The sequence below is a fragment of the Staphylococcus sp. 11511212 genome (assembly GCF_011394755.1).
GTDB lineage: Bacteria > Bacillota > Bacilli > Staphylococcales > Staphylococcaceae > Staphylococcus > Staphylococcus chromogenes.
In genome coordinates this window covers 1-89,114 of record NZ_JAANBQ010000016.1, presented here as the reverse complement: position 1 = coordinate 89,114, position 89,114 = coordinate 1, and the positions used below count along the sequence as shown (strand labels likewise).

91 protein-coding genes, 8 tRNA genes and 2 riboswitches are annotated in these 89,114 nt (G+C 36.8%); of the genes, 14 read left to right on the top strand and 85 right to left on the bottom strand.

The features are described 5' to 3' along the window. Positions 1-82: 82 nt before the first annotated feature. From G8Y84_RS10025 to G8Y84_RS09940, 18 genes are all read right to left on the bottom strand, one after another. Positions 83-156: transfer RNA gene (locus tag G8Y84_RS10025), tRNA-Gly, on the bottom strand. A gap of 22 nt (positions 157-178) precedes the next feature. After that, a tRNA-Leu gene (locus G8Y84_RS10020) sits at positions 179-261 on the bottom strand. A 449-nt stretch (positions 262-710) separates the two neighbouring features. Further along, a complete protein-coding gene (locus G8Y84_RS10015; RefSeq protein ID WP_037577163.1) occupies positions 711-1,166 on the bottom strand; it encodes a SprT family protein in 456 nt (151 codons plus the stop codon). Then, entirely contained in the window at positions 1,159-3,309 is a 2,151-nt protein-coding gene (locus tag G8Y84_RS10010) for a Tex family protein (RefSeq protein ID WP_105997016.1), read from the bottom strand. Before G8Y84_RS10010 ends, G8Y84_RS10015 begins: the two co-directional genes overlap by 8 nt. Positions 3,310-3,463: 154 nt before the next feature. Next, positions 3,464-4,234 carry an RNA polymerase sigma factor SigB gene (sigB, locus tag G8Y84_RS10005; protein ID WP_037577167.1) on the bottom strand — a complete coding sequence of 257 codons (771 nt, stop codon included), beginning with the start codon at positions 4,232-4,234 and terminating at the stop codon, positions 3,464-3,466. Then, complete coding sequence (gene rsbW, locus G8Y84_RS10000; protein ID WP_037577169.1) at positions 4,209-4,688, bottom strand: anti-sigma B factor RsbW; 480 nt, start codon at positions 4,686-4,688, stop codon at positions 4,209-4,211. Before rsbW ends, sigB begins: the two co-directional genes overlap by 26 nt. 2 nt (positions 4,689-4,690) lie before the next feature. Then, on the bottom strand, positions 4,691-5,017 hold the full coding sequence (locus G8Y84_RS09995) for an anti-sigma factor antagonist (RefSeq protein ID WP_037577172.1): 327 nt from the start codon (positions 5,015-5,017) through the stop codon (positions 4,691-4,693). 80 nt (positions 5,018-5,097) lie between these two features. Then, positions 5,098-6,102 carry a SpoIIE family protein phosphatase gene (locus G8Y84_RS09990; protein WP_165806332.1) on the bottom strand — a complete coding sequence of 335 codons (1,005 nt, stop codon included), beginning with the start codon at positions 6,100-6,102 and terminating at the stop codon, positions 5,098-5,100. A 63-nt stretch (positions 6,103-6,165) separates the two neighbouring features. Further along, positions 6,166-6,519, bottom strand: coding sequence for a type II toxin-antitoxin system PemK/MazF family toxin (locus tag G8Y84_RS09985; protein ID WP_103159488.1), 354 nt, complete (start codon positions 6,517-6,519; stop codon positions 6,166-6,168). Beyond that, a complete protein-coding gene (gene mazE / locus G8Y84_RS09980; protein ID WP_037577177.1) occupies positions 6,520-6,690 on the bottom strand; it encodes a type II toxin-antitoxin system antitoxin MazE in 171 nt (56 codons plus the stop codon). 84 nt (positions 6,691-6,774) lie between these two features. Further along, positions 6,775-7,923, bottom strand: coding sequence for an alanine racemase (gene alr, locus G8Y84_RS09975; protein ID WP_037577179.1), 1,149 nt, complete (start codon positions 7,921-7,923; stop codon positions 6,775-6,777). A 115-nt stretch (positions 7,924-8,038) separates the two neighbouring features. Beyond that, entirely contained in the window at positions 8,039-8,389 is a 351-nt protein-coding gene (acpS, locus tag G8Y84_RS09970; protein WP_037577181.1) for a holo-ACP synthase, read from the bottom strand. Then, the gene (locus tag G8Y84_RS09965) at positions 8,386-8,901 is read right to left on the bottom strand and encodes a PH domain-containing protein (protein WP_051605021.1); all 516 of its coding nucleotides are present in this window, start codon (positions 8,899-8,901) and stop codon (positions 8,386-8,388) included. The genes acpS and G8Y84_RS09965 overlap by 4 nt, the downstream gene beginning before the upstream one ends. Then, positions 8,898-10,376 carry a PH domain-containing protein gene (locus tag G8Y84_RS09960; protein ID WP_037577183.1) on the bottom strand — a complete coding sequence of 493 codons (1,479 nt, stop codon included), beginning with the start codon at positions 10,374-10,376 and terminating at the stop codon, positions 8,898-8,900. Before G8Y84_RS09960 ends, G8Y84_RS09965 begins: the two co-directional genes overlap by 4 nt. After that, positions 10,369-10,842: a PH domain-containing protein gene (locus tag G8Y84_RS09955; protein ID WP_051605022.1), complete on the bottom strand. Its 474-nt coding sequence runs from the start codon at positions 10,840-10,842 to the stop codon at positions 10,369-10,371. The genes G8Y84_RS09960 and G8Y84_RS09955 overlap by 8 nt, the downstream gene beginning before the upstream one ends. Positions 10,843-11,102: 260 nt before the next feature. Continuing rightward, positions 11,103-12,587 carry a degradosome RNA helicase CshA gene (cshA, locus tag G8Y84_RS09950; protein WP_103159486.1) on the bottom strand — a complete coding sequence of 495 codons (1,485 nt, stop codon included), beginning with the start codon at positions 12,585-12,587 and terminating at the stop codon, positions 11,103-11,105. Positions 12,588-13,031: 444 nt separating this feature from the next. Next, positions 13,032-14,396, bottom strand: coding sequence for a UDP-N-acetylmuramoyl-tripeptide--D-alanyl-D-alanine ligase (locus G8Y84_RS09945; RefSeq protein WP_105965813.1), 1,365 nt, complete (start codon positions 14,394-14,396; stop codon positions 13,032-13,034). A gap of 8 nt (positions 14,397-14,404) precedes the next feature. Next, on the bottom strand, positions 14,405-15,478 hold the full coding sequence (locus tag G8Y84_RS09940; protein ID WP_105963524.1) for a D-alanine--D-alanine ligase: 1,074 nt from the start codon (positions 15,476-15,478) through the stop codon (positions 14,405-14,407). Between the two features lie 161 nt (positions 15,479-15,639). Here G8Y84_RS09940 and G8Y84_RS09935 point away from each other — a divergent pair, with 161 nt between their 5' ends. After that, complete coding sequence (locus G8Y84_RS09935) at positions 15,640-16,851, top strand: FtsW/RodA/SpoVE family cell cycle protein (RefSeq protein ID WP_037577191.1); 1,212 nt, start codon at positions 15,640-15,642, stop codon at positions 16,849-16,851. Between the two features lie 173 nt (positions 16,852-17,024). Here the strand turns inward: G8Y84_RS09935 and G8Y84_RS09930 are convergent, their stop codons facing one another. The 5 genes from G8Y84_RS09930 to csoR all read right to left on the bottom strand — a co-directional run bounded on the left by G8Y84_RS09930 (position 17,025) and on the right by csoR (position 20,301). Continuing rightward, positions 17,025-17,165, bottom strand: a complete 141-nt coding sequence (locus G8Y84_RS09930; RefSeq protein ID WP_086375151.1) for an Lmo0850 family protein — start codon at positions 17,163-17,165, stop codon at positions 17,025-17,027. An 86-nt stretch (positions 17,166-17,251) separates the two neighbouring features. Further along, positions 17,252-19,432 (bottom strand): heavy metal translocating P-type ATPase, encoded by a 2,181-nt coding sequence (locus G8Y84_RS09925; protein WP_246864365.1) that lies wholly within the window; start codon positions 19,430-19,432, stop codon positions 17,252-17,254. A gap of 139 nt (positions 19,433-19,571) precedes the next feature. Further along, entirely contained in the window at positions 19,572-19,775 is a 204-nt protein-coding gene (locus G8Y84_RS09920) for a heavy-metal-associated domain-containing protein (protein WP_103159259.1), read from the bottom strand. A gap of 1 nt (position 19,776) precedes the next feature. Then, the gene (gene csoZ / locus G8Y84_RS09915; protein ID WP_103159258.1) at positions 19,777-20,001 is read right to left on the bottom strand and encodes a putative copper chaperone CsoZ; all 225 of its coding nucleotides are present in this window, start codon (positions 19,999-20,001) and stop codon (positions 19,777-19,779) included. A 12-nt stretch (positions 20,002-20,013) separates the two neighbouring features. Beyond that, positions 20,014-20,301 carry a copper-sensing transcriptional repressor CsoR gene (gene csoR, locus G8Y84_RS09910; RefSeq protein WP_037577199.1) on the bottom strand — a complete coding sequence of 96 codons (288 nt, stop codon included), beginning with the start codon at positions 20,299-20,301 and terminating at the stop codon, positions 20,014-20,016. Positions 20,302-20,436: 135 nt separating this feature from the next. On the opposite strand from csoR, the gene cls reads away from it, so the two are divergent. Beyond that, positions 20,437-21,927 carry a cardiolipin synthase gene (gene cls, locus G8Y84_RS09905; protein WP_037577201.1) on the top strand — a complete coding sequence of 497 codons (1,491 nt, stop codon included), beginning with the start codon at positions 20,437-20,439 and terminating at the stop codon, positions 21,925-21,927. Positions 21,928-21,974: 47 nt separating this feature from the next. Beyond that, the gene (locus G8Y84_RS09900; RefSeq protein ID WP_103159262.1) at positions 21,975-22,565 is read left to right on the top strand and encodes an HD domain-containing protein; all 591 of its coding nucleotides are present in this window, start codon (positions 21,975-21,977) and stop codon (positions 22,563-22,565) included. Positions 22,566-22,616: 51 nt separating this feature from the next. Here G8Y84_RS09900 and yidC read toward each other — a convergent pair whose 3' ends face one another. The 7 genes from yidC to G8Y84_RS09865 all read right to left on the bottom strand — a co-directional run bounded on the left by yidC (position 22,617) and on the right by G8Y84_RS09865 (position 28,376). Next, complete coding sequence (yidC, locus tag G8Y84_RS09895; RefSeq protein WP_037577205.1) at positions 22,617-23,483, bottom strand: membrane protein insertase YidC; 867 nt, start codon at positions 23,481-23,483, stop codon at positions 22,617-22,619. 88 nt (positions 23,484-23,571) lie between these two features. Next, on the bottom strand, positions 23,572-24,210 hold the full coding sequence (gene thiE / locus G8Y84_RS09890) for a thiamine phosphate synthase (protein WP_105997014.1): 639 nt from the start codon (positions 24,208-24,210) through the stop codon (positions 23,572-23,574). A gap of 4 nt (positions 24,211-24,214) precedes the next feature. Beyond that, a complete protein-coding gene (thiM, locus tag G8Y84_RS09885; RefSeq protein ID WP_037577207.1) occupies positions 24,215-25,003 on the bottom strand; it encodes a hydroxyethylthiazole kinase in 789 nt (262 codons plus the stop codon). Position 25,004: 1 nt separating this feature from the next. Beyond that, positions 25,005-25,811 (bottom strand): bifunctional hydroxymethylpyrimidine kinase/phosphomethylpyrimidine kinase, encoded by an 807-nt coding sequence (gene thiD, locus G8Y84_RS09880; protein WP_037577208.1) that lies wholly within the window; start codon positions 25,809-25,811, stop codon positions 25,005-25,007. A gap of 1 nt (position 25,812) precedes the next feature. Next, a complete protein-coding gene (tenA, locus tag G8Y84_RS09875) occupies positions 25,813-26,493 on the bottom strand; it encodes a thiaminase II (RefSeq protein WP_105997013.1) in 681 nt (226 codons plus the stop codon). A 63-nt stretch (positions 26,494-26,556) separates the two neighbouring features. Next, a riboswitch (TPP riboswitch) is annotated at positions 26,557-26,656 on the bottom strand. A 126-nt stretch (positions 26,657-26,782) separates the two neighbouring features. After that, positions 26,783-27,589 carry a LysM peptidoglycan-binding domain-containing protein gene (locus G8Y84_RS11510; protein ID WP_037577212.1) on the bottom strand — a complete coding sequence of 269 codons (807 nt, stop codon included), beginning with the start codon at positions 27,587-27,589 and terminating at the stop codon, positions 26,783-26,785. A gap of 469 nt (positions 27,590-28,058) precedes the next feature. After that, entirely contained in the window at positions 28,059-28,376 is a 318-nt protein-coding gene (locus G8Y84_RS09865) for a single-stranded DNA-binding protein (protein WP_105963519.1), read from the bottom strand. 189 nt (positions 28,377-28,565) lie between these two features. Between G8Y84_RS09865 and G8Y84_RS09860 the strand changes: the two genes are divergently transcribed. After that, complete coding sequence (locus tag G8Y84_RS09860) at positions 28,566-29,006, top strand: YwpF-like family protein (RefSeq protein WP_037577213.1); 441 nt, start codon at positions 28,566-28,568, stop codon at positions 29,004-29,006. A gap of 31 nt (positions 29,007-29,037) precedes the next feature. Here G8Y84_RS09860 and fabZ read toward each other — a convergent pair whose 3' ends face one another. From fabZ to fdaB, 27 genes are all read right to left on the bottom strand, one after another. Continuing rightward, positions 29,038-29,478, bottom strand: a complete 441-nt coding sequence (gene fabZ / locus G8Y84_RS09855; protein WP_037576630.1) for a 3-hydroxyacyl-ACP dehydratase FabZ — start codon at positions 29,476-29,478, stop codon at positions 29,038-29,040. Between the two features lie 189 nt (positions 29,479-29,667). Further along, positions 29,668-30,939 (bottom strand): UDP-N-acetylglucosamine 1-carboxyvinyltransferase, encoded by a 1,272-nt coding sequence (gene murA / locus G8Y84_RS09845; RefSeq protein WP_037576624.1) that lies wholly within the window; start codon positions 30,937-30,939, stop codon positions 29,668-29,670. Positions 30,940-31,021: 82 nt separating this feature from the next. Further along, a complete protein-coding gene (locus G8Y84_RS09840) occupies positions 31,022-31,255 on the bottom strand; it encodes a DUF1146 family protein (protein ID WP_037576621.1) in 234 nt (77 codons plus the stop codon). A gap of 250 nt (positions 31,256-31,505) precedes the next feature. Further along, positions 31,506-31,910, bottom strand: coding sequence for a F0F1 ATP synthase subunit epsilon (locus G8Y84_RS09835; RefSeq protein ID WP_037576619.1), 405 nt, complete (start codon positions 31,908-31,910; stop codon positions 31,506-31,508). Between the two features lie 21 nt (positions 31,911-31,931). After that, complete coding sequence (gene atpD, locus G8Y84_RS09830; RefSeq protein WP_037576616.1) at positions 31,932-33,344, bottom strand: F0F1 ATP synthase subunit beta; 1,413 nt, start codon at positions 33,342-33,344, stop codon at positions 31,932-31,934. Between the two features lie 24 nt (positions 33,345-33,368). Further along, on the bottom strand, positions 33,369-34,235 hold the full coding sequence (gene atpG, locus G8Y84_RS09825) for an ATP synthase F1 subunit gamma (RefSeq protein WP_037576613.1): 867 nt from the start codon (positions 34,233-34,235) through the stop codon (positions 33,369-33,371). Between the two features lie 31 nt (positions 34,236-34,266). Further along, on the bottom strand, positions 34,267-35,775 hold the full coding sequence (gene atpA, locus G8Y84_RS09820; protein ID WP_037576611.1) for a F0F1 ATP synthase subunit alpha: 1,509 nt from the start codon (positions 35,773-35,775) through the stop codon (positions 34,267-34,269). A gap of 27 nt (positions 35,776-35,802) precedes the next feature. After that, the gene (locus G8Y84_RS09815; RefSeq protein WP_037576608.1) at positions 35,803-36,342 is read right to left on the bottom strand and encodes a F0F1 ATP synthase subunit delta; all 540 of its coding nucleotides are present in this window, start codon (positions 36,340-36,342) and stop codon (positions 35,803-35,805) included. Beyond that, positions 36,342-36,848 (bottom strand): F0F1 ATP synthase subunit B, encoded by a 507-nt coding sequence (locus G8Y84_RS09810; protein WP_037576642.1) that lies wholly within the window; start codon positions 36,846-36,848, stop codon positions 36,342-36,344. The genes G8Y84_RS09815 and G8Y84_RS09810 overlap by 1 nt, the downstream gene beginning before the upstream one ends. Before the next feature lie 274 nt (positions 36,849-37,122). After that, positions 37,123-37,335 carry a F0F1 ATP synthase subunit C gene (gene atpE / locus G8Y84_RS09805; protein ID WP_037576605.1) on the bottom strand — a complete coding sequence of 71 codons (213 nt, stop codon included), beginning with the start codon at positions 37,333-37,335 and terminating at the stop codon, positions 37,123-37,125. A gap of 42 nt (positions 37,336-37,377) precedes the next feature. After that, on the bottom strand, positions 37,378-38,097 hold the full coding sequence (atpB, locus tag G8Y84_RS09800; RefSeq protein ID WP_037576603.1) for a F0F1 ATP synthase subunit A: 720 nt from the start codon (positions 38,095-38,097) through the stop codon (positions 37,378-37,380). 19 nt (positions 38,098-38,116) lie between these two features. Further along, positions 38,117-38,413: a hypothetical protein gene (locus G8Y84_RS09795; protein WP_229717321.1), complete on the bottom strand. Its 297-nt coding sequence runs from the start codon at positions 38,411-38,413 to the stop codon at positions 38,117-38,119. Between the two features lie 226 nt (positions 38,414-38,639). Further along, on the bottom strand, positions 38,640-39,779 hold the full coding sequence (gene wecB / locus G8Y84_RS09790; RefSeq protein ID WP_105963468.1) for a non-hydrolyzing UDP-N-acetylglucosamine 2-epimerase: 1,140 nt from the start codon (positions 39,777-39,779) through the stop codon (positions 38,640-38,642). A gap of 27 nt (positions 39,780-39,806) precedes the next feature. Next, entirely contained in the window at positions 39,807-40,436 is a 630-nt protein-coding gene (upp, locus tag G8Y84_RS09785; RefSeq protein ID WP_037576594.1) for a uracil phosphoribosyltransferase, read from the bottom strand. A gap of 22 nt (positions 40,437-40,458) precedes the next feature. Then, positions 40,459-41,697 (bottom strand): serine hydroxymethyltransferase, encoded by a 1,239-nt coding sequence (glyA, locus tag G8Y84_RS09780; RefSeq protein ID WP_165806330.1) that lies wholly within the window; start codon positions 41,695-41,697, stop codon positions 40,459-40,461. 22 nt (positions 41,698-41,719) lie between these two features. Then, on the bottom strand, positions 41,720-42,247 hold the full coding sequence (locus tag G8Y84_RS09775) for a TIGR01440 family protein (protein WP_037576588.1): 528 nt from the start codon (positions 42,245-42,247) through the stop codon (positions 41,720-41,722). 124 nt (positions 42,248-42,371) lie between these two features. After that, entirely contained in the window at positions 42,372-42,791 is a 420-nt protein-coding gene (locus G8Y84_RS09770; protein ID WP_037576586.1) for a low molecular weight protein arginine phosphatase, read from the bottom strand. Further along, entirely contained in the window at positions 42,788-43,837 is a 1,050-nt protein-coding gene (locus G8Y84_RS09765) for an L-threonylcarbamoyladenylate synthase (RefSeq protein ID WP_037576639.1), read from the bottom strand. The genes G8Y84_RS09770 and G8Y84_RS09765 overlap by 4 nt, the downstream gene beginning before the upstream one ends. An 87-nt stretch (positions 43,838-43,924) precedes the next feature. Beyond that, positions 43,925-44,770, bottom strand: a complete 846-nt coding sequence (gene prmC / locus G8Y84_RS09760; RefSeq protein WP_107366376.1) for a peptide chain release factor N(5)-glutamine methyltransferase — start codon at positions 44,768-44,770, stop codon at positions 43,925-43,927. Then, positions 44,757-45,833, bottom strand: a complete 1,077-nt coding sequence (gene prfA / locus G8Y84_RS09755) for a peptide chain release factor 1 (protein WP_037576582.1) — start codon at positions 45,831-45,833, stop codon at positions 44,757-44,759. Before prfA ends, prmC begins: the two co-directional genes overlap by 14 nt. A gap of 3 nt (positions 45,834-45,836) precedes the next feature. Further along, the gene (locus G8Y84_RS09750) at positions 45,837-46,433 is read right to left on the bottom strand and encodes a thymidine kinase (RefSeq protein ID WP_037576579.1); all 597 of its coding nucleotides are present in this window, start codon (positions 46,431-46,433) and stop codon (positions 45,837-45,839) included. Between the two features lie 230 nt (positions 46,434-46,663). After that, positions 46,664-46,918 (bottom strand): type B 50S ribosomal protein L31, encoded by a 255-nt coding sequence (locus G8Y84_RS09745; protein WP_037576577.1) that lies wholly within the window; start codon positions 46,916-46,918, stop codon positions 46,664-46,666. Positions 46,919-47,039: 121 nt separating this feature from the next. Next, positions 47,040-48,356, bottom strand: a complete 1,317-nt coding sequence (gene rho, locus G8Y84_RS09740; protein ID WP_037576574.1) for a transcription termination factor Rho — start codon at positions 48,354-48,356, stop codon at positions 47,040-47,042. Between the two features lie 183 nt (positions 48,357-48,539). Then, positions 48,540-49,970 carry an aldehyde dehydrogenase family protein gene (locus tag G8Y84_RS09735; protein WP_105963465.1) on the bottom strand — a complete coding sequence of 477 codons (1,431 nt, stop codon included), beginning with the start codon at positions 49,968-49,970 and terminating at the stop codon, positions 48,540-48,542. Between the two features lie 213 nt (positions 49,971-50,183). Further along, positions 50,184-50,510, bottom strand: coding sequence for a winged helix-turn-helix transcriptional regulator (locus G8Y84_RS09730; protein WP_103159239.1), 327 nt, complete (start codon positions 50,508-50,510; stop codon positions 50,184-50,186). Positions 50,511-50,558: 48 nt separating this feature from the next. Continuing rightward, entirely contained in the window at positions 50,559-51,824 is a 1,266-nt protein-coding gene (locus tag G8Y84_RS09725) for a UDP-N-acetylglucosamine 1-carboxyvinyltransferase (protein WP_103159238.1), read from the bottom strand. Positions 51,825-52,067: 243 nt separating this feature from the next. Beyond that, complete coding sequence (gene fdaB, locus G8Y84_RS09720) at positions 52,068-52,940, bottom strand: class IIb fructose-bisphosphate aldolase FdaB (RefSeq protein WP_037576564.1); 873 nt, start codon at positions 52,938-52,940, stop codon at positions 52,068-52,070. A gap of 216 nt (positions 52,941-53,156) precedes the next feature. On the opposite strand from fdaB, the gene G8Y84_RS09715 reads away from it, so the two are divergent. Further along, positions 53,157-53,678: a DUF2529 family protein gene (locus G8Y84_RS09715; RefSeq protein ID WP_037576561.1), complete on the top strand. Its 522-nt coding sequence runs from the start codon at positions 53,157-53,159 to the stop codon at positions 53,676-53,678. A 63-nt stretch (positions 53,679-53,741) separates the two neighbouring features. Here G8Y84_RS09715 and G8Y84_RS09710 read toward each other — a convergent pair whose 3' ends face one another. The 3 genes from G8Y84_RS09710 to G8Y84_RS09700 all read right to left on the bottom strand — a co-directional run bounded on the left by G8Y84_RS09710 (position 53,742) and on the right by G8Y84_RS09700 (position 57,307). Continuing rightward, on the bottom strand, positions 53,742-55,349 hold the full coding sequence (locus tag G8Y84_RS09710) for a CTP synthase (protein WP_037576559.1): 1,608 nt from the start codon (positions 55,347-55,349) through the stop codon (positions 53,742-53,744). A 395-nt stretch (positions 55,350-55,744) separates the two neighbouring features. Beyond that, complete coding sequence (rpoE, locus tag G8Y84_RS09705) at positions 55,745-56,278, bottom strand: DNA-directed RNA polymerase subunit delta (RefSeq protein ID WP_037576556.1); 534 nt, start codon at positions 56,276-56,278, stop codon at positions 55,745-55,747. A 168-nt stretch (positions 56,279-56,446) separates the two neighbouring features. After that, positions 56,447-57,307 carry a GNAT family N-acetyltransferase gene (locus G8Y84_RS09700; protein ID WP_103159237.1) on the bottom strand — a complete coding sequence of 287 codons (861 nt, stop codon included), beginning with the start codon at positions 57,305-57,307 and terminating at the stop codon, positions 56,447-56,449. An 87-nt stretch (positions 57,308-57,394) separates the two neighbouring features. Here G8Y84_RS09700 and G8Y84_RS09695 point away from each other — a divergent pair, with 87 nt between their 5' ends. Further along, positions 57,395-58,996, top strand: a complete 1,602-nt coding sequence (locus tag G8Y84_RS09695) for a BCCT family transporter (protein ID WP_165806329.1) — start codon at positions 57,395-57,397, stop codon at positions 58,994-58,996. 42 nt (positions 58,997-59,038) lie between these two features. Here G8Y84_RS09695 and G8Y84_RS09690 read toward each other — a convergent pair whose 3' ends face one another. Continuing rightward, entirely contained in the window at positions 59,039-59,407 is a 369-nt protein-coding gene (locus G8Y84_RS09690; protein WP_103159236.1) for a VOC family protein, read from the bottom strand. A gap of 106 nt (positions 59,408-59,513) precedes the next feature. Here G8Y84_RS09690 and coaW point away from each other — a divergent pair, with 106 nt between their 5' ends. Next, positions 59,514-60,311, top strand: a complete 798-nt coding sequence (gene coaW / locus G8Y84_RS09685) for a type II pantothenate kinase (protein WP_037576548.1) — start codon at positions 59,514-59,516, stop codon at positions 60,309-60,311. A gap of 172 nt (positions 60,312-60,483) precedes the next feature. Here coaW and G8Y84_RS09680 read toward each other — a convergent pair whose 3' ends face one another. The 3 genes from G8Y84_RS09680 to G8Y84_RS09670 all read right to left on the bottom strand — a co-directional run bounded on the left by G8Y84_RS09680 (position 60,484) and on the right by G8Y84_RS09670 (position 63,612). Beyond that, positions 60,484-61,155 carry a DUF2750 domain-containing protein gene (locus tag G8Y84_RS09680; protein WP_037576545.1) on the bottom strand — a complete coding sequence of 224 codons (672 nt, stop codon included), beginning with the start codon at positions 61,153-61,155 and terminating at the stop codon, positions 60,484-60,486. A gap of 90 nt (positions 61,156-61,245) precedes the next feature. Beyond that, positions 61,246-62,427 carry an L-aspartate--L-methionine ligase LdmS gene (gene ldmS, locus G8Y84_RS09675; protein WP_136732232.1) on the bottom strand — a complete coding sequence of 394 codons (1,182 nt, stop codon included), beginning with the start codon at positions 62,425-62,427 and terminating at the stop codon, positions 61,246-61,248. Beyond that, the gene (locus G8Y84_RS09670) at positions 62,428-63,612 is read right to left on the bottom strand and encodes a M20 family metallopeptidase (protein ID WP_037576542.1); all 1,185 of its coding nucleotides are present in this window, start codon (positions 63,610-63,612) and stop codon (positions 62,428-62,430) included. 94 nt (positions 63,613-63,706) lie between these two features. Continuing rightward, a riboswitch (SAM riboswitch) is annotated at positions 63,707-63,816 on the bottom strand. A gap of 226 nt (positions 63,817-64,042) precedes the next feature. Between G8Y84_RS09670 and G8Y84_RS09665 the strand changes: the two genes are divergently transcribed. Beyond that, entirely contained in the window at positions 64,043-64,510 is a 468-nt protein-coding gene (locus tag G8Y84_RS09665) for an S-ribosylhomocysteine lyase (RefSeq protein WP_105965772.1), read from the top strand. Between the two features lie 98 nt (positions 64,511-64,608). Here G8Y84_RS09665 and G8Y84_RS09660 read toward each other — a convergent pair whose 3' ends face one another. Together G8Y84_RS09660 and G8Y84_RS09655 are read right to left on the bottom strand one after the other, a co-directional pair. Next, positions 64,609-64,962: a DoxX family protein gene (locus G8Y84_RS09660; RefSeq protein WP_037576538.1), complete on the bottom strand. Its 354-nt coding sequence runs from the start codon at positions 64,960-64,962 to the stop codon at positions 64,609-64,611. Between the two features lie 6 nt (positions 64,963-64,968). Next, positions 64,969-66,270 carry a pyrimidine-nucleoside phosphorylase gene (locus G8Y84_RS09655; protein WP_105965773.1) on the bottom strand — a complete coding sequence of 434 codons (1,302 nt, stop codon included), beginning with the start codon at positions 66,268-66,270 and terminating at the stop codon, positions 64,969-64,971. Positions 66,271-66,479: 209 nt separating this feature from the next. Between G8Y84_RS09655 and deoD the strand changes: the two genes are divergently transcribed. After that, positions 66,480-67,190 (top strand): purine-nucleoside phosphorylase, encoded by a 711-nt coding sequence (gene deoD / locus G8Y84_RS09650; RefSeq protein WP_037576533.1) that lies wholly within the window; start codon positions 66,480-66,482, stop codon positions 67,188-67,190. A gap of 164 nt (positions 67,191-67,354) precedes the next feature. Here deoD and G8Y84_RS09645 read toward each other — a convergent pair whose 3' ends face one another. From G8Y84_RS09645 to G8Y84_RS09620, 6 genes are all read right to left on the bottom strand, one after another. Further along, positions 67,355-67,780, bottom strand: a complete 426-nt coding sequence (locus tag G8Y84_RS09645) for a thiol-disulfide oxidoreductase DCC family protein (RefSeq protein ID WP_165806328.1) — start codon at positions 67,778-67,780, stop codon at positions 67,355-67,357. Positions 67,781-67,889: 109 nt separating this feature from the next. Beyond that, positions 67,890-69,317: a Na+/H+ antiporter NhaC gene (gene nhaC, locus G8Y84_RS09640; RefSeq protein WP_037576527.1), complete on the bottom strand. Its 1,428-nt coding sequence runs from the start codon at positions 69,315-69,317 to the stop codon at positions 67,890-67,892. Between the two features lie 364 nt (positions 69,318-69,681). Next, the gene (locus G8Y84_RS09635) at positions 69,682-71,046 is read right to left on the bottom strand and encodes an EVE domain-containing protein (RefSeq protein ID WP_105963460.1); all 1,365 of its coding nucleotides are present in this window, start codon (positions 71,044-71,046) and stop codon (positions 69,682-69,684) included. Positions 71,047-71,114: 68 nt separating this feature from the next. Then, the gene (locus G8Y84_RS09630) at positions 71,115-71,351 is read right to left on the bottom strand and encodes a hypothetical protein (RefSeq protein ID WP_037576636.1); all 237 of its coding nucleotides are present in this window, start codon (positions 71,349-71,351) and stop codon (positions 71,115-71,117) included. 16 nt (positions 71,352-71,367) lie between these two features. Beyond that, positions 71,368-72,306, bottom strand: a complete 939-nt coding sequence (manA, locus tag G8Y84_RS09625; protein ID WP_165806327.1) for a mannose-6-phosphate isomerase, class I — start codon at positions 72,304-72,306, stop codon at positions 71,368-71,370. 166 nt (positions 72,307-72,472) lie between these two features. Further along, positions 72,473-73,174: a FadR/GntR family transcriptional regulator gene (locus tag G8Y84_RS09620; protein WP_037576519.1), complete on the bottom strand. Its 702-nt coding sequence runs from the start codon at positions 73,172-73,174 to the stop codon at positions 72,473-72,475. A gap of 240 nt (positions 73,175-73,414) precedes the next feature. Between G8Y84_RS09620 and G8Y84_RS09615 the strand changes: the two genes are divergently transcribed. Continuing rightward, the gene (locus tag G8Y84_RS09615; RefSeq protein WP_037576517.1) at positions 73,415-74,326 is read left to right on the top strand and encodes a hypothetical protein; all 912 of its coding nucleotides are present in this window, start codon (positions 73,415-73,417) and stop codon (positions 74,324-74,326) included. A gap of 75 nt (positions 74,327-74,401) precedes the next feature. Here G8Y84_RS09615 and G8Y84_RS09610 read toward each other — a convergent pair whose 3' ends face one another. From G8Y84_RS09610 to glmS, 3 genes are all read right to left on the bottom strand, one after another. After that, positions 74,402-75,256, bottom strand: coding sequence for a Cof-type HAD-IIB family hydrolase (locus G8Y84_RS09610; RefSeq protein WP_037576516.1), 855 nt, complete (start codon positions 75,254-75,256; stop codon positions 74,402-74,404). A 68-nt stretch (positions 75,257-75,324) separates the two neighbouring features. Beyond that, on the bottom strand, positions 75,325-76,104 hold the full coding sequence (locus G8Y84_RS09605; RefSeq protein WP_165806326.1) for an ABC transporter ATP-binding protein: 780 nt from the start codon (positions 76,102-76,104) through the stop codon (positions 75,325-75,327). A gap of 102 nt (positions 76,105-76,206) precedes the next feature. Continuing rightward, the gene (gene glmS / locus G8Y84_RS09600) at positions 76,207-78,009 is read right to left on the bottom strand and encodes a glutamine--fructose-6-phosphate transaminase (isomerizing) (RefSeq protein WP_107366635.1); all 1,803 of its coding nucleotides are present in this window, start codon (positions 78,007-78,009) and stop codon (positions 76,207-76,209) included. 740 nt (positions 78,010-78,749) lie between these two features. Between glmS and G8Y84_RS09595 the strand changes: the two genes are divergently transcribed. From G8Y84_RS09595 to G8Y84_RS09580, 4 genes are read left to right on the top strand one after another with little or no spacing between them, the layout of a single operon-like run. Continuing rightward, positions 78,750-80,291: a PTS mannitol transporter subunit IIBC gene (locus G8Y84_RS09595; RefSeq protein WP_107366634.1), complete on the top strand. Its 1,542-nt coding sequence runs from the start codon at positions 78,750-78,752 to the stop codon at positions 80,289-80,291. A 46-nt stretch (positions 80,292-80,337) separates the two neighbouring features. After that, positions 80,338-82,359 carry a BglG family transcription antiterminator gene (locus tag G8Y84_RS09590; protein WP_105965781.1) on the top strand — a complete coding sequence of 674 codons (2,022 nt, stop codon included), beginning with the start codon at positions 80,338-80,340 and terminating at the stop codon, positions 82,357-82,359. Between the two features lie 12 nt (positions 82,360-82,371). Then, entirely contained in the window at positions 82,372-82,806 is a 435-nt protein-coding gene (locus G8Y84_RS09585) for a PTS mannitol transporter subunit IIA (protein ID WP_105965782.1), read from the top strand. After that, positions 82,806-83,909, top strand: a complete 1,104-nt coding sequence (locus G8Y84_RS09580; RefSeq protein WP_165806325.1) for a mannitol-1-phosphate 5-dehydrogenase — start codon at positions 82,806-82,808, stop codon at positions 83,907-83,909. Before G8Y84_RS09585 ends, G8Y84_RS09580 begins: the two co-directional genes overlap by 1 nt. Before the next feature lie 55 nt (positions 83,910-83,964). Here the strand turns inward: G8Y84_RS09580 and glmM are convergent, their stop codons facing one another. The 10 genes from glmM to G8Y84_RS09530 form a co-directional block, all read right to left on the bottom strand. Next, positions 83,965-85,314 (bottom strand): phosphoglucosamine mutase, encoded by a 1,350-nt coding sequence (glmM, locus tag G8Y84_RS09575; RefSeq protein ID WP_037576510.1) that lies wholly within the window; start codon positions 85,312-85,314, stop codon positions 83,965-83,967. A 27-nt stretch (positions 85,315-85,341) separates the two neighbouring features. Continuing rightward, complete coding sequence (locus tag G8Y84_RS09570) at positions 85,342-86,274, bottom strand: CdaR family protein (RefSeq protein ID WP_037576508.1); 933 nt, start codon at positions 86,272-86,274, stop codon at positions 85,342-85,344. Then, positions 86,275-87,081 (bottom strand): diadenylate cyclase CdaA, encoded by an 807-nt coding sequence (gene cdaA, locus G8Y84_RS09565; protein WP_037576505.1) that lies wholly within the window; start codon positions 87,079-87,081, stop codon positions 86,275-86,277. It abuts the gene before it with no gap. A 152-nt stretch (positions 87,082-87,233) separates the two neighbouring features. Then, complete coding sequence (gene rocF / locus G8Y84_RS09560) at positions 87,234-88,139, bottom strand: arginase (RefSeq protein ID WP_037576502.1); 906 nt, start codon at positions 88,137-88,139, stop codon at positions 87,234-87,236. 479 nt (positions 88,140-88,618) lie between these two features. Continuing rightward, positions 88,619-88,691: transfer RNA gene (locus G8Y84_RS09555), tRNA-Lys, on the bottom strand. A gap of 3 nt (positions 88,692-88,694) precedes the next feature. Continuing rightward, positions 88,695-88,769 (bottom strand) — tRNA-Gln (locus G8Y84_RS09550). 6 nt (positions 88,770-88,775) lie between these two features. Further along, positions 88,776-88,859: transfer RNA gene (locus G8Y84_RS09545), tRNA-Tyr, on the bottom strand. 17 nt (positions 88,860-88,876) lie between these two features. Continuing rightward, positions 88,877-88,952, bottom strand: a tRNA-Val gene (locus G8Y84_RS09540). Between the two features lie 6 nt (positions 88,953-88,958). Then, positions 88,959-89,030, bottom strand: a tRNA-Glu gene (locus tag G8Y84_RS09535). 1 nt (position 89,031) lies between these two features. After that, a tRNA-Asn gene (locus tag G8Y84_RS09530) sits at positions 89,032-89,106 on the bottom strand. Positions 89,107-89,114 lie beyond the last annotated feature (8 nt).

The window sequence follows — 89,114 nt, the reverse complement described above, 5'->3', positions numbered from 1 at the left end:
GAAAGTACGTTACGTACTCAAAATTATTGGAATTAACGTTGACATATTGTCATTCAGTTTTCAATGTTCATGTAAAAATAAATGGAGCGGGTGATGGGAATCGAACCCACAACATCAGCTTGGAAGGCTGAGGTTTTGCCATTAAACTACACCCGCAAATAATTAATTTTGAGGTTGATGCGGCCGAGAGGATTTGAACCTCCACGGGAATACTCCCACTAGGCCCTCAACCTAGCGCGTCTGCCGTTCCGCCACGACCGCTCGGTAAAAATCGAATGATTTTTTCGACAAGATTTATTGTACTATGTGTTATTCGCATTGTCAACACTCTTTTAACATTAAATTAATGTTTGTAACGTGTTGTTAATCTTATTTTCACAACGTATTTAATCATACATCAAATTGTATTCAATGTCAATCACTTATTTCATAAAAACCATTTATTTATTCCTATGACTTGTGACGACCTAAATTATTATACGAATTCAATGTTAAGATGTCAATAAAGAATTTAAAAATATTAGGCCCCTATCATAAATCTTATTTTTTAAGTCTTTACTAGAAGACTTCAATGAATATATTCATAAAAAACTCCCCACTGAGAAATCATTTCGTGGGGAGTCTCTATATGATATTTTTAATCCTCATCTACTATCGCTATACTTCTAGTTGGCACTACTTGAGTTACTTGAAACCTTTTGTTTGATAAGCTACTTTAATACCTTAACTAATTTTAAACTTCCTCCACATTGTCCGCATCTCATTTTATTCGTATTAACACGACGTATTCTTAAAAACGTTTTATGACATTTTTTACACATATATTCGTAATTCGCGCGCGTTTCATAACTCTCAATAGAATTACAAAAACGTGGCGCGCCTACTTTTAGTGCCAACTGTCGGAAATCTCTGTCTCGGTGTTGATACCCTTTTCCTTCTAAATGAAGAAAATAATGGCACAGTTCATGTTTAATGATATTGTCTAGTTCTTTTAAACCAAAGTGTTCATATTGCTTTGGATTTATTTCAATATCATGTGTTTTTAAAAGATATCGCCCTCCTGTACTACGTAATCTATGATTAAAATAAATCCGATGACGAAAAGGCTTTCCAAATAAGGTTAATGCTAGATTTTCAGCATGTTGTTGCAATTCTTGATTAAGCATGCGGATCTATCATTGTTAATGCGACTTTTCCTTTTTCGCTATCGATGGAATCAATCCAAACATCAACAATATCCCCTACACTCACAACATCCATCGGGTGTTTTACAAAGCGTTTTGCTAACTTAGAAATATGCACTAAGCCATCTTGTTTCACACCAATATCTACAAACGCTCCAAAATCAACAACATTTCGTACTGTTCCACTCAATTTCATTCCTTTGTTTAAATCTTCAATAGATAATACATCAGATTTTAATTGTGGTGTTTCATATTCATCCCTTGGGTCACGATGGGGAGCCATTAATGATTTCACAATATCTTCAAGCGTCGGAACGCCGACCTTAAGTTGTTCAGCATATGTTTTTATATCTATATTTTTTAAGGTTGCTTTACAACGCTCTGTTCCGAGTTCTGATACTTCTATTTTCAAAATTTTAAGTAAGTCATATGTTGCGGGATAACTTTCAGGGTGAATAGCAGTATTATCAAGAGGTTCGTCCCCATCCACAATTCTTAAGAAGCCAATACTCTGTTCAAACGTTTTTGCACCTAGGCGTTTTACATTATTAATTTCTTTGTGATGCTTAATTACACCATTTTCTTCCCTATACTGAATGATGTTATTTGCGATGGGTTTAGATAAACCTGCGACATATTGCAATAATGTACTTGATGCTGTATTAACATTAACACCTACTTGGTTTACTGCTGTTTCAACGACAAAGTTCAATGCTTCTCCTAATTGTTTTTGATTAACGTCATGTTGGTATTGACCGACACCTATAGATTTAGGATCTATTTTTACAAGCTCACTTAAAGGGTCTTGCACGCGACGGCCTATAGAAACCGCACTTCGTTCTTCGACTTGAAAATCAGGAAATTCCTGTCGTGCAATGTCTGAAGCAGAATAGACGGAAGCGCCTGCCTCATTCACAATAATGTATTGAATATTCAATTCATGCTTTTGAATCATATTCGCCACAAACTGTTCTGTTTCACGACTCGCTGTTCCGTTCCCAATTGCCACCAATTCAATTTGGTACGTATTAACCATCTCTAAGAAAATACGTTCAGCTTCTTTCGTTTTAGAGATAGGCGGATGTGGATACATGACCGATTTCGCTACGAAAGAGCCAAGTGGATTAATGACTGCCAACTTACAACCGGTGCGAAACGCTGGATCCACACCTAAAATCTGTTTTTCTTTCAATGGTGGCTGTAACAGTAAATGCTTTAAATTTTCACTGAAAACATCAATTGCTTTTTCTTCGGCACGTGCTGTTAAATCTCCACGAATTTCACGTTCAATTGAAGGAAAAATTAACCGCTTCATTGCATCTTCAATGGCTAAGATAACAATTTGAGATAATTCATTTGTATCTTTAATTTCTATTTTCTTAATTTCTTCCGACAGTTTCGTTTTATCAACATCAATTTTAACATTCAAAATTTTTTCTTTTTCGCCGCGGTTCATTGCTAAAATACGATGATTGGCAATACGCTTTAATGGCTCAGCGTAATCATAATACATCGCATAAGTTGCTTTTTCATCTTCGGCATTTTTCTTTTTAGATGTTACAATCTCTCCGTGTTTCAAGGTTTCTTTTAATATTCGTTGACGATATTTAGGGTTATCCGCAATACGCTCCGCAATAATATCTTGTGCGCCTAATAGGGCTTCATCGATTGTTTTTACTTCATCATTAATAAACTTTTGTGCTTCTTGATTTAAAGACTTTGTTGAATTTTGCGTATCAATCCATTTGGCTAGTGGTTCTAAGCCTTTACGTTTGGCTTCCGTCGCACGTGTCTTTTTCTTTTGCTTAAAAGGTCTATAGAGGTCTTCAACTCGTTGTAATTTAGTTTGCTTTAAAATATCGGCTTTTAATTCATCTGTTAACAATCCTTGTTGCTCTATATTATGTATCACTTCTTCTTTACGTTTTTGCAGTTGCAACATGTACGCATATTCGTCTTCAATTTTTTTAATTTCAACTTCATCTAATCCCCCGGTCGCTTCTTTACGATAGCGTGCAATAAAGGGAACTGTATTTTTTTCTTCGAGTAATTGTAATACCGCTTCTATTTGCTTTATTGAAAATTGGTATTCGTTATGTATTGCTTGAATTAATGTATTTGCCAAAAGGTTCACCACTTTCTTAAATCTTACTTTGTTTATTTTATCATTATTCATGGATAAAAATCATGCCGTTATTCAAGCACAATAAAAGAGGCATAGACTTTATCGTCTAGCCTCTCACCATTTATGATTAACCAATCACATTTTGATTGATAAATTATTTCTTTGCCGCTTCTTGAAGTTTTTTAATGGCTGTTCGTTGTAAACGCGAAACGTGCATCTGACTTAACCCTATACGTTCACCCGTTTCTTTTTGGCTTAAACCGTCGATAAAGGTACATTGTATAATTTCACGTTCTCTATCAGATAGAATTGGAATAATACGCTCTAAAATCATGCGCTTTTCCGTCAAATCATAGTTATCATCTTGACTTCCCATAATATCAAGCAATGTGACTGTAGAACCATCTTTATCAGCTTCAATGGAGTGATCCACACTTAAAGCGTTATAGCTCTGACCCATTTCCATTGCTTCAAGCACTTCTTCATCTGTTACTTCTAATCGCGCAGCAATTTCAGCAATTGAAGGGGACCGTTCGAGTTCATTTGTAAGTTCATCACTGACTTTTTTAATTCTTGGACCAATTTCCTTAATGCGTCTAGGAACGTGTACACTCCAAGTTTTATCACGTAAATATCTTTTAATCTCCCCGATGACAGTTGGAACTAAGAAAGCTTCAAACTTACGATCAAATGACAAATCAAAACGGTTTATCGCACCTATAAGTCCGACCATGCCGACTTGCACTAGGTCTTCGTGATGAGATTGGCCTTTTGAATATTTATAGGCCAATGATTCGATTAGCTTTTCATAATGTTTTACGAGTTTTTCTTGCGCTTCTTTATCTTGATGTTCTTGGTGTCGTTTAATCCAGTCGTTGATTTGTTCAGGTGAAACAGAATTAACTGATTTCGACTCTTTCGTCATTATTTCGCACCTGCTCTTTTTTGATATACTTGATCATGCTAATCGTTACCCCTGTCTCTTTGTCAACAGTGACTTCATCCATTAACGACTCAATTAAGAATAAACCTAGTCCACCTTCACGTAAAAAGTCGATGTTTTCATTATCTTGATAAGGTCCGAGTTGTTGTTTTGTTTCTTGATAATTAAAACTCTCACCTTGATCTGAAACGATAATCTTAATGTACGTATCGCTTTTTTCAAAACCGACATTGATATAACCGGTTTCTTTTTTATCTTTATACGCATGTTTAACCGCATTTGTCACAGCTTCACTTACTGCAATTTTAGCGTCTTCAATATCATCATAAGAAGCACCTACTTGAGTGAATACTCCGGATAAAGTAAGACGAATCAAACTTACATATTCTGCAGACGCTGGAAGCCTCATTTCGATAAAATCATTTCTGTTTGGCATGATTATTCGACCTCCGTCCCTTCGTTCACGTGCATCAAGTCACTTAAACCTGTAATTTCAAATAATCGTTTAATTCTATTATTAACACCAAGAATATACAATTCTTTATTATTTTGATTTAAAGATTTCAATGTACCCACAAAGAGACCGAGCCCTGTTGAATCCATATATGATAGATTTTCTAAATTTACATGTATATCATGTGTTCCAGCTTGTCTAATAGGAACTAACACTTTTTCTAATTCGGGAACAGTTGCGACATCGAGTTCGCCGCTTACGGTAACGTCATAATGTTTGTCATGTTCTTGTGATTCGATATTAAGGTTCATTATTGTTTACACTCCTACAAATATACTCTACTACGGACTTTTACCCATTTCTATGTTGCATTAATCTAAATTTATAGAAATTAATTGACTCTCTTAATAATTAATATTGTTAAATCGTCTCGTTTCCCTTCTTTATGTATACGAATCAGTTGTTCATATAGCAATTGGACAATATCTTGAGGATGTAATTGTTTATAGCCTTTAATAAATTCTAAAAGCTTTTCTTGATTAATAAACTCCCCATTTTCTCGACGTATTTCTGTCACACCATCTGTAAATATGATAATTAAATCATTGATATTAATTTTAATCTCTTTTTGGTCATATCGAATGTGCGAGCTCACGCCTAAAATACGCCCACGAACATCAATTTCCTCGAATTCATCTTTATCTGCTCGAAAAATATATCCTGGCTCATGCCCTGCTGAACTACAATATAAGATATGGTTCATTTCTTCGTATAAGCCATAAAACATCGTTACAAACATATTTTGATTGACGTTTTTTTCAACCACACGATTAAGACGCTTTAAACCGTCATTCGGAAGTTGTGAATGCCCGTAGGAATCCATACCAAACTTAATCATACTCATTGCGAGTGCTGCAGGAATTCCTTTCCCGATAACATCGGCGACAGCAAAACTCATCGTGCCATCTTTATGGTCAATCAAGTTAAAGTAATCTCCACTCACGCGTTGAGCTGCCACTGAAATCACGCCAATTTGAATACTGTCAAATTGCGGAATTTCAGTTTTTAACATGGTTTGTTGGAGTCTGGAAGCCACATCCAATTCTTTATCATGAACTTCCATTCGATCGATTAAATCTTTATAATCAGAATAATTAAAACCAAAACTAGAAATCACTTTTTCTAAAACATCCAGACTTTCCATCAACTCTGACTGAGAAAGTTGATGCGTCTCTGCATATTTTTTATGCATGCGGACAATATCTTCAGGCGTTACCCCTTTACCTGTAATATGATCTGCATAGTTTGAAGCAGATTGAAGTGTTTGGGCTTTGTCTTCGTTCTTGATAAATGTTTCTACTAACTCAAAGTAGCGTACTTCATTTTGCTGCGTCAAATGGACGTTCCCCCCTTTTTTATCACAAGGTAAAAGGCTTTAGGAAATTTAAAATCCTAAAGCCTATTTGTGTTGATTCATGTGCAATCCTAAGCTAATTCCAAGTGCCGCATTGACCTCTTTCATCTTTTTATCAGAAAGAAAGGTGAGCTTTTCTTTAAGCCTCTTTTTATCGACTGTTCTAATTTGTTCTAACAAAATAACAGAATCTTTGTCGAGTTTATATTTTTTCTTATCAATTTCGACATGCGTTGGAATTTTCGCTTTATTGATGCGACCTGTAATCGCTGCAACAATCACGGTCGGACTGTATTTATTACCAGTATCATTTTGAATAATAACGACAGGTCTGACTCCCCCTTGCTCTGACCCTTGTACTGGTGATAAATCCGCTAAATAAACATCGCCACGCTTCATTTAGTCATCCTTGTGGTTAGAAAGTAAGTGTGATTCGTTGCAATCACATGCTTCACATTCGACAAAGTATGCTTCTGTTGCTAGGGAGAGATTTAAATCTGCCATCTGAACATACCCCTCTTTCAAAGATTGCTCTAAACTTTTCACTCTTGTTTGATTGAATGCTGACATAAGTAGGACCTCCATATCAATACAACAGATAAAATTTTCATCGATTCTATTACATGATAACAAAAATCCTATGTCTTAACCATACTATTTTAATAATTCGTTGGATATTTCACTCAATTGTTGATATTTGTAAACTCTAGCCACGCGTCGACTAATATTGCATAAAACTTCATAATTAATCGTATTTTGTTGTTGCGCTAAGGCTTCGACAGATTGAGGTGTGTTTGCCTTTGCTTCTATCAATGTTACTACGTCACCAATACGTGCGTGATTTGGGACACGTATCGCTACTTGGTCCATGCTCACACGCCCGACGATTTCACATTGATGTTCATTTAATTTTACATAACCCCCTTGCATATTACGTAAAAAGCCATCTGCATAGCCTACAGGTAATAATGCGATCGTCATCGGTTCATTCGCAGTAAATGTTTCTCCGTATCCTATAGATTCACCGGCTTCTAGATGTTTAACTTGTGTAATTCCCGTCGTCCATTCTACTGAAGGCGAAAGCTGTGCAGTCGCTTTTTCTTCAATAAATTCAGAAGGAAAATACCCAAATAATGAAATCCCAGGTCGAAAAGCATTACAAATCGATGGATCAAAACGTAGTGCCCCAGCTGAATTTTGAATATGAATATATTTAGGGCGGTATGTACTTTCTACGAGCGTTTTAAATCGTTCATATTGTTTTTTTGAAGTGTCATTATCTTCATCAGCTGAAGAAAAATGAGAAAAAACACCTTCAAATTCGAGGTTCGGATGCTGTTCAATCATTTCTATAACTTCATGATATGTTGCTTCGTCTTTAATACCTAAACGATTCATCCCCGTGTCTAATTTGATATGTACCCATGCTATTTTTTCTGCGTCATCATCAATGTTTGAAATGGCTGCTTCAAGCCATTCTTTTGAGGGAACACCTATCGCCACACGATGTTGAATTGCTTTATTGATTGCATGAGGGGGAACGCTCGATAAAATAAGTATTTTTTCTTTGATACCATGCATTCGAAGTTCGATGGCTTCATCAAGTGTGGCCACGCAAAAAAATTCAGCACCTAATTGCCTTAAATGTGTTGCAATCTGAATGCTTCCGAGCCCATAAGCATTCGCTTTCACGACTGGCATGATTAACTTATTCGGTTGTAAGCGTGATAATGCGTGGTAATTATTTGTAATCGCCTCTAAATCGATTGTAAGTTCGGTTGCACGATAATATTTTTCTGACATAACTGTCACCTTCCTAAAATAATCAAGATAGCTCTCCAATGACTTTTTAATCATTTTATTCTATCTTTATACGGTCTTTCTTTCAAATTACATCATACCATTTTTGAACGACGGATTAATACTCAATCACGACCTGACTTGTCGCATAATGTTCCGTATGAGAAATGGAGACGTGAATTTTATAATCTTTAAACTCAATCACAGGTTTTCCTTGTGCATCATTGTCACAATGAATATCTTTAAATGCGAGCTCTCTCCCGAGTCCAGTCCCTAAAGCCTTACTCAACGCCTCTTTACAAGCAAACCTTCCCGCTAAAAATTCAAGTTTACGTTGTTCACTTTTGAATGTATGAAATTTTTCGAGTTCTTTGACTGAGAGAATACGTTCAGGAAAACGCGCTTGTCGCTCTAATACATGCTTGATACGAGCAATCTCTACTAAATCTATTCCAATACCATAAATCATATTTTGGCCTCATTTTCATCATTAGGATTTTCATTTTCTTCAGACGCATCATACGTTTCCATCATACCATGTTGTTTGACAAAAACGTTTAATTTTTGCGCTTGAGTTTTATGAATTAATTCGATAGACACATTACCTCCTGCTGTGGAAAGTTCGATGTTTGCAAGATGAAAGCGCCGCATCAACCAGCCTTCTTCAATTTCTATATTTTGAACACGGTATAAAGGTACACGATATTGCTTAATAAAGCATATTCCATTTTGAATAAAGACGCCGTACGTATCATACTGGTATTTAAAATGAGCATATCGATATTTAGGTATAAGAAATACAAATACTAAAGGTATCAGAACAATTAAAACGACACTGATGATTCCTAAAGTCATTTGATTAGGCCATTCAAAAAAATAGGCAGCAACCATTTCACCTATAAATATGAGGATGAGGATGAGTGAATATATGATTCCCTTTATACGTAAAACTTTGAGTCCATCTTGATGCATCCTATTCATAACGTCTCCTCCTTCAAATACCATTCACGATAAGAGGATACATTTTTAATATCCTCAAAACGAAGACCTATCGCTTCATAAGTCATTCCTTTAGCCACAAAAAAATAAAAATGACTGAGTTCTCCCCGCAACATAAGGGGATGAGCCGACTCACGATAACCAATGACTTTTTCTCGGCTTAAATAGGTTGTTTGAAAACCAAAGAGGGTTAACTGCTTCACACCGATTTGCTCGCCTTTTATCGCTGCTCCCGCATGTTTTATGGCAAGAAAACTATGCATCACTAAGTATGCAATCACTAAAAGAACGGGCAGCCAAACCCATGCACTATAAAAATAATGCACACAAGCTGCAACGATAAGCAAGGCCACACTTATGATCCAAAATCGTCGATGAAAACCGCGCCAAGGTAATCCTGTCTTAATTTGGTGAAACATGATATGAGGCACAAGGTCTGTGATAATCAGCTGAGCTTCATTTTTCTTTATAAATGGTAAAATCATCACTTTCCCATTCGTATAATCCTCATTTTTAAGATTTTGATCGCTCGTAATGATGAATGAAAATGAGGTATAGCCAAATAATGTACGTAAAAAGGAACGATTTTCCACCACGGCTTGCACTCTCGTTATAGGCACTGTAATATGTCGAATATTTAATAAACCATATTGTATATGTAAATAATCCCCTTTTCGACGTAACTTATAGCCGTAATATTTAATAATTGTGAGTAGCACACCAAAGATGTAACAGAACAATAAAATCACGATAAACGACAGAAAAGTAGCCATAACTTGATTTTTGATAATCTGGTCGACGCTCCCAAACAACCATGACCAATTAATAATATTTTGAAGCGCGCTAACAATCGGCGCAAGTGTTACGAAGGCTACAAGTATTGCACCACTTGTCATCGACATTAACAATAAATTTTTAGGAGACAAATCGTATAACATTTCTTGTACTGATTCTGTATCTTTTGTTGGAGCGCCCGCTTCGTCTTCATTCTCATTATTTCCATTCGTAAGTGTCGTTTTTATTTTTTCTACAGCTTCCCGAATATATTCACTTTGTTCGCGCGTAATGGTGTTTAATTCAATGCCATCACTTGGCGTACGGATTTGTAAATTGACACCCCCAAATAAACGGTTAACCATCGACTGCGTCGTGTCCATCGATTGGATGCGACGAATATGCAATTCTTTCCTTTCTAAGTTAAAAACACCGGAAGTCATAATAAAATATTGACCTTCAATCCAGTACCGTGTTTTATAGACCCGTAGAAGATTTGCTATAAAACTGATGAGAAAGATCGCTGTAAAAATTCCTGGAGAGAGATAACTCCATGGATTAGACCAATCGAATTGGCGCATTTGGAAAAACACAAAAATAATAACTAAAATGATATTTTGTTTAATTGCTTCAATTAAGCCTGAAATATAGGAAATCGGATGTAATTTCTGAGGGTTATACATCTGCTTCACCTCTTTCTAAGCGTGCCAAACAATACCTTTCAATTTTTTCAGACTGCTGATGATTTAAGTATGGTAATACTATTTCGTGTCCGGCTGTCACAACTTTTATTTGTGATAAATGATGATATCGAGATAAAGGATTGAAATGCGATTCTAAGAACTGAATACGTTCAATTTTTACCGCTTCATATTTTCGAAACCATATTCCTCGCTGTATCACGATTGTATCGTTAACAATTTGGTAAGCGTAAAACGAATATATCAGATAAGGACGTATTAAACGTAAGATAATATCTATAACAAGTAAACCATACAATGCAAATCGCCACCCTTTGGCAACGTCAAAAAAATGCATTCCATATAACACTAAGCCTATAAAACATCCATCGATACAAAGTTGTATTATCTGATTTTGAATTAAATATGTTTTGTATTGTTTAGGCCCTTTTTCCATCCGATTAAGCATGCCTTTAGTTTCTCCTTTTGTTTTAACATTTTATAACGATTATAGCATATTGCCTCGTAGATATAACATTCCTAGTGTATCGTATCTTTCAATAATAAAATATGTAAAAAATCAATCAACTCTATGCACGTATCTCGACGATGATATGAGTTAATCTCCCATTATTAAATGTTTCTATGATAGAAAAAAAGGACAATACCTATACACTACAAATCGTTAAATTTGTAGGATAGCATTGTCCTAAAAATATGCATTATAAATTATTTTTGATGATCAGCGAAAGTGCGCCCTTTTTTCACTTTATTTTCGCGCTTGTCTTTAAAGCCATTGCCTTTTTTATTAAAGTTCGGTTTATTACCACGACGTGATTTTGAATGACGTTTACCGCCGCCTTTACGATTACCTTTAGGTTGACGATTTTTTCGTGCAAGTGGTTTTTCAAAAGTCAATTGAACTTCAACTTCATCATTAGATTCTACTAATTCTTGAAGAAGTGCTGTCACTAAGTCCGTTTGATCGTACTCTTCAAGTAACTGTTTGGCGATACTTTCAACACGTGGTTCTTTTGTCACAGCCATCCAGTTTTCAACTTTAGATTTAATTTCTTCTTCACGTGCACGTAAGACTTCTTTGCGATGTGGAGGACGTAATGCACGCATTTGGCGATGGTTGGCTTGTTCAATTTGACGAATATAATCCATTTCAATTGGATTCACAAATGTCACGGCCATTCCTTGTTTACCTGCACGACCTGTACGTCCAATACGGTGCGTATAACTTTCAGTATCTTGAGGGATGTCAAAGTTATATACATGACTTACACCAGAAATATCAAGACCACGTGCTGCAACATCTGTTGCTACTAAAATGTCAATTTGGTCATTTTTGAATTTTTTAAGTACTTCTAAACGTTTGGCTTGTGTAATGTCTCCGTGAAGGCCTTCTGCTTTATAACCTTTTGATAGTAAAGCACTTGTCAATTCATCGACACGACGTTTTGTACGACCGAACACAATCGCTAATTCTGGTTGATGAACGTCAAGGAAATTCGTGAATGTATCGAACTTTTCTAATTCTTTAACGATCGTATAATATTCATCAATTTGTGGATCTGAAAGTTCATTGTTCATCGTTTTAATAATTTCTGGTGACTTCATGAATTTTTGAACTAATTCTTGAATCGCTTTTGGCATTGTTGCTGAGAAAAGCATTGTTTGTCGATTATCAGATGGCAATTTATCCATAATGTAGCGCATATCATCGATAAAGCCCATATTCATCATTTCATCAGCTTCATCTAAAATTAATGTATCGATGTCTTGTGTTTTCAATGTACGACGGTTTAAGTGATCGATAACTCGGCCAGGTGTACCCACGACAATTTGAGGACCTTTTTTCAATGATTTGATTTGACGGTCGATCGGCATACCCCCAAATACAGTGACAACTTGAACTTTTTGACCACGGCTGAATTCTCTTAATTGTTCTGCAACTTGCATCGCAAGTTCACGTGTTGGTGCTAAGATGAGGGCACGTACACCTTCTTTACCAACTACTTTTTCAATTAATGGGATACCAAATGCACCTGTTTTTCCTGTTCCAGTTTGTGCTTGGCCCAAAATATCTAAATTTTTAAGAGCTGATGGGATGCTATCCTTTTGTATCGGTGTAGGTTCCGTAAATCCCATCGCCTCTAATGTTTCAGCTGTTCTTTCTGAAACACCTAAGCTTGTAAAATTTTGCAAAGTCATTCTCCTTTTTTTGGATCTTATTTCTCATAATTTATCTCAATAATGATTTTTCCAACTTCTCCATATTACCACCTGTATGCTAATTGCGCAATAAAGCAAATACGTATAATCACATATTCTTATTAAAATACTAAGTTTTTATAAGCAGTTTAAACCACGTGTAAAGCTATAAACTTACAACGATAACATTAAAAATTAGCTATAAAAAATAGCTATTTGAGACATAAATAATATTATTAATTCACAAGCGTAAGTTATAAAATTTTTTGACCAACTCAATTTCATCGAACTAAGTTGTATCAAAATAGCCATCAAAATTTATGCTCAGATAAATTTTGATGGCTTTCTAACTTTAGGTTTGGCATTATAAATCCATGCCCAAAGAAATATTGAGCTATCAATCACTTAATGCTCTTTGCTTTTTTGGATACAAATGAGTTATGTTTGTTCAATTAACGCATCAACAACTTCTTCTAACTTCATCCCACGCGATCCTTTCACAAGCACCTTATCACTAGCTGATAATATAGATGCAATATAACGCGTCATTTTTGTTTTATCATTAAAATGTATTGCTTCTTCCACATGACGTTTTCCTTTTTCATGGATGTCCAGGGCAGCTTCTCCATAAGTATACAACATTTGTATTTTTTTATTTTCTAGGTATTGTCCTACACTCATATGTAATATTTTAGATTGCTCTCCCAATTCTAAAACATCACCTAAAATCAATATTTTGCGCCCTTCCATTTGACTTAATGTATCAATGGCTGCTTTCATACTTGTCGGACTCGCATTGTAGGCATCGTTAATAATGGTCGCACCATTGTGTGCTTGAAATTTTTGCATGCGCATACCTGTCAATTGCAGATGATTCAATTGAGATTGTATTATCTTTTCATCAACATCTAATAATTGCGCAATCGTAATTGCAATCGCTGCATTACGCATATTATGTTCACCTATCACTGGCAAGCGGAATTGATTTTTACTATTGATTTCAAACGTAATGCCCTCATCATCATGAGACAATATGTGACAACTAACATCATTTGAAGTATTTAATCCAATACTAATACATTGTTCCTTTGCCAAAGTTTGAACATGCGGTGTAAGAAGGGGTTCATCACCGTCATATAGCAATTTCCCCTTTTCCTTTAATCCTGATACAATTTCGAATTTTGCTTTTGCAATGCCTTCTCTCGAACCTAAATCTTGCATATGTGATTCTCCAATATTTGTAATCACAGCATAATCAGGTTCAGCAATGTTGGAGAGTAGTTCGATTTCATGAAAACCTGACATCCCCATTTCTAAAATTGAGATTTCAGTATCATGATCCAATTGAAGAATCGTTAGAGGTAAGCCGATCTCATTATTATAATTACCAAGGGTCTTTTTCACACGATAATTGGTAGATAAGACATTTTCAATCATATCTTTCGTCGTTGTTTTCCCATTAGACCCCGTTACCGCAATCACAGTTGGATTCACTTCTTTAATATAGGCCTTTGCAAGTTGTTGAAGGGCAACCAAGGTGTCTTCAACAACGATGACTGGCCCATTATTAGGAACTTCAATTTGACTGTCTCGTTGAAAAAAGACCGCACCTGCGCCATCTCTCAAAGCCTGTTCTGTAAATTGATGCCCATCCACGTTTTCACCGACAAAAGGCACGAATAATTGCCCTTTTTCTATGTGGCGTGAATCAATAGAAACACCTTTAATAGGATGCCCTAAATAAGAAGTGTCAATTTCACAATCAATCCACTGCTTGATTTGGTTTAATGTAATTTCAATCATGCGGACACCTACTCATCAATTTTATATTTGTTTTTCTGCTTTTCTAGATGACGTTCTTTGGCGAGTGTAATTAATTTAGTAATCAACTCAGCATACGGAAGCCCCATATTTTCCCAAAGTTTTGGATACATACTATATGCTGTAAATCCAGGCATCGCATTCGTTTCATTAATATAAATTTGGTCATCTTCTGTCACAAAGAAGTCTGCACGCAATAATCCTGAACAGTCTGTAGCTTTAAAGGCTTCCACTGCCATATTTCTCAATGTCATTTGAACTTCTTCATCTAAGTCAGCAGGAATAGACAGTTGTACTTTTCCATCTTTATATTTCGATTTATAATCATAAAAAGCCACATCTTTAATTACTTCGCCTGGCCATGTTGTTTCAGGATAATCATTCCCTAAGACCGCGACTTCAATTTCTCTTGCATTAACGCCTTGTTCAATGACAAGTTTACGGTCATATAAAAAGGCCTCTTCTATCCCCTGAATCAATTCCTCTTCATTTTCACATTTACTGATTCCAACACTAGAACCTAAATTCGCCGGCTTTACAAAAACAGGGAATTCAAGTTTATCATGAACAAGTTTCAATATATTGTGTTGATATTTCTCATACTCACTACGTAAAAAGCTTACGTATGGGAGCTGAGGTAAACCGCGCTGTGCAAATAATTGTTTCATGACTAATTTATCCATAGAACTAGATGCCGCCAACACACCATTACCCACATAAGGAATATCTAGGACTTCAAATAAGCCTTGAATTGTGCCATCTTCACCATTTGGTCCGTGTAGCAATGGAAATACGGCGTCATAGCGACCGCCTTGGCTACTTTGTGTTAACATCGTTGAAATTTCACCTTCGTGAGATTGATCTAAATGCAACACATGAATGTCATTGATTTGATCTGAAATATTTTCTTTTTTTCTCCATACTCCATCATTAGTGATATATATAATGTCAATATGATACTGCTCTTTGTCAATGGCATTTAACACATTTTGAGCAGTTAAAATTGATACATCATGTTCGGCACTTTTACCGCCGTATATAATACATAACGCTTCTTTTGACATAAGTCCGCCTCCAAATCTTATTCTAAACTCCATATTACCATGAGAGCATTACGAAATGCATGTATTTTCAAAGGAATAGCAACTCATATTCGCAAAATAGTGCGAAGTTCTGTACAATCATAATAGATATAATATGATATTTTTTCGTAAAGGAGATTACTATGGCTTCATCTCGTCAACATACCCATAAATCTTTACGACACCGCTTAGATTGGAAACTCATCACATTGATACTTATCCTTTGTGTCATTAGTGTGATGACGATACACTCTGCGATGGGCGGCGGTCAATATAGTATGGATTTTGGGATTAGACAAATTTTTTATTACATATTAGGTGCTGTTCTTGCGTTTCTTATTATGATTGTCTCACCAAAAAAAATCCGAAAATATACCTTTGCTATCTATTTTATTTTCATTGTCCTTTTGATTGGATTAATTTTATTACCCGAAACAGCAATCACTCCAATTATTAATGGTGCCAAAAGTTGGTACCGCTTCGGGCCAATTAGTATTCAGCCTTCTGAATTCATGAAAATTGTGCTTATTTTAGCCATTTCAAAGGTAGTTGCTCAACATAATAGATTTACATTTAATAAATCTATAGAAACCGATTTTATGTTAATCCTAAAAATCATTGGCGTCACAATTCTTCCTGTCCTTCTCATTTTATTACAAAATGACTTGGGCACAACGCTCGTTATTATGGCGATTATCGCGGGGATTATTATCGTCAGCGGCGTTTCTTGGAAGATTTTAACTCCGTTATTTGGGGCGTTTATCTTTTTAGCTGCAAGCGTGATATTATCTATTTTATTTAAACCGAGTCTCATTGAAAATTTAGCAGGGATTAAAACGTATCAACTCGGACGTATTAATTCATGGCTCGACCCCTACACTTATAGTTCTGGGGATGGCTTTCACTTAACTGAATCTATGAAAGCAATAGGATCAGGTCAACTCATTGGTAAAGGGTTTAATCAAGGTGAAGTGTATATCCCTGAAAACCATACAGACTTTATTTTTTCAGTAATCGGAGAAGAATTTGGATTTATTGGGGCTGTCGTCCTTATCGTTATTTATTTACTATTGTTAATGCATCTACTTAAGCGCGCTTCTCAAACAGAGGACTTATTTAACAAATCATTTATTATAGGTTATGTGAGCTTATTGTTATTCCATATTGTTCAAAATATCGGTATGACGATTCAATTATTGCCAATTACAGGGATTCCGTTACCTTTCATTAGTTATGGCGGAAGTTCTTTATGGAGCTTAATGGCAGGTATTGGTATTCTTTTAAGTATGCGTTACCACGCTCCTAAAAAGTATGATGAGCTTAGTACCCATGAATCTTCTACGAAATATAAATAATTCAAATTTAACTTCTTATAATCAAAATAAGAGAGGATAGCATATGGAACACGCTATCCTCTCTATTTTGTTAGACTACCATTTAAAAACCACACACTTCGTTTGTACTTAGTGTGTGGTTTTCAATTTAATATATTAACTCATGTGTTTACAAATAGCGTAAAATTAAAATGCTATTTCAGTTTCTCTGTTGCAGGTTTTGCATTGGGTAGTGATCGCATAATATCCAATCGTGATTTTGTTTTTTTAACTTTAACCCCAATTGATGATAACATATGGACCACGTTTTGAATGCGTTCATTCTGTTTTGCCATATTATCACCCCGCATATGTCTAACTTCTCTCTAATCATACCCTACTTTACTACTTGTGACTACATAAAATTTAATTTTTTTCATTTTTATTTATGAATATGCTTAAGTCGTAAAGCGTTTAATACGACAGATACAGAACTGAATGCCATCGCAGCACCTGCCACCCAAGGGGCTAAAAATCCTAAAGCTGCTATTGGAATCCCTACGATGTTATAACAAAATGCAAAAAATAAGTTTTGTTTGATATTTCGTATTGTTAATTCGCTCATTTTTAACACTTCTGGGATTTGTGAAATGTGATTATGCACTAAAGCAACGTCAGCAGATTCAATTGCAATATCAGTACCAGAACCCATTGCAATTCCGATATCACTTTGTGTTAGAGACGGGGCATCATTAATCCCGTCGCCCACCATCATCACTTTCTTGCCTTGTTGTTGGATATCTTGAACAATTTTTGCTTTTTGTTCAGGTTTAACCTCAGCATATAGATGTGAGATACCTAATTCGTCCGCAATAGCTTTGACTGTCTTCTCACTATCGCCACTTAATAGTACTACGTCGCATTTCTTTCTTAGTTGTTGAATCGTTTCTTTCACGCGTTCTTTAGGTTCATCACGCAAGGCTATCATCATCACAAGTGCTTGATTCACTTCGACACCAATGACTGTGGCCCCCTGTGATTCCCACATGTTTTGTTGCGCTTTCATCGATGCTGTAACTTGAGATGTTGAGGACAAATAAGCAATCGAGCCAATTTTTATATGATTATTTTGGATATGGCCTGATATGCCATTGCCAATGTGTGTTTCATAATCATCGACAGTCACGTAGGGCGTATCTTCAAAATAATTCACAAGTGCTTTAGAAAGTGGATGTTCAGATTGTGCTTCCAAACTTTTTATAAAGGTCTCGATTGGAGACACTTTTTCAAATTCGACTACGCCAATGACTTCAGGCGTACCTGTAGTGAGTGTGCCTGTTTTGTCAAAAACAATCGTGTCAATTTGACGGGTTTGTTCGAGGCTTTCAGCTGATTTAAATAATATCCCTGCTTCAGCTGCTCTTCCTGAACCTACCATTATTGATGTAGGTGTAGCTAAGCCTAATGCACATGGACATGCAATAACAATCACCGAAATAAAAATTTCTAATGCATGTGTAAAATCAAAGGGCATCAAAATAAAGAACCACAACAGAAAAGCAAAAAGGGCAATTAAAACGACAGTCGGCACAAAAATATTTGAAATTTTGTCCGCTAATCTTTGGATGTGTGGCTTTTTCGTTTGCGCTTCTTCAACCACTTTTATAATTTGATTTAATACAAGATCTTCACCAACATGAGTGACACGTGCTTTAATGAAGTTTGTTTCATTTAATGTGCTCCCAATCAGTGCATCTCCTGTTTGTTTTTCTACAGGAATACTTTCTCCCGTAATCATAGATTCATTAACGGTTGTAAAACCTTCAATTACTTCTGCATCAAGTGGAATATAGGCGCCACTTTTCACACAAATGACATCATCTACACGAACTTGTTCAATGGGCATTTTAACTTGCTCCCCGTTGCGTTCAACAATGGCATCTTTTACTTGCAATGCTGCTAATTTTTTAATCGCATCACTCGCATGACCTTTTGCTCGTTTCTCAAAGTACTTTCCAAGCAAAATAAGCGTAATTAATACAGCACTTGTTTCAAAATAAAGTGGAATATGCCCTTCATGGCCACTATGAATCACCATTAAATAGATACTATAAAAGTAGGCAGCTGATGTTCCCATTGCCACAAGTACATCCATGTTCGCACTTTTATTTTTTAACGCTTGCCATGCACCAATATAAAATTGGGCGCCTAGTATAAATTGAATGGGTGTTGCAAGAATGAGTTGAAACCATGGATTCATCAACAGTTTCGGTACAGGTACAAAATTTAAAAATGAGAAATGGGCAAACATAGTATAAAGTAACGGTAAAGCAAGTAACGCAGAAATAAGGAATTTATATTTTTGTTTTTTTAATTCTTTTTGACTTTGTTGCTCAGTTGACGCATTGTCTTGTATTTCATGGGCTTCAAACCCAATTTGAGATACTTTTTGAAATATAGTTTCCTGATTGATTTGACTAGGGTCATATTTAACCGTTGCCTTTTCCATGACTAAATTCACAGTCGCTTCCTCTATAGCTTCTTCCCTGTTCAAAATACGTTCAATTCGTGTTGCACAAGCCGCACAATGCATGCCAGAAATTTGGTATGTCTCTTCTTTCATCAAGACGACCTCCCATACCCATAAGGGGTATAATAAAATTTAAAAATGAGAGGGCCAAGCACACTTATTTATATAAACGTGCGCCCTCCCCCGCTCTGTACTCTAATTATCATAAAACTTCACTCAGTGACAAGTTGTCCTATTTTACTTCGTAACCTGCATCATAAATACATTGTTTGACATCATGTAATGCGCCATCATCCATTAATTCTACAATGACATGATCTTCATCAGGTGTCGCCACAACAGAAAGTACCTCTTTATTTTCTTTAACCGCTGATTCCACCGCTTCTTTACAATGGTTGCATGTCATTCCTTCAACATTAATAGTATGTTTAGCCATTTTACATTTCTCCTTTTTCTGTACGAATCACCGTAATACCGGCATCGTAAATTTCTTTTTCTAACGTATTTAAATTGGAAGGTGTCTCATATTGAATTGTAATCGATTGTTGCTCTGTATCGATACTTATATCCTTAACACCTATCATTTGATGTAAACGTTGCGCCACACTCTCTTTACGTTCTGTTGAATGAATTCCCTCTACGTAAACTATACTCTTTTGCATGATGGCCTCCCACTAATCTTTCATTAATTTTTGGAAAGTCACTAACAACTCTTCCATAGCTTCAGTTTCTTTACCCGCTTCAATTTTTCGAGTAATACACCCTTTCATATGATAGTCTAACAATTTTGTTGCTACACTGTTGAGGGCTGAGCGCGTAGCTCTTATTTGTGTTAATACATCATCACAATAAACATCTTCATCAATCATACGATTAATCGCTCTCACTTGACCTTCAATTCGATTTAAACGTGAAGTCAAATTTTTTTTAATTTCTGTTGAATGATGTGCATGTTCTTCCATGGCTACACCTCCATTGAATGATTGCACTTTCATAATATACCTATACAGGGTATAAGTCAAGGCGTTAATTTTTTCTAAAATGCATAAATAAATGATATAATTGCATAAATTCGTATTTATAAGGAGGGTTCTAAAATGGTGGAATTAAGCAACGCCACAGTCATTGATGGCGACGTTTGGATTAATTACGTATTATTAGGATTATTTATATTAAATATTTCCTTCGTTTTTACCATTATCTTTATGGAACGTCGTAGTGCCGGTTCAATTTGGGCGTGGATTTTAGTTTTATCTTTATTCCCAATTATAGGGTTTATTTTATATTTATTATTCGGACGCCAAATTCAAAGAAAATCTATATTTAAAATATCTGAAAAGGATCAAAAAGGATTAAATCAATTAGTAAACCAACAGTTAGTTGCGCTTAAGAAAGATAATTTTGATCCAGATAACCCTCATATTAAACAATATAAACGTATGATTCGTGCTTTATTGTATAATAATGCGGCTTTCTATACGAATCAAAATAATATTGAGGTGTTGCTCGAGGGTAACGAAAAGTTTAATCGTTTAAAAGAAGATATCAAGAATGCTAAAAAATATATACACATTCAATATTACATTTTTCGAAAAGATACTCTCGGTAAAAGTATTATTGACTTACTTGAAGAAAAGCTCGATGAAGGTTTGGAAGTCAAAATGTTATATGATGATATCGGCTCTAAAAGTTTGTCATTACGAGATTTAAAAGATTTCAAACGTAAAGGAGGTCTTGCGGAAGCCTTTTTTCCTTCTAAATTGCCATTGATTAATTTTCGTATGAATAATCGAAATCACCGAAAAATTGTCGTCATCGATGGCAAAATTGGTTATGTTGGAGGATTTAACGTCGGCAATGAATATCTAGGATTATCTAAAAAGTTTGGCCCATGGCGAGATACCCATTTAAGAATAGAAGGCGCCGCCGTTCATGCGCTTCAACTACGCTTTATTTTAGATTGGAATTCACAATCTTCTAGACATGATATTGAAAATCAGCCTAAATACTTTCCTAAGGTTGAAATAGGGAACACAGAAAATGTCGGCGTTCAAATTGCTTCAAGTGGTCCAGATGAATTTTGGGAGCAAATTAAGTATGGCTATTTAAAAATGATTAATATGGCTAAAAAAGATATTTATATCCAGACTCCTTATTTTGTTCCTGATCAATCTTTTATTGATGCCTTACAAATTGCCGCGCTCGGTGGCGTTAATGTCCATTTGATGATTCCTTGTAAACCTGATCATCCCTTCGTTTATTGGGCAACATATAAAAATGCCGCAACATTGCTAGATGTGGGCGCAAAAGTGTATCTTTATGAAGATGGCTTTTTACATGCAAAAACTTTAACTATTGATGATGAGATTACGAGTGTCGGCACCACAAATATGGACAATCGTAGTTTTGCCCTCAATTTCGAAGTGAACGCATTCGTTTATGATAAAAATATTGCTAAACAAGTCCGTGAGAGCTTTGAAGAAGATTTAAAAGTATGTACTGAATTAACAAAAGAACGGTATGCAGAGCGCAGTTTATGGATAAAATTTAAAGAATCTATTAGCCAGTTGCTCTCGCCAATATTGTAAGAGGGTGTGAAATTTTGAAAGAACAGCTCGTTAAAGCTAAAAATTATATGGAACATTTTCATCAAGCCGATGTCACAGGTCATGACATTGCGCATATTCGTCGTGTCGTCGCGATGGCAAAATTGATCGCTCAAGACTATCCAGAAGCCAATATTTTTGTCATTGAGATGGCCGCTTTACTTCACGATACCATCGATGATAAACTTACAGAATCAAATGCAAGGACAGAACTTTTATCCTTCTTAACCAACATTCAAGTCTCATCTCAAGACCAACAACATATCTTATATATTATTGACCATATGAGCTTTCGAAAATCACAAACACTATCCACAATTGAAGGACAAATCGTCCAAGATGCCGATCGCCTTGATGCATTAGGTGCTATCGGCATAGCAAGAACATTTCAATTTGCCGGTCACTTTAATGAACCTATGTGGACCGGTAATGTGTCAGAGAGTGCGTTGAATCATATAGACATTACGACGTTACCCCCTTCTGCAATTAAACACTTTTATGAAAAATTGTTAAAATTAAAAGATTTGATGAACACACCAAAAGCAAAGGCCATAGCCCAAGAACGCCACACGTTTTTAAAACAATTTTTGTCCCAATTTTTTAAAGAGTGGGTAGAATAAACAATAAAGAACCGACTTTCAATTTTGAAGAAAGTCGGTTCTTTATTTTAATTATTTTTTCTTTTTCTTAGAAACTACTTGAGTATTTTTACCTGATTTGTTGCTGGCTTTCTTTTCTTGTTCAAACTTTTTAATCATTGGTTCAACTTCAGCTTTGGCTTTTTTACCATAAACGACGTTGGCAACGTAGGTTTGAACCACTAAGAATGCGGCAGATACTGACCAGTACAAACCTAATGCGGCTGCTGAACTAAATGAAATCCACACAATCATAATTGGTGAGATAATCATCATCATGACAGACATTTGCTTTTGCTCAGGTGGCATGTGCATACTTGAGACATAGGCTTGAATAAAATATAAAATACCCGCGATAATCGTAATCCAAATATCTGGCTTATCGAGTTGGAACCACAAAAAGTCTGAGTACTCTGTGATACCCCCACCTGTCGGATATTTTAAGACAAAGAATAAAGCCATGATAATCGGCATTTGCAAAATAAGCGGTAAACACCCTAACATACTTGCAACTGGATTCATATCATATTTTTTGTAAACTTGCATCATCTCTTGGTTCGCAGCCATTTTATCTTCTTGCGTACGCGCACGTTTTACTTTTTCTTGTGCTTCTGTAATTTCAGGTTTTGCAATCTTCATTTTTTCACGCATCATGTGCATGTTTTTGTAATTTGATAACATGAACGGTAATAATACAATACGTACTACTAACACGATGATGATAATTGCTAGGCCATAATTATTATTTAAATGGTCACCTAACCAATGAATTAAATGATCCATTGGAGAAACAAACGTGTTGTAGAAAAAGCCTGTACGGTTTTCAGGCTTACTATAATCACACCCAGCTAATAACAGGACGACCCCAAGTAGTGTCGCCAGTAGCGCTTTGTTCTTCATTTTTCCACCTCTAAAGATATATTCACATAAATGTTATTTTATCACACATCTTCTTAGTGTGGAAACATAAACCAGAATAAAAGCGAATTTAATTGAAATACTTTAAATATCGTGACACAGTTTTTTCAATATTTGAACTGTGTGTAATAGATGAAATTGTCGCAACACCATCTGCCCCATTCTTTTTCAAAGAAGCGACGTTTTCTTCTGTGATTCCACCTATGGCTACGATAGGAATCATTTCATCATATTCGCGTAGGCGACGTATCATTTCCACCCCACCTGGCTGCTTGGCGTCCGTCTTAGAAGACGTATGATACACTGGTCCTACTCCAATGTAATCGACATGTGTTAAATCGGACTGATCATACTCTTTAAAATTACTAATACTTAACCCTATAATTTTATCTTTGCTTTGATTAATAAACGTCTCAATTTTAGCATCATCTTGTCCAACATGAATCCCATCCGCTCCAATTTTTATAGCGAGTGCAACATCATCATTGACAATAAAAGGGACATGATACTGTCGACATAAGGCCATGAGCGAACGTGCTTTTCTTTCTTTAGCTTCTCCACTTAACGATGAAGGCCCTTTTTCTCGAAATTGGAACATTGTAGTCCCTGCTGCTAATGCTTTTTCTAATATCTCTTCAAGAGACCCTTTTTTCACATCTTGTGTCCCTGCAATAAAATATACTTGTAGTTGTTTACGTTGGAATTTCATGTTTTCATCTCTTCTCTATTTTTAATTCTTGATGCACCGTCGCTTCGTCAATTTGATGTAAGGCATCTATAAATGCAACGAGAAAAGTTCCCGGAAGCATTGCGCTTTCACTTAATTCTGCATGTTCTGCTGCAATGTTGTACGTGGAAACCGCTTCAATTAAAACATCTATATTAGGCACTCGTTGACGTAATAAAAACGATGCAACTACCGCTCCAAGCAAGCATCCTGCTCCTGTTATTTTAGTAAGGAGCTGTGAACCATTGTCTAGTACGACAACCTTTCCCTCTTGAACAATCACATCTTGTTCACCTGTGAGCACAATCGCGGTTTGAAAATGATCATAAGCTTGTTTCGCTATTGATACAATGTCAATGTCTGTTGAACTATCTGTTCCTTTCATTGTCGCTGTTTCATCAATTAATGCTAAAATTTCAGACCCGTTTCCTTTTATCACATCTACTTTCACTTGTGATAAAAACTGACGACAGAAATCTTTTCTGAACTGTGACGCCCCTACAGCTACAGGGTCAAATACAATTGGCACCCCTTGGTCGTTCGCTTGTTTCGCTATTTCAAGCATGTCGGCACCCGTTTGTCTCGTTAAAGTTCCAATATTAATTAATAACGCTTGGGTGGCTTTAAAAAAGTCTTTAGCTTCTTCTGGGGCTTCACTCATTGCAGGACTTGCACCTAAACTGAGTAAACCGTTCGCTGTAAAGTTTTTTACAACGTCATTGGTATAACATACAACGAGGGGTTGTGTATGACGCACTTGCGTTAATTGACCCATTTTAATCCCAACCTTTCTCTTGTTGATAGGCGAAATGATTGACCGGGCCTCGGCCTTGTCCTATTTCAGGAGTTTCTTTTATCGCTAGTGAAATAAATTTTTTTGCTTTCGCCACTGCGTCAAAAACAGATTTACCTTTCGCAAGTTCCGCTGTGATGACTGCTGAAAAAGTACATCCTGTCCCATGGGTGTGTAACGTATTAAAACGTGGACTTGAGAAGGTATGCATGTCTTCTTTAGTAAATAAATAATCGCATGCCTCGCCTTCAAGATGTCCTCCTTTAAGGATAACACCTTTCGTTCCAATTTCATTTAAGAAAAAGTGTCCCGCTTTCTTGATGTCAGCTTCTGTTTGAATCGTCATCTTTGTAATTTCTTCAGCCTCTGGAATATTGGGTGTGGCAATATCGGCTAGTGGCAATAGAACATCCTTCAATGATTGTCGTACACTCTCTTCCATTAATGAGTCTCCACTTTTAGCCACCATTACAGGATCAATCACATAGGGAATCGTTTGTTTTTTTACATATCGTGCAACAATGTCCATCATCTCTGGTGTCGGAATCATTCCCGTTTTTAGTGCCTGAGGTAGTTCATCGGAATAGACACTTTCAAGTTGTTCTTCTAACCAAGAAGGTTCTAAATGATGAATATGTTGTACGCCCAGTGAATTTTGAGCCACGATACTCGTAATCGTAGCCATACCATAGACGCCACAGGCATGAAACGATTTTAAATCAGCCATCACGCCTGCCCCTCCAGAAGGGTCTGTACCTGCAATCGTTAAAGCAATATTTAGGGATTTCATGTTATCTTCCTCCAAATTCCCAAGTTTCTTGATGATAAGACATATTAAAAAATTGTTTTTCATGAACTGTACTTTCTAAAAAATTAAGTTTTAATCGGTTTTTTTCCTCTTCAGTCGCATTGTCCGCACATTTATTGAGCCACTGGTCAATATGTTGCATCAATTCATCCATTCCTTTTGCATAAAATTCAAACCATGGTTTTAAAGGATGGTCGTTTGCAAAATCTTCTTCACGTAAAGCTTTCAACGCTACTTGTTGATACACGTACGGACAAGGCGCCATCGCAGCAATCGTATAAGCGACATTGTCATAATGATAAGCATTGAAATACATATGTTTTATATAATGATCTGCAGAAGGATACCACTCACCTTCTTTAATAATTTCATTATAAGGGACTTTTACGTAATCTGCGAGAATATGGTGTGCCTCTACTTCACCTGAAGCAGAGAACTCGATTTGTTCAGTTAAAAATTGAATTTCTTTTTTTGAAGTAACTTTAGGTATTAAAAGCGAATAGATTTTAGCAAACTCAAATAAATACCGTGCATCTGCACGTAAATAATGTTGAATCGCCGCTTTTGAAATATCCCCTCTTATCATTCCTTGAATAAAATCATCGTGATAAATCGCTTCAATTATTGGAGAGGCTTCTTGTTTTACACTTTCAGAAAATAACATAAAAAAACTCCTTTCAAAATGAAAAAAGACTACAATAAAGTAGCCCAGTCATGATAAAAGGTTTCAATGTCTACGCTACTTTCCTACGCGAGTATTAACTCAATCAGGTTCAAAGGGTCTGAATTCGATTCATCTCAGCCAAAAGGCTCCCCTAGTAGTCTTTTATGTGATTAATTTTAAATTAACAAATCTTAACTTGAATAGCAATAAAAAAAGCATTGACGTTCACTCAGAAATTGCTTTAATTTCTGAGTGAACATCAATGCCTGGAGTGATAATAAAATCTCTCTTACCACCAACCGTTAGCTTGACGGAATTGAATCGCACGTTCTACTGAACCATATCGCGTGTTAGCATAGTTAAGCATACCTTGAGTTTGAGTGGCAACGCTACCTGTACCCCATGCTTCTTTTGTTTGACCTAAACCTCTGTAGCCGTTAGGGCTTACAATATTTGGATTTCCGCCAGATTCAGGAAGTACGATTGCATTCCACATTGCAGCAGATCCGCCTGCATTAATAAATTGTTCATAGACTGATCCACTACCTGCAGTTGTTGGAGCTTGATAATTTGATGTTGCTTTTGTTGTTGGTGGTGCTTGATAGTTAGATGTAGTCTTTGTTGTTACAGTAGTATTTGTATTTGAAACACTTTGCGTTACTGGCGCTTCATAAGTTGTATAAGTATTATTTGAAGTAGATGCCGCCGGTGTTACTGTTGTATATGATTGATTGTAAGATGTAGGTTCAACTGAATATGCAAAATGATTATAAGATGTATAAGCTTGATTGTTATTAGAAGTTGGAACGATAAAATCAGAAGAAGCTGCATAACCATGAGCTGCCGCTGCTGCTTCAGTCACGTATAACTTATCTCCAGCATAAATAACATCTGATTCTAAGTTATTCCATTTTTTTAATTGGTCAACTGTTACATCGTATTTTTCAGAAATTTTATTTAAAGTGTCACCCCATTGAATGATGTGTACACCTTCTTGAAGTTGTGATTGAGTTTGAGGTGCTGCTTCTGCATTTGTTGCAAATTGACTAGCCGCTAATAAACCAACTGTAGTTGATGCTAAAAGTAATTTTTTCATTTAATAATCCTCCAGTATTCGGAATCGATATCTTTTATATTCACAAATAATATAGCACCAGTCTTTTTCAGTCCCGTAACAACAACATTAAATAAACGGGCATTTTTGTTACAAAAATATTACAAACGTCATTTAAAGGGGATTTAAAATGTAAGTTTTTTGGAAAATGGATGAAAAAACGCTCTTTTTACAATTGATTTTTTTATATCCCTCTTAAAAAACTATGTATTGAGCAGTAAGACAGGCTCGTCTTTTGACAATCTGTCTTACTACTTTGAAATATGGAGCAATTGTAAATACTGCAATTTTAATGGGAGTAAATGTAAAATAAAAGATGAAATAAATGAGAAATATTGAAGACCATAATGATATTTGTTTGGAATTGTTCGTTGAAACGATTTTGGGATAAACACAGGTGGATATTCTAATTGGGTATGGATTGGCTATTACTGGGTTTCTTAAAAAACGTCTATAATGGAAAGTTTTCTAACTGGGAGACCACGAGTTCTGTAGCATAGCGTCTCTCGCCTTGATATTCAAACCGTCGCGTTTGAATCTGTCCTGTAATCGCCACGTGGTCTTCCTCTTTACAAGTTTCATGTATATACGTGGCCGTTGCTCCAAATGCTTTACAACTAAGAAAATCATAAATCGGTTTGTCATTTTTGCTGTGATAGTTCCTTTTTACTTTAATTGAAAATGTAATAAACGGCGTCTCAGATGCGTCAAAATAATGGGGTGGCTTTGAAAACGTCCCTGTCACTTGAAATTGATTTATTAATGGCACCTCCCTTCTGGGTGACTTTATATTACATGCTAAGCTAAATAAATGACAAGTCACGAAAAAGCATAAAAGAGAGGGTTGAGTTCTTCATTTTTTTAGGTCTTTTAAGAAATTTTTTACGAATTACGGTATAATGGGAGTTAATTAAACATTTTTCGTAAACTTGAGAAAGTTTTTTAGGGGGATCGTCTAGTGAAAACATTTAAAGCGGTACGATTTCAAATCGTTTCTGAAAATGGGACTGTAACAGAGTATGAACTAAAAGATGGTGTCATAATTAATAAAGAAAATAGCGGGACGGGTTGGCTTTTGGAAATCGTCATTTCTGATATTCATTTAGAAGAAATGCAATCTTTCATGGAAAACGAAACTTTACTAGATATTCGCGTCGTTATTACAAGACCATCAAATGATCCTGCGCTTTTTGATGCAACTATTAAGCATATTACCCCACTGAAAGAAACTATTTCAATCGTTTTCGAATGTCACATTTATACTTTAAGACAAGTCTATGCCGAGAATTTATTAGAACAATTAGTTGGAGAAGGCCTTCAAGGAGAAGAGCTGATTAAAACATTTAATCGCATGATGCAATCTAAACCGCGTTTAAAAGACGAACGAAATGAAGAATAAAAAAAGTTGAGCAAACGATGCTCAACTTTTTTTATTGTGGATCTTGCAAAGCAAAAGTAAGTTCACATTGACATGCCACTTGACCATCAACTGTTGCTTTTGCAGTCCCTTTACCTATTGGACCTTTTATTTTTGTAATTTCGACCTCTAATTTTAAAGTGTCTCCTGGTACCACTTGTTTTTTAAAACGACACTTATCAATACCAGCAAATAACGCCAGTTTGCCTTTATTTTCTTCACTATTGAGCATGGCAACGGCACCAGTTTGCGCTAAAGCTTCTGTGATTAAGACACCCGGCATCACCGCATAATCTGGAAAATGCCCTTGGAAGAAAGGCTCATTGCCTGAGACTTGTTTGATTCCGACACAACGTTGTCCAGGTTCATACTCAACCACTTTATCAATAAGCAAAAATGGTTGACGGTGTGGAATAATTTGTTTGATTTCATTGTAGTTGAAAATAGTTTCCATTATGAACTGCCTCCAATTATTTCTTTAAAATGTTCCCAAAATTTAGGATTTAACGCATTTAATAGATTGTCATGATTAATTAAAAAACCTGTCATTAAACCAATAATAAAGCATAGACCCGCTACGATTATAAATAATGTTAACTGAACACTTACGGATTGTTGCAACCAATGCCATAGTTTTAAAGGCTTATTTTTTTGCATGAATACGTTTAATATCTGCGCCTAAATCTTTGAGTTTACCATGGAAGTTAACATATCCACGGTCTAAATGTTGCAACTCAGTCACTGTAGTCTCTCCCTCAGCAACTAATCCTGCTAAAATTAATGCAGCTGCTGCACGTAAATCAGTGGCCTTCACTTGTGCACCTTGAAGCTCGCTTTTCCCTTCGATTTTAGCACTACGTCCTTCTACTGAAATTTTCGCGTTCATACGTTTAAACTCACCTACATGCATAAAACGGTTTTCGAACACAGTCTCTGTGATGACTTTATGTCCTTCCGCAGTTAATAATAATGCCATCATTTGTGATTGCATATCAGTCGGAAAACCAGGATGAGGTAAAGTTTTAATATCAACAGGGTTGAGTTTTTCAGGGGCCGTCACTCGAATACCTTCTTCTTTATATTCAAGTTCTACTCCCATTTCTTCTAATTTATAGACAAGACTCGTCATATGTTCTTGGATAGCCCCTTTTACGAGGACGTCCCCTCTCGTTATCGCTGCTGCAATCATGAATGTACCTGCTTCAATTCTGTCTGGAATAATGGAATGTTGGACACCTGTTAAAGTTTCCACACCATTAATAATAATCGTGTCTGTACCTGCGCCTTTAACATCGCCGCCCATTTCGTTAATATAGTTTGCTAAATCAACAATTTCTGGTTCTCTCGCAACATTTTCAATGACAGTACGTCCTTTTGCCAATGAAGCTGCCATTACAATATTTTGTGTAGCACCTACACTTGGGAAATCTAAATGGATATCATTACCGATTAATCCTTGAGGACTTTCGGCATAAATATATCCCGCTTCTTGGTGTATTTCAGCACCAAGTGCCTCAAATCCTTTTAAATGTTGTTCGATCGGTCTAGAACCAATTGCACATCCCCCTGGTAAAGCGACTTTTGCTTTTCCAAGACGTGCTAAAAGAGGGCCCATCACTAAAATACTCGCACGCATTTTACTCACATACTCGTAGGGTGCTTCCTCTTTGAGCTCTTTTGACGCATCAACGGTCACTGCTTGTTTTTTTTCATTATATTTAACTTTAGCATTCAGTACGGTGATGACATTGTTTATCGTTTCAACATCGCTTAAAGCGGGCACATTTAAGAGCTCACTTTTACCTTTACTTGCGAGTAATGACGCTGTAAGAATAGGTAAAACCGCATTTTTTGCTCCTTCAACTTGTACTTCCCCTTTGAGGGTATTGCCGCCTTTTACAATAATTTTATCCATGTTATTTACATCCTCCACTATTTACACACTTGCATAATTAATTATAAACTTCTTGCAATACGCTTAAACTTATATAAAGCAATTATTTTAATAAGTATTGTATTTGAGTTGAAAATTGTAATAAATCAACAATAAAGTTACTCACACTCGTTCCCAGTAAAATTGCTACAAATATCATGGCAATTTGAACTTGTCGTGCATAGCCTTTTTTAAAAAATTGATCTAAGCGCACAGCATTTAAACACCAGTACGCAATACAAATACAGAGCACATGCATGATAAGATGTACAATTGCGAATTGTCCTATATATTCCATTGCATTTTATTGCTCCTTTTTAGATTATCTGACTCAATTTTACATGATTTGCGTATGAATTCCTAATCTAATCTGCCTAATAGACATTGAAATTTTATCTAAATTTAAAGATACACATAGATAATATCATACGACTTTTTGTCAGTTTTGTATATACAATTGATGCAATTTCAAATAATAAATAACTTAGAACTTTCTCACAAAAAAACAATAACCTACTGATTAACGTCAGTAGGTTATTGTTTATAGTTTATTTAAATTTTGCGACTTCGATGCGGTTTTCTGCACGTTTTAACGCGCGTTCTGCACGTTTATGATCCGTATCACTTTTATCACCATCTAGATAAAACGTCGCACGTTGTTTGGCAGATTTTGCACGCTCTAAGTCAATATCATCCGCAGATTCTGCAGACTGGACTAAAATATTAACTTTTTCTTGGCGTATTTCCGCAAATCCTTCAGTTACAGCTATATAATCAGATTGACCATTGCGGTTAACTTTAATATGTCCTATACGTAATGGGGCAACCGTCGGAATGTGACCATGCATCACACCCATTTCGCCTGCTGTTGTTTGTAAGACAACTATTTCTACATTGTCTTGTTTATAAACAGAACCATTAGGAGTGACGATATCTAAGGTTAATGTATTCATTATCCATACCTCCTAATTGTATTAAACTTCAACACCCATGTCTTTAGCTTTGGCAATAACGTCGTCAATACCACCTACAAGACGGAAAGCATCTTCAGGAATATGGTCATATTTACCATCTAAAATTGCTTTAAAGTCTTGAACCGTATTTTTAACTGGTACGTAAGAACCTTTTTGTCCTGTAAACTGTTCAGCAACATGGAAGTTTTGAGATAAGAAGAATTGAATACGACGCGCACGTTCAACTGTTTTCTTATCTTCGTCTGAAAGCTCATCCATACCTAAAATTGCAATAATATCTTGTAATTCACGGTATTTTTGTAATGTAGATTGAACTTGACGTGCCACTTCGTAATGTTCTTGTCCAACGACAGTTGGCTCTAAGGCACGTGATGTTGACGCTAAAGGATCCACTGCAGGATAAATACCCATTTCACTTAATTTACGTTCCAAGTTTGTCGTCGCATCTAAGTGCGCGAAAGCTGTTGCTGGTGCTGGGTCAGTATAGTCATCGGCAGGTACGAATACTGCTTGAATTGACGTAACAGAACCTTTATTTGTTGAAGTAATACGCTCTTGTAGTTGTCCCATTTCAGTAGCTAATGTTGGTTGGTAACCTACTGCTGAAGGCATACGACCTAACAATGCAGATACTTCTGAACCTGCTTGAGTGAAGCGGAAAATGTTATCAATGAATAATAACACGTCTTGTCCTTGTTCATCACGGAAGTATTCTGCCATTGTTAAACCAGAAAGTGCTACACGCATACGCGCACCTGGTGGCTCATTCATCTGACCGAATACCATCGCTGTTTTCGCAATAACACCACTGTCTTTCATTTCGTAGTACAAGTCGTTTCCTTCACGTGTACGTTCACCAACACCGGCGAATACAGAAATACCACCGTGTTCTTGAGCGATGTTATTAATGAGCTCTTGAATTAAAACGGTTTTACCTACACCCGCACCACCGAATAATCCAATTTTACCACCTTTAATGTAAGGGGCTAATAAGTCTACAACTTTGATACCCGTTTCTAAAATTTCAACCTCAGTTGATAATTCATCAAATTGAGGGGCTTGACGGTGAATTGGATCACGACGGACAGAAGCGTCGATTTCTGGCTCAAGGTCAATTTTATCTCCTAATACATTAAACACACGGCCTAATGTTGCATCTCCAACTGGTACACTGATAGGTGCTCCAGTATCTTTCACTTCAGCACCACGTTGTACACCATCTGTTGAGTCCATTGCGATAGAACGAACAACATCATCACCTAAATGTAAGGCTACTTCTAAAGTGAGTTGTTCCGTTTTACCATCTCTAGGTACATCAATTACAAGTGCGTTGTTAATGTTTGGAATTTCATTATGGTCAAAACGCACGTCAATGACTGGCCCCATGACCTGTGTTACACGGCCTAATCCCATGTTAGTTCCTCCTTATAAAAAATGTTATTCAAGTGCTGCTGCACCGCCAACAATTTCAGTAATTTGTTGTGTGATTGCTGCTTGTCGTGCACGGTTATATTGTAAAGATAAATCATCAATTAAATCAGTTGCATTATCAGAAGCATTCTTCATGGCATTCATACGTGAAGCGTGCTCACTTGCTTTGGCATCTAAAATTGTGCCATAAATCAAACTTTCAATATATTGTGGCAATAATACTTTTAAGATTGATTCTTTGTCAGGCTCAAATTCATAAGATGACATTGCACCATGTCCTAAAGATTGATCTTCAGGTGATAATGGCAGTAACTTTTTACTTTTTGGTGTGTTTTCAATCACACTGACATAATGGCTATAGTAGACATTTAATTCGTCAATTTTTTCTTCGTTAAATAAATCAACGGCACGTGTCGCAATAGATTGTATCGCTTTGAATGAAGGTTGGTCTGGAATATCAGTCAAAGCGTTTTCTATTTTATAGCCACGATTTTCTAAAAATGAAATCCCTATTTTACCTAAAACAATAAGACGATATTCATCCTGACTTTGATGACGCTTTTCAATATCACGAATCATTTTTTTGAGAACATTTGCGCTATAGGCACCTGCTAATCCGCTATCACTCGTAATGACCATGTATCCCACACGCTTGACTTCACGCTCGTTTAACATCGGATGATTACTAGACGAACTTGATCCTGCGATAGCTGTAATAGCATCTTCCATCTTTTCCATATAAGGACGGAATTTCTTCGTATTTTTTTCAGCCTTACGAAGTTTAGAATTGGATACCATGTTCATCGCACTCGTAATTTGTTTCATCTTTTTCGTTGATTTAATACGTGAATCAATTTCTTTTAAAGAAGCCACTATCTCACCACCTTATCTCATGTATTTTGCTTTATTCTGATTTTTTGAAGCTTTGTTTGAATGCATTAATTGCTTTTTCAAATTTTTCGTCAGCAGGTAAGCCACCTGTTTCACGGATTTCAGTGAAAATGTCATTTGCATTTCCTTTCGTCCATTCAATGATTTCAGCTTCAAAACGTGTAATGTCTTCTACTGGAATATCATCAAGATATCCACGTGTTAATGCATAAATGATGAGCACTTGATGTTCAACAGGTAATGGTTTGTTTTGATCTTGTTTTAAGACCTCAACTGTACGTTTACCACGTTCAAGTTTTTTGGCAGTCGCTTCATCTAGGTCTGAACCAAATTGTGCGAACGATTCTAATTCACGGTATGAAGCAAGGTCTAAACGTAATGTCCCTGCAACTTTCTTCATCGCTTTAATTTGCGCAGAGCCCCCTACACGTGATACTGAAAGACCGGCATTAATGGCAGGTCGAACACCTGAGAAGAACAAATCAGATTGCAAGAAGATTTGACCGTCAGTAATAGAAATAACGTTTGTAGGAACATATGCTGAGATATCTCCAGCTTGTGTTTCAACGAATGGTAAAGCTGTAATTGAGCCTCCACCTAAATCATCATTCAACTTAGCCGCACGTTCTAATAAACGACTATGTAAGTAGAATACATCACCTGGATAAGCTTCACGGCCTGGTGGACGACGTAATAATAATGATAACTCACGGTAAGCTGCTGCTTGTTTCGTTAAATCATCATACACAACAAGCACATGTTTTCCGTTAAACATGAATTCTTCAGCCATTGAAACACCTGCATATGGTGCAATGTATAACATTGGTGAAGGTTGTGCGGCTGATGCTGATACAACTATTGTATAATCTAATGCGCCCGCTTGACGTAATTTTTCAACAGAAGCACGTACCGTTGATTCTTTTTGACCAATCGCTACATAAACACAAATCATATCTTGGTCTTTTTGGTTTAAAATTGTATCAATAGCAACCGTTGTTTTACCTGTTTGGCGGTCACCAATAATTAACTCACGTTGTCCACGTCCAATAGGAACTAATGCGTCAATGGCTTTGATACCTGTTTGTAATGGTTCGTCAACTGATTTACGAGCCATAACACCCGTTGCTTTTTTCTCAATTGGGCGTGTTTTTGTTGTATTTAATGGACCTTGACCATCGATAGGTTGACCTAATGGGTTAACCACACGACCGATAAGTTCTTCACCAACAGGAACTTCCATAATACGTCCTGTACGTTTTACTTCAGCACCTTCTGTAATTTCATCGTAAGGGCCTAAAATAACAACACCTACGTTAGTTTCTTCTAAGTTTTGTGCTAATCCTAGAACACCATTGTGGAATTCTAATAATTCGCCAGCCATAACGTCGTTCAGTCCATGTACTAATGCAATACCGTCACCAATTTGGATAACTGTCCCTACATCAGTTACAGACATTTCTGACTCATAGTTCTCAATTTGAGAGCGAAGTAATGCACTAATTTCCTCAGCTTTTATGGCCATCTATGTCACTCCTCTTTCATCTCGTATTTAATGTGCTCTACTGAATTTTTTTGCGAGTTGCTCTAAGTCGTTTTGTACAGTTCCATCATATACTTTTGTACCAATTTTAACTTTGACGCCACCGATAAGCGCTTCGTCGACTGAAGTATGTAGATTAAGGTCTTTTAACCCTGTACGTTGAACTAAAGCATGTTTTAAATGTGCTAATTCTGGTTCGGATAAAGGACGCGCAGAAACAACGTACGCATCGTCAAAACCGTGGAAATGATTATATAAACCTTCAAATGCCTTGTACACGTCTCCTAACAAAGCTAAGTTACGATGTCCAGTCATTACTTTTAATGTATTCAACAAGTACGGATGTACACCTTTGAATACATTTGAGACTAAATTTTGTCTATCGTCTAATGTAAGCTTTGGTTCAAGGTCAATGACTTGTAATCGAGAACCTTCACTTTGGATACTTGTGTTAATTTCAGTGAAATCTTGATAAATATCTGTAAGGACTTCAGCTTTAACTGCAACATCAAAAAGTGCTTGGGCATATTTTTGTGCAACTTGTGCCATTATTTATCCCCTACCTCTTTAATGTACTTTTCAATAAGGTCTTTTTGGTCTTGTTCAGAAATTTCTTTACGTAACACTTTTGATGCAATTAATACAGAAAGTTCAGAGACTTGATTATTAATTTCAGCTAATGCACGTTCTTTTTCACTCTTGATTTCACTTTGCGCCGTTTCTAACATACCGTTCGCACGTTGATTCGCTTCATGGATAATTTCTTCTTGTTGGCGTTGTGCTTGTACTTTGGCTTCCTCAAGCATTTTGTGTACTTGATCTTGTGTTTCTTTTAAAGTTTTTCGATTTTCTTCTTCTAGACGTTGTGCATTCATTTTTGCACGTTCTGCATCATCAATATCTTGATTGATTGAACGCTCACGATCGTCCATAACCTTTTTAAGTGGTCCCCATGCAAACTTTTTAAGTAGGAAAAGTAAGATGACAAACGTTAAAATTGTAACAATGATGTCACCAATATTTACGCCACCCGCACTAGCTGCAAAGGTAAACATGTTGGTTGTCAATTTGCTGTACACTCCTTTCAATCATTTCATCACGAAACTATAAAATGAATGGGAGTGGGAGTAATTGTTTCTCAAATCCCACCCCGGCACGGATGATTTTTAGTGTTGACGTTGATCACCACTATACTTAATCATCAGTTTCCATTTTTTATCATTATAAATTTGGGGCGAGCACGTTAACCATGTCTCCGCCCGGACTCAATAAAATTCTTACTTTTGTGCTTATTGGAAAATGTCGTGATAAGTTATCAATACGAATCGTTTATTGGAATAAAACGATGAAAGTGATAACTACGCCGATGATTGGAAGTGCCTCAACTAAACCGATACCGATGAACATGATTGACATTAACTGTGTACGTGCTTCTGGTTGACGAGCGACACCTTCTACTGTTCTAGATACGATTAAACCGTTACCTACACCTGCACCAAGTGCTGATAAACCAATTGCGATTGCTGCTGCGATTAAATTCATTATATAAATCCTCCTAATTTTTTAAATGTGATTTTTTTATTTTTAATGGTCGTCTGCCACTTTATGTGACATGTAAACCATTGATAACATAATAAAGATATATGCTTGGATAGAACCTACAAAGATTGAGAAACCTTGCCATACAATTAAACCTGGAATACCAATAATCCAACCAAATGCACTAAACGTCACGCCCGCAAGTAAGCCAAGTAAAATTTCACCGGCAAAAATATTACCATACAGACGCAAACCTAAAGTTAACGTAGAGGCAAATTCCTCAAATACATTAATGACTACTAATGCAGGATAAGGTTGAACATAGTTGTGAAGATACGCTTTTGTACCTCGCATTTTCACTCCATAGTAATGAGTAAGAATTACCATCATTGTTGCTAGTGTGAGTGTGACATGCGGATCTGCAGTTGGTGACTTCCACCATAAGTAGTGATTTGCTACCAATTGTAAAGGTAAACCTAACATATTAGCCACAAAAATAAACAAAATTAATGTCACTGCTAAGAAGTGAAAATGACCTCCTTTAGACCAAGCCATGTTACTTTCAATGATGCCCCGCACAAAATCAAATACCCATTCGATAAAGTTTTGGGCACCTTTAGGTCTTTTCTGAAGATTTCGTGTACATAAGACTGCTAGCACAAACACGATAATTGCTGTGATAATCAACATCATTACCGTAGATAAGTTAAAGTTAATATCCAATCCTAGAAAATGCCAAGTTACTATTGGACTTTTATGATCCATTTTAAAATTTCACCTCTTTTCAATTAGAGTTACGTGTGTCCGGCTTGAGTAACGGACGAAAAACTATAAAAACATAAGAAACCATTAGCCCTATCAATACACCTAAAATATGTATCTGTTCCTGGAAAAAGCCCCATATTAAACAAGCAAGTATCGCATTTAAAAAACGCCAACTTCCGCCCGTTGAAAGTGAACCTACATTTATCGACTGAGCGCGATATAAATAAAGTTCAAAAATAAGCGTGTTAAGCGTAGATGCTACCATACCTACAATCAATCCAAGAACAAAAGCATGATGTATCCAAATATAAAGCATAATGAGGCCCACCCAGAGGCAACAATAATATGTCAAAAACGGCTGTGTACACTTTAGTAAACGTACCATAATGAACCCCTTTTCCACTTTTAGGAACATTTATGAAAGCCGTTCCATGCATACAACTTTCATGATAATATAGGGGCAAAAGTGTGTCAATTATGCATTTAAGAGGACTTCATTTAAAGTCACAAATAGTCACAAAATTGACACATTTAGTTTGCCACTATGCTTCCGGTTTAAATGATTCCGGTTTTGTTTGTGTTAAACCAAAATAATGTCGAATATGGTTGCAAATTCTTTCAGATGCATGTCCATCGCCATAAGGGTTTTGCGCTATACTCATACTTTGATATAATTCTTTGTCTGTTAATAGCTCTTTCGTGAGACGATAAACGTCTTCTTCTTCGGTTCCTGCAAGTTTTAATGTACCCGCTTCTACACCTTCAGGACGTTCTGTCGTGTCTCGTAACACTAAAACAGGTTTTCCTAATGAAGGCGCTTCTTCTTGAACCCCTCCAGAATCAGTTAAAATCAAATATGATTGATGTGCAAAATTATGAAAATCCACAACTTCAAGTGGTTCAATCAATTCAATGCGATCATGATCACTCAAATATTGACGTGCAATGTCTCTTACTTTAGGGTTTTTGTGCATTGGATACACAATAACAGCATCTTCGATCTCTTCCACAATACGTCTCGCTGCTTTAAAAATATTTTCCATCGGTTGCCCAATATTTTCACGTCTGTGTGAAGTTAAAAGAATGATGCGTTTATCTTGATGACGTTGAATAATTTCTGATTGATAATCTTGGTCGATTGTCGTGTGCATTGCATCAATTGCGGTATTACCCGTTACGACTACTGATTGTGGGTCTTTATTTTCGTTTAATAAATTCTTTTCCGCTTGTTCTGTTGGTGCAAAGTGTAAATCTGCCATGATACCAGTCATTTGACGATTCATCTCTTCAGGAAATGGAGAATATTTATTCCAAGTTCTCAGTCCAGCTTCAACATGACCAATACTGATCTCGTTATAAAATGCTGCTAAACTCCCTGCAAAAGTTGTTGTTGTATCACCGTGTACTAAAATCATATCGGGTTGTACTTCTTTAATAATATCTTCAAGTCCTGTTAAAACACGTGATGTGACTTGGGATAATGTTTGTCCAGGTTTCATTACATTTAAGTCATAATCTGGTTGTATATTAAAGGTTTCTAATACAGAATCTAGCATTTCTCGGTGTTGCGCCGTCACGACAACGACAGGCTCTAATTGCTCTTCTTTTTTTAACTGAAGAACAAGTGGCGCCATTTTAATCGCTTCAGGACGCGTACCAAATATCGTCATAATTCGTTTCATCAAATAAGCGCTCCTTAATTAAGACAATTATTTTGTACCAAATAAACGGTCACCAGCATCCCCTAAGCCTGGGATGATATAGGCGTTTTCATCAAGTTTTTCATCAAGTGCAGCAATAAAAATATCTACATCTTCGTGTGCTTCTTGAAGTTTCTGAACGCCTTCAGGTGCGGCAATTAAACACATAAAACGAATGTGCTTTGCGCCACGTTTTTTCAATGAAGTAATCGCTTCAATCGCTGATGCTCCAGTCGCTAACATAGGATCTACTACGATAATTTCACGTTCCTCGATATCTTGTGGTAACTTCACAAAATATTCTACGGCTTCTAAAGTTTCAGGATCTCTATATAATCCAACATGGCCGATACGCGCAGCAGGCACTAGATTTAAAATACCTTGTGTCATGCCTAACCCTGCACGAAGAATTGGAACAAAAGCTAATTTTTTACCAGATAAACGTTTGGCTTTCGCTTTTGTAACTGGTGTTTCAATTTCGACTTCTTGCAATTCTAAGTTACGTGTCACCTCGTAGGCCATCAACATTCCTACTTCATCAACAAGCTCACGAAAAGCTTTCGTGCCCGTATTGACGTCACGAATATAACTTAACTTATGTTGAATTAATGGATGATCAAATACATGTACTTTACCCATTGTTTTTTTGCCTCCAATATCATTAGTTATATAATGGGAATTTTTGAGTTAACGTTTGAACACGCTTTTCTGCTTTTTCAATAACGTCACTATCTTGATGATGTTTGAGCACATCGCTAATAATATTTGCGACTTCTTCAAACGCATCCTCATCAAAACCGCGTGTTGTTGCAGCAGGTGTGCCCAAGCGAATGCCACTCGTTACAAAAGGTTTTTCTTGGTCAAATGGAATCGTATTCTTATTACATGTAATACCCACACGATCCAATGCTTCTTCAGCATCTTTACCCGTGATACCAATAGAACCTTTAACATCTACCGCTACAAGATGATTGTCTGTACCGCCAGAGACAATACGAAAACCGTTTTTTTGTAATGTTTCTGCAAGTACTTTTGCATTTTTAATCACTTGTGCTTGGTACGTTTTGAAATCAGGCTGTAACGCTTCTCCAAACGCCACAGCTTTTGCAGCGATCACGTGCTCTAATGGCCCCCCTTGAATGCCTGGGAAAATTGTTTTGTCTATGTCTTTTTTATATTTCTCTTTACACAAAATCATACCTCCACGAGGACCACGTAGTGTTTTGTGCGTTGTTGTCGTAACAAAATCTGCAACCTCTACTGGATTTTGGTGTAATCCTGCCGCAACTAATCCGGCGATGTGCGCCATATCTACCATAAGTTTAGCGCCAACTTCATCCGCAATTTCTTTGAATTTTTTGAAATCAATTTCACGAGAATATGCAGATGCGCCCGCGACAATGAGCTTCGGTTTATTTTCTTTTGCTAAGCGACGAATCTCTTCATAATCAATGCGTTCTTCCTCTTTAGTCACTTGATATTCCACAAAGTTATAAAACTGACCACTAAAGTTGACTGGAGATCCATGCGTTAAGTGACCTCCATGGCTTAAGTTCATGCCTAAAACAGTGTCGCCATGATTTAAAGCTACCAAATATACAGCCATATTCGCTTGCGAGCCAGAATGGGGTTGTACATTGACATGTTCTGCATTAAAGAGTTTTTTCGCACGATCAATCGCAAGTTGTTCTATCGTATCGACATTGACGCAACCTCCGTAGTATCGACGATTAGGATATCCTTCAGCGTACTTATTTGTCATGACTGAGCCCTGTGCTTCCATCACTGCTTCTGATACAAAGTTTTCAGAAGCAATCAGTTCGATGTGCTTATTTTGACGGTGATATTCTTTTTGAATCGCATCAGCTACTGCTTTGTCTTGCTTAGAAATAAATGACATAAACTTAATCCCTCTTTCCCTTTTAAAGTTGATATTTCGCACGTTCACCACCAATTTTTTTAGGTCGTGTCGTTGCCACCGTTACGATAGCTTCTCCTATTTTATCGACAGATGTGCGGACAGGCACAGCGACATGTTTAAGATGCATACCGATTAACGTTTGGCCAATATCAATCCCTTTGTTTGCTGTGATATGTTCTACAACAATTGGATCTTTTAGGTGGCGATAGGCATAAGTTGACAACGAACCTCCCGCGTGAACATCCGGAACGACCGTTACTTCCTCCATTTGATACGGATCAAAGTCTTTGCGTTCAATCGTCAATGCGCGATTGATATGTTCACATCCTTGATATGCAAATGAAACACCCGTTTCTGTTGAAATCTCATCGAGTGCTTCAAAAATGTCTTTTGCTATATCTAAAGAACCTGTCGTACCTATTTTGTCGCCCAACACCTCTGATGTAGAACAACCAATAACACAGATTTCTCCGTCAACAAAAAATGATTGAGACTTGAGTTCTTCTAATAACTGTTTTAAACCTTTCATTTCCAAAACCTCCTAGGATTATGTATCAATACAAAACAAATTATCCAAAGAACATAGAAACGTGCTATATGCCATTTATTATAACTTATTTTCTTTGGAACTTATACTGATTATATAACTGAATTTAATCTATTCGGTCTTTAAGCTTGAAAATATCGGTTTCAAGGTGTTGAAATAATTGTAAATACATTTCATATGAACTTCCAAACGGGTCGGGAATATCAGAAGCACTATCTAAATAATCTTTAAGCGTATATACATGTGATTGTTGCCCAAAATAGTGGTCAATCCAACGCTTATGTTCTGATGTCATGGTTAATATTAAATCCGCTTTCATATCTTCTTTCTGAAATTGCTTGGCTAAAGAAGGTTCAGGATAGTCATGTATTTTTAATACTTCCTCAGTATGCGCAGATGGCGAGGCACCCTCACTTGCCATAAGTCCTCGTGATTCAATTTGATGCGTTGGCAACAGGCGCTTTGCAATACTTTCTGCCATTGGACTTCTGCAAGTATTTCCAGTGCACACAAAAATAATCCTCATAAACGCTCATCCTTTACAATTTGGTGATTGACTGCTTTTAGCATTCGATTGCGTAAGGCTTCGGTTTCTTCGCTTACGGGGTATCCATAAATATACGCACGCTGTATATTTGAAAGTGTGTCTAATTGATGTAATGCCGCGTATAAATTACGATTAGCGTGTTGGATGTCCCACTCATCATGACTTAAAACCATCGTTGTGGCTTCTTTAGGAATATACTTAGACATACTTTCTGGAACAATAAAAGCAATTTCTTGCCAATTTTCATGTGCATTCTCACGAATAGGGCCCTCAATATTTTCAATCATCACGAGTGGTGTATCCGGTGCATAATGTTTATATTTCATACCTGGAGCTATAGGCTTTTCGGTCATATCTATGACGGACTCATCTATTGAATTAGGGAGTATTTCATTCAACATTTGACGCGTAATCGTTCCTGGTCTCGCAATTCGGTATGGGAATGAAGTACAATCGATCACTGTACTTTCAAGCCCAGCATCACTTGGTGTCGAATGGATAATCCCATCCACCCGTCCATTTAAATCTTCGAATGCGTGTTCAAACGTTGTAGGTGATGGACGTCCGCTCAAGTTCGCACTTGGTGCTGCGATAGGAATATTAGCTATTTTCAAAATATATCGGGCAACTGGATGACTTGGCATGCGTACAGCCACCGAATTTAACCCTCCCGTTACACGTTCACATAAAAATCCTTTTTTAAGAGGTAAAATAAAAGTAATAGGTCCTGGCCAAAAAGCTTCCATTAATTTTAATGTTGTTTCTGAAACGGAGGTTACAAAATCATTTAATTGATCTGTATCATAGATATGAATAATTAATGGATTGTCTGAAGGGCGCCCTTTAGCTTCGTAGATTCCTTTTACCGCTTCTTCATTTAATGCGCTAGCACCTAAGCCGTATACTGTCTCTGTTGGCATTACGATTAATTTGCCTTCTTGATACATACGAACAATTTCTTCAAATTGAGGATAATCTTTGAGTTGATAAGTAAATTCACGTACGTCCCAAATTTTTGTGTTTATCACGAGAAAACACCTCTTTCTTACTTTTATTTTACTTCATAATAAAAAGTTATGCACTCTATATTAGAGACATAACTTTGAATTCAATTATTGGGCGCTCCATTTAAAACTTATAATACGGTCATTCCCATTAATATCTTTAATGACCTTTGGAACAAGTTGTGGATAAAGGCTCGTTATTAAACTTTTTAATGCGGCACCTTGTTGATATCCTATTTCAAAAACAACAGGCGCCCCTTCTTTCATTACTTTTGGCAGTTGTATGAGTATAGAACGATAAATTTTCAGTCCCTCATCTTCAGCAAATAGCGCTAAATGTGGTTCATAATTTAAGGTACTTGTACTCATCACATTTTGTTCAATGCAGTCGATATATGGCGGATTGGAAATTAATCCCTCCAACTTCAACTTTTTTTCTATAAAAGGGTGTAACGTATCACCACATAAAAATTGTATGGCGGCATCGTGTTGTTGCGCATTTCGTTGAGCTACCTCTAGGGCTTGAGGGGAAATATCAGAAGCATAAACAGACAACTGTGGATGTGCTTTCTTTATCGAAATAGCAATGATACCACTACCTGTCCCAATATCTGCAATCGTCCCTTCTCGAGGTAACTGATCCATAAAGTGAGCGACGACTTCCTCAGTTTCTGGTCTTGGAATCAAGACATCAGGGGTAACCTTGAAATCTCGGCCCATAAAGGAGGCAAATCCTACGACATATTGCTCAGGTTCTCCTTTTAACAATCGTTCTAAACCGTTTTGTAATAAATGAAATTCTTGCTCTGAGATGACTTGTTGTTTATTCATCAAATATGTAGTCCGACTCCATCCGAGCAAGTCCATGACTAACCAATCGACTTGAGCAGTCTCTAATCTTTTATCTTGCAGTTGCTGTTGCGCTTGGCTAATCCACTGATTATATTTCACCATTATTAAGCTCTTTTAATTTTTCAGTTTGTTCGTGCATTGTAAGCGCATCAATGATTTCATCAAGTTTACCTTCCATAATTTGATCCAATTTTTGTAAGGTTAAACCGATGCGATGGTCTGTGACACGGCTTTGCGGATAATTATAAGTACGAATACGTTCTGAACGGTCGCCCGTCCCCACAGCTGACTTACGTTGTGCAGCATATTTTTGTTGTTCTTCTTGGACTTTCATATCATATAAACGTGCTTTCAATACTTTCATCGCTTTTTCACGGTTTTGAATTTGGGATTTTTCAGATGATGTCGCAATAACCCCTGTAGGTAAATGGGTAATACGTACAGCAGAGTCCGTTGTATTAACGTGTTGACCTCCTGCCCCACTTGAGCGATATGTGTCTATTTTTAAATCCTCGTTGCGAATTTCAATTTCAACATCTTCGACTTCAGGTAAAACAGCCACAGTTGCTGTTGACGTATGAATACGTCCACCAGATTCTGTTTCAGGAACACGTTGTACACGATGCGCACCATTTTCGAATTTTAATTTACTGTAGGCCCCGTCACCTGAAACTGAAAAACTAATTTCTTTATATCCTCCGTGATCACTTTCAGTGGCTTCCACAATCTCTGTTTTAAATCGATTCGCTTCTGCATATTTTGTATACATTCTAAATAAATCACCCGCAAAAATCGCTGCTTCATCCCCTCCAGCAGCTGCACGCACTTCAACGATAACGTCTTTGTCATCATTTGGGTCTTTTGGAATTAATAATAGTTTCAATTCCTCTTCAAAACTTGGAATTTGCGCTTTTAATTCAGAGGCTTCTTCTTTTAACATTTCAATTTCATCTTCATCTGAGGTATCATTAAGCATTAAATCTATATCCTCTAAATCTTCTTTAACTTGTTTATATTGACGATAAACTTCAACAGTTTTTTGAAGTTCTGATTGTTCTTTAGAATATTTACGTAATTTATCTGAATCACTCACCACTTCTGGATCACTAAGTAATTCGTTGAGTTGTTCATAGCGTTCTTCAACAATATCTAATTGATCAAACATATTTTATTCCTCCTCTTTTTCATCACTCGGTAAAATGACATGGTGTGCACGACATCGAGGTTCATAACTTTCATTAGCCCCTACCATTATAATTGGATCATCATATTTCGCAGGTCGTCCATCGATTAATCGTTGTGTTCGACTTGAAGATGCGCCACAAACTGCACAAACGGCTTGAAGTTTAGTAATATGTTCACTTACCGCTAGCATCTCTGGAACAGGATCAAAAGGCTCCCCTTTGAAATCCATATCTAACCCCGCAGTAATCACACGATAACCTTTTTTTGCCAAATCTTGCGCAATATCGACGACAGTACGATCAAAAAATTGAATTTCATCAATACCTATAATATCTACATCCGACAAGTCATGTTGCTCTATTTCTTTCGCTTCAGTAATATTAATGGCCTCTATCGCATTCCCATTATGCGAAACTATTTTTTCTTTATGGTATCGATCGTCAATCGTCGGTTTAAACACGATGACCTTTTGTTTCGCATACACACCTCGACGCAAGCGTCTAATCAGCTCTTCTGACTTTCCACTAAACATACTGCCGGTAATGCATTCAATCCATCCTGAATGATACGCTTCGTACATGTTATTGCCACCCTTTTCAAAACATAATCGCTTAATTATATCATATAATGATGTTCCTATTTGAAGATTTCATGAAAAAGGAGTTCGAACATTTTTATGTCTCACTCCCTTATATCTTCTATGTATGCATTTATGATTGTTAACGTACTTATAATCAAAAAAGTGCTTTTGTCTACAAAAAAGGAGCAGAGACCAATGTCCCGCTCCCTTGTATTTCGTTAATACGATAATTAGTTGTTTGATTTGAGACCGAATTTCTTGTTGAAACGTTCCACACGACCATCTGCAGCAGCAAATTTTTGACGTCCTGTGTAGAATGGGTGTGAATCTGAAGAGATATCTAAACGAATAACTGGATACTCGTTACCATCTTCCCATTCCATTGTTTCGTTAGAAAACTTCGTAGAACCACTTAAGAATTTAAAATCTGTTGTAGTATCTAAGAAGATTACTTTACGGTATTCTGGATGAATGCCTTGTTTCATTATTTTCAGCTCCTTTGCCCTGAACCATCCGGAACAGAGTTATTTGTGAGTTTTCACCAATACTTAAACATTATAAAGGTTGCATTTTTAAAATGCAACCCTACTTTAACATTTATTCATTTTAAATAATCGGCTTACCTGTACGGGTGCTTTCTAGCGCACTTTTCTTTAACTCTTCAAAGAATTGTTTGTTGGTTTTTGTTTTTTTCAAACGACGAATAAATCGTTCTGCAAAATCAGGTGAATTAGAAAACATATTTCGAAGTTGCCATAAACTTTCTAATTCTTCTTTAGGCACTAACAATTCTTCTTTACGTGTAGAACTACGTGAAATATCAATCGCCGGGAAAATTCTACGTTCAGATAAACGTCTGTCTAAATGTAACTCCATATTTCCCGTTCCTTTAAATTCTTCATAAATCATGTCGTCCATACGAGAACCTGTATCTACTAGCGCAGTGGCTAAAATCGTCAAACTGCCTCCTGCTTCAATGTTTCTTGCAGCTCCAAAAAACGTTTTAGGTCCATGTAAAGATGCTGGGTCAAGACCTCCTGATAATGTTCTACCGCTTGGAGGTACGACAAGGTTGTATGCGCGCGCCAAACGTGTAATAGAGTCCATCAATACGATAACATCTTCTCCAATTTCAACTAAGCGCTTTGCACGTTCTAACAGTAATTCTGCAACCTTAACATGATGTCTAGGATGTTCATCAAACGTAGAGTGCACAACCTCAGCTTCCTCTACAGAACGCTCGATATCTGTTACTTCCTCCGGTCTTTCGCCGACGAGTAAAATAAACAGTTTTGCATTTGGTTTATTTTTCACAATTGCGTTTGCGATTTCTTTTAATAAAGAGGTCTTACCTGCTTTAGGTGGTGCAACGATTAAACCACGTTGTCCTAATCCGATAGGTGTCACTAAATCCATAATGCGTGTGGAGTATTTTTCGGGGTCTGTTTCTAATTGAATACGTTCATCTGGATATAGAGGCGTTAGTGCTTGGAAGTGGGGACGTTTTTTGACTTCTTCAGCATTGTGATCATTCACAAAATCGACTTGTAAAAGTCCATAATACTTTTCACTTTCTTTAGGTTGTCTAACTTTACCTGTGACTTTATCGCCTAATTTAATTTCAAATCGTCTTATCTGAGAGGCAGAAATATATATATCTTTTTCACCTTTAGAATAATTAACCGTTCTTAAAAAGCCGTAACCATCTTGTTGAATATCATCTAAGATACCTTCCATATAGTAGTTTCCGTCTTTTTCCATTTGTGCTTCCATTATGGCAAGGACAAGTTCTTTCTTATTCAACTTGCTATAGTTTGTCAGCTTTAGAGACTTTGCTTTTTCAGTCAAAGCTTTCGTGGTGTAGTTTTTGTATAATTCATGAAAAGATTCATACTGCGGTGACGTTCTTTCCTTGGTCGCCATATTTAACACTCATTTCATAATAAATTCTTTCATCGTAGCGATAATTGATACGATAACATCAATACTATAGCAAATTTTATGAATAAATACAAAACATGATTTAAAAAGAAACTAAAAAGATCCACGTCATTAAGTTTTATTGATAAATTTCTCAAAAAACTTAATAACGTGGTGCATCATCAGTTATGCTTTAAAATAACCTGCGATGGCTTTAACTTCTAAAAATTCTTCGATACCGTAGTCGCCCCATTCACGACCAAGTCCAGATTGTTTGTAACCGCCAAATGGTAAATCAGGTGTACGGCCTGCTTCGTTAATTTCAACAGTTCCAGCTTCTATGGAACGTGCCACTTTATGAAGTTGTTCTTTATCTTGACCAAAGACATAACCTGCTAATCCGTACTTAGTATCATTTGCGATGCGAATCGCTTCATCTAAATCTTTGTACGTAATGACAGACATCACAGGGCCAAAAATTTCTTCTTGCGCAATTGTCATTTGATTATCCACGTTCGCAAAAATCGTTGGTTTCACGAAATATCCTTTATCTAAACCTTCTGGATGCCCTTCGCCACCATAATACAATTCCGCGCCTTCTTGAATACCTTTTTTAATATAATCTTGAACTTGTCGATATTGTTTTTCGCTCACAATAGGACCCATTTCTGTTTCTTTTTGTTGTGGGTCTCCGACTTTTACAGCTTCCATATAGGATTTAGCTTTTTCAAGAAAGGCCTCTTTCATACTTTCAGGGACAAGTGTACGTGTTCCTGCAGTACAGACTTGACCTGTATTATTCACAACTTTACCCACAGCTGCTTTAGCCGCTTCGTCTACATCCGCATCATCTAGAATGATATAAGGTGATTTACCCCCTAGTTCAAGTGAAACCTTTTTAAAGTCTTTGCTTGCCTTTTCCATAATTTTTGAACCTGTTGGACCAGAACCCGTAAATGACATCATTCTCACATCTGGATGTTCACTCAATGGATTGCCGACACCTTCGCCATCACCATTTACTAAATTGAACACCCCTTTAGGCACGCCTGCTGCTTCAAAAATTTCTGCTAAGATAAGTGCAGCAAAAGGTGTCTCTTCTGACGGTTTTAAAACAACAGGTGAACCTGCCGCAAATGCAGCTGCTAATTTTAATGATGTTTGGTTTGTTGGAAAGTTCCAAGGTGTGATAAGGCCAGCCACACCGATAGCTTCTTTCACTACTAAACTATCTCCACGTTGTTCCTCAAATTCAAAACGATCTAGAGCATCATGTGCTTCTTGGAAGTGATTAAGACCCATTTGATAATGGATGTTTTCTGATTTCGTCACAGGTGTCCCTAACTCTAAAGTCATCGCTTCAATTAAGTCATCTTTTCGTTTTTTATATTCATCGACGATGCGACCTAACATCGCTTGTCGTTCTTTTACAGGTGTATTTCTAAATTCAAGATAAACGTCATTTGCAGCTTTAACTGCTTGATCGACATCCTCTTTATTCCCTTTGGCAATATGACCAAAAACTTCTTCAGTCGCTGGGTTTATGACTTCTAACGTTTCACCACTTGCACTGTCTACCCATTCGCCATTAATATATTGCTTGATTTGGTCTCTCATTTATAGACACTCCTTTATCAAACTTGTTTACATGTTAATCTATTTCCTAAAAAGGATGTATTTAAACTATAACGCGCACTTAGACGTGATGCATTGATTTTGCTTATACCCTCACTTCAGCTCTATTAATTTTTAATGCAAAATAAAAAAGCAATATGTAATTAGAACAGTATCGTCTAATTCATATTACTTTTATAAGTTCAATTAACGTTTTTAAACTTTTTCAGGCAATGTGACGTGGTCGTGCGCCCACTTTTCAAGCGGTTTAAGCGCTATCGCTAAATCAATACCTTTTTGAGTTAATTCATAGCAAACAGAGGGTGGGTTTTCGGAAATGATATGCTTTGTAATAAGTCCCCATTCTGCAAGCTCTGTCACTTTTAACGAAAGTGCACGGTTAGTAATGGGGTGCAAATCACGTTTCATTTCTGAAAAGTGTGCTCGATGTTCTGGACATGTGGATAAATAATGTAAAATTAAACCATTCCAGCTCCGTCCTAGAATTTTAAACGTTTTTTCTAAATATGGACAAACTTCCATGACTCTCACCTCTTAATCAAGATATTTGAATGTCCAATATTTTATAGATTAAGCATCAACAGTTTCAGTCCATATATCTGCGCCTAGACGTTTTAAGTTATTTACGATATCAGTGTATCCTCTATAAATATGTTTGACATTATAAATCGTTGTTTCACCTTCAGCAATTAAACCGGCTATGATTAAACAAGCCCCCGCGCGTAAATCACTCGCATAGACTTCGGCACCTGATAGCTTTGATGGTTTAATGGTCGCTGTACCACGATCTGCATCAATGGCCCCATGCATTTTTTGTAATTCAGGAACATGTTTAAAGCGTTCTGGATAGATTGTTTCTTTCACAAAACTAGGTCCTTCAGCTAAAAAGAGCAGTGGGGTTATCGGTTGTTGTAAATCTGTTGCAAACCCGGGATAAACAAGTGTTTTAATGTCTACACTATGGTATGGGTGGCTCGCTTGAACAACCATATAATCGTCCCCAACATCAATTGTAACCCCTAGCTCTTTTAGTTTAACTGTTAACGGTTCGACGTGCTTAGGAATAATATTATCAATGACGATACGTTCACCACTCGCCGCAGCAATACACATATAGGTTCCTGCTTCAATTCGGTCAGGAATAATCTGATGTCTACTTCCATGCAGATGAGGCACACCCATGATTTTTATTGAACTAGTACCAGCACCACTAATTTTGGCACCCATACTATTCAAAAAGTTAGCGACATCGACAACTTCAGGTTCTTTAGCTGCATTTTCAATCACTGTTTGACCTTCTGCGCGCGATGCGGCCAACATAATATTGATAGTGGCACCTACACTGACGATATCAAGATAAATATTCGCTCCAACTAAACGCTCAGCTTCAATTTTCATTGAGGTCGTGCTTGACTCATCTACGACTGCTCCCAAAGCTTTAAAGCCTTTAATATGCTGATCAATAGGTCTAGGACCTAATGGACATCCTCCTGGGAGTCCAATGACACATTTTTTAAATCGGCCAAGCATTGCACCCATCATATAATAGGATGCACGCAAGGATTCAACTTTATTATTAGGTAAAGCAGCATTTTGGATTTCAGTAGGATCAACATGCAAAGTTGTGCCTTCCAACTTTGTTTGAATATTTAAATCCCCAAGTAAACTCACTAATGTTTCCACATCTGAAATTTTAGGCAAACCATCCAATGTTACAGGTTCTTCAGCCATTAATGTTGCAGGAATAATCGCAACTGAACTATTTTTTGCACCACTAATTTCTACCTTGCCTTTTAAAGTTTGGCCACCTTTAATTTTAATAACTTCTTGCGCCATGTGATTGAACTCCTTTTCCCTTGCTCAATTTCTCCATAAAATATCATAATATAGGCATTATAATGTAAAATTTTTCAAAATGCAAAATCGTGAGCATGATAAAAAAATCGTTTTATCCCTTAAAAAATCACACTAAATGCCCCGTTGAAAATAAAGGGTCCCTTTTCAACTTATTAAAAAAGGATGAGACCGCTCAGTGTCTCATCCCCACATTCCAAACATTTCATCACAAACGTCGCGTGATTAACCTTTAATATTTTCCGCTTTGTTTGAAGTACCAAATTCTTTAATTTTACCGATGACTGTTTCTTTAATTGCTTCACGTGCAGGTCCTAAATATTTACGTGGATCGTAAACTTCTTTATCTGCATCTAACACTTCACGCACACGTTTAGCAGAAGCAATTTGGTTTTCTGTGTTTACATTGATTTTAGCAGTGCCAAATGAAATGGCTTTTTTAATGTCGTCAGTTGGAATACCTGTACCTCCATGTAATACAAGTGGTAAACCAGTAGATGCACCAATTTCTTCCATTTCTTTGAAACCTAAGTTTGGTAAACCTTTGTATGGTCCGTGTACAGAACCTAATGCAGGTGCTAAAGTATCAATACCTGTATCTTTCACTAAGTTTTGACACTCGATTGGATCCGCATAGATCACACCGTCAGCTACCACATCATCCTCTTGTCCACCGACTGTACCAAGTTCAGCTTCAACAGAAACACCACGTGCATGTGCGTATTCAACCACTTTTGAAGTCACTTTGACGTTATCTTCATATGGCTCATGTGAAGCATCAATCATGACTGATGTAAAACCAGCGTCAATTGCTTCTTTACATTTTTCGAAACTTGAACCATGATCTAAATGAATCGCTACTGGAATTGTGATTTCATAGTCATGCATTAAACCTTCTACCATTTTAACAACAGTATAAAAACCACCCATATAGCGTGCGGCACCTTCTGATACCCCTAAAATAACAGGTGCATTCTCTTCTTGAGATGCTTGTAGAATCGCTTGTGTGAATTCTAAGTTATTAAGGTTATATTGGCCTACAGCATAACCATTTTCTTTTGCGTCGATTAACATTTCTTTCATTGAAACTAAAGGCATGAAAGTTCCTCCTTGGTGCATATCGCACATTAAATTTATAACCACATTATAGCAAAATTGAACGTAAAATGCATAAATAATCCTGTCAAAATGTGATTATTTCATCATTTCGTCAATGAAAGCGTAATCATTTTTGTATGAATATGCGAATATTGATAATTGAAGTATAATTCCTTAAAATAAAACACAATGATTTTAATAACGGAGGCACACATTATGTCCAAAATGTTAGCAACACAGTTGACTGGAATTTTCCAACGTATCGATAAACAAGAACTTGATATCCAAATGGCTGCACAATGTCTGATTCAAGCGATGGGTGGCGAAGGACATATATATGTCAAAGGATATGACGATCTACAATGGTTTGAACCTTATATTTTAAACAGTGAAGAAAAATTAAAATCAAGTCGTTCGCTTAGCGCAGTAGATACATTTGAGCAACTAGACAGCACAGATCGCATTTTACTTTTTGCACCTTTTATGACAGAGGCATTAGAAAAAGATTTACAACAACTCATAGACTTAGATAAAGAGGTCGTTTTAATTACAAATCCTTCAAAATCTTATACGGTACCCGAACACTTGATACATTTTATCAATTTATCCACCCCTAGAGCTATCGTCATGACTGAAGATTATGATAAAGTGGTCGTTCCACACAATATTGCGATGAATTACATTTACTATGATATTTATACACAAATGATTGAAATGATAAGAGACTTAGACTTATAAAATTGATAAAGCGACGGGGCATTCTTAACCTTTGAATGCTCCGTCGCTTTTTTGGTGTGCCAATTATTTATTTTGTTGTTGTATTGCAGCTTCGATGAATGATTTAAAAATCGGTTGAGGACGATTTGGACGTGATAAAAATTCAGGATGGAATTGACATGCAATAAAGAAAGGATGATCTTCAATTTCCACCATTTCCACTAAACGTCCATCAGGGCTTGTTCCTGAGAAAATCATGCCCGCCTCTTCTAATTTTTCTCTGTATTCATTATTAAACTCATAACGATGACGGTGACGCTCTTGAATATTTTGGGCGTCATAAATACGCTCTGCTAACGTATTTGGTTTAATTGTACATGGATACAATCCTAATCGAAGTGTCCCACCTAAATCTTCAATATCTTTTTGCTCAGGTAACAAATCAATAACTGGATATGGTGTGTTTGGATCTAATTCAGCAGAATGTGCATCAGTTAAACCAACCACGTGACGGGCATATTCAACTGTCGCCAATTGCATCCCTAGACAAATGCCAAAGAATGGGACTTTGTTTTCACGCGCATACTTAATCGCAGATATTTTCCCTTCACTTGCACGGAATCCAAATCCGCCTGGTACTAAAATACCATCAACGTCATGGAAATAGCTTTCCGCATTTTCATCAGTCACTTCACTTGAATCAATCCAGCGAATTTCAATATCTTTCATATGAGGGTATCCTGCATGTTTTAAAGATTCTGCTACAGAAAGATAGGCATCTTGTAAAGCAACATACTTTCCTACAAGCGCTATTGTTACTTTACCTTCCAAATTATTCACGACATTGATTAAATGATTCCACTCATCAAGTTGCGTTTCATATTGCGCTTCTAATCCGAGGCGTTCAATAACAATATCGTCCATATCTTGGCGACTTAATTGTAAAGGAATTTCATATAATGATTCTGCATCACGACATTCGATGACGCTTTTCTTATCAATATCACAAAATAGCGCAATTTTATCTTTTAAATCTTGCCCCATTTCATATTCTGTACGTACCACAATTAGGTCTGGTTGAATGCCAAGGCCACGTAATTCTTTCACACTATGTTGTGTCGGTTTCGTTTTCATTTCACCTGCTGCTTTAATGTATGGTAAAAGTGTACAGTGAACATACATCACATTTTCGCGACCTAAATCACTTCTGATTTGACGAATAGCTTCAATAAAAGGTAACGATTCAATATCCCCTGTCGTACCGCCGATTTCTGTAATTACGACATCTGCATTCGTACTTTCACCAGCAAGCAGTAATCTTGATTTAATTTCATTTGTAATGTGAGGGATGACTTGTACTGTTCCACCTAAATAATCTCCGCGACGTTCTTTTTTCAAAACGTGGGAATAGACTTTCCCTGCAGTCACATTTGAGTATTTGTTTAAATTAATATCTATAAAACGTTCATAATGGCCTAAATCAAGATCCGTTTCCGCGCCATCATCAGTGACAAAAACTTCACCATGTTGATACGGACTCATCGTACCTGGATCCACATTTAAATATGGGTCAAATTTTTGAATGGTTACAGATAATCCACGGTCTTTTAATAGTCGACCGAGTGATGCTGCCGTAATCCCTTTGCCTAGTGATGAAACAACACCACCTGTTACGAAAATAAACTTGGTCATTCTTATTCCTCCTCATTTCATATCAGAAGCTTTTGCTAAGGGGTAAATCCAATACAAACAGTAAAATGTAAGATACATTTATTATAAAAATAAAAAAGTTCCCTCTCACAATCATTTCATGTAAGGGGGAACGAGTTTACGTCATTTATTTTTGAACGCTTGCTTTGCGTGTGAACATCTCTTTGACGTATGCGTTTTTTCATTGTCCTATTTAAAGGAGCCCGAATAAAATTTTATCATGTTGTCATGAAAAGTCAATAAACTTTATATGAAATTCATATGAAAATCTAGCTTTAAATCGCAAGAACTTCACATGTGAATCTAACCAGTGTAATAGGTGAATATAACCTTTTAAGTTAAGTCACTAATGCTACTTTCATACAAGTCCTTATATTTTATTCTTTTTCCTCTAGTAAATCATCTTCTTCGTCTTCATATTCTTCATCTAAGTCTTCTTCGTCTTCCTCAACCACTAAATCAGACTCTTCGATTTCATCTTCGACGTGCTCATCTTCAGGGTCATTTAAAGTTTCTTGATCATCAGTAGTGCTTGGAATGTTGTCATCCCCTTCACTATCGTCTTCACCAAGTAATTTTAAATTTTTGTCTTCTTCGTCTTCTTCATCAAGAATTTCAAATTTTTGAATAGTTGGTGCTATTTTTTCTTCAATGTCATCCACTGAATACCAGTCACGTAGACCCCAAACATTGTCACCAACACTTAAAAAGCGTCCATCAGTATTTAAATCCGTATAAAATTGAACGATACGATCTTCAATTTGATTGTCTTCATAATGTCCAATTTGCTTAAATTCATCGATAATATCATAAAGATTCATCGTTTCATTTTTTTCAGTTAAAAGTGTATAAGCCATATCAATAAATGCTTTTTCATCAACCATTTCTTGTGTGTAATCTTGTAATTTCATCGGCACATCTTCCTTTCAAAGATTCACGTTACTTTTAGAATTGGATCATTCGCAGCTTTCGTCCAAATTCCAAAGCGCGTCTTATTACCATAACAAACATTGATTATAAATGACTCTTAGGAATTACGCAATGTTTAGCGAAAGGTTTTTTGAAATGACCTTAAAGATTTAGTAATTAATATATTTTTCAAACATTGTATAATCTTCTGTCATGATCGTTTCGACAAAATTACTTTTTTGGAACAGTGGTTTGAGCTCGTTTCGAGAACCGAATAGCATCACTTCAAGCACTTCAATTTTTTCATAGTTTTGACGCACATACGTCGATAATTGACGTAATGCATTTTGAGCGATGCCTAATTCACGGTATTCATCTTCCACTAATACCGCTCTAATGATAAGGCGTGTTTGAAATTGTTCGATCGCAAGAAAACCAACTTTTTCTTGATTTAATGTTAAATTAATAATATCAACAGGTCCTAAATCTGATTGATCACTTCTTTTTAATTTCAAAGACGAAACATACTTAGAGCTTAAATCTAAATAATACAAACGCTCTTTACCGATAGGTCCTTCTTCTTTAGTCGCCGTATGCATGAATCCCGCGCGTTCATAAACATTCCACGCCGCTTCATTTTCTGCATCAACGACAAGATATAAATGACTAAAATCTGGAAACACTGTTTGAACATACTCTGGTAAATTCATCATAATTTTCGTGCCATACCCATGACCTTGATACGCTTCGTTAATGGATAAAGAACGAATATAGACGACTTCTTCTGGTGTGTCATACCCTTCATGTTGATAGTGTTGGTGAAGGACAAAAAAACCTATAATTTCTTCCTTTTCATTGAACACGACATTGGCTACACGATTCGGGTCTTCCAAAGCATCATCAAGTACTTCTTTAGGGAGTGAAGAATAAATACGTTGACGTTCACTCAATTTAAATTGATATAACGCATCTCGGTATTGCTCTTCAAACAAATGTATAGTAATATCATCAAAACGCTTATTTTTAATCATTTACAGATTCATTCCTTTAGTTATTATGTTTTATCGCACTCTAACTATACACTATTTTCAGATTTTTCAAACTTGAAAGGGGATATTATGAAAAAATCAAAAGCAACATTGACGAAGAAAAAAAAGAACCGAAATTTCGTCTATATCGTTTCTTTTTCGATTATTTTATTATTTACACTTCTTGCCGCCTTTTTCCCTAAAGGGTTCGGTATTTACGCACAAAATACATATGATGCCCTTGCGCTCAATTTTGGGTGGCTATTTTTAATTATTGTTTTTGTATTAGATATCTTTCTTATCTTTTTAGCTCTATCTCGATACGGTCGCTTTAAGTTAGGGCATGATGATGAAGCGCCAGAATTCTCATTTATTTCCTGGATTGGAATGCTCTTTTCAGCTGGCCTTGGTGTCGGTATTGTATTCTGGGGTGTAGCAGAACCTTTAACCCATTACCTCCACTCGCCATTCCCTTCAGAAGTGAAAGGTCAAACCGCTGAATCGGCGCGTTTAGCCATGGGCTATACTTTCTTTCATTGGGGCATCTCTCAATGGTCAATATTTGCTATGAGTGGACTCATCGTCGCTTACTTTCAATTTCGTAAACAACGGGATGGCCTTATTTCTACAGCGATGGAACCCGTATTTGGCGAAACATACAAACGTCCATTTCGAAATATTATAGACATTCTCGCGATCATCGCGACGGTTATGGGAATCGCTACTTCTATCGGTTTAGGTATTTTACAAATTGCTGGAGGTTTGAATCATGTGTTTAGTGTCCCTAACACAAATATGACATTAATAATCATCACACTCATCATGACGTTTATCTTTTTAGGTTCTGCCTTATCAGGACTTAATCGCGGAGTAAAATGGTTAAGTAATTTAAATATTATCATTGGTGCCATTTTATTAGTGTTTATCTTCATTGTTGGTGGTTTGCGCTTCATCGTTGAAACATTCACTGTTTCCATTGGAGACTATATCTCTCATTTTGTTCAATATAGTTTAAGAATGGATCCTTATACGGGAGATAATTCATGGATTCAAAAATGGACCATCTTCTACTGGGCCTGGGTTATTTCTTGGTCTCCATTTATCGGTGGATTTGTTGCCCGTGTTTCTCGGGGACGAACGATTAGAGAATTTGTCGTGGGTGTGCTCATTATTCCCCCTATGATTTCATTTTTATGGATTGCAGGATTTGGTGGAACAGCTATTCATTATGCACTTCATCATAACGAAGGGATAGAAAAAGTGGTCGATCAAGATTATACTGTGGCGCTATTTGAGCTATTAAGCAAGTTTCCACTTTACGAAGTCACTAGCGCACTCGCTATCATATTAATTTTTACATTTATTGTGACAAGTGCGGATTCAACCACACACATTGTTTCTGGTATGGCTACCGGAGGCGTAGAAAATCCTAAACGTAAACATAAAATGGTATGGGGGATTCTTATCGGGGCCATCTCTGTCGCTCTGACGGTTGCCGGGGGCTTGACGAGTTTACAAACAGCTTCTGTCGTTACTGGGCTGCCGTTCTCTATCATTTTGCTATTGATGATTTTTGCGTTAATGAATGCCTTACGACGTGAACATACGAAACATTTCCAAATGTCGCACATTGATGATGAAAAAGATTTTTCACGTACAATTGAAGAACGCGAAAGAGATAACGAAATGTAAAAACAGTGCGTGCGGATGTACCGCATGCACTGTTTTTTTGATTTATTCTTCAACAAAGCAATTTAACAACCAATTGACACCATATCGATCTGTCACTTGACCGTGAATCGCATTGAAAAATGTACGATTTAACGGCATATGTGGATTCCCTTTAACACTTAAAGCTTCATAAATGCGTTGTTGCGTCTCTTTATTATTAAAAGTTAATAAAATTTGTGCCCCAGTGTTTGAGGTGTCTTTTCCATAATCATCTGATAAATGAAGCACGACATCCTCCTGTATTTTCAACTCAGCATGCAGTAATTTTCCCTGGTGCTCATTAAGCGGTATGACCTCCCCACCAAAAGTTGATTTGTAAAAATCAAGGGCCTCTTGCACATGATTCACCACGATATATGGACTCAATTTCATAAAATAATCCCCCTATTTTTAATTTCATTCAAATTTTAACTTGTATTTTTGTGATTATCATATAGTATATATTGTTGATAAACAATAATTTTGAGGTGACAATATCATGCGAATCGGAATCGATGCGGGTGGAACTTTAATTAAAATCGTAACTGAACATGAAGGTCAAAGAGAATATCAAACATTTCTTACGACTGAAATTGAACAAGTCGCGCAAAGTCTTAATGATAAAAAATGTTCAGATATTAGTATTACGGGTGGTAATGCGAAAGTGCTTAATGATTTATTGCACTGTGAAGCAAAACATTTTATTGAATTTGATGCGGCAGATAAAGGTGTAGACATCTTACTTAAGGAGCAAGGCATCGAACTCGATCGTTATATATTTACTAACGTTGGGACTGGCACGTCAATCCACTTAGCTGATCATCAGGGTCAGGAACGTGTCGGAGGTATTGGTACAGGTGGTGGCATGATTCAAGGTTTAGGATATTTACTTACAGAAATCAAAGATTATCAAAAATTAACCGATTTAGCGCAACAAGGGAACCGTGATATTATCGATTTAAAAGTTAAACATATTTATAAAAATGATACCCCTCCCATTTCCGGAGAGCTTACAGCTTCTAACTTTGGACATGTTCTACTAAATTTAGATAAAACGTTTACTGATGCAGATAAATTAGCTTCATTAATTGGTGTCGTTGGTGAAAGTGTTACAACAGTTTCAATTCATGTCGCAAGAGAACACGGCGCTAAAGATGTTGTCTATATTGGGTCTTCTTTCCACAATAACCCTTTACTTCAACAAGTCGTCACTGATTATACAATTCTACGTGGTTTTACGCCTCATTATTTAAACAATGGGGCATTCTCAGGTGCACTTGGTACATTATATTTATAAAGCTTGACCGATAATATTAGCCAAAAATGTCTACAAGTGTATCGCCTTGTAGACATTTTTGCCTCTTTTTGTTCCTTTTTACCGATATATATGGGATTAAAATAGCCACCAAAATTTATCAGCGTAAATTTTGGTGGCTTTGTGTACGTAAATAGTGATTGATTGAATTACGTTAAAATGTTAACTCATTCGCCAGTTTTTGTGCACTCACAATGGTACCCACTACACCAGGTTTTAAATCGATGGCCACGTAACGATTATCGTCACGCAATTCATCGAGCCATTCTGCAAAGACTTCTCCTTCAACATCGATTAATTCAAAGGATTCGAAGTCTTCGTGGGCCACACGTTTTGCGCGTTGGCTTAAGCTCCATACAGGCATAAAATGGGATTGTTCAAAATGGTCATTTTCATCACTCACTACCATGAACTCTTTCATCCCTTTTTGCGTTAAGCCATAAACCGTATCTGAATTTGAAACATCTTCGACAAACTCTCGAATACGTAATCGATCAATATCGGTCATTATGTCGTTAAATGCAGATAAGATACTAATTTCATGACCTTCAGCGTCCGTCGTCACATTAACAACCGCTTCATCTTCCTCATCAAACATATCGTCAAGTTCATAAGTTGTGAAACGATCAATATCCATCGTGATCAGTTTATCAAATGCGACATTCAAGTTTTCCAAATATTCTTTAGCAAAGCCTTCTCTCGTCCAAAAACAAAATAATTGTTTTCCATTGTGCTCATGCTTCACAATTTTTTTATCTTTGACAGCAATAAAAAATTGCTCATTAGTCAGAATATCTTTGTAAAATCGTTCATTTTTATATGACATACCTTTCTCCCTCTCTTAATGAGCTCTCTTTAAGTTGAATATAAACTACGGCATTCAATTCGTCAAACATCGTTTATAAAAGAACCGTCATTATGATGAAAGATTTGCTTCTTTCTTAAATGCTTCTTCTAAGCGCTCAATCTCTTCTGGATGTTCGGCGTGCCATATCCCTGCAAATCTCGAAGGTACAGGTTGTTGAAAATATTCCCCATCATAAAATGATAATGGATAAAGCACTTCTTTTTTGACATATTTTTCAATCGTTTGAAAGAATGCCTCTTGATCTTCTCCAGATATATAACTGTAAAATTTATGATATTTTCCGGTGAGCACAGGATCTAAAACTAATAAACTTGTCGATCCGTTATGTCTAAAGTTTAAATCAATCGCATAAATATTTTGCTCAGCATCAACGAGTAAATCAAATCCAGCGACACCAATGAAGCCTTTGTCGACGCCTATTTTCATAATTTCATAGCCCGCTTGAATCACGGACTCTGGAACATCAATCGCATTCACATTGCCATTGTAAAAACCGTAATCGTTTGTCAGTTGTTTAGCAGCCCCTAAGTAAATGATGCCTTTCTTTGGATGAAGGGCGTACTGGACACAATAATTGTCGACTGTCTCGATACATTGTTCGATAATCAAAGTTTGTGTGGCAGCTTTCGCATTTTCGATACGTGCAATCGCTTGTTCCAAATCGCTTTGATTATAGCAAATCATAACACCATAACCACCTGCTGTTGGAAGTTCATCTCCTGGTTTAATCACAAGAGGGAGGTCCCAGTGTTTTAACGCTTCGTGAAAATCTTCTATTTTGACGACTTGTCGTTTTGGCAAGTATTTTCCATCTGTCCACTCTGGAATGCGTGATTTGGTATTTAAATCAATAAACACCTGTTTATTCATCGCATAGTGTTCTGGCGCAATTAAATCTTCTCCGTGGACATATTGTGTGTAAATACGTTTTTGATCTTGTTGTGTTAAGGTTTGTAATAAAGCTTCATAGCTTGCTTTATCTTTAAAAGTATAGATATTCTCAGGTAGCGTCTGATTGACATGTGAAAATAACGTGCGTAATTTTTCAGTGACACTTGCTTCATGAACAATCACTGGCATATCGGCAATAAGTAATTCTCTTCCAGTTAAAAAATTAGACTGATGTTCATTGGGTTCTAACCATGGATTTGAAATGTATGAAGGTCGTGCTGTATAAACCACATCTTTCGCGTATAAGTCTCCCAGTTTTAAAATTGAGTCATCCAACATTTACAATTTCTCCCTTAATAATTGATGTTCCTTTTGAATGGTATTAAATAAATCTTTGTCTTGAATCAGTGTCGCGCCCATCAATGCAATGATTTTTGCCCCTTTAATTAAAGCTTTATCCCCCATAGGGCTTGCAGCGGCTTCTCTGAAACGATGCGTGTGCCCGACTAAACTTCGTGGTCCAATTTTAATATGTGGGTGAATCGTCGGTACAACATGGCTTACATTTCCTGTATCTGTCGAACCATAACCAAAATCATCATGACTGACTTCTTCACCTAATTCAGTAGCATAACGTTCAAACAGCGCATCAAGTTGCGGTGATTTGATGAATTCATTTACCCCGTTTTGAATTGGCGCAAACTCATAGTCACATCCGGTTTGTATTGCAGCCCCTTTTGCGATTTGATGCACGCGCTCTGTCAGTTGATCTAAAGATTTTCGTGTTGTCGCTCGTGTGTAAAAGCGAGCATGTGTAAAATCAGGAATAATATTGGCTGCTTTCCCTCCATCTAATATGACACCGTGCACCCGGTCTGATTTATGGATATGTTGTCGTAACTGTGCGACACCATTAAAGAAACTAAGCATAGCATCTAAAGCATTTCTAGCATCTTCTGCATTTTCTGAAGCATGTGCGCTGCGCCCATAAAATTTAATGTCTAAAACATCAACAGCTAAAGTTGGAATTGTAGGATATGTTTCGTTACCGGGATGTATCATGAGTGCGACATCCACATCATCAATAATCCCTTCTTTCACATAAGACGCTTTGGCACTCCCATTTTCTCCACCTTCTTCAGCTGGACATCCTAAAACAACCACGGAACCTCCTAGCTCATCTATAACTTGTTTTAATGCGATGCCGGCAAGTACACTCGACGTACCGATAATATTATGACCACACGCATGTCCTAATCCAGGTAAGGCATCGTATTCCGCTAAATAACTGATGGTGGGTCCAACTTGTCCACTATCATAGCGCGCAATAAACCCAGTAGAATGACCAGCAATATCTTTTTCTATCTCAAAACCATGGTCGTGTAACTGGTCTATTAAAAGTCTCGACGCAAATAATTCTTCATTTCCTACTTCAGGTCTTTCATGAATTTGATGACTCATATCCAAATAATGTAACCGATGATTATCTATATAATCTAATATGCGTTGTCTCACTGATACCATTAAAAAGTCTCCCTTCAAAACAAAAAAAGCATCCAACGATAAAACACTTCCACTTATCAATAGTAGCGTCTCAAACGTTGATTGCCATTTGTGTCATTTATCTTTCAATGGTCTTAACCATTGTTGGATTTAGCACCTTTATCGAAGTTCGATGAGGTTGCAGGGTTTCACAGGGCCAATTCCCTCCACCACTCTTGATAAATTCGTATTTAATTATTACTCATTTTATCGGAAATTCGATCATTTGTCATGTTATTTTCATTATTTTCACAATTTTTCGGAAGTAGTGCTATTTTATCTTAGATTTGGCCTGAAAGAAATCATTTTATTTTAAAGCATAACGCTTTTTTAAAGTGAAAGATTTGTAACTCATTACGGCTTTTAGAAGTTATGTTAAAATGATATCAACGAATGAAGGAGGATGAATTCGATGCCAAAAATGAACGTAGAAAGTTTTAATTTAGATCATACAAAAGTTGTTGCACCTTATGTACGTCTAGCAGGTAAAATGCAAGGTGAAAACGGAGATGACATTTACAAATACGACATTCGCTTTAAGCAACCCAATAAAGAACATATGGATATGCCAGGACTTCACAGTTTAGAACACTTAATGGCAGAAAATATTCGTAATCACTCTGATAAAATTGTGGACTTAAGCCCTATGGGTTGTCAAACAGGCTTTTATGTATCACTCATCAACCACAAAGATTATGATGACGTATTAAATATTATTGAAAAAACGATTCAAGATGTTTTAAATGCAACTGAAGTACCCGCCTGTAATGAAGTTCAATGCGGTTGGGCGGCAAGCCATTCCTTAGTAGGCGCTCAAACGATCGCAAGAGAATTTTTAGACAAACGCAACCAATGGCATGACGTGTTTGGTGAAGGCTAAAATGAATTAAGTCGTAAGAAAAATAGCCATCAAAATTTATCTACGGGTAAATTTTGATGGCTTTCTATTTATAGATGAGCGCTATACCTAGTTTTTTGTTATAAATGACGAATCCATTTCATCAGTAAAAATTGTAATGGAAGTCGTGCATATAAAAGTGGTTTTGGTACATTCATCCCTTCAATGTCATCAATACGACGGGCCATATAAATATTGGCTGGAAAAACTGCCCATAAAAAAGCGATAATCGCATGTTTAAAAAGATAACCTGGTTTGCGTAATAACAGCCCAAACCCGATGATTAATTCACAAACACCTGTAATGAGTACCGCTTCTTTTCTTAACGGCAAATAATGAGGAACAATTTTTCTAAATTTACCTTCATGTACAAAATGTAATAGTCCAACTATTATAAAAGGAATGCCCATCAAATAACGTTGTACTGTTTTCATCTTTATCTACTCCGTAATCATTTTATAAATTAATTGGGGTGCTTCTGCGGAATCTGAGATTGTAATGTTTTCATATAATTTTTGTTTCACTGCGGCGACATCTTCTTGGTTGGCATAAATGGTTAATAAAGATTCGCCTTCGCTCACTTTGTCACCTATTTTTTTGTGCAATACAAGTCCTACAGCCAAATCAATGTCATCTTCTTTTGTTTGGCGACCTGCCCCCAACATCATTGAGGCAATCCCAATTTCATTGGCTACCATTTCAGAGACAACCCCTGACTGTTTGGCTGGCAATTCAAATGTATATTTCGCAGTTGGAAGTTTTGAAGGGTCATCGACAACTGAAGCATCGCCACCTTGATTACTTAAAAACGTTTTGAATTTTTCAACTGCCGCACCATTATCAATCACGGATTGCAATTGTGCGCGTGCATCTTCTAACGTTTCCGCTTTTTGCGCCAATACCACCATTTGAGCCCCAAGTGTTAACACAAGCTCTGTTAAGTCTTCTGGACCTTGTCCTTTAAGTGTATCAATCGCTTCTTTGAGTTCGAGTGCATTTCCAATCGCACGTCCTAATGGCTGGTTCATATCAGAAATAATCGCCATCGTTTGACGTCCTACTTGATTACCAATTTTTACCATTGCATGTGCGAGCGCTTCAGCATCTTCTACTGTTTGCATAAACGCCCCTTTACCTGTTTTTACGTCTAAAACAATCGCATCAGCACCTGCTGCAATTTTTTTACTCATGATTGAAGACGCAATTAAAGGAATGGAATTGACTGTACCTGTGACATCTCTAAGGGCATAGATTTTTTTATCAGCAGGCGTTAAATTCCCAGTTTGACCAATCACTGCGATTTTAGCTTCATTTACTAATTGAATAAATTCGTCTTCAGAAATTTCTACATGAAATCCTTCTACTGATTCTAATTTATCAATTGTACCTCCCGTGTGACCTAAACCACGGCCACTCATTTTAGCAACAGGAATACCAAGCGCTGCCACAAGTGGCGCTAACACGAGTGTCGTTGTATCTCCTACGCCTCCTGTAGAATGCTTATCGACTTTAATGCCTTCAATATTAGACAAATCAATTTGATCTCCAGATTCAACCATTGCCATTGTTAAAGCTGCACGCTCTTCATCAGTCATATCTTGGAAATAGATTGCCATCGCTAAGCTAGACATTTGATAATCAGGAATTTCGCCTTTTGTGTACCCATCAATAATAAATTTAATTTCTTCTGATGATAAGGCATGACCGTCACGCTTTTTTGAAATCATATCCACCATTCTCATGGTAAATCCCCTCTTCTCTTTTTTAATCTATAATTATACATCCATATCTATTATACACGATACATTCATTTCAATAAATGAATCCCCTATGTTAAAACATAGGATTAAAATACGTTGTCACCAGTTAGACAAACATAGAATCCATCGACATTTATACAGCAATCTGTTATCTTTAAAAAGATAAAATATAATAAAAGGAGTTGCTTTCGATGACACAAGGCACACCACATATTCAACCGAATGGTAAAAAAATCGCAAAAACCGTTTTAATGCCTGGGGACCCATTACGCGCCAAGTTTATTGCAGAAAATTTTTTAGAAAATGTTGAACAGTTTAACGACGTTCGTAATATGTTTGGTTACACAGGAACTTATAAAGGGAAAGAAGTTTCTGTCATGGGCTCAGGTATGGGTATTCCAAGTATCGGTATCTACTCTTATGAACTATATAATTTCTTTGATGTTGATACAATTATCCGTATTGGTTCTTGCGGGGCCATGCAAGAAAATGTGAATCTGTATGATATTATTATTGGTCAAGGAGCTTCTACAAATTCTAGTTATGTTGATCAATTCCAATTCCCTGGCAACTTCGCCCCTCTTGCAGACTTTGATTTAGTTGTTAAAGCTAAAGAAGCGGCTGACAAAATTGGTGCGACAACTCATGTTGGTAATATTTTATCGTCAGATACCTTCTACAATGCGAACGAAAACTTTAATGAAAAATGGATTGAAATGGGCATTTTAGGTGTTGAAATGGAATCTGCAGGTCTTTATTTAAATGCGATTAAAGCAGGTAAAAAAGCACTTGGTATATTCACTGTAAGTGACCACCTATTAAGAGATGAAGCAACAACAGCGGAAGAACGTCAAAATTCATTTACTCAAATGATGGAAGTTGCCTTAGAAATCGCTGAATAACATCGTTTGATTACGGTGATAAATCACTGGCCTATTTATATAAAAAACAAACCTTTCTGTAACTTGAAAGGTTTGTTTTTCTTTTTGAAATCGATATAGGACTTCTTGGCATAAAAGTTTTTTTAATACATGTCCTTTTAACACACTTCAATAATAACGGTAATTTAATTTGATCGTTGGACTAATCCTTTGATATCGACATATTGTTCTCCGATAAAGTATTGTTGTTCTTCATGTGTTGCTTTAGCCCAAGTGGTTTTCCACATTTTATCTCGATGCTCTGCAAACCATTGATATCCAAAATTTCGAATAGGCTTAGGAATGAACCAAATAAGCATCGATAGCCATTTGTATCCCTTCAGCTGATAAATTAGTTTTATAATTGCTGTCGATTGATACGTTAACTGCGTCCCTTCCTGTAAAATAACGCTATTATAATTCAGTACTTCTGGGTTGACTTTCTGAAGTTGCTCGCCAGAGGCACTTTTCAAAGGCACGAATTGATAATTGCGTGGTAGTCCATGACGGATTAACCAAATGACATAATTGTAACAGTAAATACATCGGTCATCATAATATACTATAGGCAATATTTTCACCTCTTCATTGTATGATTTACCTCTCATTGTACTTCTTTTCAGTCACTTTTCAAATTTCACGTCTTATATATCACTATGTTTAAGTCCTCTTTAATAAGGGTTAAGTTAAACTTTCTTGAGCTTTATAATACGCTTGCTCTTCTTTAGTCAGTTTTATAATTTTAAAACCGGTAAAGCCATAAATAATCGAAATGATAGGAACGATAAAGTTTAATATGGCAAAAGGCGCATACTCTACGACAGATACACTTAATGTTGACGCAATAAATACACCACAAGTGTTCCACGGTACAAAGACTGAAGTTAAAGTTCCCCCATCTTCTAAAGCGCGCGATAAATTTTTAGGATGTAATCCCTTGTCAATAAATGTAGATACATACATTCTTGAAGGAACGATAATCGATATGTATTGTTCTGAACATGTCAGGTTTGTTCCGAAACAAGAAATGATAACAGAAGCAATTAACGTACCTGTATTTTTAGCCACTTTCAAAATGACTGAAATTAATGCTTTTAACATACCAGAATATTCAAGTAATCCACCGAACGTCATTGCGACTAATGTTAAAGAAATGGTATAAAACATAGATTCTAAACCGCCACGATTAAATAATTCATCAATCGTTTGATTTCCGGAGTCAATTTCATAACCGGTCTGCAAAGCTGTAACAGCTGCTGTAATAGAATCTCCTTGCACAAAAATTTGTACAAAAAAACCGAGCACAATACCAACCACAATTGCTGGTAATGCAGGTACTTTAAGAGCAACAATAACGATAACAATCAGTGGTACAATTAATAACCATGGTGAAATGATAAATGATTGATCAATCGCGTTCATTATTTTATCAATACGGCCTTGATTTAAATGATCGCTCCCGTACATTTGTCCTAATACAAAAAATGCAATTAAACTAATAATTAACCCTGGTATCGTCGTATAAAACATATGGCGAATATGCTCAAATAAATCCACATTTGTTAATCCAGCGGCCAAGTTCGTTGTATCTGATAGCGGACTCATTTTATCTCCAAAATAAGCGCCGGAAATTACTGCACCTGCCACCATCCCCGGAGAAAGTCCCATACTAATACCGATGCCCATAGAAGCTACCCCTACAGTTGCCATCGTTGACCAACTACTTCCAATTGCTAACGCTACAATACCACAAATGAGACAAACGACTGCTAAAAAATAAGCGGGTGAAATCAGTTTCAATCCGTAATAGATCATAGCTGCAACAATACCGCTTCCAATCCAAGCTCCAATAATCAGTCCGACAAGCATGATGATGACAACTGCAGGAAGTGCATGACGTATCCCCTTATACATCATTTCTTCAACTTCTTCCCATTGATAGCCATGACACATCGCAATGATAATGGCCACACAAGTTCCTATGAGTAGTGGAATGTGCGGGGCTTGTTCTAAGACGACAACGGTGTAAAGCATTGCGCCAATCATTGCTGCTAATGTTAGTAAGGCAAACCAGACATTAATTGGTCTTTTTTCTTGTTCCTTATTCATATTACTGCCACTCCCTTTGTTTTGTTCTCAGAAAATTGAAAACGCTTACAAAATATAATACTATAGCACATATCTCCATTCAAGTCGTTTTTCAATAAAAATTCAGAATATTTATAACAATACATTTTGGCCAGAGCGATTCATTTATTTCCTCAAAAATCAGAGTCAATTTAAACAAGACGATTTAGATTAGTTTTATATCTATCATTTTTAAAGGCTTCATATTTATATTTTATCTGGTTATCTTCGAGGTAGCTTTTTCTAAATGAGCGCAACGATTTTTCAAAGATTAAAAAAAGAGATACGAAAGTTAAAACATTTCGGTATCTCTCCCTTTTAAATGAGTGGAATGATTATATTTTTATTAATGTTTCACTTGAATAATACGGGCATATTTCAAAAATTGTGGTGAAAATTGTTCTTTAACCTCTTGAGGACTCAAATAGGTTACACCTACAATATGCCAATTAGGATTAAAACGATAAAATGAATCTTTACGCAAACTCCACTTTACCATACTGCCGTCGCGATTATAACGTGGCAACGTCATCTCGTAACCTTCTAGTACATTGATAAACATTTGAAAAATATCGAGGTCTAATCGTTCAAACTGGTCAATAACAAGATATTGACGTTCTGTTTTTGGCATCAACTCGGTGATAAATCCTTCACGGTAATACATCGCGCCTGCTTCATTTGGTAAATAACGCCCATACAACATTTCTTCCGAAAAATCAGGGTGAGCCGTTGTAATCACCGGTGTCGCATTGGCTTTTTCGACTAAGGATTCTGCTGCTTTTAACCCTTCTGATTTATCATTTGCTAATAATAGAATGAACGGTTTAATGTCATCGCCCGTACTTTCACCTGTTGAATGCCCTACTGTTTCGAACTGTCCTTTCATTCCGCCGTTTTGACTCATTTCCATAATCGCTTCAAATTGCGTAGGGGTTAAACTTGCAATAGCTTGTTTTGCATTTTCTTGTAAGAAATACAAATTTTTTAATTTAGGATGTTTATTTAAGGTCATTAGACTGACGGGTGGAATATCTTCAATATAGCGTATTTCGATCGCTGTACTATTTGTGCGGCCTGCTTCTGGTGGTCGTGTATGTATGTGATGGGCAACTTCTGCTCGACCAATGACAGACTGATTGCTATAACGATTGTAAATGAGTATCTGATCCCCTACCTCGAGTTGTGTATAATGATGATAGCCATTACGTTTAATTCCATTGACATTATGTGTATATATCGTATAAGTTTCACCGGGTTCAAATGAGATTGTTTCAGCCATATAAAAGTAACGCGGCACAGAAACATCTCCTGTCCCTAAACCTTTGATTAATTCAAATTCATCATAAGAAATTTTATTAAATAGGGATTCTTTCATATGATTCATTCGAAACTCTAAAGCTTCACTTCGTTTTAAATATTCGGTCGTGAGTGATTTAAACGTTTCTTTAAATTTAAATTGTACATGGATTTTATTTTGAGCGCCTGTGACGACATTGATAATTTCGCCCCAGCCTAGTAATCCCGCATCTGTTTGGACTTGATAAAAAACAACTTTATCTCCAATTTGAGCTTGTTTAAACGCACGATAACCTTGTGTTGGATTAAATTGTGCGCCTGATTCAAATACAGCGGTTTGACCTACTAGAGGTTCATTATGATTCCAGCGATTATAGCCACAGTTCAGCCAAAAATAGTTCGTTTCTGCTGTCATGATGATTTGGTTCTCCTTCATTTATTTAATACGTTCTAATAGTTTGAATGGATAGACAGTCGTCAGATTTATGTTTGAAATAATGTAATCACGCCTACTATCACAGGGAATAAGTTGACCATAATTCCCCCAAGCTTTAACATGCTACTAATTTCACGATTTGGAAATGTCCATATCGTAGCAATAATCCCGATTAAACCAATGATTACTGGAAAAACGGGGGATGGAAATAAAGGAACATTAAAAAATATGACAGCACCTGAAAGAATGCCGCATATTAGCGCAATATATAAACCACTTTTCAAATTCGAAACACCGCCCTTAGACATAGCTGATGATTAATGTAAATTCACCTTCAAATACATTGTCCAAATCTTCTGCCGTTAAAATAAAGTGATGGCCTTTCTCAATAGGATAAATTTCTCCATCAACAATAAGTTCCCCGCGTCCCTCTAAAACTGAGACTAAAACAAACTCTCTTGGTTTCATATAATTCAACGTACCGTCTATTTCCCATTTCACAACCGTGAAGAATTCATTTTGTACAAATGTGGTTCTTTTATGTGTTTCAATCACTTCGGTGGTAGGGATGAGATTGGGACTTTCATTTCCGTACTGAATCACATCTTTACTTTTTTCAATGTGTAAAGGACGCAATTGTCCATTTTGGTCACGGCGGTCGTAATCATAAATACGATAAGTCGTATCTGACGATTGTTGCGTCTCTAAAATCATGATACCTTCGCCAATACCATGGACTGTCCCTGCAGGAACATAAAAGAAATCGCCCGCTTCGACAGGCACACGTTTAAAAAGCTCATCAAAACGACGTTCATCTAGTAATTTTGCTAACGTTTCTTTTGAATCTGCATTTGTCCCATATATAATTTCCGCCCCTGGTTTTACATCCAAGATATACCAACATTCTGTTTTACCAAATTCGCCATTTTCAAATTCATAGGCGTACGTATCATCTGGATGCACTTGAACAGAGAGTTTTTGTGTTGCATCTAATACCTTTGTTAGTAATGGGAATTTCTTTGTCGGAAATTCCCCAAATAGTTTAGGGTACGTCGCCCAAACGTCGTCTAGCGTCATCCCTTGATATGGGCCATTTAAAATTTCATTCGCACCATGAGGATGTGCCGATATTCCCCATACTTCACCGATATGGTCACTAGGTAACACGTAACCGTATTGTGCTAAGTTTGTACCTCCCCAAAGTCGTTCCTGAAAAACCGGCTTTAACATTAAAGGCATGGGGATGTCACCTCACATTCTTATCTATAATTTCTATGTATTCGCGTAAGTATTTGCTAAGTTATACAGTGATTGTAACACAATTAAAAAGCGCGTGCCTAGGACATCTCAACGAAATTAAGTCTTTCATCCACATTTCAAATTCCTAGTACACGCCTCTGTTTTTCTATGATTCTACAATATAATTATCGACAAGTGTTTGTCGCACCTCTTGTAAATGGATTGTCATTTTCTGAGCAGCATCTGTCTCATTTTGTCTTTGGATGGCATCATAAATTTCCATATGTTCATGAAACAATTTTTCCATTCGTTTTTGACGACTATATAAATAAATATGACGCGTTCCTTTCATTGTATGTTGAATCTTATCCGCAATGTTGTTGAGTAACTCGTATAAAAAAGGGTTGTCCGTGGCTTTAGCAATCGCTAAATGAAAATTTAAGTCCGCCACTTCACCAGACGTATTATTTTGAATTGCGTGTTCCATTTCATCTAATGCTTTTTTCATGGCGACTAAATCTTGATCAGTTCGTCTTTCAGAAGCCAAACTTGCCGTTTTTACTTCAACAGCTTCACGTAATTCTAAAATATCTTTTACACGTTTTTGCGTTAACGCTTGATCTTTAAAATCAAATAACTGTGGCTGCTTTTGTTTGACAAACGTCCCATAACCATGTTTGATTTCGATTAAACCTATCATACGTAAAGCATTTAATGCTTCTCGCATAGAGGCGTTACTCACACCGTATGTTTTGGCTAATGCTTGTATAGAAGGAAGACGTTCCCCTTCTTGTAATTGTCCCTTTTCAATTTGCTCTATTAAATCATTAGCGATTTGCTCGTAAATCTTTTGATTTGAAATTTTCATCCCCCATCTCACCTCATATTTATTTTAACAAATAAGTTTCTCAGTCGCCCATTAAATTCAATAATCGTTGAAACAAAATATCATTTTAAAAAGGTCTAAAACGAATGAAATGACCCTTTTCTAGTTAATATCTTTATTTTTGAAGTTTAATCACCAGAAAAATAACTTATTTTTACCTTATTGATTTCCAAAACCAATATATTTTGATAATGTGTTAAGTATTGAAAGGAGTGCTCGCAGGTGTTTAAATTCACAAAATTATTTTGGCACAATTCCAAATCTCAAAGAAAGACGTTATTATTAGCGAACTTTGTCAACTTTTTATTAATGGCCGTTATACTCATGTTGATTTTTATTCCATTTCAACAATTGATACAAATGGCTTCAATATCAATGATGATGGGACAAGGAAGCATTCAAAACATTATCTTGACGATGATAGGATTTATCGTCCTTACGCTCATCATTTTTGTTTTCCTCATCTACCCATTATTTACTGGATCTATTCGCACTTTTTATCACGCGATTCATGATCATACATCAGTTAAATTTACAGACATTTTCAAGTCATTTACGGGTGGTCGTTGGTTGAAGGCCGTTAAACTTGGTTTATTTGTAACACTTTGTCTTGTACTTATGTCAGCTATAAATACACTTGTTAGCATGGGACTTAAATCATTATTAAGCACGTTAATACTATCTTTAAGAGATCTTTCACTTAGTAATGGGACACTACAAACAATCATCTTGATTGGGTTTGTGATTATCTCAATCATTAGTAGTATTATCATTTGGTTTGTATGTATATTTGTTACGAATATGACTGTCGCTTATGTTGAAGAGCCAAAACGTCCTTTAAAAGAACTCATCAAACTAGGTTGGTCTGGTATTCGCAACAAACAAAAAACATTTTTACCATTCTTTATTGGCCTTCTCATTTTGAACTTTATCTTAATATTATTTGCCTTGCCAATATTGCAGTTACTATCAAATTTAGTGAGTCAACTTTCATTAGAAACGTTAAACATTATTAAACTTATCACTGTGATTGTATACTTCTTACTGCGTTTCTTTGTTTATTTCTTTATAATCGGTACCATTGTTCAATATTTTGTAAGACGTGGCCAAAAACAAGAAAAACAAGTGAAATAATAGATTAATATTGATAGTAAAAACCAGGACGGAATAATTCCGCCCTGGTTTTTACTTTAATATGAGCTTGTTATTTTATGTAAGCAAGTGTTTTTCTAAAAACTTTGCTGCACCGTCTTCATTATTATCATCTTCTGTTTCATATTCAGTTAATGCTTTAATATGGGGCTTAGCATTTTTCATGGCTACAGTCACTGCACCTACTTCAAACATCGTACGGTCATTATCACTATCTCCCATCACAAGTGTTTCAGAGAGGTCAATATCGAAATGTTGACACATTTCTTGTATCCCAGTGCCTTTATTAATGCCATATTTCATCGTTTCTACATTATTTTGTGTTGAATTAGACACTTCAATTTTTAATGTTTCACTTTGCTCATGCATGGCATTACGAAAAGCTTCAATTTTATTTAAATCGGGGTGAAACAAGTACATTTTTGAATAGCCTAAGTCATCCGGAATATCGTGTCGCCATGTCAGTTTTTCCTTTATCGCTTCATGACGAGACAACCATTCACTCTCGGCGACTTGATTTGGTTTTTCTCCTTTTACAAGTTCTAAAATCCAAGATTGATCTTTAGTGAGCGCAAAACGAGATTCTGTAAACGGAAAAACCTCATAATAAATACCTGACTTTTGAGCCTGTTCTACAATTGTTTCGACCGCTGTGACACTTAAATCATGCTCAAACAACACTTGCTCATGAATATGTCCTAAAGTTCCATTGGAAGAGATGATTCCATCAAATTCAAGATCCTTTGGAATAAGTAAATGAATTTCTTCATAAGCTCTTCCCGTCGCTAGAAACACTCGGTAACCTTTGTTTCGTAGTTTTGTAATCACTGACGCAGTGTTTTCTGATGCACGGTTATTTTCATGCAGTAATGTCCCATCCATATCTAAAAAAATTGCTTTCACGTTTTTCATAATCCTTTTCCTTTCCACAATACTTTCTTCTATATTGTTTCATGTTTATCTTCATGAATCAATGCTCATTACAAACGCACGATTTGGTATCGATGATGGTGATGATAGACTTTAACAGGCATATTAAATAACTTAGAAAGGTGGTGTCCATTGAGTACATCTTCTATTTCACCTTTGGCATGAATGGAGCCCTCTTTTAACAATAGCGCCTGGTTAACATCACTTGAAATTTCTTCAATAAAGTGCGTGACATAAATTAAAGCTGTTTCAGGATAGTGATAATACATGCGTTTTAATGTATCTATAAATTGTTCACGTCCTACAAAGTCTAAGCCATTTGTAGGTTCATCTAACACCAAAACTTTAGGTCGGTTAATAATCGCACGTGCTAACAAAACGCGTTGTTGCTCACCTGAAGATAACTTACCTAAGCATTGAGATTCAAATTCGGCTATATTTAACTGTTCAAGCACATCTTTTGCCCGATTGATTTCCTCTTGTGCCGGTGTATGATATAAACCTATCGTTTGACGAAAACCGCTTAATACCACATCCCTGACGGTCTCTTCAGGTTGAAATTTCCCAGAAAGCTCACATGAAATGTAGCCCATTTGTGCTCTCACATCTTGCGCCGAATAGCCTATTTCACCTGGGCGATGTCCAAACAATACCACTTCTCCGGTTGTAGCAAACTCATAAGCATTTACAATATTTAATAATGTTGTTTTGCCGGCACCATTTAAGCCATACACTAGCCAATGCTCGCCTTTATTGACTTGCCAATTGATATCTTTTAGTATTTCCCGTCCCTCTATCGTTTTTGAGACATTCTTCAATGAAATTAACATGGCCACCACACCTTTTTACATATTACACTCATCGTACCAAAATCGGCTATTTTTGCATACAAAAAAGACGGCAAATCGCCGTCTTTAAGCTTTATTTAAGAATTATTCTACAGTCACTGATTTAGCAAGGTTTCGTGGTTTATCCACATCTAAATCACGGTGTAATGCTGCATAATAAGAAATTAATTGTAATGTAACGACTGAAACGAGTGGCGTTAATAATTCATGTACATGAGGAATAACATACGTATCCCCTTCTTTTTCTAGTCCTTCCATTGAAATGATACATGGGTTGGCACCACGTGCAACAACTTCTTTTACGTTACCACGAATAGAAAGGTTAACCCCTTCTTGTGTCGCAAGGGCAATGACAGGTGTACCTTCTTCAATTAATGCGATTGTGCCGTGTTTTAATTCACCGCCTGCAAATCCTTCTGCTTGAATATATGAAATTTCTTTTAACTTAAGTGCACCTTCAAGGCTGACATTGAAGTCAATTGTACGACCAATGAAAAAGGCATTGCGTGTTGTTTCTAAGAAATCTGTCGCAATTTGTTCCATTTTTGGTGCATCGTCCACGATAGTTTCAATTGCAGCTGTCACTTTCGCTAATTCAGGCAATAAATCAATGTTCGTTTCACGGCCATGTTCTTTAGCCACAACTTGAGAAAGGATAGATAATACAGCAATTTGCGCCGTATACGCTTTCGTTGATGCAACGGCAATTTCAGGTCCTGCATGTAACAATAATGTGTGGTCCGCTTCACGAGATAAAGTAGAACCCGCTACGTTCGTAATTGTTAAAGACTTGTGTCCTAATTTTGTTGTTTCAACAAGTACTGCACGACTATCTGCAGTTTCTCCAGATTGAGAGATGTAGATAAATAATGGGTTTTTAGAAAGTAATGGCGTGTTATAAACAAACTCAGAAGCTACATGAACTTCCGTAGGCACGCCCGCCCATTTTTCGAGAAATTCTTTACCTACAAGACCCGCATGGTAACTTGTCCCTGCCGCAATAATATAAATACGGTCGGCTGAACTCACATCTTTCACAATTTCAGGATCAATTTTTAGATTCCCTGACTCATCTTCATACTCTTGAATGATACGACGCATAACAGCAGGTTGTTCGTGAATTTCTTTTAACATGTAGTGACTATAAATGCCTTTTTCAGCGTCAGATGCATCGATTTCAGCTGTATAGCTTTCACGTTCAATCACTTGTCCGTTCAAATCTTTAATCACAACGCTGTCACGTTTCACAAGTACGATTTCTTGGTCTTTTAATTCTTTATATTCACTTGTGACTTGAATCATCGCTAATGCATCAGAGGCAATAACATTAAAGTCATCCCCAATACCAACTAATAATGGAGATTTGTTTTTCGCTACGTAAATTGTGCTCTCATCTTCACAATCTAATAAACCGAGTGCATAAGAACCGTGTAATAAACTAATTACTTTAGTAAAAGCTTCTTCTGTAGATAAGCCTTCTTCTGAAAAATGTTCAACTAATTGTACAATAACTTCTGTATCTGTTTCTGATTTCAATTCCACATGAGGAATGTATTCTTGTTTTAATTCCTCATAGTTTTCAATTACACCATTATGAACTAACGTAAAACGTTCACTTGATGATTGATGTGGATGTGAGTTTTCATAACTAGGGACACCGTGTGTTGCCCAGCGTGTATGTCCAATACCTGTTGAACCGTCACCTGCTTTTTCAGCTTCTTTACGTAATTCAGCAATTCTACCTTGCGCTTTAATAACAGTCACACCTTGTTCATCGCGTGTCGCAATACCTGCTGAGTCATAACCACGATATTCTAACTTTTCAAGTCCACGTAATAAAATTTCTTTTGCATTTTGTGTACCAATATAACCTACAATTCCGCACATAATTTTTTCCTCCACATTGAAATAACGGTGCTTTGAACACTCTTTTGATCAGGTCCCCATTCTGTTTTAATGGAGAGACTCACCTTTCGAGCAGTTAAGCATCGCTTTTCATCTCTATTTTTTATGTTGGCGATCTTATTAACTTTGTCCAACAAGTCACCTTGCTGATTTAATTAATAAGCTAACGAATGAGCCACATCCGGGATAGCATCCGCCGAAAAAGTTCGATCACTATCCTCCTCGTCTACAAGCGACATCAATAACCCTCATATATTTTCTGTTTTAAAATATAGAGTATGGTTGTATCACTCACTTGTGCTGGCGCTTTTATTGATGTACCCTCTATCCTCCTTTCAAAACAATATAACTTATTTTACACTTTCATCTTTACATATTGCAAATAATTATTCGTGCGTTCACACAAAATTTATTTGAAATTGTTACACATTTGTATCAAATGAATTGACTTCAATATTAAATCTTCGGGCATATGAATATCATTTTTGATGTAGATTGCTTTTATTAAACCTCCTCTCCCCGCGAAATTTTATTTTTGAATTAATCGCGTTCTCTCACTCAACGCATTCTTCTAAAAATATAATCCCTATAAAAACGACGTTAATTGTGATTTGTCATTCTCAAAGTGACAAACCCGAATTTAGTTTGCATTGCTGACGATAATGACAGCGCTTACGATGAAGAAGTAAGTTACTTACTTTATCGATTAAGGGGGTTGTCATATGTCACAACACACAGAACAAAAACCAATGAAAGAGCGTGTGCAAAGAGGCGTTCAAGCATTTGGCTCTTTTTTAAGCAGTATGATCATGCCAAATATTGGTGCCTTTATTGCTTGGGGACTGATTACTGCATTATTTATTCCTGACGGTTGGTTACCTAACAAAGATTTAGCCACAATGGTTGATCCTATGATTAAATATCTCATTCCATTACTGATTGCCTTCAGTGGTGGACGCCTCGTTCACGATATCCGTGGAGGTATAGTCGGTGCTACAGCTACCATGGGTGTCATTGCTGCATTTCCTGATACACCTATGCTTATCGGCGCAATGGTGATGGGACCATTAGCCGGTTGGCTCATGAAAAAAGTAGACCAATTTTTACAACCACGCACACCGAATGGGCTTGAAATGTTATTTAACAACTTCTCAGCAGGGTTTCTAGCCTTCTTTATGACCATTTTAGGTTATAAACTGCTTGCGCCGATTGTTGAAGGACTCATGAAATTACTCGGTGCAGGCGTTGATTTTCTCGTTTCAATGCACTTATTACCACTTGTAAGTTTATTGATTGAACCTGGTAAAGTCCTTTTCTTAAATAACGCCATTAACCATGGGGTACTCACACCTCTTGCGACTGAGCAAGTAAGTACTGCCGGTCGTTCGATTTTATACACATTAGAATCTAATCCTGGTCCAGGTTTAGGCATTTTACTCGCCTACATGTTATTTGGTAAAGGCACAGAAAAAGCAACGTCCTATGGTGCTGCATTTATTCACTTTATCGGCGGCATTCACGAAATTTATTTTCCGTATGTATTAGCACGTCCACTGCTTATTATTGCAACCATTGCTGGGGGCATGACAGGGGTCGCTACATTTAGTTTATTCCAATTTGGGTTAACAGGTCCTGCGTCACCAGGCTCAATTTTAGCTTATTTTGCGGTAACACCTAAGGGCCACTATTTAGTTATGATTTTAGGCGTTTTATTATCTACACTTGTCACTTTCGTCATTGCTTCATTGATTTTGAAATTTACGAAAGACCCTAAAACAAGTTTGGCAGCTGCAACAGCAAAAATGGAAGCGACAAAAGGGAAACCTTCTCGCGTACGTCAAACATTTATTGATCAAGAAGATAAAGAGGAACAAACACAGGCAACACAACAAACTCAACCTGAAGTTGCATCTGATGAAGATCCTGACGCTTTACTAGATCGTTACGATACGGAAAACGTTGCGGCGCATCGTTATGACCATGTCCAACACATTATTTTTGCTTGTGATGCCGGTATGGGATCTAGTGCCATGGGCGCAAGTATGCTTCGAAAAAAATTCCAAAAAGCAGGAATAGAAAATGTTGATGTTACGAATAAAGCTATCAATCAACTACCGGACAATGCACAACTGGTCATTACTCAAAAAAAATTAACTGACCGTGCAATAAAACAAGTCCCTAATGCGATTCATATTTCCGTAGATAATTTCTTAAATTCACCAAGATATGAAGAATTGATTCAAAATATTAAATCACAATCATAACGACATAATAAATTGATGTCCAAATCTAAAGGGAGTGTGAGACATCATGTATTTCAATATGAGAGAACGCCAAATTTTAGAAATATTACTTAAAAATCAAAATGTCCCAATCCGAATTTATGACATGGCACAGCATTTGGCCGTATCTTCAAGAACGATTCATCGCGAACTTAAATCTTTAGAAAAAAGTTTAGCAACTTTAGATACAGAACTCATTCGTCAAAAAAACAAAGGGGTTTTTATTAAAACAAGTGAGACAGGACAAAAAAAGTTAAAACATATTTTAAATAACGATGCCCCTATGGACCTCACGCTCGAAGAACAGAAAGTAATTTTACTTTATGCCTTAATTCAATCTTCAGAACCACTCAAACAATGGGGATTAGCCAGTGAAATCGGAACGTCTTTACAACAATTAAGTAAAGTTTTAGACGCCTTAGAAAAAGATTTGAACCAATTCAATATACAACTCGAGCGAACACGTGGCGTAGGCATTGCTATTCATGGAAGCGAGATGCATAAACGTGAGCTTTTAAGCCAACTCATGATGGAACGGCTCGATAGCCTAAGTGTTTACTCCGTCATCGAAAACCATTTCGTTTTTCAATCGTTAACACACGAACGTTTACCGCTCATGGATATGAAAGAGATTTTCCAAATTGAGCGTGTCTTAATGGATGACTTAGATGCCCTACCTTATACCTTAACGGAATCAAGCTATTTAGGGCTCATTGTTCATATCGCGTTAAGTGTAGAACGCATGAAGCACAAACAATTTGTATCGATTGATATGAGTGTGATGTCAGATGTGCAACAAACTTTGGAATACGAAGTAGCTGAAAGTATTGCCGAACGTTTATCGCACATTTATTCAATCACACTCGATGAAGCAGAGACGAGTTTTATCGCAATACACCTACAAAGTGCGAAAAGAAAACATGAAAAAGAATCTGCTTTCGTCATGGGCACGACTGCTTCGATTCAACAATTGGTCGATGCGGTGGAACAGTCCATGCAAATTGAATTTTCAAATCGTAAAGAATTAATTGAGGGATTATCCCTTCATATCAAACCCGCATTAAACCGGATTCAATATCGAATAGAAACACATAATCCAATGACAGAACGGATTCAATCAAGCTATTCATTAATATTTGAAGCTGTCACAAAAGCCGTTAAAACGATTTGGCCTTCCATCACTTTTCCAGTGCATGAGATTGCTTTTCTCGTTTTACATTTTGGAGGCGCCATCCAAACGATTAAACAAACTAAGCATGTCTTAGTCGTTTGTAGTAGCGGAGTTGGGACAAGTCGGATATTGGCCAACCGTTTAACAGAAAGTTTTCCGATGATTGATGAGATTAAACAAGCTTCAGTGAGCGACTTAAAGACATTACCACTCGAGACATTCGATGCAATTATTTCGACTGTCGAATTAGATATTCCTGAACCTTATCTCACGGTCAATCCGTTACTCCCTGAACATGAATTAGCACAAACATCAGCGTTTTTACATGATCAATTTAATACAGAGATGAAAAAGCCTGTGCAATATGCTCACGCAACGTCTCACACCTCACAAAATGTAATTCGCCACAAGCTAGAGATTATGCACTACAGTCTAGACATCGCAGAAAATTTTGAGTCACACACGTTAAAAAACGGTAAAAGCTGGGAACATCAACTCGCAAACCTGTTGGCCTCAAAACAAGTCATTAAATCAAACGAGGTTTCTGCTTTTGCCCAATTGTTGATAGCGCGACATGCAAAACAATCATTTGATTTATCACCCTATCCCATTGCGATACCGCATCTCATTGACGAACGAATAGAACGACCTTTTCTCGCAATGGTACATCTAGAAAAACCAGTCATGATGCAACATACCGAGGTTTACCTCTTATTATGTGCATTTTTGCCTCATCCCACACATCTGAGACCCCTTGTCAGCGAGATTTATAGCACATTTACACATCACCTCGATGATTGGCAGAATGCTCAACCCTCTCATTCAACTGTTGAGCAACTTGTGCAGTCAGAAGTTTTTAAATTTATTCAAAATTTATAAGGAGTGTTATACATGGAAAATTTATTAAAAGATGAAAACATTTTATTAAACCAAGTCATTTCAACACAAGAGGAGGCAATTGAAAAAGCAGGCCAACTGTTAGTTCAAAGTGGGGTTGTCACTGAAAGCTATATTCAAGCTATGAAAGCGCGTGAACAATTGGTTTCTACTTTTATGGGAAATGCCCTTGCGATCCCTCACGGAACTGATGAGGCTAAAAATGAAGTCCTCACTTCGGGCTTATCTTTAATTCAAATTCCTGACGGTTTGGATTGGAATGGCGAAGAAGTGAAAGTTGTTATTGGCATCGCAGGTAAAGATGGCGAACATCTTGACCTCCTTTCTCAAATTGCGATTGCTTTTAGTGAAGAAGAAAACGTTGAAAAAATTATTCATGCAAAAGATGGTGCTACGATTCGACGTGTCTTTGAGGAGGCGGATGCATAATGAAAGCTTTACATTTTGGCGCAGGAAATATTGGCCGAGGTTTCATTGGCTTTATATTAGCAGACAATGGATATGAGGTGACATTTGCAGATGTCAATAGCGATATCGTACAAGCCTTAAAACAAGAACAATCCTATACCGTCACCCTTGCGAATGAAGCACAAACGAAAAATAATGTAACGCAGGTCACTGCTTTACATTCAACTGAAGATGCAAATGCATTAGAGGACGCTATTTTAGAAGCAGATTTAATTACAACTGCTGTTGGTGTGAATATTTTACCGATGATTGCTAAGTCACTGGCTCCCGTGTTAAAAAGACGTCAAACTGCCGTCAATGTCGTCGCTTGTGAAAATGCGATTAATGCGACAGATCAACTCCAAAGTGCATTAGAAGCAGAAGTTGGCCCATTTGAAACACACATCCATTTTTCTAATGCAGCTGTAGACCGCATTGTGCCAATTCAACATAATGAAAATATACTTGATGTGACAGTTGAACCATTTTATGAATGGGTTATCGAAGCGGACACTTGGTATGGTCAAAAATTTCAAGGGGTTAAATACGTTGAAGCTTTAACGCCTTATATTGAACGAAAATTACTCACTGTGAATACTGGTCATGCTTATCTTGCTTATGCGGGTCAATATTTTCATCATTCAACGATTTTAGAAGCCATTAACGACACGTCGATTTTTAAAGGTTTAGAACGCGTACTTGAAGAAACAAGTAACTATATTACTACACAGTTTGATTTTGATAATGACACAATGAAAACATATAGAGAGACGATCATTGAACGCTATCAAAATCCTTATTTATCTGATGATATTACACGTGTAGGCCGTGGAGTTCTTCGTAAATTAGGCCCAAATGATCGCATTATGAAACCATTGAAAGCTTTAAACGCTAAAAACGAACCGTATACAGCTTTAACACAACTAGCAGCGTATGCATTACATTATACAGATCAGAATGATGCTGAAACCACTGAGAAAAACAAGCGATTACAAGAAGAAGGCATGCAAACATTTTTGATGCAGCATGCCGAAGTGAATAAAACACTCGCTCAAGAAATTGAATCAGCCTATCATGCTTTATAATTAAAAACGGATAAAGAAAAAGCAGTGAGCACTATACACGCTCACTGCTTTTATATTATAATCCCATTTTTTCTTCTACGACGTTTGCGATTGTTTGTGCAAAACGTTCTGCATCTTCATCAGTTTTTGCTTCAACCATCACACGCACTAATGGTTCAGTACCTGAAGGTCGTACTAAAATACGTCCTTCGCCATTCATCTCTTCTTCAACATCGCGCATGATCGCTTGGACATCTTGGTTGTCCTCCACACCATGTTTATCTGTTACACGTACATTGACTAGTGACTGTGGATATTTTTGCATTTGGGCGGCTAGCTCACTTAATTTTTTACCTGAGCGTTTCACAACTGCAGCTAATTGAGTCCCTGTTAAAAGACCATCACCAGTAGTATTATAATCCATCATGACGATATGACCTGATTGCTCTCCACCTAGATTATAGTTTCCACGACGCATTTCTTCTACGACATAGCGATCTCCCACTTTTGTTTTGTTAGAAGCAATGCCTTCACGCTCTAATGCTTTATAAAAACCGAGATTACTCATAACTGTTGAAACAATCATATTGTCATTTAATTCACGATTTTTCGCCATTTCTTGACCAATGATAAACATGATTTGATCCCCGTCAACAATATGACCTTGTTCGTCAACTGCGATGAGACGATCTCCATCACCATCAAAAGCTAAACCAAAATCAGCTTCTGATTCGACAACTGTTTTTGCCAATGTTTCAGGATGCGTCGAACCCACACCATCATTAATATTGTAACCATCTGGATTACATCCAATTGTCACAGTATCCGCTTCTAAATCACCAAATAAGAATGGCGCTAAAGAAGCTGTAGAGCCATGTGCACCATCTAGTGCAATTTTGAGGCCTTCTAAGTTGACATCAACTGTCGATTTCAAATAGCTTAAATATTTTTGAGCCCCTTCAAAGTAATCAGAGGTATGGACAATTTGATTTCCAGTTGGACGTGGTAAGTCTGGATGCTCTTGATCCAACAGTTGTTCTATTTCATTCTCTTGATCATCTGAAAGCTTAAATCCGTCAGACCCAAAAAACTTAATGCCGTTATCCGCCACAGGATTGTGAGAGGCTGAAATCATCACACCTAATTCAGCTTCCATCTCTCTTGTTAAATATGCGACACCTGGTGTTGAAATGACGCCTAATCGCATTACTTCTGCACCAATCGATACAAGACCTGCAATTAACGCATGTTCTAACATTTCACCTGAAACACGCGTATCTTTTCCGACTAATACACGTGGGTGGTCTTTATGTTGATTATGTGCAAGGACGTAGCCACCATAACGCCCAAGTTTAAATGCAAGTTCTGGAGTTAATTCTTGGTTTGCAACGCCTCTTACACCGTCTGTACCAAAGTATTTACCCATAATTCATTTCTCCTTTATATCTCATCATTAATTTACTTTAATATTCGCTTCCACTGCTGATGGTTTTGAATAAGTTACGCCTTGTGGTAAGTCTAATTTAACTTCCCTCTTTGTCGTTTCTGAAACGTTATTGACATCCACCTGACCGGTAATTTCGTCAATATCTTCTAAATCATTTCGATTGCCATAAATATCAATGGTCTCTTTATCTAGACTGACATCCGAAATAGAGGTGCCTTCTTGAGGATTGCCTTTACGTGTTACTTTAACTTTTACTTTTTTATGATAAGGTTCCACATCCACGCTCAAATCAACTGAAGCGGGTACAACTTGAACATCAAGTTTATTCATATTTTTATCAAACACTGCCACTTTCGCTTGCGCGGTCGTCTTTTCGGAAATACCTACATCATTTGTATAGCTTGCTTTTGCAAACGCAATCCGATCAAGTTGTTCTTTGCCTCCTACTACTTTTACAGTTCGTGGTGAGACAGATTCTTCCTTAATCATATAATTGGCATCGACAGCATAAGGGCTTGTATTCGGTTCAACTGTAACTGTTCTACTTTCTTTTTTCTCTATAGAAAGATTTGCCTCTTTAGGATAGACACGATAATTGATATCTTTATCTAATCCTCTCACTTGAAAGTCCACCGTTTGGTCCCCTGTCTTTGCATCAGATACATCGAGCGTCACCTTATAGTCTTCTACTTTTTGAGCTTGTAAAATTTTAGACTGAGGTCCACTCAACTCTACATCTACACTATCGGGCGCTCCTGAAACATATAAATTTTTATTGTTGTTAATGACTTCGACAGGCACGTTTTTGATAGTTTTATTGCCATCATTTGATATAGTATCTGTGCTAAAAGATTCGCCGAATACATTATTCACTGATAAAAAGAGCAACAGTGCGAGAATAAATGCAAAAAATCTCAGTCCCCATTTTGATTCAAACATTTAATTCACGCCCTTCTTAGAAAAATGTGATCCGAACCAATGTTCAGTGAGCAACTCTTCAAAAGCTTCAACAGAAATATCTTTACGTAATTTACCATCAAATGTCACGGAGATGGAGCCCGTTTCTTCAGAGACAACAACTGTAAATGCATCAGAAACTTCAGAAATACCCACAGCCGCACGATGTCTCGTTCCTAAACTTTTCGCAATTTTAGGACTATCTGATAAAGGCAAGTAACTTGCAGCCGTAGCAATTTTGTCACCTTGAATAATCATCGCCCCATCATGTAATGGCGTATTAGGAATAAAGACGTTTGTGAGTAGTTCTTGTGAAATATCAGAATGCATCGGAATGCCAGTCTCTATGTAATCTTGTAACCCTGTCTCTTTTTCAAAGACAATTAAAGCTCCAATACGACGTTTAGCCATATACTGGACTGCTTTTGACACCGATTCAACGAGTTTAGGTACTTCAACTGAAGATGTCATCGCATAACGTTTGAACAAACTCCCTCTTCCAAGTTGTTCTAACGCACGTCTAATCTCAGGTTGAAAAATAACAATAATGGCTAGAAAGCCCCATTGCATCACTAAGTCAAAAAGTCTTGAAGTCGTTGTTAACTGTAAATATTCACTAATCCCTTTACCTACCAGTATAAATAAAATCCCTTTTAACAATTGAATTGCTTTAGTTCCTTTAAATACGGTTATAAGGAGATAGATGACATACCATACAATTAATAAATCTAGAATGCCTGTAATGACCTCAAGCGTACTTAAATTTTGAAAGAGGTTAGAAATTTGCATAGCATCTCCTCCGGTAATCTATTCCCATAATCCATATTATAGCAAGCATTGCGGCCACTGTCATATATGAAAATAATGTTCTATTCATTTTCTTACATAAAAAAACACCTATTAAACGGTTAAACGTCTAATAGGTTGAATACGTTAAATTATTAGAGTAAACTCTCACCAAAGAATGAACCTAATAATGCAACAGCTTGCTCTGCAGTTTTATTTCCTATATCCAACAAAGGGTTTACCTCTACTAAATCCATAGAAGTAACCAACCCTGATTTTTGCAATTGTTCCAATGCAAAATGACTTTCACGATAAGTGAGTCCCCCGAGTACTTTTGTGCCTGTTCCTGGTGTTTCTTCAGGATCTAATGCATCAACATCTAACGACAAATGGATGCCATCTGTACGTTCTTTCAGATATTCTATCGTCTCTTGAATTACCTTTTTAATACCCATCTCATCGATTTCTGTCATCGTATACGTTTTAATTTGATGTTTCTTAATATAAGCGCGCTCCCCATAATCCAAATCGCGCATCCCAATTAAGACAATATTTTCTGGTTTTACTTTAGGTGCAAACCCTCCTAAATGAACAAGCGCCTCCTCACCTTCACCGGCAAGCACACGCAAAGGCATTCCATGAACGTTTCCTGAAGGAGATTCTTCAGGTAAATTTAAATCCCCATGTGCATCATACCAAATAATTCCTAGATTTTTATAATGCTGACTCACTCCAGAAATAGAACCAATCGCTAATGAATGATCACCGCCTAAAATAACCGGAAAATGTTGATTTTTAATACTATCTGAGACTTTATCCTTTAAATCATTTGAAAATGCTAAAATTTCATCATAGTTTTGTAAACCTTCTTGTTGGGCGTGAAATTTTTCTAAATCAATTTCTGGTGTTTGCACATTTCCGCTGTCAATGACGCGGTGCCCAATTCTTTTGAGCCTTTCCACTGCCCCTGCATAGCGAATCGCATCAGGTCCAAAATTAACCCCTAGCTTTTTTTGTCCAAATGTTGTAGGTGCACCAATAATTTCAATAGTTTTATTCATATGTATAACCCCTTTGTGATTTTAGATTAAGACACGCTTTTCCCCTCACACGTGTGTTAAAGCCTTAAAATCATCATATAGCTTTCATTTTGTATTCGCAAGTGTGTGTCAAATAGCGGAAGTGTGCTTAAAATTATTGATATGACATTTTTTGAATGAATATCTATGTTTTCGTGTTCATTCATTTTAGTAACGTATAAAATATACAATGTTTATACATTAAATATTTTTTGAGAAATTGGCTGTATAAAAAGGGGGCAACGTCGGTTGGTGAAGATATAACATGCTAAGTGACAAAACTTTGTTACTTAGTACGCTTTTGTAGTATTCAAAACAATGGTGAGTAAATAACTCACCCACCGTTAAAAGTATAGAAGCAACAAAAAAAGGGTTCTATAATAAATCGGACTGATGTATAAATAATTTCATGTTTGACAGAGAACCAAAAAAAGACCCTATCCGAAGATAGGATCAATGAGTGAGCCATAGAGGATTCGAACCTCTGACCCTCTGATTAAAAGTCAGATGCTCTACCAACTGAGCTAATGGCTCTTATGGCTGGGCTAGCTGGATTCGAACCAGCGAGTGACGGAGTCAAAGTCCGTTGCCTTACCGCTTGGCTATAGCCCAATAAGATGGTGGAGGGGGGCAGATTCGAACTGCCGAACCCGAAGGAGCGGATTTACAGTCCGCCGCGTTTAGCCACTTCGCTACCCCTCCGATATGTAATTCAAAAATGGTGGAGAATGACGGGTTCGAACCGCCGACCCTCTGCTTGTAAGGCAGATGCTCTCCCAGCTGAGCTAATTCTCCATAAAATGACCCCTACGGGACTCGAACCCGTGTTACCGCCGTGAAAGGGCGGTGTCTTAACCGCTTGACCAAGGGGCCATGGCTCCACAGGTAGGACTCGAACCTACGACCGATCGGTTAACAGCCGATAGCTCTACCACTGAGCTACTGTGGATTAATAAA

Coding starts and splice junctions, on each gene's coding strand:
- G8Y84_RS10015 (WP_037577163.1), bottom strand. CDS start 1,166: ATGCTTAATCAAGAATTGCAACAACATGCTGAAAATCTAGCATTAACC.
- sigB (WP_037577167.1), bottom strand. CDS start 4,234: ATGACGAAAGAGTCGAAATCAGTTAATTCTGTTTCACCTGAACAAATC.
- rsbW (WP_037577169.1), bottom strand. CDS start 4,688: ATGCCAAACAGAAATGATTTTATCGAAATGAGGCTTCCAGCGTCTGCA.
- G8Y84_RS09995 (WP_037577172.1), bottom strand. CDS start 5,017: ATGAACCTTAATATCGAATCACAAGAACATGACAAACATTATGACGTT.
- G8Y84_RS09985 (WP_103159488.1), bottom strand. CDS start 6,519: ATGAAGCGTGGCGATGTTTATTTAGCGGATTTATCACCAGTACAAGGG.
- mazE (WP_037577177.1), bottom strand. CDS start 6,690: ATGTCAGCATTCAATCAAACAAGAGTGAAAAGTTTAGAGCAATCTTTG.
- alr (WP_037577179.1), bottom strand. CDS start 7,923: ATGTCAGAAAAATATTATCGTGCAACCGAACTTACAATCGATTTAGAG.
- acpS (WP_037577181.1), bottom strand. CDS start 8,389: ATGATTTATGGTATTGGAATAGATTTAGTAGAGATTGCTCGTATCAAG.
- G8Y84_RS09965 (WP_051605021.1), bottom strand. CDS start 8,901: ATGAATAGGATGCATCAAGATGGACTCAAAGTTTTACGTATAAAGGGA.
- G8Y84_RS09960 (WP_037577183.1), bottom strand. CDS start 10,376: ATGTATAACCCTCAGAAATTACATCCGATTTCCTATATTTCAGGCTTA.
- G8Y84_RS09955 (WP_051605022.1), bottom strand. CDS start 10,842: ATGCTTAATCGGATGGAAAAAGGGCCTAAACAATACAAAACATATTTA.
- G8Y84_RS09945 (WP_105965813.1), bottom strand. CDS start 14,396: ATGATTGAAATTACATTAAACCAAATCAAGCAGTGGATTGATTGTGAA.
- G8Y84_RS09940 (WP_105963524.1), bottom strand. CDS start 15,478: ATGTCAAAAGAAGCGTTATGTATTATATACGGCGGTAAAAGTGCCGAA.
- G8Y84_RS09935 (WP_037577191.1), top strand. CDS start 15,640: ATGGCTTCATCTCGTCAACATACCCATAAATCTTTACGACACCGCTTA.
- G8Y84_RS09930 (WP_086375151.1), bottom strand. CDS start 17,165: ATGGCAAAACAGAATGAACGCATTCAAAACGTGGTCCATATGTTATCA.
- G8Y84_RS09925 (WP_246864365.1), bottom strand. CDS start 19,432: ATGAAAGAAGAGACATACCAAATTTCTGGCATGCATTGTGCGGCTTGT.
- G8Y84_RS09920 (WP_103159259.1), bottom strand. CDS start 19,775: ATGGCTAAACATACTATTAATGTTGAAGGAATGACATGCAACCATTGT.
- csoZ (WP_103159258.1), bottom strand. CDS start 20,001: ATGCAAAAGAGTATAGTTTACGTAGAGGGAATTCATTCAACAGAACGT.
- csoR (WP_037577199.1), bottom strand. CDS start 20,301: ATGGAAGAACATGCACATCATTCAACAGAAATTAAAAAAAATTTGACT.
- cls (WP_037577201.1), top strand. CDS start 20,437: ATGGTGGAATTAAGCAACGCCACAGTCATTGATGGCGACGTTTGGATT.
- G8Y84_RS09900 (WP_103159262.1), top strand. CDS start 21,975: ATGGAACATTTTCATCAAGCCGATGTCACAGGTCATGACATTGCGCAT.
- yidC (WP_037577205.1), bottom strand. CDS start 23,483: ATGAAGAACAAAGCGCTACTGGCGACACTACTTGGGGTCGTCCTGTTA.
- thiE (WP_105997014.1), bottom strand. CDS start 24,210: ATGAAATTCCAACGTAAACAACTACAAGTATATTTTATTGCAGGGACA.
- thiM (WP_037577207.1), bottom strand. CDS start 25,003: ATGGGTCAATTAACGCAAGTGCGTCATACACAACCCCTCGTTGTATGT.
- thiD (WP_037577208.1), bottom strand. CDS start 25,811: ATGAAATCCCTAAATATTGCTTTAACGATTGCAGGTACAGACCCTTCT.
- tenA (WP_105997013.1), bottom strand. CDS start 26,493: ATGTTATTTTCTGAAAGTGTAAAACAAGAAGCCTCTCCAATAATTGAA.
- G8Y84_RS11510 (WP_037577212.1), bottom strand. CDS start 27,589: ATGAAAAAATTACTTTTAGCATCAACTACAGTTGGTTTATTAGCGGCT.
- fabZ (WP_037576630.1), bottom strand. CDS start 29,478: ATGGAAACTATTTTCAACTACAATGAAATCAAACAAATTATTCCACAC.
- murA (WP_037576624.1), bottom strand. CDS start 30,939: ATGGATAAAATTATTGTAAAAGGCGGCAATACCCTCAAAGGGGAAGTA.
- G8Y84_RS09840 (WP_037576621.1), bottom strand. CDS start 31,255: ATGGAATATATAGGACAATTCGCAATTGTACATCTTATCATGCATGTG.
- G8Y84_RS09835 (WP_037576619.1), bottom strand. CDS start 31,910: ATGAATACATTAACCTTAGATATCGTCACTCCTAATGGTTCTGTTTAT.
- atpD (WP_037576616.1), bottom strand. CDS start 33,344: ATGGGATTAGGCCGTGTAACACAGGTCATGGGGCCAGTCATTGACGTG.
- atpA (WP_037576611.1), bottom strand. CDS start 35,775: ATGGCCATAAAAGCTGAGGAAATTAGTGCATTACTTCGCTCTCAAATT.
- G8Y84_RS09815 (WP_037576608.1), bottom strand. CDS start 36,342: ATGGCACAAGTTGCACAAAAATATGCCCAAGCACTTTTTGATGTTGCA.
- G8Y84_RS09810 (WP_037576642.1), bottom strand. CDS start 36,848: ATGTTTACCTTTGCAGCTAGTGCGGGTGGCGTAAATATTGGTGACATC.
- atpE (WP_037576605.1), bottom strand. CDS start 37,335: ATGAATTTAATCGCAGCAGCAATCGCAATTGGTTTATCAGCACTTGGT.
- atpB (WP_037576603.1), bottom strand. CDS start 38,097: ATGGATCATAAAAGTCCAATAGTAACTTGGCATTTTCTAGGATTGGAT.
- G8Y84_RS09795 (WP_229717321.1), bottom strand. CDS start 38,413: ATGCTTTATATTTGGATACATCATGCTTTTGTTCTTGGATTGATTGTA.
- wecB (WP_105963468.1), bottom strand. CDS start 39,779: ATGAAACGAATTATGACGATATTTGGTACGCGTCCTGAAGCGATTAAA.
- upp (WP_037576594.1), bottom strand. CDS start 40,436: ATGGGTAAAGTACATGTATTTGATCATCCATTAATTCAACATAAGTTA.
- glyA (WP_165806330.1), bottom strand. CDS start 41,697: ATGTCATTTATTTCTAAGCAAGACAAAGCAGTAGCTGATGCGATTCAA.
- G8Y84_RS09775 (WP_037576588.1), bottom strand. CDS start 42,247: ATGAAAGGTTTAAAACAGTTATTAGAAGAACTCAAGTCTCAATCATTT.
- G8Y84_RS09770 (WP_037576586.1), bottom strand. CDS start 42,791: ATGAGGATTATTTTTGTGTGCACTGGAAATACTTGCAGAAGTCCAATG.
- prmC (WP_107366376.1), bottom strand. CDS start 44,770: ATGGTGAAATATAATCAGTGGATTAGCCAAGCGCAACAGCAACTGCAA.
- prfA (WP_037576582.1), bottom strand. CDS start 45,833: ATGTTTGATCAATTAGATATTGTTGAAGAACGCTATGAACAACTCAAC.
- G8Y84_RS09750 (WP_037576579.1), bottom strand. CDS start 46,433: ATGTACGAAGCGTATCATTCAGGATGGATTGAATGCATTACCGGCAGT.
- G8Y84_RS09745 (WP_037576577.1), bottom strand. CDS start 46,918: ATGAAACAAGGCATTCATCCAGAATACCGTAAAGTAATCTTCTTAGAT.
- rho (WP_037576574.1), bottom strand. CDS start 48,356: ATGGCGACCAAGGAAAGAACGTCACCGCAGTATGAATCTTTTCATGAA.
- G8Y84_RS09735 (WP_105963465.1), bottom strand. CDS start 49,970: ATGAGAGACCAAATCAAGCAATATATTAATGGCGAATGGGTAGACAGT.
- G8Y84_RS09730 (WP_103159239.1), bottom strand. CDS start 50,510: ATGGAAGTTTGTCCATATTTAGAAAAAACGTTTAAAATTCTAGGACGG.
- G8Y84_RS09725 (WP_103159238.1), bottom strand. CDS start 51,824: ATGGCGCAAGAAGTTATTAAAATTAAAGGTGGCCAAACTTTAAAAGGC.
- fdaB (WP_037576564.1), bottom strand. CDS start 52,940: ATGCCTTTAGTTTCAATGAAAGAAATGTTAATCGACGCAAAAGAAAAT.
- G8Y84_RS09715 (WP_037576561.1), top strand. CDS start 53,157: ATGTCCAAAATGTTAGCAACACAGTTGACTGGAATTTTCCAACGTATC.
- G8Y84_RS09710 (WP_037576559.1), bottom strand. CDS start 55,349: ATGACCAAGTTTATTTTCGTAACAGGTGGTGTTGTTTCATCACTAGGC.
- rpoE (WP_037576556.1), bottom strand. CDS start 56,278: ATGAAATTACAAGATTACACACAAGAAATGGTTGATGAAAAAGCATTT.
- G8Y84_RS09700 (WP_103159237.1), bottom strand. CDS start 57,307: ATGATTAAAAATAAGCGTTTTGATGATATTACTATACATTTGTTTGAA.
- G8Y84_RS09695 (WP_165806329.1), top strand. CDS start 57,395: ATGAAAAAATCAAAAGCAACATTGACGAAGAAAAAAAAGAACCGAAAT.
- G8Y84_RS09690 (WP_103159236.1), bottom strand. CDS start 59,407: ATGAAATTGAGTCCATATATCGTGGTGAATCATGTGCAAGAGGCCCTT.
- coaW (WP_037576548.1), top strand. CDS start 59,514: ATGCGAATCGGAATCGATGCGGGTGGAACTTTAATTAAAATCGTAACT.
- G8Y84_RS09680 (WP_037576545.1), bottom strand. CDS start 61,155: ATGTCATATAAAAATGAACGATTTTACAAAGATATTCTGACTAATGAG.
- ldmS (WP_136732232.1), bottom strand. CDS start 62,427: ATGTTGGATGACTCAATTTTAAAACTGGGAGACTTATACGCGAAAGAT.
- G8Y84_RS09670 (WP_037576542.1), bottom strand. CDS start 63,612: ATGGTATCAGTGAGACAACGCATATTAGATTATATAGATAATCATCGG.
- G8Y84_RS09665 (WP_105965772.1), top strand. CDS start 64,043: ATGCCAAAAATGAACGTAGAAAGTTTTAATTTAGATCATACAAAAGTT.
- G8Y84_RS09660 (WP_037576538.1), bottom strand. CDS start 64,962: ATGAAAACAGTACAACGTTATTTGATGGGCATTCCTTTTATAATAGTT.
- G8Y84_RS09655 (WP_105965773.1), bottom strand. CDS start 66,270: ATGAGAATGGTGGATATGATTTCAAAAAAGCGTGACGGTCATGCCTTA.
- deoD (WP_037576533.1), top strand. CDS start 66,480: ATGACACAAGGCACACCACATATTCAACCGAATGGTAAAAAAATCGCA.
- nhaC (WP_037576527.1), bottom strand. CDS start 69,317: ATGAATAAGGAACAAGAAAAAAGACCAATTAATGTCTGGTTTGCCTTA.
- G8Y84_RS09635 (WP_105963460.1), bottom strand. CDS start 71,046: ATGACAGCAGAAACGAACTATTTTTGGCTGAACTGTGGCTATAATCGC.
- manA (WP_165806327.1), bottom strand. CDS start 72,306: ATGCCTTTAATGTTAAAGCCGGTTTTTCAGGAACGACTTTGGGGAGGT.
- G8Y84_RS09620 (WP_037576519.1), bottom strand. CDS start 73,174: ATGAAAATTTCAAATCAAAAGATTTACGAGCAAATCGCTAATGATTTA.
- G8Y84_RS09610 (WP_037576516.1), bottom strand. CDS start 75,256: ATGAAAAACGTGAAAGCAATTTTTTTAGATATGGATGGGACATTACTG.
- G8Y84_RS09605 (WP_165806326.1), bottom strand. CDS start 76,104: ATGTTAATTTCATTGAAGAATGTCTCAAAAACGATAGAGGGACGGGAA.
- glmS (WP_107366635.1), bottom strand. CDS start 78,009: ATGTGCGGAATTGTAGGTTATATTGGTACACAAAATGCAAAAGAAATT.
- G8Y84_RS09595 (WP_107366634.1), top strand. CDS start 78,750: ATGTCACAACACACAGAACAAAAACCAATGAAAGAGCGTGTGCAAAGA.
- G8Y84_RS09590 (WP_105965781.1), top strand. CDS start 80,338: ATGTATTTCAATATGAGAGAACGCCAAATTTTAGAAATATTACTTAAA.
- G8Y84_RS09585 (WP_105965782.1), top strand. CDS start 82,372: ATGGAAAATTTATTAAAAGATGAAAACATTTTATTAAACCAAGTCATT.
- G8Y84_RS09580 (WP_165806325.1), top strand. CDS start 82,806: ATGAAAGCTTTACATTTTGGCGCAGGAAATATTGGCCGAGGTTTCATT.
- glmM (WP_037576510.1), bottom strand. CDS start 85,314: ATGGGTAAATACTTTGGTACAGACGGTGTAAGAGGCGTTGCAAACCAA.
- G8Y84_RS09570 (WP_037576508.1), bottom strand. CDS start 86,274: ATGTTTGAATCAAAATGGGGACTGAGATTTTTTGCATTTATTCTCGCA.
- cdaA (WP_037576505.1), bottom strand. CDS start 87,081: ATGCAAATTTCTAACCTCTTTCAAAATTTAAGTACGCTTGAGGTCATT.
- rocF (WP_037576502.1), bottom strand. CDS start 88,139: ATGAATAAAACTATTGAAATTATTGGTGCACCTACAACATTTGGACAA.